106 protein-coding genes and 2 pseudogenes (1 of these 108 cut by a window edge) are annotated in these 111772 nt (G+C 63.6%); 57 read left to right on the top strand and 51 right to left on the bottom strand.

Annotation, left to right across the window (positions count from 1 at the left end; all coding sequences use genetic code 11):
* From ACVIYL_RS35395 to ACVIYL_RS35355, 9 genes are all read right to left on the bottom strand, one after another.
* On the bottom strand, positions 1–2475 hold the 5' portion of the coding sequence (locus ACVIYL_RS35395; protein WP_456780720.1) for a hypothetical protein. It extends 126 nt beyond the left edge of the window; 2475 of the gene's 2601 nt are visible here — the first part of the coding sequence; its start codon is at positions 2473–2475; the stop codon falls past the left edge of the window.
* Between the two features lie 52 nt (positions 2476–2527).
* Positions 2528–2908 carry a hypothetical protein gene (locus ACVIYL_RS35390; protein ID WP_456780719.1) on the bottom strand — a complete coding sequence of 127 codons (381 nt, stop codon included), beginning with the start codon at positions 2906–2908 and terminating at the stop codon, positions 2528–2530.
* A 12-nt stretch (positions 2909–2920) separates the two neighbouring features.
* Positions 2921–4060, bottom strand: coding sequence for a hypothetical protein (locus ACVIYL_RS35385; RefSeq protein ID WP_456780718.1), 1140 nt, complete (start codon positions 4058–4060; stop codon positions 2921–2923).
* 54 nt (positions 4061–4114) lie between these two features.
* Positions 4115–4834 (bottom strand): ATP-binding cassette domain-containing protein, encoded by a 720-nt coding sequence (locus ACVIYL_RS35380; RefSeq protein ID WP_157341740.1) that lies wholly within the window; start codon positions 4832–4834, stop codon positions 4115–4117.
* Between the two features lie 2 nt (positions 4835–4836).
* Positions 4837–5610 carry an ABC transporter ATP-binding protein gene (locus tag ACVIYL_RS35375; protein ID WP_253609063.1) on the bottom strand — a complete coding sequence of 258 codons (774 nt, stop codon included), beginning with the start codon at positions 5608–5610 and terminating at the stop codon, positions 4837–4839.
* Positions 5607–6611 carry a branched-chain amino acid ABC transporter permease gene (locus ACVIYL_RS35370; RefSeq protein WP_157341735.1) on the bottom strand — a complete coding sequence of 335 codons (1005 nt, stop codon included), beginning with the start codon at positions 6609–6611 and terminating at the stop codon, positions 5607–5609. The genes ACVIYL_RS35375 and ACVIYL_RS35370 overlap by 4 nt, the downstream gene beginning before the upstream one ends.
* 2 nt (positions 6612–6613) lie before the next feature.
* Positions 6614–7504, bottom strand: coding sequence for a branched-chain amino acid ABC transporter permease (locus ACVIYL_RS35365; protein WP_157341733.1), 891 nt, complete (start codon positions 7502–7504; stop codon positions 6614–6616).
* Positions 7501–9786, bottom strand: coding sequence for a hypothetical protein (locus tag ACVIYL_RS35360; protein WP_456780717.1), 2286 nt, complete (start codon positions 9784–9786; stop codon positions 7501–7503). Before ACVIYL_RS35360 ends, ACVIYL_RS35365 begins: the two co-directional genes overlap by 4 nt.
* A 221-nt stretch (positions 9787–10007) precedes the next feature.
* Positions 10008–11390 (bottom strand): ABC transporter substrate-binding protein, encoded by a 1383-nt coding sequence (locus tag ACVIYL_RS35355; protein WP_253609060.1) that lies wholly within the window; start codon positions 11388–11390, stop codon positions 10008–10010.
* Positions 11391–11907: 517 nt separating this feature from the next.
* Here ACVIYL_RS35355 and ACVIYL_RS35350 point away from each other — a divergent pair.
* From ACVIYL_RS35350 to ACVIYL_RS35335, 4 genes are all read left to right on the top strand, one after another.
* A complete protein-coding gene (locus ACVIYL_RS35350; RefSeq protein ID WP_310882412.1) occupies positions 11908–12072 on the top strand; it encodes a hypothetical protein in 165 nt (54 codons plus the stop codon).
* A gap of 648 nt (positions 12073–12720) precedes the next feature.
* Positions 12721–14451 carry a PQQ-dependent dehydrogenase, methanol/ethanol family gene (locus ACVIYL_RS35345; RefSeq protein ID WP_157341956.1) on the top strand — a complete coding sequence of 577 codons (1731 nt, stop codon included), beginning with the start codon at positions 12721–12723 and terminating at the stop codon, positions 14449–14451.
* Between the two features lie 108 nt (positions 14452–14559).
* Positions 14560–15015, top strand: coding sequence for a hypothetical protein (locus tag ACVIYL_RS35340; RefSeq protein WP_456780716.1), 456 nt, complete (start codon positions 14560–14562; stop codon positions 15013–15015).
* A gap of 17 nt (positions 15016–15032) precedes the next feature.
* A complete protein-coding gene (locus ACVIYL_RS35335; protein WP_157341724.1) occupies positions 15033–15614 on the top strand; it encodes a QcrA and Rieske domain-containing protein in 582 nt (193 codons plus the stop codon).
* A gap of 175 nt (positions 15615–15789) precedes the next feature.
* On the opposite strand, the gene ACVIYL_RS35330 is transcribed toward ACVIYL_RS35335, so the two are convergent.
* The 4 genes from ACVIYL_RS35330 to amrS all read right to left on the bottom strand — a co-directional run bounded on the left by ACVIYL_RS35330 (position 15790) and on the right by amrS (position 20721).
* Positions 15790–18123 carry a molybdopterin cofactor-binding domain-containing protein gene (locus ACVIYL_RS35330; RefSeq protein WP_456781919.1) on the bottom strand — a complete coding sequence of 778 codons (2334 nt, stop codon included), beginning with the start codon at positions 18121–18123 and terminating at the stop codon, positions 15790–15792.
* Positions 18124–18125: 2 nt separating this feature from the next.
* A complete protein-coding gene (locus ACVIYL_RS35325) occupies positions 18126–18578 on the bottom strand; it encodes a (2Fe-2S)-binding protein (RefSeq protein WP_157341720.1) in 453 nt (150 codons plus the stop codon).
* A gap of 593 nt (positions 18579–19171) precedes the next feature.
* Positions 19172–19528 (bottom strand): Mth938-like domain-containing protein, encoded by a 357-nt coding sequence (locus ACVIYL_RS35320; protein WP_456780715.1) that lies wholly within the window; start codon positions 19526–19528, stop codon positions 19172–19174.
* A 50-nt stretch (positions 19529–19578) separates the two neighbouring features.
* Positions 19579–20721 (bottom strand): AmmeMemoRadiSam system radical SAM enzyme, encoded by a 1143-nt coding sequence (amrS, locus tag ACVIYL_RS35315; protein WP_456780714.1) that lies wholly within the window; start codon positions 20719–20721, stop codon positions 19579–19581.
* A gap of 217 nt (positions 20722–20938) precedes the next feature.
* On the opposite strand from amrS, the gene ACVIYL_RS35310 reads away from it, so the two are divergent.
* Positions 20939–21655, top strand: a complete 717-nt coding sequence (locus ACVIYL_RS35310; protein WP_456780713.1) for an SAM hydrolase/SAM-dependent halogenase family protein — start codon at positions 20939–20941, stop codon at positions 21653–21655.
* Between the two features lie 445 nt (positions 21656–22100).
* On the opposite strand, the gene ACVIYL_RS35305 is transcribed toward ACVIYL_RS35310, so the two are convergent.
* A complete protein-coding gene (locus ACVIYL_RS35305; RefSeq protein ID WP_157341714.1) occupies positions 22101–22550 on the bottom strand; it encodes a YbhB/YbcL family Raf kinase inhibitor-like protein in 450 nt (149 codons plus the stop codon).
* A gap of 222 nt (positions 22551–22772) precedes the next feature.
* On the opposite strand from ACVIYL_RS35305, the gene ACVIYL_RS35300 reads away from it, so the two are divergent.
* The 4 genes from ACVIYL_RS35300 (at position 22773) to ACVIYL_RS35285 (ending at position 27320) form a co-directional block, all read left to right on the top strand.
* Positions 22773–23780, top strand: a complete 1008-nt coding sequence (locus ACVIYL_RS35300) for a ribonuclease Z (RefSeq protein WP_456780712.1) — start codon at positions 22773–22775, stop codon at positions 23778–23780.
* Positions 23781–23783: 3 nt separating this feature from the next.
* Positions 23784–24923, top strand: a complete 1140-nt coding sequence (locus ACVIYL_RS35295; protein WP_456780711.1) for a CapA family protein — start codon at positions 23784–23786, stop codon at positions 24921–24923.
* A 148-nt stretch (positions 24924–25071) separates the two neighbouring features.
* A complete protein-coding gene (locus ACVIYL_RS35290; protein ID WP_456780710.1) occupies positions 25072–26139 on the top strand; it encodes a tryptophan 2,3-dioxygenase family protein in 1068 nt (355 codons plus the stop codon).
* The gene (locus ACVIYL_RS35285) at positions 26136–27320 is read left to right on the top strand and encodes an aminotransferase class V-fold PLP-dependent enzyme (protein ID WP_456780709.1); all 1185 of its coding nucleotides are present in this window, start codon (positions 26136–26138) and stop codon (positions 27318–27320) included. Before ACVIYL_RS35290 ends, ACVIYL_RS35285 begins: the two co-directional genes overlap by 4 nt.
* A gap of 169 nt (positions 27321–27489) precedes the next feature.
* Here the strand turns inward: ACVIYL_RS35285 and groEL are convergent.
* Together groEL and ACVIYL_RS35275 are read right to left on the bottom strand one after the other, a co-directional pair.
* A pseudogene (gene groEL / locus ACVIYL_RS35280) lies at positions 27490–27723 on the bottom strand (chaperonin GroEL); the annotation flags it as partial.
* A gap of 135 nt (positions 27724–27858) precedes the next feature.
* Positions 27859–28809, bottom strand: a complete 951-nt coding sequence (locus ACVIYL_RS35275; protein ID WP_456780708.1) for an oxygenase MpaB family protein — start codon at positions 28807–28809, stop codon at positions 27859–27861.
* 103 nt (positions 28810–28912) lie between these two features.
* Here ACVIYL_RS35275 and ACVIYL_RS35270 point away from each other — a divergent pair, with 103 nt between their 5' ends.
* From ACVIYL_RS35270 to ACVIYL_RS35255, 4 genes and pseudogenes are all read left to right on the top strand, one after another.
* Positions 28913–30388 carry an FAD-binding oxidoreductase gene (locus ACVIYL_RS35270; protein ID WP_456780707.1) on the top strand — a complete coding sequence of 492 codons (1476 nt, stop codon included), beginning with the start codon at positions 28913–28915 and terminating at the stop codon, positions 30386–30388.
* A gap of 11 nt (positions 30389–30399) precedes the next feature.
* Positions 30400–30599: pseudogene (locus ACVIYL_RS35265) on the top strand (glucose dehydrogenase); the annotation flags it as partial.
* Positions 30600–31118: 519 nt separating this feature from the next.
* On the top strand, positions 31119–31772 hold the full coding sequence (locus ACVIYL_RS35260) for a hypothetical protein (protein ID WP_456780706.1): 654 nt from the start codon (positions 31119–31121) through the stop codon (positions 31770–31772).
* A gap of 1501 nt (positions 31773–33273) precedes the next feature.
* Complete coding sequence (locus ACVIYL_RS35255; RefSeq protein WP_456780705.1) at positions 33274–33816, top strand: hypothetical protein; 543 nt, start codon at positions 33274–33276, stop codon at positions 33814–33816.
* Positions 33817–33961: 145 nt separating this feature from the next.
* Here the strand turns inward: ACVIYL_RS35255 and ACVIYL_RS35250 are convergent, their stop codons facing one another.
* A complete protein-coding gene (locus ACVIYL_RS35250; protein WP_157341700.1) occupies positions 33962–34885 on the bottom strand; it encodes a glycosyltransferase family 2 protein in 924 nt (307 codons plus the stop codon).
* A 614-nt stretch (positions 34886–35499) separates the two neighbouring features.
* Between ACVIYL_RS35250 and ACVIYL_RS35245 the strand changes: the two genes are divergently transcribed.
* From ACVIYL_RS35245 to ACVIYL_RS35235, 3 genes are all read left to right on the top strand, one after another.
* Positions 35500–35862, top strand: coding sequence for a hypothetical protein (locus ACVIYL_RS35245; protein WP_456780704.1), 363 nt, complete (start codon positions 35500–35502; stop codon positions 35860–35862).
* 269 nt (positions 35863–36131) lie between these two features.
* A complete protein-coding gene (locus ACVIYL_RS35240) occupies positions 36132–39338 on the top strand; it encodes an alpha/beta fold hydrolase (protein WP_456780703.1) in 3207 nt (1068 codons plus the stop codon).
* A 549-nt stretch (positions 39339–39887) separates the two neighbouring features.
* The gene (locus ACVIYL_RS35235) at positions 39888–40790 is read left to right on the top strand and encodes an HNH endonuclease (RefSeq protein WP_253609005.1); all 903 of its coding nucleotides are present in this window, start codon (positions 39888–39890) and stop codon (positions 40788–40790) included.
* 137 nt (positions 40791–40927) lie between these two features.
* Here ACVIYL_RS35235 and ACVIYL_RS35230 read toward each other — a convergent pair whose 3' ends face one another.
* Complete coding sequence (locus ACVIYL_RS35230) at positions 40928–41491, bottom strand: TetR/AcrR family transcriptional regulator (protein ID WP_253609004.1); 564 nt, start codon at positions 41489–41491, stop codon at positions 40928–40930.
* A gap of 107 nt (positions 41492–41598) precedes the next feature.
* On the opposite strand from ACVIYL_RS35230, the gene ACVIYL_RS35225 reads away from it, so the two are divergent.
* Positions 41599–42252 (top strand): glutathione S-transferase, encoded by a 654-nt coding sequence (locus tag ACVIYL_RS35225; protein ID WP_253609003.1) that lies wholly within the window; start codon positions 41599–41601, stop codon positions 42250–42252.
* A gap of 191 nt (positions 42253–42443) precedes the next feature.
* Here ACVIYL_RS35225 and ACVIYL_RS35220 read toward each other — a convergent pair whose 3' ends face one another.
* Complete coding sequence (locus tag ACVIYL_RS35220) at positions 42444–43043, bottom strand: NADPH-dependent F420 reductase (RefSeq protein WP_253609002.1); 600 nt, start codon at positions 43041–43043, stop codon at positions 42444–42446.
* Between the two features lie 30 nt (positions 43044–43073).
* Positions 43074–43808, bottom strand: a complete 735-nt coding sequence (locus ACVIYL_RS35215; RefSeq protein ID WP_253609001.1) for an SDR family NAD(P)-dependent oxidoreductase — start codon at positions 43806–43808, stop codon at positions 43074–43076.
* Between the two features lie 316 nt (positions 43809–44124).
* On the opposite strand from ACVIYL_RS35215, the gene ACVIYL_RS35210 reads away from it, so the two are divergent.
* The gene (locus ACVIYL_RS35210) at positions 44125–45021 is read left to right on the top strand and encodes a LysR family transcriptional regulator (RefSeq protein ID WP_253609000.1); all 897 of its coding nucleotides are present in this window, start codon (positions 44125–44127) and stop codon (positions 45019–45021) included.
* 281 nt (positions 45022–45302) lie between these two features.
* Here the strand turns inward: ACVIYL_RS35210 and ACVIYL_RS35205 are convergent, their stop codons facing one another.
* Together ACVIYL_RS35205 and ACVIYL_RS35200 are read right to left on the bottom strand one after the other, a co-directional pair.
* Positions 45303–45539: a hypothetical protein gene (locus ACVIYL_RS35205; RefSeq protein ID WP_253608999.1), complete on the bottom strand. Its 237-nt coding sequence runs from the start codon at positions 45537–45539 to the stop codon at positions 45303–45305.
* 375 nt (positions 45540–45914) lie between these two features.
* Positions 45915–47060, bottom strand: coding sequence for an NAD(P)/FAD-dependent oxidoreductase (locus ACVIYL_RS35200; RefSeq protein ID WP_253608998.1), 1146 nt, complete (start codon positions 47058–47060; stop codon positions 45915–45917).
* 385 nt (positions 47061–47445) lie between these two features.
* Here ACVIYL_RS35200 and ACVIYL_RS35195 point away from each other — a divergent pair, with 385 nt between their 5' ends.
* Complete coding sequence (locus tag ACVIYL_RS35195; RefSeq protein ID WP_456780702.1) at positions 47446–48621, top strand: serine hydrolase domain-containing protein; 1176 nt, start codon at positions 47446–47448, stop codon at positions 48619–48621.
* 80 nt (positions 48622–48701) lie between these two features.
* Here the strand turns inward: ACVIYL_RS35195 and ACVIYL_RS35190 are convergent, their stop codons facing one another.
* On the bottom strand, positions 48702–49355 hold the full coding sequence (locus tag ACVIYL_RS35190) for a glutathione S-transferase family protein (RefSeq protein WP_253610030.1): 654 nt from the start codon (positions 49353–49355) through the stop codon (positions 48702–48704).
* A 425-nt stretch (positions 49356–49780) separates the two neighbouring features.
* On the opposite strand from ACVIYL_RS35190, the gene ACVIYL_RS35185 reads away from it, so the two are divergent.
* Both ACVIYL_RS35185 and ACVIYL_RS35180 read left to right on the top strand, forming a co-directional pair.
* The gene (locus ACVIYL_RS35185) at positions 49781–50254 is read left to right on the top strand and encodes a VOC family protein (RefSeq protein WP_253608996.1); all 474 of its coding nucleotides are present in this window, start codon (positions 49781–49783) and stop codon (positions 50252–50254) included.
* Positions 50255–50442: 188 nt separating this feature from the next.
* Positions 50443–51705 carry a serine hydrolase domain-containing protein gene (locus tag ACVIYL_RS35180; RefSeq protein WP_253608995.1) on the top strand — a complete coding sequence of 421 codons (1263 nt, stop codon included), beginning with the start codon at positions 50443–50445 and terminating at the stop codon, positions 51703–51705.
* Between the two features lie 125 nt (positions 51706–51830).
* Here the strand turns inward: ACVIYL_RS35180 and ACVIYL_RS35175 are convergent, their stop codons facing one another.
* The 6 genes from ACVIYL_RS35175 to ACVIYL_RS35150 form a co-directional block, all read right to left on the bottom strand.
* Entirely contained in the window at positions 51831–52328 is a 498-nt protein-coding gene (locus tag ACVIYL_RS35175) for a peptide deformylase (protein ID WP_253608994.1), read from the bottom strand.
* Positions 52329–52398: 70 nt separating this feature from the next.
* Positions 52399–53271 carry a bifunctional helix-turn-helix transcriptional regulator/GNAT family N-acetyltransferase gene (locus ACVIYL_RS35170; RefSeq protein WP_141342111.1) on the bottom strand — a complete coding sequence of 291 codons (873 nt, stop codon included), beginning with the start codon at positions 53269–53271 and terminating at the stop codon, positions 52399–52401.
* A gap of 165 nt (positions 53272–53436) precedes the next feature.
* Entirely contained in the window at positions 53437–53904 is a 468-nt protein-coding gene (locus tag ACVIYL_RS35165) for a carboxymuconolactone decarboxylase family protein (RefSeq protein ID WP_253608993.1), read from the bottom strand.
* 91 nt (positions 53905–53995) lie between these two features.
* Complete coding sequence (locus ACVIYL_RS35160) at positions 53996–56092, bottom strand: YncE family protein (protein ID WP_253608992.1); 2097 nt, start codon at positions 56090–56092, stop codon at positions 53996–53998.
* A 165-nt stretch (positions 56093–56257) separates the two neighbouring features.
* Positions 56258–57118 carry a DMT family transporter gene (locus tag ACVIYL_RS35155; RefSeq protein WP_456780701.1) on the bottom strand — a complete coding sequence of 287 codons (861 nt, stop codon included), beginning with the start codon at positions 57116–57118 and terminating at the stop codon, positions 56258–56260.
* A complete protein-coding gene (locus tag ACVIYL_RS35150; RefSeq protein ID WP_253608990.1) occupies positions 57115–57624 on the bottom strand; it encodes a MarR family winged helix-turn-helix transcriptional regulator in 510 nt (169 codons plus the stop codon). The genes ACVIYL_RS35155 and ACVIYL_RS35150 overlap by 4 nt, the downstream gene beginning before the upstream one ends.
* Before the next feature lie 217 nt (positions 57625–57841).
* Here ACVIYL_RS35150 and ACVIYL_RS35145 point away from each other — a divergent pair, with 217 nt between their 5' ends.
* A complete protein-coding gene (locus tag ACVIYL_RS35145; protein WP_456780700.1) occupies positions 57842–58639 on the top strand; it encodes a DUF899 domain-containing protein in 798 nt (265 codons plus the stop codon).
* A gap of 146 nt (positions 58640–58785) precedes the next feature.
* Here the strand turns inward: ACVIYL_RS35145 and ACVIYL_RS35140 are convergent.
* Together ACVIYL_RS35140 and ACVIYL_RS35135 are read right to left on the bottom strand one after the other, a co-directional pair.
* A protein-coding gene (locus ACVIYL_RS35140; protein WP_092083899.1) for an IS5 family transposase occupies positions 58786–59549 on the bottom strand; the annotation gives its coding sequence in 2 pieces (ribosomal slippage) (positions 58786–59211 and positions 59214–59549; 762 coding nt in all).
* A 68-nt stretch (positions 59550–59617) separates the two neighbouring features.
* Complete coding sequence (locus ACVIYL_RS35135) at positions 59618–60517, bottom strand: LysR family transcriptional regulator (protein ID WP_456780699.1); 900 nt, start codon at positions 60515–60517, stop codon at positions 59618–59620.
* Positions 60518–60620: 103 nt separating this feature from the next.
* Between ACVIYL_RS35135 and ACVIYL_RS35130 the strand changes: the two genes are divergently transcribed.
* On the top strand, positions 60621–61403 hold the full coding sequence (locus tag ACVIYL_RS35130; RefSeq protein ID WP_253608987.1) for a GNAT family N-acetyltransferase: 783 nt from the start codon (positions 60621–60623) through the stop codon (positions 61401–61403).
* A complete protein-coding gene (locus ACVIYL_RS35125; protein ID WP_253608986.1) occupies positions 61400–62590 on the top strand; it encodes an MFS transporter in 1191 nt (396 codons plus the stop codon). Before ACVIYL_RS35130 ends, ACVIYL_RS35125 begins: the two co-directional genes overlap by 4 nt.
* A 20-nt stretch (positions 62591–62610) precedes the next feature.
* On the opposite strand, the gene ACVIYL_RS35120 is transcribed toward ACVIYL_RS35125, so the two are convergent.
* On the bottom strand, positions 62611–64050 hold the full coding sequence (locus ACVIYL_RS35120) for an MFS transporter (protein WP_456780698.1): 1440 nt from the start codon (positions 64048–64050) through the stop codon (positions 62611–62613).
* 124 nt (positions 64051–64174) lie between these two features.
* Between ACVIYL_RS35120 and ACVIYL_RS35115 the strand changes: the two genes are divergently transcribed.
* The gene (locus ACVIYL_RS35115; protein WP_456780697.1) at positions 64175–65086 is read left to right on the top strand and encodes a LysR family transcriptional regulator; all 912 of its coding nucleotides are present in this window, start codon (positions 64175–64177) and stop codon (positions 65084–65086) included.
* A 181-nt stretch (positions 65087–65267) separates the two neighbouring features.
* Here the strand turns inward: ACVIYL_RS35115 and ACVIYL_RS35110 are convergent, their stop codons facing one another.
* Positions 65268–66176 carry a LysR family transcriptional regulator gene (locus tag ACVIYL_RS35110; protein WP_456780696.1) on the bottom strand — a complete coding sequence of 303 codons (909 nt, stop codon included), beginning with the start codon at positions 66174–66176 and terminating at the stop codon, positions 65268–65270.
* A 214-nt stretch (positions 66177–66390) separates the two neighbouring features.
* Here ACVIYL_RS35110 and ACVIYL_RS35105 point away from each other — a divergent pair, with 214 nt between their 5' ends.
* Complete coding sequence (locus tag ACVIYL_RS35105; protein WP_456780695.1) at positions 66391–67908, top strand: MFS transporter; 1518 nt, start codon at positions 66391–66393, stop codon at positions 67906–67908.
* 51 nt (positions 67909–67959) lie between these two features.
* Here ACVIYL_RS35105 and ACVIYL_RS35100 read toward each other — a convergent pair whose 3' ends face one another.
* Together ACVIYL_RS35100 and ACVIYL_RS35095 are read right to left on the bottom strand one after the other, a co-directional pair.
* Positions 67960–68364, bottom strand: a complete 405-nt coding sequence (locus ACVIYL_RS35100; RefSeq protein ID WP_253610029.1) for a cupin domain-containing protein — start codon at positions 68362–68364, stop codon at positions 67960–67962.
* Between the two features lie 96 nt (positions 68365–68460).
* Positions 68461–68862, bottom strand: coding sequence for an Ohr family peroxiredoxin (locus ACVIYL_RS35095; RefSeq protein WP_253608981.1), 402 nt, complete (start codon positions 68860–68862; stop codon positions 68461–68463).
* A gap of 146 nt (positions 68863–69008) precedes the next feature.
* On the opposite strand from ACVIYL_RS35095, the gene ACVIYL_RS35090 reads away from it, so the two are divergent.
* A complete protein-coding gene (locus tag ACVIYL_RS35090) occupies positions 69009–69476 on the top strand; it encodes a MarR family winged helix-turn-helix transcriptional regulator (RefSeq protein WP_253608980.1) in 468 nt (155 codons plus the stop codon).
* Positions 69477–69666: 190 nt separating this feature from the next.
* Here the strand turns inward: ACVIYL_RS35090 and ACVIYL_RS35085 are convergent, their stop codons facing one another.
* Together ACVIYL_RS35085 and ACVIYL_RS35080 are read right to left on the bottom strand one after the other, a co-directional pair.
* The gene (locus ACVIYL_RS35085) at positions 69667–71010 is read right to left on the bottom strand and encodes an ATP-binding protein (protein WP_253608979.1); all 1344 of its coding nucleotides are present in this window, start codon (positions 71008–71010) and stop codon (positions 69667–69669) included.
* Positions 71007–71729 (bottom strand): response regulator, encoded by a 723-nt coding sequence (locus ACVIYL_RS35080; protein WP_253608978.1) that lies wholly within the window; start codon positions 71727–71729, stop codon positions 71007–71009. The genes ACVIYL_RS35085 and ACVIYL_RS35080 overlap by 4 nt, the downstream gene beginning before the upstream one ends.
* Before the next feature lie 284 nt (positions 71730–72013).
* On the opposite strand from ACVIYL_RS35080, the gene bamA reads away from it, so the two are divergent.
* Complete coding sequence (gene bamA, locus ACVIYL_RS35075) at positions 72014–74524, top strand: outer membrane protein assembly factor BamA (RefSeq protein WP_456780694.1); 2511 nt, start codon at positions 72014–72016, stop codon at positions 74522–74524.
* Positions 74525–74660: 136 nt separating this feature from the next.
* Positions 74661–75212 carry a carboxymuconolactone decarboxylase family protein gene (locus ACVIYL_RS35070; RefSeq protein ID WP_057019813.1) on the top strand — a complete coding sequence of 184 codons (552 nt, stop codon included), beginning with the start codon at positions 74661–74663 and terminating at the stop codon, positions 75210–75212.
* Between the two features lie 8 nt (positions 75213–75220).
* Here ACVIYL_RS35070 and ACVIYL_RS35065 read toward each other — a convergent pair whose 3' ends face one another.
* On the bottom strand, positions 75221–75787 hold the full coding sequence (locus ACVIYL_RS35065) for an AAA family ATPase (protein WP_456780693.1): 567 nt from the start codon (positions 75785–75787) through the stop codon (positions 75221–75223).
* Positions 75788–76000: 213 nt separating this feature from the next.
* On the opposite strand from ACVIYL_RS35065, the gene ACVIYL_RS35060 reads away from it, so the two are divergent.
* Complete coding sequence (locus ACVIYL_RS35060; protein ID WP_253608974.1) at positions 76001–77167, top strand: ABC transporter substrate-binding protein; 1167 nt, start codon at positions 76001–76003, stop codon at positions 77165–77167.
* A 135-nt stretch (positions 77168–77302) separates the two neighbouring features.
* Positions 77303–78520, top strand: a complete 1218-nt coding sequence (locus tag ACVIYL_RS35055; RefSeq protein WP_253608973.1) for an MFS transporter — start codon at positions 77303–77305, stop codon at positions 78518–78520.
* A 28-nt stretch (positions 78521–78548) separates the two neighbouring features.
* Here ACVIYL_RS35055 and ACVIYL_RS35050 read toward each other — a convergent pair whose 3' ends face one another.
* Entirely contained in the window at positions 78549–79196 is a 648-nt protein-coding gene (locus tag ACVIYL_RS35050; protein ID WP_253608972.1) for a Vgb family protein, read from the bottom strand.
* 133 nt (positions 79197–79329) lie between these two features.
* On the bottom strand, positions 79330–80550 hold the full coding sequence (locus ACVIYL_RS35045) for a helix-turn-helix domain-containing protein (RefSeq protein WP_456780692.1): 1221 nt from the start codon (positions 80548–80550) through the stop codon (positions 79330–79332).
* 92 nt (positions 80551–80642) lie between these two features.
* Here ACVIYL_RS35045 and ACVIYL_RS35040 point away from each other — a divergent pair, with 92 nt between their 5' ends.
* Positions 80643–80891: a hypothetical protein gene (locus ACVIYL_RS35040; RefSeq protein ID WP_051002888.1), complete on the top strand. Its 249-nt coding sequence runs from the start codon at positions 80643–80645 to the stop codon at positions 80889–80891.
* Positions 80892–80896: 5 nt separating this feature from the next.
* On the opposite strand, the gene ACVIYL_RS35035 is transcribed toward ACVIYL_RS35040, so the two are convergent.
* Positions 80897–81988 carry an adenylate/guanylate cyclase domain-containing protein gene (locus tag ACVIYL_RS35035; protein ID WP_253608970.1) on the bottom strand — a complete coding sequence of 364 codons (1092 nt, stop codon included), beginning with the start codon at positions 81986–81988 and terminating at the stop codon, positions 80897–80899.
* Between the two features lie 77 nt (positions 81989–82065).
* Between ACVIYL_RS35035 and ACVIYL_RS35030 the strand changes: the two genes are divergently transcribed.
* A complete protein-coding gene (locus ACVIYL_RS35030; protein WP_057019819.1) occupies positions 82066–82524 on the top strand; it encodes an SRPBCC family protein in 459 nt (152 codons plus the stop codon).
* A gap of 7 nt (positions 82525–82531) precedes the next feature.
* Here ACVIYL_RS35030 and ACVIYL_RS35025 read toward each other — a convergent pair whose 3' ends face one another.
* The gene (locus tag ACVIYL_RS35025; protein ID WP_253608969.1) at positions 82532–83173 is read right to left on the bottom strand and encodes an HD domain-containing protein; all 642 of its coding nucleotides are present in this window, start codon (positions 83171–83173) and stop codon (positions 82532–82534) included.
* A gap of 205 nt (positions 83174–83378) precedes the next feature.
* Between ACVIYL_RS35025 and ACVIYL_RS35020 the strand changes: the two genes are divergently transcribed.
* Positions 83379–84344 carry a GlxA family transcriptional regulator gene (locus ACVIYL_RS35020; protein ID WP_253608968.1) on the top strand — a complete coding sequence of 322 codons (966 nt, stop codon included), beginning with the start codon at positions 83379–83381 and terminating at the stop codon, positions 84342–84344.
* Positions 84345–84434: 90 nt separating this feature from the next.
* Positions 84435–85001 carry a histidine phosphatase family protein gene (locus ACVIYL_RS35015; RefSeq protein WP_456780691.1) on the top strand — a complete coding sequence of 189 codons (567 nt, stop codon included), beginning with the start codon at positions 84435–84437 and terminating at the stop codon, positions 84999–85001.
* Between the two features lie 21 nt (positions 85002–85022).
* Here ACVIYL_RS35015 and ACVIYL_RS35010 read toward each other — a convergent pair whose 3' ends face one another.
* Positions 85023–85376 carry an MmcQ/YjbR family DNA-binding protein gene (locus ACVIYL_RS35010; protein ID WP_253608966.1) on the bottom strand — a complete coding sequence of 118 codons (354 nt, stop codon included), beginning with the start codon at positions 85374–85376 and terminating at the stop codon, positions 85023–85025.
* A gap of 203 nt (positions 85377–85579) precedes the next feature.
* On the opposite strand from ACVIYL_RS35010, the gene ACVIYL_RS35005 reads away from it, so the two are divergent.
* The 5 genes from ACVIYL_RS35005 to ACVIYL_RS34985 all read left to right on the top strand — a co-directional run bounded on the left by ACVIYL_RS35005 (position 85580) and on the right by ACVIYL_RS34985 (position 89513).
* A complete protein-coding gene (locus tag ACVIYL_RS35005; RefSeq protein ID WP_456780690.1) occupies positions 85580–86200 on the top strand; it encodes a PadR family transcriptional regulator in 621 nt (206 codons plus the stop codon).
* Between the two features lie 26 nt (positions 86201–86226).
* Positions 86227–86871 (top strand): O-methyltransferase, encoded by a 645-nt coding sequence (locus ACVIYL_RS35000; RefSeq protein ID WP_253608964.1) that lies wholly within the window; start codon positions 86227–86229, stop codon positions 86869–86871.
* Between the two features lie 108 nt (positions 86872–86979).
* Entirely contained in the window at positions 86980–87675 is a 696-nt protein-coding gene (locus ACVIYL_RS34995) for a GNAT family N-acetyltransferase (protein WP_253608963.1), read from the top strand.
* 554 nt (positions 87676–88229) lie between these two features.
* Positions 88230–88652 (top strand): hypothetical protein, encoded by a 423-nt coding sequence (locus ACVIYL_RS34990; protein WP_456780689.1) that lies wholly within the window; start codon positions 88230–88232, stop codon positions 88650–88652.
* Between the two features lie 156 nt (positions 88653–88808).
* The gene (locus tag ACVIYL_RS34985) at positions 88809–89513 is read left to right on the top strand and encodes a PA1136 family autoinducer-binding transcriptional regulator (protein ID WP_092089840.1); all 705 of its coding nucleotides are present in this window, start codon (positions 88809–88811) and stop codon (positions 89511–89513) included.
* 48 nt (positions 89514–89561) lie between these two features.
* Here ACVIYL_RS34985 and ACVIYL_RS34980 read toward each other — a convergent pair whose 3' ends face one another.
* On the bottom strand, positions 89562–90503 hold the full coding sequence (locus tag ACVIYL_RS34980; RefSeq protein ID WP_456780688.1) for a LysR family transcriptional regulator: 942 nt from the start codon (positions 90501–90503) through the stop codon (positions 89562–89564).
* Positions 90504–90599: 96 nt separating this feature from the next.
* Here ACVIYL_RS34980 and ACVIYL_RS34975 point away from each other — a divergent pair, with 96 nt between their 5' ends.
* On the top strand, positions 90600–91823 hold the full coding sequence (locus tag ACVIYL_RS34975; protein ID WP_253608958.1) for an MFS transporter: 1224 nt from the start codon (positions 90600–90602) through the stop codon (positions 91821–91823).
* A gap of 62 nt (positions 91824–91885) precedes the next feature.
* Positions 91886–92230: a Lin0512 family protein gene (locus ACVIYL_RS34970; protein WP_076831854.1), complete on the top strand. Its 345-nt coding sequence runs from the start codon at positions 91886–91888 to the stop codon at positions 92228–92230.
* Between the two features lie 33 nt (positions 92231–92263).
* Here ACVIYL_RS34970 and ACVIYL_RS34965 read toward each other — a convergent pair whose 3' ends face one another.
* On the bottom strand, positions 92264–93145 hold the full coding sequence (locus ACVIYL_RS34965; RefSeq protein WP_253608957.1) for an SDR family oxidoreductase: 882 nt from the start codon (positions 93143–93145) through the stop codon (positions 92264–92266).
* A gap of 79 nt (positions 93146–93224) precedes the next feature.
* Between ACVIYL_RS34965 and ACVIYL_RS34960 the strand changes: the two genes are divergently transcribed.
* Complete coding sequence (locus ACVIYL_RS34960; protein ID WP_253608956.1) at positions 93225–93929, top strand: glutathione S-transferase family protein; 705 nt, start codon at positions 93225–93227, stop codon at positions 93927–93929.
* A gap of 5 nt (positions 93930–93934) precedes the next feature.
* On the opposite strand, the gene ACVIYL_RS34955 is transcribed toward ACVIYL_RS34960, so the two are convergent.
* On the bottom strand, positions 93935–94480 hold the full coding sequence (locus ACVIYL_RS34955) for a disulfide bond formation protein B (protein WP_456780687.1): 546 nt from the start codon (positions 94478–94480) through the stop codon (positions 93935–93937).
* An 8-nt stretch (positions 94481–94488) separates the two neighbouring features.
* The gene (locus ACVIYL_RS34950) at positions 94489–94647 is read right to left on the bottom strand and encodes a DUF5993 family protein (protein ID WP_456780686.1); all 159 of its coding nucleotides are present in this window, start codon (positions 94645–94647) and stop codon (positions 94489–94491) included.
* A 140-nt stretch (positions 94648–94787) separates the two neighbouring features.
* Between ACVIYL_RS34950 and ACVIYL_RS34945 the strand changes: the two genes are divergently transcribed.
* Positions 94788–96116 (top strand): dicarboxylate/amino acid:cation symporter, encoded by a 1329-nt coding sequence (locus ACVIYL_RS34945; RefSeq protein WP_456780685.1) that lies wholly within the window; start codon positions 94788–94790, stop codon positions 96114–96116.
* A 457-nt stretch (positions 96117–96573) separates the two neighbouring features.
* Positions 96574–97218 (top strand): glutathione S-transferase family protein, encoded by a 645-nt coding sequence (locus ACVIYL_RS34940; RefSeq protein WP_253608954.1) that lies wholly within the window; start codon positions 96574–96576, stop codon positions 97216–97218.
* A 157-nt stretch (positions 97219–97375) separates the two neighbouring features.
* On the opposite strand, the gene ACVIYL_RS34935 is transcribed toward ACVIYL_RS34940, so the two are convergent.
* Positions 97376–98272 carry a LysR family transcriptional regulator gene (locus ACVIYL_RS34935; RefSeq protein ID WP_253608953.1) on the bottom strand — a complete coding sequence of 299 codons (897 nt, stop codon included), beginning with the start codon at positions 98270–98272 and terminating at the stop codon, positions 97376–97378.
* 238 nt (positions 98273–98510) lie between these two features.
* Between ACVIYL_RS34935 and ACVIYL_RS34930 the strand changes: the two genes are divergently transcribed.
* The 4 genes from ACVIYL_RS34930 to ACVIYL_RS34915 all read left to right on the top strand — a co-directional run bounded on the left by ACVIYL_RS34930 (position 98511) and on the right by ACVIYL_RS34915 (position 102115).
* A complete protein-coding gene (locus tag ACVIYL_RS34930) occupies positions 98511–99278 on the top strand; it encodes an SDR family NAD(P)-dependent oxidoreductase (RefSeq protein ID WP_253608952.1) in 768 nt (255 codons plus the stop codon).
* Positions 99279–99363: 85 nt separating this feature from the next.
* The gene (locus ACVIYL_RS34925; RefSeq protein WP_253610028.1) at positions 99364–100149 is read left to right on the top strand and encodes a carboxymuconolactone decarboxylase family protein; all 786 of its coding nucleotides are present in this window, start codon (positions 99364–99366) and stop codon (positions 100147–100149) included.
* Positions 100150–100265: 116 nt separating this feature from the next.
* On the top strand, positions 100266–100661 hold the full coding sequence (locus tag ACVIYL_RS34920) for a (R)-mandelonitrile lyase (RefSeq protein ID WP_253610027.1): 396 nt from the start codon (positions 100266–100268) through the stop codon (positions 100659–100661).
* 689 nt (positions 100662–101350) lie between these two features.
* On the top strand, positions 101351–102115 hold the full coding sequence (locus ACVIYL_RS34915; RefSeq protein ID WP_253608951.1) for an SDR family NAD(P)-dependent oxidoreductase: 765 nt from the start codon (positions 101351–101353) through the stop codon (positions 102113–102115).
* A gap of 37 nt (positions 102116–102152) precedes the next feature.
* Here ACVIYL_RS34915 and ACVIYL_RS34910 read toward each other — a convergent pair whose 3' ends face one another.
* Complete coding sequence (locus ACVIYL_RS34910) at positions 102153–103706, bottom strand: winged helix-turn-helix domain-containing tetratricopeptide repeat protein (RefSeq protein ID WP_253608950.1); 1554 nt, start codon at positions 103704–103706, stop codon at positions 102153–102155.
* 164 nt (positions 103707–103870) lie between these two features.
* Here ACVIYL_RS34910 and ACVIYL_RS34905 point away from each other — a divergent pair, with 164 nt between their 5' ends.
* The 3 genes from ACVIYL_RS34905 to ACVIYL_RS34895 all read left to right on the top strand — a co-directional run bounded on the left by ACVIYL_RS34905 (position 103871) and on the right by ACVIYL_RS34895 (position 105909).
* Positions 103871–104911, top strand: coding sequence for an alpha/beta fold hydrolase (locus ACVIYL_RS34905; protein ID WP_456780684.1), 1041 nt, complete (start codon positions 103871–103873; stop codon positions 104909–104911).
* 20 nt (positions 104912–104931) lie between these two features.
* Positions 104932–105441 (top strand): cytochrome P460 family protein, encoded by a 510-nt coding sequence (locus ACVIYL_RS34900; protein ID WP_456780683.1) that lies wholly within the window; start codon positions 104932–104934, stop codon positions 105439–105441.
* Positions 105442–105540: 99 nt separating this feature from the next.
* The gene (locus ACVIYL_RS34895) at positions 105541–105909 is read left to right on the top strand and encodes an ArsC family reductase (RefSeq protein ID WP_085967190.1); all 369 of its coding nucleotides are present in this window, start codon (positions 105541–105543) and stop codon (positions 105907–105909) included.
* A 45-nt stretch (positions 105910–105954) separates the two neighbouring features.
* Here the strand turns inward: ACVIYL_RS34895 and ACVIYL_RS34890 are convergent, their stop codons facing one another.
* Positions 105955–106572: a hypothetical protein gene (locus tag ACVIYL_RS34890; RefSeq protein WP_253608947.1), complete on the bottom strand. Its 618-nt coding sequence runs from the start codon at positions 106570–106572 to the stop codon at positions 105955–105957.
* Between the two features lie 3 nt (positions 106573–106575).
* Positions 106576–106737, bottom strand: coding sequence for a hypothetical protein (locus tag ACVIYL_RS34885; RefSeq protein WP_225159108.1), 162 nt, complete (start codon positions 106735–106737; stop codon positions 106576–106578).
* A gap of 339 nt (positions 106738–107076) precedes the next feature.
* On the opposite strand from ACVIYL_RS34885, the gene ACVIYL_RS34880 reads away from it, so the two are divergent.
* The 5 genes from ACVIYL_RS34880 to ACVIYL_RS34860 all read left to right on the top strand — a co-directional run bounded on the left by ACVIYL_RS34880 (position 107077) and on the right by ACVIYL_RS34860 (position 111736).
* Positions 107077–107832 carry an ABC transporter ATP-binding protein gene (locus tag ACVIYL_RS34880; protein ID WP_016839877.1) on the top strand — a complete coding sequence of 252 codons (756 nt, stop codon included), beginning with the start codon at positions 107077–107079 and terminating at the stop codon, positions 107830–107832.
* Complete coding sequence (locus tag ACVIYL_RS34875; protein ID WP_076831885.1) at positions 107825–108568, top strand: ABC transporter ATP-binding protein; 744 nt, start codon at positions 107825–107827, stop codon at positions 108566–108568. The genes ACVIYL_RS34880 and ACVIYL_RS34875 overlap by 8 nt, the downstream gene beginning before the upstream one ends.
* Positions 108569–108608: 40 nt before the next feature.
* The gene (locus ACVIYL_RS34870) at positions 108609–109838 is read left to right on the top strand and encodes an ABC transporter substrate-binding protein (RefSeq protein WP_253608945.1); all 1230 of its coding nucleotides are present in this window, start codon (positions 108609–108611) and stop codon (positions 109836–109838) included.
* 64 nt (positions 109839–109902) lie between these two features.
* Positions 109903–110766, top strand: coding sequence for a branched-chain amino acid ABC transporter permease (locus ACVIYL_RS34865; protein ID WP_016839880.1), 864 nt, complete (start codon positions 109903–109905; stop codon positions 110764–110766).
* Position 110767: 1 nt separating this feature from the next.
* Positions 110768–111736, top strand: a complete 969-nt coding sequence (locus ACVIYL_RS34860) for a branched-chain amino acid ABC transporter permease (protein WP_057019845.1) — start codon at positions 110768–110770, stop codon at positions 111734–111736.
* Positions 111737–111772: the final 36 nt, after the last annotated feature.

Here is a 111772-nt window from a genome sequence, read left to right as displayed (position 1 = left end):
CGAGGAGCTTTCGCCAAGAGGGGCAGCGCCGGCGAGCACCACACGCTTTTGATCGTCGACGACTACGAACCGGCATTCCGGGGGCATTCGTTTCAGCACATCCGGTGGTATGGATGAGAGCGGTACGCGCTTAAGGCGGTACCTGCGCTGAAACTTGTCGATCATTTCGACGTCACCCGACAATCGGACCCCATCGTCGGTTGAGTCCACGGCAGTGATAAATCCGCGACGCGGGATCGCGTAAGAGTCATAGGAGCCCACGCCCAGCGGGTAGCTCAAATCCCTGAACGCAGAGAGCACGGCGCTGTCTTGCGACCAACTCTTGAGCTGGTAGGGACCGTTGGTCACCAGAAAATGGCCATTGGCCTTGTAGAAGGCCGAGAGCGCCGCCCACCGCCTGCGTGCCTCGTCAACGCCGACGAGCGGGCGCAATGCTTCGGGCCGAAAACCGTCACGCTCGAAGCTCTCGGTCAAGGCCGCGAACCGCGCGTTCAGCGCTTGCGAGCGGACGAGATCTAGCCATTCGACGCCGCGGCGAGTGGCTTCCGTCTGCGAGAATGCCGCCCAGTTCCCACTGACCGCTTCTTCCATCAGAACGAGAAGATGCCAGGGCAGCGTGCTCCAGGGCGGCGCCGGGACCGCCTCTCGCTCCGGGCTCGTCGGTGCGCTGGTCGTATAGACCTCGATCGTGAACACTTCACGGAGGAAGTCGACGTCGCCGACCCTGATTGATTTGGATGCGGTTTCGCTGCCCACGACCCGCAATCCGGCAAGCTCGCGACGTATCGGCGCAGTCGCTGTATCGATTGATTGATCGTAATGCGTCTCACGACCGTCGCCGCGAGTGCCCCAGCGGTATGCAAAGATGTAGGGGTAGAGCAGATCGGCTGCCGTCATCTTCGTCCCGTCGTGGAACGCGGAGCCGAGCAGACGATAGATCAGTTTCGCCCTGGCGAATTTGCCGGGGCCGATGACCTGGAGGCGGCCGCTGTCCTGGTCAGGCAGCACCGCGTCCGCGGGGATTGCCACCATGTTCTCTGCCACGGCCGTTGGTTGCGCGGAGGGCCTGCTGCGTTCGACGATCGGCTCGGCTAGGATTGACAGACTGATGCAGGTGTAGACCACCATGAGCGCGGTTAACGGAATCTGCGAGGCCAACGCGAGCTTGCGCGCGGCAAATATCTGCATCGCCTGCACATGCGCGAGATAGACGGCCGCGATGTGCCCGAGCAGAACGGCCGCGACTGCCGTGTACCAGGCGAAGCGGGCGCCCACGATGGCAATGTCGGGGCGGTAACTCGCGGTCCCAAACAGGTTCCAGCCGTAGCCGAAGGGATCGGAAAGCAGCGGAATGATGTATTGCCCCTGGACCAGAAAGTATACGAGGTAATGCGCAAGGTGATAGCCGAGTGCGATCGGGATCAGCGTGAGGGCGAACGTCTGGGCGATCTGCCGTGATGAAAAATGCCGCTCCGTCACCGCGCTCATGACGATGCTCACCATCCAATAGGCTGATAGGAACAGGAGCCAGAACCCAACCAGGCCGATGCTTCGCAGTGCCACTGAGCCGAGCTCGACGACATCAGATAAACGCGCGATGATCGCGGATTCCGCGACCGACCATTCGGGAGTCGCAATCAGGCCGTCGTAAAGAACGCTCGAGAGGAGAAGCAGTACGAATGCCATCATCGATGGCGAAACCTGCTCGCGACCGGTCAGGCCCGTTCCAAATCGTCGCAGCAGAAATTGGGGTTTCGGCCGGGCGGTGCGGATCTCCGTCGGCGCCAAGCGGGCGAAGGTGCCGAATATGACGGTGAAGAACTCGCCGTGGCGCAGCCAGGTCTCGCCGCCGAACAGGAACATGCCGGCCCAGGTCAGCACTGAATAGCCAAGTGCGAAGGAGGCTATGTGTGACGGCACGGCAGGCGTCGGATAGACGAGTTCGGTCCAGGAGAAGGCCAGCAGCAGGAGCACGGCGGGCCAGATGCCGAGTGCATGGGGATAGGTTTTGTCGAGCGCAAGATTGCGGCCGCAAATGTGCCTGTAGACCGTTTCCGCTGCGTCGAAGACAGTCCGCCATGGATTGATGAGCGGCCAGATATCTCCGACGAGGGCCGATACATAGGCGAGGCCGACCCAGGCAATGATCCAGACGAGGGTGGGCGCGAGGTTGCGGTAAGGATTTTGATCGCCGAGAAAACCCGCCAGCAGCATCGCGGCAAACAGAACGAGAGCGCTTAGCTTGAGCGGAACGCCAAACGCCGCGAGGGCTCTTCCGGGCCGATAATCGAACAGATCGACGCGCGAATGGGCATGCGTCGGCGGTGCGCTGCGCACGAACAGTCCGACGATCACGAAGGAGAACACGACTGCGGCAGCGGCGCCGGAGAGATAAAGAGACAACGGCAGGGGGAGGTCATAACGCTGGCCGAAGCCGTGCGCGCCGGCCGGTGTGACGCTCAGGAGCACGGCCACGCCTGCGAACAGCCAGCATCGAGCCGTTATCGAGCACTGCTGACGAGTTTTCCTACGGGTAGACCTCGATGCGAACAAGTGGAGCGTCCCCGTGAGGGTGGCCGCCGGCCTCGGGCGATCCATGGACTTCTACCGGAAATCGCCCCGTGGCGTGCGCGGTGAACTCCATCACGCCGATGGCGCCGGGCTCGATCTTTCTTTCGATGTCATAACCGTGCAGATGCAGGATGATTGATCGATCCGTGCTCCATTGAAGCCTGACGATATCTCCCTGCTTGACCCGGATAACTGACATGTTCTCTGACACCCGCCCACGTTCGATGTGCAGGTCGAATGTGAACTCCTCCGCGCCGGCTCCGATGATCGTCGTGCTGGTTGTCCAGGCGAGCACCGCGCCGACAAGACATGTGCGAAAAGCTGTGTTGCAAGGCATCGTCGCAATTCCTCATCGCGGTGGAGTGGCCTGGATCTCCGAGATCCGATTGGCCATCCAGGCCTGGTCGTAGGGCGACGGCAACAGAGCCGGGTCCGCGATAGCGGACCACATCAGTCGTCCGAATGGGTCCGAAAAGCCTGTGATCGGATTCCAGGCCGACGTCGGTCGGGCATCGATTCCGACGCGGAGCCAGCCATTCCAGGGAAAGTCCTTCAGCTTGACCGTGCGGAGGAAAATCGGTGCGTTGAGGCCCATAAGAGAGTCGAACGCGATGTTTTCGATTCCGGCCGAGAATTCGGTATTGAAATATTCGCGCCTGAGGGTGTAGCCGACAATGACCTGATGGCAATCGCTGACAAGCGCCGTCACGACCGCCCGCTCCAGATTGATACGATCGACCGGGTCGTTGAAATCGCCTGACTGGATTCGTTGCACGTCGGCTTCCACGCGCTCTTTTGCTCCGGCATCGATAGCCTGGTGCAGAACGAGATAGGCCTGGTACCATCCGCTCCTCGCCTGTGGCGGGACAAGCCAGCCGTTGATCACGGTTGTTGCCGAGTTAACGAGCTCCGACAGGCTGATTTCCCTGATTTCAACGTCCCAATCGGACGCCGACGCCGCCTTCTCGGTGCCGAGCAGCCGTTTCGTGGAAGTGTCGGCTGCCCTCAGCTTCAGTTCCTGGAATGCTGGCGAAGCCTCCGTGTCGGAGAGCAGGCGTCGCTTCGCCGCTTCGGCGAGATCGACATGGTACAAATAATCTCCATGCAACGGTGTGATCGGATAGGGATGCAGGATCACATCCGGATTGTCCGAGGTAATTTTTCGAGCGACCGCACGCGCGACGGCGCAGACGGTCGCATCCGCTTTTGCATACGACGATTGTGGGTTGATGCGTACGGTCACCAGGGACCCAAGTGATTTCACGCTGCTTAAATCCGACACCGAATCTGAAAAGTGGGCGTCGTTCCCCAGATAGGCGTGGATCTTGGATTGGAGCAGCAGCGCCCTGGCGGCATCAGGGGCGACGGTCCTGATCTCGATCTCATGCGGATAAAAAGACGGATACACCGCCGATTCGTGGCCGCTTCGCGCCGGCCCGATTACGGCTAGAGCTGACAGCAGAAGTCCAAACGTTACGCGGCTCTTCATGGTGCAGTCCTAACAAGCCGACGGTCCGTAGCGCGCGAGTGCCACGATGCGCAATCATCCGCGCAAGGCCTTCATAACCCTTTCATCTGCGCGAGCGTCCTTCGGCGAACCTTGGAAAATGATCTCGCCGCGATCGATCACATAAAGCCGGTCGCCGATACGGGACGCAGCGGCAAGATACGATTCCGCCATCAGGATGGAGACACCCATCGCTTTGATCTTCATGACGGCTTCCGTGAACCGATTGACCACGACCGGTGCGAGACCCTCGAATGCCTCGTCGAGCAGGAGAAGGGACGGCGACAACATCATAGCGCGTGCGATCGCGACCATCTTGCGTTGACCGCCGCTTAGATGCATTCCTTGGCGTTGCAGCAAATCCTGAACTTCCGGAAAGACTCCGAAAGCCTGCGTCTGCGGGTCTGGACGCACAGCCCCGTCCCGCCGGCGCGACACCTCATCGCCGAGCCAGCGACTGATCATCAAATTTTCGTCGACTGACAGATCCGGGAAGACGCCGCAATCCTCCGGCGAATAGCCGATTCCGCGCTTGGCGCGCTCATGTGGGGCAAGCCTGGTCAAGTCCTCGTTGGCAAAAAGAATCTGGCCCGCCTGCAGCGGCAGGAAGCCCATGATGCTCTCGATCGTCGTGGTCTTGCCGGCTCCGTTGCGACCAACTAGGCACACGACCTCCTGCTTGTCCACGCGCAGGGAAACGCCGTTGAGGATGTGGGCGGGGCCGCGATAGGTGTGGATCGCTTTGACCTCCAGCACGACTACTCCTTTCGTGAAAATGCGTTCGGCCCGGAGGAGCCGAGCAGGATCATCGCAACGTCGTCATTGGTTCTGATGGCGTCCGGCGTACCCTGGGCGAGGATCTCTCCCTGGTGCATCACCACAATTCGATTGGAATACTTGAACACGACATCCATGTCGTGTTCAATGATCGCGGCGGTGATACCCTCGCCACGCACGACCGAGGCGATGATATCCATGATCTTGTCCTTCTCGCGAGTGCTCACCCCGCTAGTCGGCTCATCGAGAAACAGGAGCTTCGGGCGCAGCGCGTAGGCCAGCGCGACATCCAGCAATTTGCGTTCGCCTTGCGCGAGACCTCGTGCGGGCTCGTTGCGCTTGCTCACGAGCCCAAACTGATCGAGAATCGTGTCAGCTTCGATAGCTACCCCGCGGTCGCGGTCGGCGAGCGCTGCCATGTTCCGGATCTTGCGATCGCGCGAGAAGATCGCCAACGCCACGTTGTCGAACGCCGTCAGATCGTCGAACAAGTTTACCAGCTGGAAGCTGCGCGCGATGCCGGCTTGTACCCGCTCGATCACGGACGAATGGGTCACGTCGCGACCCCTGAAGAGAATTTTTCCGGAGTCGGGAGCGAGATAGGCGCTGATGACGTTGCAAAGCGAAGTCTTTCCGGCTCCGTTGGGGCCGACCACGGAAATGAACTCTCCTTCCGCGATGGTCAGGTTAACATCATCGACAGCGTGCGTGTCGCCGAAATATTTCTTCAGATTGACCGTCTCCAGGAGAGTCATTTCGTCGATCTCCCGAGCTTTGCAGTCAGCCGCGCGGTCGTTCCGACGATGCCAGCGGGTAGCGCCATGACAAGGATGACAAGCACTACGCCGAGGAGAAGCTGCCAATATTCGGTGCTGGCGATCGCGTAGGTCTTCAGGTAGTTGAACGCCACGGCGCCGACAATCGGACCGGTGAAGGAGCGGAATCCGCCCAGCACGCTCATGAACACGATCTCGCCCGAGAATGGCCAATAGAGAATGTCGGGCGTGGTGAGACCGTTGAGCGGGACCCACAGGATCCCTGCCAGTCCCGTAAAGGTCCCGGAGATCATGAAAGCGATCCAGCGATAGCGCCGTACAGAGATGCCGACGAACTGCGCGCGCGTTTCGTTGTCACGGATCGCCTGTAGGGCCTTCCCGAATGGTGAATGCGCGATCACCCAAATGATAAACGTGGAGAGGGCAAACAGCACGAGCACATAGTAATAATAAGCATAGATGAAACGCTGAAACGAACCCGCCCCCTTGAAATCGACCAGGCCGCCGAACAGCGTGAGATTGGCATAGGGAACCCGAATGCCGTCGGTGCCGCCTGTCACCCAGAAGAACTTGAAGGCAAGGCTCCAGAGAACCTGCGACAACGCCAGCGTCAGGATGCCGAAGAAAATGCGCGTGTGCCGCACGCAGACGAATCCGAAAAGTGCCGCGATGATGAGCGTGCCAAGCATCCCGCCGACGATGCATAGCTCCATGGAGTGCGCGCCGAGGTCTCGCATGATGAAGGCCACCAAATAGGCGCCGGACCCGAAATAGGCGGAATGGCCGAATGACAAAAGGCCTGTGTAGCCGAGCAGTAAATTGAAGCCGAGTGCGGCAATGGCCATGATAAGACCGTAGGTCAGCAGCACCGTCTGATAGGGCTCGACGAACTGCGGTAGGAACGCGAGGATCACGAGCAGGATTGCGGAGCCGATGGTGATCCGCCAAATCGAGGTCCCAGTGCCTTCCGTCATCGCCATCGTCATGCCCTTCCGAATAAGCCGGTGGGACGGATGAGCAGGACCGCGGCTGCAATCAGGTAAAGAACTGCGAGTTCAATCTCGGGGAAGAACTGAATACCGGCGGTGCGCACGAAGCTGACGATCAACGCGCCGACGAGCGCTCCTTGCAAGCTTCCGAGCCCGCCGATCACGACGACCACAAAAGCCAGAATTAGCACCTCGATACCTAGGCCAAGAACCGCCGCCTGCGCCGGCACCACCACTGCGCCGCCGAGGCCGGCCATGAAGCAGCCGATGGCGAAGGCCTGGACATAGACGCGACTGACGTCGATACCAAGCGCCGCAGCCATGCGTCGGTCCTGTGAGGTAGCGCGCAGGATGACCCCAAACTTGGTGCGGTAGATAAACGCCCACAGTCCGATAGCAGCAGCAAGCCCGATTGCGACAACGAACAGGTTGTAAGTGGGGTACATCAGGCGACCGACGGGTATGCTGCCCATCCGATCCATGATCGCGCCGGCCGATAGGGGGGTGCGGCCGAAGAGAAGCTTCATGAGATCTTCGAGGATCATGAGCAGGCCGAACGTTACCAGCAGGTGATATTCTTCCGATCGTCGATAGAGCGGGCGGAGCAGGGTGGGCTCGATCAGCGCGCCGACAGCCGCGACGGCAATAGCGCCAAGCGGAAGGAGGAGAAGCATCCCGGCCAGGCCGAGATTTCCTTCCAGCGCGTGGCCGACTGCGCTGCCGACAATCCAGGCAGACACATAGGCGCCGAGCGCATAGAGCGACCCATGGGCCAGGTTCACGATGCGCATGACGCCGTAGATGAGGCTCAAGCCAGCAGCGATAAGGAACAGGACTGCCGCGTAAAATAGCGAATTGAGAATCTGGATGACGAAGATCGTCATGGTTCTCCCTCCGCGTCCGTCGCATTCCCGGCTCGCCCTGCCTTGGCGCTGTTTCGCAGCTCGATGCGTCCGATTGCCGGATTGATTGCATTCCCGTCGAGAAAGATCGCCGCGAGCAACGTAAAGTCGCCGGACTGAAGAGTGGTCGGTAGCGATACAACAAAGCGACTGTCCGGTTGTCGCACCAAGCTTCCGGTGGCAGCGACCCGGCCGTCCCGGCCAACGGCAACGTAGTGCGATTCCGGCCGAATAGGCTGCAGCGTGCCGCGCAACGTGTCGGGCCGCAGCGGCGCGCGGACGATGCGATGGTCGCGTTGCTGCTTGACAGCGAATTCGGCGTCGGCGCTGACCAGCACGAGATCGCCTGCGCGCTCCACTCCGCTGATGAGCGCGCGTGCCGGATAGGCAAGGCCGTTGAACGTGCCGAGACCGACGGGATAGGTGAAGTCCCGTACAACTTCGAAAACGAACGCGTCGGGCGACCAGGCCTTCAGCCGATAGGGCCCATTGGTCACCAGCAAATGACCGTTGGCTTCAACGAACCGGTCGAGAAGCTGCCAACGCGCCTTCGCCGTCTCCGGGCCGACCAGCAATTCAAGTGCTGCCGGCCGGTAGCCGGTTTGCGCAAACTCCTTGATCAGCGCGCGCAATGTCTTCAATTGGGCCGGATCGCGGACGAGGTCGAGCCAGGGCAGGTGACGTCGCTCAGCTTCGCCGCGCGAGAAGGCTGCGAGGCCTCGTTCGACCGTCGCCTCCATCAGCGCAAGCACGTGCCAGGGCACCGAACTCCAGGGCGGAGCGATGAGGGCATTCTGCTGTTCGTCGAAAGTGAGGTTATCGAGATAGACCTCGATAACCGGGGTGCGATAGGTGAAGGTCTGATCGGCGACCGGCCGCGCGGTTTCTTCCACGCGGACGAGCTTCACGCCGCGCAGCCGTTCGCGTATCAGTCGCGTGGCTGCGGCGATCTCGGGATCGTGGGCCGCCACATCCTGCCCGCCGGCGCCCCAGCGGAATGCGAGCGCATACGGATAGAGTAAATCGGCCGTCTCCATCACCGAACCGTCGCTGAAATTCGAGGCCGAGAGGCGATACAGCACCTTGGCTGTTGCACCATGGCCAGCCCCGACCGGCGCAAGCCTCCCGGTTATAGTTTGCGGCATCAGCGCATCGTCGGGAACGCGAACCGACCGCTTGATACTCGACTCGTCCGTGATGCGGATTTCGGCGCGGTTCTGGACCCATCGGCTATTAACGGGAATCGGCAGGAAGGCGTTGTCGCCGACGGTTGACCACACCAAACGACCGGCTGCATCAGTGAAGCCAGCGATTGGATTCCAGGCTGCGCTCGGGCGTGGATGGATGCCAACGCGCAGCCGGCCATTCCAGAGAAAATCCTTGAGCTTGACCGTCCTGAGAAAGACGGCCGAGTTCAGCCCGGACTGCGAATCGACGGCCAAGTTTTCAATGCCGTCGGAATAGTCATCCGTGTAGAATTCCTGCCGCAGCCGATAGCCGATCACGGCGCGCTCGCAACTGCCGATCAATGCTGCCACTAGCGCGCGCTCGAGGTTGAACTGTTCAGTTCGATCCCGGAACTCGTTATGAGTGAGGCGCCCATAGAGTTCATCCGCCTGTTCTCGGTCGCTCGCCTGGCTGAGGGCCGGGCGAAGCAACGTGTAGGCCTGGACCCATCCTTCCTTGGTCCAGGGTGGCGCTGGCCAGCCATTGAAGGCGGCGCCGGCGTCGATCTGCAATGCACTCACCGAAGTCTCATCGAGACTCACATCCCAGTCGGTGGCCTGGACACGGGCCTGCGGCGAGAGCAGGGACGCATCGGCGCCGGCGCGAAACGTCGGCGCGGGCGCATCGGTCGGCGTGCGCGTGGCGGTGCCCGGAGCCAGCCGATCTGCGTGGCCGAGATAATCGGCGTGATAGGGCGTGATCGGATAGGGATGAATAATGACGTCAGGTGGTGCTGCCAGCGCCGCCGCGGCCTGTCCGATGGCTTGGCAACGCGCCTCGCGGCTCTCAAGCCGCGATGACCTCGGATTGACGCTGATGGTGATCAGCGACTTCAGCGACTCGACCGACTTGAGATGCTCGGGAATCTGGCCGGAAAAGCGGGGTGCGGTGCCGACATAGACGTGAAGCGGATCGGTCTTGTTGACGAACTCGCGAGCCGCTCCCTCCGGATCAAGCGGCTCGATGCGGATTTCATGCGGGTAAAAGGAGGGAAAATAAGCTAGCGCGTGGTCGCCCAGCGCCGATTGCGGCGCCATGACAACCGCCCATGTCAGCCCCAACACCAAGCCACCCGTTTGCGCCCGACGCGAAGCTGCTCGCAGAGACATGTTCCGCTCCACCGAGACCGCCGCAGGGCATGCACAGGACCCCTGCGGTCGAACAGCGCGGATGTGGCGTTGCCGGCCGCCCGATCAAAATCCGTCCCAGAACACGGACACGCCTTCGAGAAAAGGCGTGTCCGACTCGATAGCTGCGCTCAAGCGACCTGCGGCCAGGTCTCCTTGATCCAATTGAAAGTGGCCGTCGGATCATTGTGACCATTGCCCGGTTTCGGCCAGTGCGGGGGCGCCGTGATATTGCGGATCGGAATGGTGACCATCCGATTCGGATCCAGAATTGGGAACGGGTACTCGGGCACGATCTTGCTGAAGCCCGTCACCGCGTCCTTGTAGCCCTGGTGATTGTCCGGACGGATGTAGAGATCACCGGCCGCCGTCTCGAAATACATGCCTTCAAGCTGGCTGATGATCGCCTCTTCCTCCGGCCAGCCGCCCGTAAGTCTGTTCGCTTTCTCGACTGCCGTCTTGTACATATAGAGCGTGTGATAGGCGCCATCCGATTGGAAGTTCGGATATTCGTTCCAGCGCTTATAGTACTTCTCGACGAACCTCTGGTTGGCGGGCCACCGATTTCCCGGCGGGAAGGTGAAGTAATAGTTCGCGTGCACGCCCGCGATCACGCCTTCCGGGTGGTCCTTGCCGATTGCATGCGGCGCAACACCAAAAGCGATCGTGCTTGCAAACTTCGCGCTGTTGAACATGCCGTAACGCAGGGCTTGCTTGTACATTGCCACGTAATCGCCGCCCCAGACCGACGAAACGATCAGGTCTGGATTCGACGACATCGCCTTGGTGATGTGAGCGGTGAAGTCGGTGGTGCCGAGCTTCGGCCAACCCTCCGAGACGACCTGGGTGCCCGGCACAAGCTTGCCGAACGCGATGTTGAAATGGTCAAAGGCATTGCGGCCATAGCTGTAATCCGGGTGAATATGCGCGATCCGCTTTGCCTCAGGCCAGGTCTGCGCCGCCGCCAGTGCGCAAGTGACACCGTCTGCTGACTGGATGTTGGTAATGCGGAACGCGAATTTCGGATTCGGCACCGCCTTGTCCCACAGAAAATCGGTGCAGCCGTCGACGAAAATCGTCAGCGCGCCAAGCTCCTCGGCGACCGGGCCGAGCGCCGGCGTGTTGCCACTCGATATGACTCCGGTGAACAGGTCGATTTTTTCGGAGAGCTTCATGCGGCGAAGCTCTTTCACGTTGGCGTCTGTACCGGCTGCCTCGTCGGCGGTGATTGTCTCGATCTTGCGTTTGCCGAGAATGCCGCCCTGCGCGTTGATCTCCTCGGCAGCCAGGATGTGGCCCTTGAGTGAAGGTTCGCCGAGCACCGCTCCGGGGCCGGTCAAGAAGGTCATGTGACCAAATCTGAGTGGCCTATCGGGAATGTTCCCTTTCGGCGCCGCCGGAGTTTGCGCCGATGCAGGGTTCGCGGCGGGTATTGCGGTTGCCGCCGCGGCGCTGCCGACCACAACACCGAGTTGATTGAGAAAGCTTCTGCGGTCTACGTTTCTCTGCTCCATGGTTTATCCTCCCTTGTCGAGGACATTGATGATCTCGTCACGTCAAGCTCCTAATGGGGGGCTCATTGCTACATTTTAGGCCATTCTATCGCGCCAAACCACAGGTCTTAGACGTCTCTTTGACGCACACCGCGTTCGGCGTCAGCGATTTCATGACTCCAACACACCGACCGATCCATTGCCGCCGCATGCCAGGCGGGTGCTGGGGGCATCGAACCTTGTTGGGGGCTGCGCCGGGACGCGATGCCCTGATTGCGGCGCTGTCCGCTGAACTGAAGTGGTGCGCAGGCTGGCGATGTCTTGCGCATTCCGGTCCGCCGCAGTGCAGCATTCGGTTCTCGCAAACCGACCGTCCCCGGCCTCGCGCCCCTTGACGATCAGGGCTATCCTTTCCGTCCAATAGTGCTTTCGGCGAACCGCATGAAGCTTGGCCCGCGGTGCCAGCTCGGGCGCAAGAAATGAGCCAGACAGCTTTCGTCGGGATCAAATGACTCATGGCGGTCAAAAGGGTTTCGGCATGACCAAGCACGGCCGATCGGGGCACGCGCCCCAATCGCCGCGCTTCCGTTTCCTGCAGAAGCTCGAAGCACGGAAGAACGATCGCAAGGATCGCTCTCGCATCAAGGACCCGAAGCAGTCGGTCGAAGAGCTGTTCCATCCCCGGAAGCCAGCACCAAACTGACGAATTGTCCTTGGGGACACGATCCAAGCTCTCGGGGATCATCGCATGCCGTAATGAATTTGGCAGGCGACGGAACGAGCAGCGGATGTTTGTGTTGGTTTGCAGCTTCCCACGACTCTGCTCTTCAAACCCAGGGCACGACTGTGCAAGGCCTGTGGCGACGCTGGCTTAACCGCGAGAAGTAGCGAGCGAAAGAGGAAGCAATTTGTTCGCTGGCCTCCTTTTGGAGAGGCGGGCGGTGAAGCTGCATGTGGCTGAATTCCAAGTTCATGGTGGAGCTTGAGAAGACAAATGCAGTGTCCGAAGCAAACGCGACGCTGGATACCTCTGACGGCGCTTGCCACCGGAGCGTTCTTGGCGGCGGATAGGTCCGCTGCGGCGCAGGAACATCAGCCCGGCAGTGATGAGCGACCCGCAAAAGGTGACTTGCTTGTTCTCTCCGAAGGGAACCATCAGGTTGAAGCATCAAGCCTAGTGATCTGACGCTCGGCGGGCCGCCAGACGGCTCGCTTATCGTCGCTGCAACATTTGTTGGAAAGGTAGGTGTCCACAACCGGGATGAGGGGGCGCGGTCGTAATGGATTCCCGCGCCCAATCGATCGCACCACCCACCATGGGGTGGGTGAAGAACGTAGGGAGATGGCGTCCATGACCAGAAAGCAATGGCTTCTATCGTCCGTTGTCACATTTGCAACCCTCGCTTCAACCCCGCTCGTCGCCGGTCCGATGGAGGATTACAGTCCGGTGACCGCAGCCCGGCTGGAAAATCCGGAGCCGGGCAACTGGTTGATGACGCGCGGCACCTACAAGGGGTGGAGTTACAGCTCGCTCGATCAGATCAACACCAGCAACGTGAAGTCGCTGACGCCGGTGTGGACTTTCTCCACTGGTGTGGATTCGGGTCACGAAGCGCCGCCGATCGTGAACAACGGAGTAATGTTCGTCTCGACGCCGTACAGCCAGGTGATAGCCCTGGATGCGGCCACGGGCGATCTGCTCTGGCGCTTCAAGCCCAAGCTTCCCGAAGGGTTCAGCGCCCTGCACAACACCAACCGTGGCGTGGCGCTGTACGGCGACAAGGTTTATCACGCCGGGCTCGATGCCATGCTGGTCGCGCTCGACGCCAAGACCGGCAAGGTCGTCTGGGAGGCGAAGGTCGAGGATTGGAAGACCGGCTACTACATGACCATGGCGCCCCTGGTGGTGAAGGGCAAGATTCTGGTCGGCGTGGCGGGTGGCGAGTTCGGCGTGCGCGGCTTCGTGCAGGCATTCGACGCCGAGTCCGGCAAGCCGGTGTGGAAGACCTATACGGTTCCGGCACCCGGCGAGCCGGGAAGCGACACCTGGCAGAAGCCCGACACCTGGAAGACCGGCGGTGCCTCCACCTGGATGACCGGTACCTATGACGCGGAGTCCAACACGGTCTATTGGGGGACCGGCAATGCCTCGCCATGGTTCGGCGATCAGCGGCCGGGCGACAACCTATACACCTCCTCAACGCTCGCGCTCGATGGCGATACCGGCAAAATCAAGAGCTACTTCCAGTACCATCAGAACGAGTCGTGGGACTGGGATGAGATGAATCCCCCGATGCTGGTGGATTTCCAAAAGGACGGCGCCACCACCAAGGGCCTGCTGAAGACGGCGCGCAACGGCTACCTGTACTGGTTCAAGCGCAATCCGGACGGCGGGATCTCCTACATCAACGCCCAGGCCTACGTGCCGCAGAACGTCTTCAAGAGCATCGATCCGAAGACCGGGCGCCCTGAGGTCGACATGGCCCACAAGCCGGCCACCGGCAAGGCGGCCCAGTTCTGCCCCGGCCTGTGGGGCGGCAAGGACTGGCCGTACGAGGCCTATAACCCGAAGACCGGAATGGTCTACATTCCGTCCAACGAGAACCACTGCAACAACCTGGAAGGCAAAGTTGAGGAGCGCGTTCCCGGACAGTGGTGGACGGGCGTTGCCATCCCGGATCTGCACTTCTCGGTCGACACGAAGGCGAGCTTCTACGGCGAGATTCAGGCGTACGACGTCGACAGCGGCAAGCGGGTTTGGCGCAACCTGTATCCGGCCTCAATGATGTGGGGCTCGATACTTACCACCGGCGGCGGCCTGCTCTTCACCGGCGGCACCAACGACCGGGAGTTCCGCGCTTACCATGCCAAGACCGGCGAGCAGCTTTGGCACTTCAGGACCAACTCCGGGATCATGGCGCCGCCTTCGACCTACGAGGTCAATGGCGTGCAGTATGTAGCGGTGCAGTCCGGCTACGGGGTCGACGCGGCCTTCCAGCAGGGGCTGATGAGCGAGCTGGTAGGTTGGCAGAAGGACGTGCCGCAGGGCGGCGTCGTCTGGGTCTTCGCCGTCTCCAAGTGAGTCCATGGTTGACCGGCCGCCAGCAATGGCGGTCGGCTTCTCGTCCGGCTGGGTTTCGTTGTCTTGCCAAGCAACCTGGTCGGGCCTCACCTCTTAGGAATTCTGACGATGCACCATGTTCGAGCTGGATCGCTGCTGATCCGCTCCTCTGCCTTAGCACTGATCGCCGCGTTGGTGACCTTTCCGGCATTGCTGGGGGGCGAACGGGCGCGGGCCGATGAATCGCCCGCCTACGCGGTCGAGGTGGCCGAGCTGTCCGCCAAGGTTGGTGAACCGGCCGTGCTGCACGCCACGTTGCGCATTCGCGACGGCTACCGCGTTCTCCAGGGTTACAACAATCGCGTGATCGAGCTCTCGTCGTTTGACGATGGGGTGACGTTTGAGCGTCGTGTGGTGCGAGGCACCGTCCAGGAGGGCGGGCTCGACTTCGCAATCGGCGTGCGGGCCACAAAGCCCGGCAGACACCCGATCAATGGCTACTTTAGGGTCGGCTACATCCATGGCCCCGACGAGCTGGCAATGGTGTCGCTGCGCCTGATCGCGAACGTCAATGGAACCGAATAATCGAAGGAGTGGGCCGCATGCCTTGTGATGATTGGCTGCACCGTCGCTGCTACAAGCGTCGAACGATCCTCGGGCTGGCGCTTGCGCCGCTGCTGATGTTGGCCGGTCCCGCGTGCACGGCCGAGGAGGGCGAGGCTGCCAAGCCCCCGGCGCCGGACGATCGCTTCGCGTTTCTGACCGGTCCGAAGAAGGGAGAAGTGGTGCGGGCGGAGGACCTTGCGCTCGGCGGTCCGCAGGTGCAAGCCTATCCGATGGCTCCGGACGGCACGGTGCGCAGCGACAACCGCCTCAATCTGGTGATCCTGGCGAGGTTCGACCCCGCCGCACTGAGCGATGAGACGCGGGCGCGGGCCGCAGACGGCGTCGTTGCCTATTCGGCGATCTGCACGCACCAAGGCTGCCCAGTGAACGCGTGGTCGAAGGAGCGCAACGCGCTTGTCTGTTCCTGCCACGCCTCCATCTTCGATCCCAGAAACGCCGCCGAGGTGATCGGTGGGCCGGCTCCGCGTCCACTTGCGGCGCTCGGGCTGAAGCTCAAGGACGGCGTCGTGACGGTCGCTTCGACCTTTTCGGGGCGCGTCGGTGCCACGCAAGGCTGATCCGCGCCTCACATTGAGACTGTCGAAGCGCCGAGAGCAGGATGAACAGGCTCATCTCGGCGATGTCGCGCTCGATGTGTTGGCCCTTCGGCGAGAATTCTCGATTAAAGCCGACGGAATCCGCTCCTTGCGGCGGACCTTTCGGTCCGCCGCATTCTTTTGGGTTAACCCACCTTCACGCCTCGAGTTGCTTGCCGATCGGCAGCGCCCGGATGCGCTTGCCGGTCGCTGCGAAGATGGCATTGATCAACGCCGGCGCGAACGGGGGCACGCCCGGCTCGCCGACGCCGCTCGGCGGGGTATCGGGGCCGGGAGGCACGATGTGGACGTTGGTTACAAGCGGGGCCTCGTCGATCCGGACCACAGGGAAATTGTCAAAATTGCCCTGTTGCACCTTGCCGTCCTTGAAGGTGATCTCGCCATGCTTGGCGAGGCTCAGGCCCATGATGGCAGCGCCCTCGATCTGAGCCTGGATGCGCTCCGGGTTGATGTATGTTCCGCAATCGATGGCGGTGTCGACCCGGGGCACCGTGAGCTTGCCCTTGTCGTCAACAGACACCTCGACCATGGTCGCGATGTAGCTGACGAAGCTCCGGTGCACGGCAATGCCGAGCCCGTGTCCTTTGGGTACGGACCGTCCCCAGCCGCCCTTTTCCGCGACGAGTTCGACCACCTTGCGAAGTCGGGCGGTATCGATGGGATAGCTGTCGTAGGGCTCGCCGTTGTTCCAGTAGTCCTTCACGGAAGAGAGATTGACGATCCGTGGAGAGCCGATGAGCTCCAGCAGCATGTCCTTCTGGTCGCGATTGGTGGCGTGCGCAAGCTCGCCGACCATGGACTGCACGGCAAAGGCGTGCGGGATATTCGACACCGAACGGAACCAGCCGATGCGGGTATGCGCCGTTGCTTCCGGGTTCTCGCACTGGATGTTGGCGATCTCGAACGGCATGTCGACAAGGCCCATGCCGAGCTCGAAGGGCGCCTCATGCACCATATCGGCCTTAAAGGTCGAGGCGATGCTCGGCGCAACGCTGCGGTGCCGCCATGCGATCACCTTGCCGTTCTTGTCAAGGCCTGCCTCGATGCGTTCCGCGGACACTGTGTGGAGGAAGCCGTTACGGACGTCGTCTTCCCGCGTCCACTGCACCTTCACCGGCGCGCCGAGCTCTTTTGAAAGCAGGGCCGCTTCGAGCGCGTAATCGCACTTCGACTTGCGCCCGAATCCGCCGCCGAGCAGCGTGACGTTGACGGTCACGTTCTCTTCGGGAATGCCGAGTGTTTTCGCGACGTCTTCGCGCGTTCCTCCCGGGCTTTGCAAGGGTCCCCAGATCTCCGCCTTGTCACCCTTAACGTCTGCGACCGCGGTGGGCGGCTCCATGGTGACATGGGCAAGATGCGGCAGGTAGTATTCACCCACGATCACCTTGTCGGCGCCCTTTAGGGCTGCGTCGACATCCCCTTCCTTGCGCACGATTAGCCCCGGCTTGCGTGCGGCCTCCTCGAGCTGGGCCCGATAGGCGACCGACTCGTATTTGCCGTTGGGTCCGTCGTCCCAGACAATCTTCAGCGCGTCGCGCCCCCTCATAGCGGAACCGGTGTTGCGCGCGATCACCGCCACCCCGCCGAGCGGCTGGAACTTGGAGGGCCACGGCCATCCTTTGACCTCCATGACCTTTTCGACGCCTGAAACCTTCATGGCCTCGGCCCCGTCGAAGGAAACGAGTTTGCCACCGGTTACCGGCGGCCGGGCTATCACGGCATACTTCATGCCCGGCAGGCGGACATCGGCGCCGTACTGCGCCTTGCCGACCGTAATATCGCGGAGGTCTACGATGCGGATCTCGCCTTTGCCGAGGTAGCGGAAATCCTTCGGGTCCTTGAGTTTCAGACCTTCGATGCTCGGCACCGGCTGCTTCGCTGCATCGGCGGCCAAGTCGCCAAATCCGATGTGGCGTCCGGTCGCATCATGGACCACCTCGTGATTGATGGCCTTCACCTCGGCGGCCGGCACGCCCCAGCGTTTCGCCGCCGCGGCTTCCAGCATCGTGCGCGCCGAAGCGCCGATCTGGCGCATCGGTATCAGATAATGCCGCGTGCTGCGTGATCCGTCAGTGTCCTGGTTGCCATATTTGACTTCGTTGCCATGCGCCTGCTGGACGCGGACGCGCGACCAGTCGGCTCCCATTTCTTCGGCTACGATCAACGGCAGGCTGGTTCGGACGCCCGTTCCCATCTCGGAGCGATGCGCGACGATCGTGACGATTCCATCTGGTGCGATCGACACGAAAACCTGCGGGTCGACCACGGTACCGTGCGGCATCTCGCCCGCGCCGGTCTTGTACGCCGCGAAAGCAGGGCGTGACATCACGGGAGCGGCGAGCACGAAGCCGCCGGCGATGCCGAGACCCTTAAGGATGCTGCGACGCGAAACGTTCTCGACTTTGACTTTCTCGACCTTGATATGTCGTTCAAAGCCACGGAGTTTGTTGGGATTGGTCAGGATATTCATGGTCACACCTCCGTCGATGCGAGATGGACGGCGTTTTCGATACGCTGGTACGTGCCGCAGCGGCAGATGTTGCCTGCCATCGCTTCGCGTATCTGGTCGCGAGATGGTTTTGGATTTTGGATCAGCAGCGCAGCCGCCTGCATGATTTGACCGGCCTGGCAATAGCCGCATTGCGGGACGTTGAGGTCGCGCCATGCTTTCTGAACCGGATGATCGCCCGTCGGATGGAGCCCTTCGATCGTCGTGACCTCCCGGCCGACCACGTCGGAAACCGAGGTGATACACGCGCGTGCGGCCTCCTTGTCGACGAGGACGGTGCAAGCGCCGCAGAGGGCTTGGCCGCAGCCAAACTTGGTCCCGGTCAATCCCACCTCATCGCGTAGAAACCAAAGTAGCGGTAGATCTGGGGCGCCATCCCAGCTCTGTTCCTGGCCATTAATCTTCAACTTTATCATGATCGTCCCTCCGCTCTTCCTAAGCTGCTGAGGCCCAGTTCGGCGCAAGCGGGAACGTGCTTCCATTTGCCTGCGTCAACCGCTCGACTTCCCGCACGGTTCAACCGTGTCAGGAAGGCTGACAAACCTCATTGCAGGACCTGTTCGGTTGTCTGTTCTTGCGCATGCCTCCTGCTCCTATTGAATTCTTGGTTGTTGTGCAGGCGGACCTTCGTCGCGGGTTGGGATGTTATCAGAAATTGACGTAGAGCTGGCTATTTTTTTCCTGTTTGAAGGGGAGCAACTATTGCCGAAGCTTTTTAACTTTCGAGCGAACGAGGTCTGAGACTCCGCGGCAGCGGCGAGAAAACGCCTCGGTCGGCAACTGCGGACAGCAGATCAGATCCGCATGGTGGGACCGCCAGCACGATGCACTCCAACAGAATCGGATTTCCAATCCGAATCCGCGCTCGTGGTCACGAACCCCGCCGGTTTTCGATCCGCAGCGCTCGTCGCGCAACGGGTCGTTCGGATGAACTACTTTCAGCCGAACATCCTTGTCCCGGTCATCAGCACGGCATTCGGATCATATTTCCTGTTGGCCTTCGCGAGGGTCAACAGGTCACGTGAAAGAGCCCGATCCTCCTTGCGCGCGAGCGGTTGAACATCTGGATCGCCTCGGGTGTCGGCTTCAACAAAACCAGGCAGCCTTTTCTTTCGAAATAGGCTTCAGCTTCCGGTGACAAGTGCACGTTGCCCATCTGACCCGAGCCAATGACGACCTGGTCGCACCCTTTCTCGAAGAGAAATCTTGCCTCGTCTTCTGAAAGCACGTGCGAAGTGCCGTAGAGCCTCTTTGATAGCTTCTTTTTCCGCTTCACAACCTCGCCGGAAAGACGAACGACAACGTCGTGCTCATAGGTTCTTCCGTCAATCGTAATCGCGCCGAATATGGTGCTGTCAATCGTCATAGTGACCTCCTCAATCAGTCTCCCGCTCCGACACGCAGCAGTGAGGCGCCTCAGCGCTGGCATGATCCTCGCTCAAGCGAGTTGCCGTCGGCCGATCCGGATCGGGGCGCGCCGCCGCCCCCAGCTGCCCGGGCGTGCCTCGAACAAGCCAGGGATTGCGGTGGAGCAAATACTGCAACAGCCATCCGCGGTGAGCCGCCAGCTGGTGATGTCATACCAATCTCGGCCGATGACCCGCTCACTGCAGCCAGGGCAATACGTGCTTTGACCGCTCTCGTCATAGACATTCCCGGTGTAGACGAAATGCAGCCGACCTTGCGCGCGATATCGCGAGCCGTCGTCAGCGTGAAGGCCGGCGTACGCGGCAGATCCGACATCTTGTAGTCAGGATGGAAGGCGGTGAAATGCAAGGGCACGTCAGGTCCTAGCCTCGTCATCACCCATTCGCTTAGCTTCGTCACCTCTTCCGAGCTGTCGTTGTGGCCTGGGATTAGCAGCGTTGTGATCTCAAACCAAACCTTGGCCCTTTGCCTGAGATATTCGAGCGTCTCGAGGACGGCGCCGAGACGACCGGTGCATAGCCGCTTGTAGAACTCTTCGGTGAAGGCCTTGAGGTCGACATTGGCGGCGTCCATGAAGCCGTAGAGCTCCTCGCGCGCCGCTGCGTCAATGTAGCCTGCCGTGACCACCACGTTCTTGATCCCGCGCCGGCGCGCCGCCTTTGCAACGTCCACGGCGTATTCGAGGAGGATGACGGGGTCGTTGTAGGTGTAGGCGATGGAGCGCGAGCCCGTCGCAATCGCAGCCTCCACGATATCTTCAGGTGAGGCTGCGTCCTGTAGGCGATCGAGCTCTCGCCCTTTGGAGATATCCCAGTTCTGGCAGAATTTGAACGTCAGGTTGCACCCAGCGGTCCCGAAGGACAACACGGGAGTTCCGGGCAAATAGTGGTTCAGTGGTTTCTTCTCGATTGGATCGACACAGAATCCTGAGGAGCGGCCGTACGTCGTGAGCACGATCCGGTCATCCTGCCGACCGCGCGCGAAGCACAGGCCGCGCTGACCTTCGTTAAGCCTGCAATAGCGCGGGCAGATGTCACACTGGATACGGCCGTCTTCGAGCCGGTGCCAGTAGCGGCCAGGAAAGCCTTCCAAACGCTCGGGTTCGGTCATAGATTTCGTCGTGTCGATCACTGGGCTAACCCCAGTTTTTGGCCAACGGCGTGACAGAGTTGCGCGACGATGTTCAGCCGGGGCCCGCCTGCGGGTATGAGCGCCCGTGTGCGTCAGCTTATTCTACTCCCTGTCGGGCGAAGATCGTAGGCCGAACCGTCGGCGATATCGGCCGCTGATGTCCAGGAGTGCTCGCACCGTGAAGTTGCGGCGTGGGGAACCACGGGAGCAAGACAACATGATTGTGCTGTTCACCGATTTCGGGTTGCACGGCCCCTATACGGGTCAGGTGAGGGCGGTGCTGCACCAGATGGCGCCGGGCGTTCCCGTTATCGACCTCTTCGCCGATGCGCCCGTGGGCAATCCCAAGGCTTCGGCTTACCTCCTGGCGGTCTATGCCGCCTGGTTTCCGGTGGGAACCGTCTTTCTCTGCATCGTCGATCCCGGCGTCGGCGGGACATGCCCGGCTATTGTGCTCCAGGCCGACGGCCGGTGGTACGTCGGCCCCGGCAACGGCTTGTTCGAGTTAGTCCTGCGCCGTGCCACAAAGACGCGCAGCTGGGACATCGACTGGAGGCTGGAGTCCCTCTCGGCCAGCTTTCACGGGCGCGACCTCTTCGCACCGGTCGCAGCCATGCTGGCGCCACCCGGCCAGCCGCGCGATGATTGCGCTGATCGCCGCGCAGATTGGCCGGACGACCTCTTCGAGATCGTTTACGTCGACCATTTCGGCAATGCCATGACCGGGGTGAGGGCGACCAAGCTGACGCCCGACGCAAGGCTTGCCGCGGCGGGGCGAGTATTCGAGCGCAAGAGGACCTTCAGCGATCGGCTGCCAGGCGGAGCCTTTTGGTACGAGAATTCGAACGGGCTCGCCGAAATCGCCGTCAACCAGGGACGCGCGGACTGCGATCTTGGTCTCGTGATCGGCATCCCGGTCGAGATCGTCTCTTGAAGGCGGTCCCCTCACAACCTTGATCTGGATATGCGCATGCCAAGAAAGCAGAGCTCGAGAACGGATTGGCCGAAGCCACGTAAGCGCCACGCTAAGCCACCGGCGACTGGCAACAAGCGACTGGCCGATCAGACCCGCAAGATTCTCGGCAGACACTATGCGAGCAAATATCGGGTGCAGTAATCGCGATCATTATGAACCCCAGTCCTCTGATCGACTCAGGTACGGATATCTCGCCCAAAATTCTCCGTTATTTCAATGGGATAAATCTGTGGCTGCGGTGCTCGCCGCAGTCCCGATAGGAGTCGGCCTAAGAGGCCCAGCATTCTATTGCCTGGCACGGTGCTGCGATGGCGGTATCTGGAAGCGCGGCAAAGGTTGTGCTGATGACAACTGAGCTGATGACAACTGAATCGTCGGACGGCCCCAACGCCGGCTGCTGTCGCTATCTCTCATACCAACCGACGAGGATCGCTTCCGCGATCAAGGACTTTCGCGCCTCTCGTTCGATGTCGCGGCAGGACGCGTTGGCCTTTGCCTGAAGCTGGTCGGTCGAGAGGGCAAGCAGCCGGAAGTGATAGTGATGAGGCCCATGGCCGGAGGGCGGACACGGGCCACCATAGCCTACTTTCCGAAAATCATTGACCGCCTGCTTCACATTCTTGTTCCGCGCGGCACCCTCCGCGAGCTCCGTTAGGACTGCTGGAAGATCGTAAGCCGCCCAATGGTGCCACGTGCCAGCGGGTGCATCTGGGTCGTCGCAGAGCAAGGCAAAACTTTTCGTTCCACCTGGTGCATCAGACCATTGCAGGGCTGGCGAAAGGTCTTCTCCGTCGCAGGTGAACCGTCTCGGAATTTGCGCTCCATCGGTGAAGGCGCTTGAAACGAGTTTCATGGCTCCCTCCATCAGGTTGCAGGAGACATAGGCTCGGATTTAGGCTCGCTAGGCTCGGAATTGACGAGTTCCTCCGCAGACGGGCGACCTCGCCCGACCGATCGGCGGAACCTCGCTGGCGAGCGCCTCGCGGCGGTATAGCTCGATTTTGGCGAGTGCGAAATCCATAAAGTCTGCTTAAATCGGAAGACCCATCGGGCTGCTGCGGTAGGATGGCTTGCCATGCGACCGCTTTTTCATCCAAACTTGGTCAATGGTCGCTACGGCGACCCGACAGTGTATGTGGAGACGCTGTTCGAGAGGCGCAGCCTGCTGTTCGATATCGGTGAGATTTTTTCGTTGCCGCCGCGGAAGTTGCGACGCATCGAGCAAGTCTTCGTTTCGCACGAGCATGTCGATCATTTCGTTGGATTCGACCACCTGCTTCGGTTGCTTGTCGGGCACGAGAAGTCCGTGCAGCTCTTTGGTCCGTCCGGCTTTACCGAGCGCGTCTTTCACAAGCTTCAGGCCTATCGCTGGAATCTGGTCGAAACCTATTCTAGCGATCTTGTCTTCGTCGTGAACGAACTCGAAGCGGCGAATTCCATCTTGAGCACGCGGTTCGGGCTAAGGAAGGCTTTCGTCGCAGAGGCCTCAGTCTCTCGCAAAACCGTTGCCGGGGTGATCTGCGACGAACCGACCCATCGCGTGTCAGCCGTGATCCTTGAACACGGTACGCCCTGCCTTGCCTTTGCGCTGCAGGAGGCGGCGCATGTCAATGTCTGGAAGAACCGGTTGTTGGAGCGCGGGCTGCCCGTTGGTCCGTGGTTGCGCTCACTCAAGCAGGCCGTGGTCGAACGGCGCGCGGACGATCATTTGATCAAGATCGATGGATCGGCAGTTTCGGACAATCGGCTCGTTCCACTTGGGGCCTTGCGTGATCTCCTGACCGTCACGGTCGGACAGAAAGTTGGCTATGTTACCGACGTCGCCGATACGCCGGCCAATCGTGGCGCCATCGTAGCGCTCGTGCAGAACGCGGATATCCTCTTCATCGAAGCGGCGTTTGCAGGAGCGGACGATGCGCTGGCGAGGCACCGGGCCCATCTCACGACCACAGCTGCTGGAGAAATTGCTCGAGAAGCCAATGTGCGTCGCGTCGAGCCGTTTCACTTCTCTCCACGTTATGTGGGGGAGCAGCAACGGATGCTTGCTGAAGTGATGGCGGCGTTCAGGGGGGCTCACTGCTAGACCATGCCTGAGGAAATATATTTGCCCGCTGGATATCGAAAATCGCTCCGTCTCTTTCTATGCGGAGACGTCATGTGCGGTCGTGGCATCGACCAGGTGTTGGCGCATCCGTGCAGCCCCGAAATTCACGAGCAATCCGTGCGATCGGCGGAGAGATATGTGCTGCTCGCCGAGCAGGAAAACGGGCTCATTCCACGGCGTAATGGGCCGTCCTACGTTTGGGGCGCAGCACTGGACCTGCTGGCGCGCATGCGGCCGGACGCGCGGATCATCAACCTCGAAACGGCTGTGACCCGCAGCAAGGACCGCGCGCGCAAGGCCGTCAACTACTGCATGAGCCCCGAGAATGCAGATTGTCTGGCGGCCGCCAAGATCGACTGCTGTGTGCTGGCCAACAACCATGTGCTTGATTATGGGCGCCCAGGCCTAGAGGAAACGCTGGCAACCTTACAAAAGCTCGACATCAGGGCGACTGGCGCGGGGCGCAACGATCGCGAAGCCAGCGCTCCGGCCGTGCTCAATCTTGCCTATGCCCGGCTTCTGATCTTTTCGTTCGGCTCGACATCGAGCGGCATTCCCATGGAATGGGCCGCAACCGAGAGCGCTCCAGGCGTCAACCTGCTTCCTGACCTGTCCGAAGCGAGCGCCTCAGAGATTGCCGATCGAATCGTGGCGCTCAAGAGGCCGGATGATCTGATCGTCGTTTCGATCCATTGGGGGTCCAATTGGGGATATTGCATTCCGGACGAACAGATGATCTTTGCCCGAACACTCATCGACCAGGCGAATGTGTCGATCGTCCACGGGCATTCGTCGCACCATCCGAGAGCGATCGAAATCTATCGGGATCGTCTCATACTGTATGGCTGCGGTGATTTTCTGAACGACTATGAGGGGATTCGAGGTTACGAGCGCTACCGGGACGACCTGGTGTTGATGTATTTGGCCGACCTCGATGCGACCGATGGCTGTCTTCACGCGCTCAACTTGATTCCGCTCCAGATCAGGAACTTCCGTCTCTCCATTCCGGCGCGGCGGGATATCGAATGGATCCAGCGGACACTGGATCGGGAGTGTCGAAAGTTCGAAACTAGACTCATCCTTGGTTCAGAAGGACAGCTTGCAGTTGCCGGGCCTGGCTGAATGTAAAGCGATATGGGTCTGGGCCAATGATCGGGATGGCCATGCAGTACCGAGCGGTTTTCAAGCGCAGATCGGCGACGTTCGGGTGTGCACTTGCTGCGGACCCGCATTGAGAGGATGATGTCCGTCATTTCGATGGAGATCAGCGATGCGCGTACCGGTCTACTATGGCGATTACCTGCGGCTCGACCGCCTCTTGACATCGCAAGAGCCGGAAAGTGCCAGAATCGGCATCAACGCTCATGACGAGATGCTATTCATCATCGTCCACCAGGCCTACGAGCTGTGGTTCAAGCAGATTCTGCATGAGCTCGATCGGGTTGAGGCAGACTTTGGCGCGATCCCAGTCACTGATGATGCCATGGCCCGTATCGTACATGGGCTCAATCGTGTCCATGAAATCCTCAAGCTTGTCGTGGCCCAGCTTGACGTGCTGGAAACCATGACGCCATTTGACTTCCTGGATTTTCGCGACCTGTTGATGCCGGCTTCTGGTTTTCAGTCGCTGCAGTTCCGGCTAATCGAGACGCGGCTTGGCTTGCCGCGTGAAACGCGCATTCCATTTGATGAAAAGGCGATCGACGAGCGTCTTTCCCAATCGGATCGGGACGCTCTTCGAGCCGTCGGCGTTCGGCCATCGTTATTTGAGTTGCTCAATCGTTGGCTTGCGCGAACGCCATTTCTCGACTGGGGAGGGGAGACATTCCGCGAGGCCTATCGCGCTGCGGTGGAAAAACATCTAGCTCGCGATGCTGAGCTGGTGCGCGCGGATGCTGCGATCCCGCCGGAAAAGCGCGATCGCGAACTGAAGAATATAGAGCGAGCGATTGCGTCGTTCTCGGAAATTTTCTCGGAAACAGATGAGGGAGGTAGTTGGCGGCTGTTGCCGCAATCAGTTCAGGCTGCTCTTTTCATCACTCTCTATCGTGATAAGCCTGCCGTGCAACCGGCATTCCGTCTTTTGAGTGTGCTCATGGACATCGACGAAACCCTGACTCTATGGCGATATCGGCATGCACTCATGGTGGAGCGCATGATCGGTTTGAAGATAGGTACCGGTGGCTCCTCGGGTCACGCCTATCTTCGGATGACGGCCGAGCGACATCGCATTTTCTCTGACCTGTTCCGACTGTCCACTTTCCTCATTCCGCGTTCAGCCGTGCCTGAACTCCCGGCCCCGATCCAGGAGCAGATGAGGTTCGTGTACGCGTCATGACCATGCTCGATCTTACCGCTCATTTTGCGAAGTTTCGCGCCGCGGCGCCTGAGCGGATCAACCTCGCGGCGCACAGCCACCACGACTGGCCCGACGTGACACTCGCCGCGCAAGAGCAGTGCTGGCACGATGCGGCGCGGCTCGCCGGCGAAAAATGGGGCTTGGTGTTCGGTGAGCTGATCCCGCGGGTCCAGGCCGGGATCGCCAAGCACCTCCAACTACCCGACCCATCGAGCATCGCCGTTGCGCCCAACACGCACGAACTCCTGCGCAGGTTGTTGTCCTGCTTTTCGTCGGATCGGCCCATTCGTATCCTGACGAGCGACGCCGAGTTCCATACCGCACGGCGTCAGCTCGACCGCCTGGAGGAGGATGGATTGGTTGCCGTCACGCGCATATCCGCCGAGCCATTCGAGACCTTCGCTGAACGCTTTCATGCGGCATGCGGGACCGGCGAACATGACCTTGTCTTTGTAAGCCAAGTGTTTTTCACCTCGTCAGCAACGTCGGGAAATCTCAAGACCCTGGTCGAGGCGGTACCTTCGCGCGATACTTTCATCGTAATCGACGGCTATCACGGCTTTATGGCCCGTCCAACCGATCTGTCTGAGATCGCGGGCCGCGCCTTTTATCTCGCAGGTGGTTACAAATATGCGATGGCAGGGGAGGGATGCTGCTTCCTGCATTGCCCGCCTGGCTACGGCCCAAGACCCCGGGACACAGGCTGGTTCGCCGATTTTGGCTCGCTTGCAGCGCCTCCGGGGAAATCAGTCGGGTATCCTCGGGATGCCGGCCGTTTCCTGGGTGCGACCTTCGATCCCTCGGGTCTCTACCGGCTTGTCGCCGTATTCGATTGGCTTGCCCGTGAGAGCTTGACCGCTGAGCAAATCCACCGTCACGCGCAGGCATTGATGACGTTATTCATCGAGGGGCTCGCGCTTCAGCACATTGAGGGACTGCGGTTTGCAGATTTGATTACGCCATGGGGCGCTAAGGCCCAGCACGGCAATTTTCTGACCTTCCGGACGCGGCGTGCAGGCGAGATTGAGGCAAAACTTGCCGAAGTCCACGTGCACTGCGATCACCGCGGCGACCGCCTTCGCTTCGGTTTCGGGATTTGCACGAATGCAGCGGACCTCGATCAGGCGCTGGCGAGAATCCGACGTGTGATTGGCAGCTAAGGCCCGTCCGGCGCTCAATGGTGCGCAGTCTGCGGTTCTGCGCGTTCTTGCAGCCAGAAGCACCCGCGTCCGCGAGGGTTTGAACGGCTTCGTCGGGAGCAGGCCTACTCGTCGATATGCCGACCATCAATGATGGAACGCCCGGTGCCGGGGCGACCGGGCGCGCTCATCAGAAATCCATCGGCGGCGTGGCTGGCGCTTGTGCTTCTGACCTCTTTGGCTTTTCGGCGACGAGGGCTTCGGTCGTGACCAGAAGCGAAGCAATCCAGGCGCCATCCTGCAGCGCGGTGCGGACGACCTTTGCGGGATCGATCACGCCGGCCTTGACCAGATCCTGATATTCGCCAGTCGCGGCATTGAAGCCCCAATTGTAGTTCTCGTTCTCGAGCAATCTTGCGACCACGGCTACGAGCGTCGGGGCGATCGCCAGCTCTATTGGGGCTCGCCGACGAGGAGTCTGTTCTCGATCTGATGAGATTGGGATCGCGGCAGGCGGCAGTCGGCCGCATCCGAACGGCCGCGGCTGTCCGGGATAGCTTCACCTGTTCCAGCGGTCATCCAACTGGGGTCGTCCTATCCAGGCCCTGTTCAGGCATCGGGTTGTCCAGCCCAGCTGCGGCGCTCCCTGCAGTCGCGCTTGAGCTTCTTGGTAGGGGCCGACGTAGCGAAGCTGGGTCGGTATTTTGGGATAGATGCGTCGTATCCGCGCAACGGCATGCTCTGCGACCTTCCTGTCGCGTTCGTCAAATGCAAATCCGAAGCCGGTGCGCAGCCGGTCCGGCAGCAGCTCGGCACTCAGGGTTTGATACCAGCGCGGCGGCCGCAACCATGGTCGTCCACCGGCGAAGATCTGTCGGGCCACCGCGCGCGCGGCGGTGCTGACAGACAATGTATCCGATTGCATCATCGCCGCGGTGTAGGCCGCGAATGAATCCCAATCCGCCGGCAAGTCGCTCGACGTTAGCCCGAACAGTGCCCCAAACAACCGGCTTTCGGCCCAATAGCGCTCGCGCTCTTCGACCGAGAGCGGAGGCAGGATCAGGTCGTGGACGGCCAGGGCGGTGTCGACGAGGGTCGCGTGAACCCAGCGCAACGCTGCGACCTCGTTGGCGCGGTAGGGCGAGCCGCTCTCGAACGGACCGATTGCTTCGGGCAGGCGGCCGACGATCATGGTATGGCGGTGGTGTAGGTGCCGGGCAGCGGTAAGCGCCGCATCGAGCGAGCCGAACACCATCGTAAACACAACGTCAAAGGTTCGATGGAAGCGACCGATCGGATCGGCGAAGGTCCGCGAGTGCTCGACCACGGCGGCGGCGACCCAGGGATGCGCCAGCTGAAGCAGCAAGGCGCGACCGGCACCCAAAAAAGTGATGGCTTCCCGGTCGATCCGCCAGGTTATCGAGCCTGGCCCAAAAATGCCCTCGACCGGTCCGGCGGCCCGAGCCCGGACGAAATCAAGAGCAAGCTCGAGGTCACTTTCGGAGACCAAATGCGCACCTTCCGAAGCAGACTCCACCGGTCTTTCAGCAAGCAAAAGCTCTCTCGAAATTGTCGCATGATCTCCACCCGCGCGGAATATGGCGGCCTGGCATTTGGTCGTACCCCATGCGGGTAAGACTGAGCGGGTGCAGCCGCGCGTGGTGCCGCCAGCTTCGCTTGCGCCGTTCTGCACGACCGAACGCTACGACCGCGCCGCGCACACTTACGGCAAGTCCTATCCGGATTACGTCAGGGCCATGCTCGGCGATTACGATTGCGCGCCTGATGTCGTGGCCTATCCACGCAACGAGTCGGAGATATCGGCTGTCATGGACTGGGCGGGGTCCGTCGGCGCTTCGCTGACGCCGTTCGGAGGCGGATCGAGCGTGTGCGGTGGCGTCGAGCCGCAGGCCGATGGTATCAGGCACAAGGCGGCCGTCACGCTCGACCTGCGCAATCTCTCCAGGGTCGTCGAAGTCGACCCGGTCTCGCGCGCCGCATTGATCGACGCCGGCACCTATGGTCCATCGCTGGAAAACCAGCTCAAGCCGCACGGCGTCACGTCGCGGCATTTTCCGCAGAGTTTTGAATATTCGACCCTGGGCGGCTGGATCGCGACGCGATCGGGCGGCCACTTCGCCAGTCTCTACACCCATATCGACGATTTCGTCGAAAGCCTGCGTGTCGTGACGCCGGTTGGCGTCGTGGAGACGCGCCGGCTTCCCGGTTCGGGTGCGGGGCCGAGCCCCGACCGCATGTTCATCGGCTCGGAAGGAATTTTGGGCGTGATCTCGCGCGCATGGATGCGATTGCAGCCGCGTCCAAAATTCCGCACCGGCGCATCGGTTCGCTTTCCCACTTTCTTCGATGCCGCGCGCGCGGTGCGTGCGGTCGCGCAAGCCGGCCTCTATCCCTCCAATTGCCGCATCCTCGACCCGCAGGAGGCGTTCAACACCGGTGCGGCCGACGGCAGCTCCGCCATCATGGTGCTGGCATTCGAATCGGGCGATCATCCCCTGGACGCCTGGTTCAAGCGTGCGCTCGAATGCTGCGCCGACCACTGCGGGACACCGGAGCCCGCAGAGGCCGGCGACACGCATCTCGAAGGCGCGGCGGGCATCTGGCGCAACGCGTTCATTCGCATGCCCTATGCGCGCGAATTCTTGACGCCCGCTGCTATCATCAACGATACGTTCGAGACCGCCATCACCTGGGATCGGTTCGAAGGCTTTCACGATCAGGTCAAGGCGGAGACCGAACGCGCGATTCTGCAAGCGACCGGGATCAAGGGTGAAGTCACCTGTCGCTTCACCCACGTCTACCCGGACGGGCCCGCGCCCTACTTCTCTTTCCACGCGCGCGGTCGGCACGGTGCGCTGCTCGCGCAGTGGCAGGCCATCAAGGACGCGGCGAGCGACGCGCTGATCGCGGCAGGCGGCACCATCACGCATCACCATGCAGTTGGCCGCGATCACCGACCCTGGTACGACCGGCAGCGGCCACCGCTTTTTGCTGCCGCGTTGCGGGCCGCCAAGCGCGAACTGGATCCCCGCGGCGTGCTCAACCCGGGCGTCCTGATCGATCCTTAGGCGTGTGCCGTCGATGCACGTCGATCTCGCCCGGACCCGCCATCAGCGCGCTGCTCGCGGACTGGCAGCCCGAGAAGCTGAAGGAGGCCAAGGATTCCGGAAGTGTCCCCGGGGCCAGCGAGATGGCTGATGTGGTGATGTTCATGCTGACGCGGCCACGCGGCATGACCATCGCGACGTCGTCACGCTGCCCACGAGTTTCGACCTCTAGTTTTCGCGGAAATCATGCTCAAGCAAAAGGCTAAAGCGCGATGATGATTGATCCCAATCTCATCACGCTTTAGGGGCATCCGCATTCGAAAGGCGCGGGGAGGAGGCGCACCCTCGCAGTTGCGGGCCACGATCGCCGCAAGCATAAGAATCCCCCGCGGTCGCTCAATTGTACGAGCGTAAGCCCAGGCCATGAAAATGGATGAAAGGAGCTATACGAAGGTTTGACGATGTCTGCGCCGGAGATACGGCGCGCTGCGCACCGGAAGCGCTGATCGTCACGACTGCGAGACCACAGGGACATCCGATCGGCCCGCATGGACTTCCGAGGGACCCCAAGGGGCTGATAACGAGGGTTGCCGAAAGACCACAAGCGGACCGAAGTGCGCTTGTTTCCGCCGATGACTCCCCATTTCCGTCAATTTTGACCGCCATGTCAGGCATGGATATTTTTGCCGAAGCGTGGCCAGGGAAGTCACGGGATCCATTCCTTTCAGTCAAAGCGATTTGCGGAACGCCAATGAAAAACGCTGCGCTGTTTGCCCTTGGCTTGTTGGCCGCTGGTGTTTTGTTCCACGACAGCGCGAGATGTCAGACGTCGCTGGCCCAGCCGCTTTCGCTTGCCCCGCCGCCGTTGAGTGAACAGGGGGCGGCACCTCCGGCCGCCGCCCCCACCAACAGCGTTTGGCCGCCGATGGCGGCACCGAGCGTGTCGCCACCGCGGGCGGCTGGCAAACGTCCCACGTCATCAGCAAAGAGCAATGTTGGGTCGTCACCGGCGATGGATGACGTTCCGCCGCCGGCGGAGACCGCCAAGGGTTCGGTTCCACCCCGAGCCGCCAAAGATGTGCCGCCACCGGCATCCGGCGCGGGCGCCCCACCATCTGCCACTGTCAAGGACACGCCGTCGGCGTCCGACGATGTTTCGCCAGCACCGGTAATCGACAGGCTGCCGCCGTTGGCCAAGCCGGCCACCGATTACGATGGCTTTAGCGTCGGCATCGTCGACGACAATGACGCGTCAAGCCGGACGACGCGACCCGTCAGGTCGCGCCCGGCAAAGCAATCCAAGCGCGGTCAAGAAGCGGATCGTGTCTCTGGGCAGCAATCGGTCGATCCCACGGAAGATGACAAACTAAAGGGCAAGCTCACGATTTGCCGCGGCTGCAAGTAGCAGGTCGCCGCTCCGGTTGCGTTCGTAAATTGGCCCACGGGCCAGGCGGCGCGTTCGGGTGCTCACACCGCGATTGAGGCCGACCTGACGCAGGTCATCCGCCGCCTCGGCCCCGCCAGCAACTATTCGTGGGGGCTTCGACGATTGTCGATGATGCCTGCGTGCGTGGCCCAAGCGTAGATGTGTCTGGTTTGCGCCAAGAGCTGCCCTTTACGCGAGGTCGAATTTTGGCGCAAAGCGAACGTTGGCAGGAACGTGAAGGTCTGCCTGCCAACCGTCGACAGGAGATCGGCGACCGTCCAAGTTGACGGATCACCGATCTCAACTAGTGGCGCTCCAGCCTGGACCAAGGCCTCGATCCCAGATGCCACCTTCATGCAGGCGTCGGCCATCATGTCTCGCAGACGCGCGCACTGACGGGAAAGCGAAGGCGCCGAGAGCACGCCGTGCTCGCCGATCGTCTTGCAGAGCGTTTTGGTCTGGCTAGAGACTGGGTTAGAATTCGAGCTTTATCTCGTGTGGGAGGCGATGGTGCGGTCAGAGCGCGAAGCTCCGACGCGTACAACGGGCGGAGCGGCCTCCCTGGGCGGCGTCGGGTCCCCATGGTCATGGACCGTGCTGGCGTGGGCCGCGCTGCTGGTGGTGATCGTCGCGTCGTTCAGGCCCGCAGTCCCGGTCATCTGGGGCGACACGCCATCCTTCGTGGAATCTGCATTTCGTACGCTCGAGGCCGGACAGCCGACCGTGGCGGGTGGGCGTGATCCAGGCTACCCGGCGTTGCTGGCCGTGACGTTCGCGTTCGGAGGCGACCTCGGGACGGTGGTGCGCCTGCAGCAGGCGGCGTGGACCATACTGATCCTGGCGCTTGCAGCAACCGCGCAGGCGACGACGCGCAACGCCGGTGGGCTTGTGCCGATCATCCTCGTGGCGACGTATCCGGGCCTGCTGCTGTTCAGGAATGTCGTCACCTCGGAGCTTCTCTTCGCGGTCTTCCTCAATCTCGCAATGGCCGGATTGCTCGTTGCCACCTGCGTCAACAAAACGGCGCGGTGCTACGCGGTCGCTGCCGCTATCCTGTGCGCGGCGCTCGCGGCGTGCTTGAGATCGCAAGGAGTCCTGGTCCCGATCGTCGCCGTCCTGGTGGGCGCAAGCCTCGCCCGCCCAGACACGTCTGCGCGCCTCGCCGTGATCGCCGTGTCCGTCGCGGCAGCGCTGGGGCTCCTCGCCACCGGTTCCCGGTTCGGGGCTTCCAACTCCGACCAAGCCTCCGTCGTGTTCGTCCCCAAGACATTGTTCTGCAATCACCTGAACATCGTGCTCGCAAGCGATGCAGCGCGACGCGAGATCGCGTCGGCGGCCGGAGACCGCGCCGACGCCACGATGGCGCGGCTTGCCGCCGACTTCGCGGCGGAGCCGGGTCGGTGGCCGGCACTCGGGTTCTTCGGCGATGCGTGCCTCTTCGACACCGCACTGGATCGAGACGTAGCCAGCGATTCCGGGAATGCCGTCGGCGCGGCGAGAGCCTATCGGCGCATCTTCCTGGCCGCCGTGCGCGACCGGGCCGCTGGCCTACGCGGGCAAGGTCGTCCGTCAGATGGCCTATGGGGCCACGGTCGCATGGCCGGCTTACGGACTCGACCCCGCCGTACCGGTGTCGACCGACGATGTGCCGCACGTGTCCGACATCATGACGCGGCACGGCCGGGCGGCTCAGCCGATCGATCTGCAAGGCGGACCAGTTCGGATCGGCCTGCTGTCCGATCTCCCAGTCATCTCCGCCTATCTGTGCAGGGCCTTGTCCATCGCGTTCGTCATCGCCGTAATATATTGGACGGTGACCGCCGTGTGGCGTTGGCGCCCCGAGTTCTCAGCGCGCGGAGGTATCGTCATCGTGATGTGGGCGGCCTCGATCGGGACCGCCGCCGGCGCCCACACCCTCGACGTCTGGCGATACCTAATTCCCGCAGTGCCGATGGTCGGCCTCATGCTGTCCCTTTTTGCCGTCGAACTAGCCGAAATTTTCGCATGCCTGCGGAGGGGCTAATCGCATCATTCGCGAGCTCTCGTGCGCAGAAAATGCGAGCGCATCGCTCTAGCGCCGCAATGTTGGCAGCCTCCTGAACCTGGGAGCTGTCTTTAGAAGAAAGCCGTCCTTACGGAGCAAGCTCAAGACGAATGAGTGACATCTTTTATTCCGGAGGCCGCAGGGCCAAATAAGCAAGCCGCCGCAACTCGCGGCGGCCACGCACGACAGTGTCGAGGATTATTCCACTGAAGAAGCTAAGGAAGGCGAGTATCATAAGTCCTGTCGAAAGAACCGCGGTGGGCAAACGCGGCACTAAGCCGGTCTCAGCATACGTGACGGCAAGAGGTACCGCGATCACGATCGAAACGAACCCGAGTAACGTGCCAATTATGCCGAAAAAAAGCATCGGTCTTTCAATTCGAAACAGCGTTAGGACGGTCAACAGGATGCGCCAGCCGTCGCGGAATGGGGAGAGCTTGGACGTCGAACCTTCCGGCCGGACTTTGTAAGCAGTCCCGATCTCGGCCACTGGCATGTGCAACGCCAGAGCATGGACGCTGATCTCCGTCTCTACCTCAAAACCTTCCGAGAGAGCGGGGAAGCTTTTTACGAACCGGCGCGAGAATACGCGATAACCTGACAGGACATCGCTGAACGAGCGACCGAAGATATACGACAACATTCCAGTGAGGATCGCATTGCCGAGGCGATGACCTGGCCTAAAGGCGGCGTCAGCGGCCGCACTTCGCACACCTACCACCATGTCCAGCTGGCATTCGATCAACTCCTGTATCATCGTCGGTGCAGCCGCTGCGTCATAGGTCGCGTCGCCGTCGGCCATCACATAGACATCGGCATCAATGTCCGCAAAACTCCGGCGGACGACGTTGCCCTTTCCTGGCGTCAGTTCGGTTCGAACTATCGCGCCAGCAGCACGAGCCACATTCACGGTATTGTCAGTCGAATTGTTATCGAAGACATAAATGGCAGCGTCGGGCAAAGCCGCACGAAATGCTGTTACCGTGGCGCCGACGGCCGCCTCTTCATTGCGACAAGGGAGGATTACCGCCACACTTTGTTGCTTCATAGCCGGACCATAGAGCCTGCAGTATGTGCTCAAACCGACAGTAAACCGAAGCTTCCGCGGGCCAGTGCAGGCACTCTCCTATACAGCTCGGGTTGAACGCTGCTTCGTCGCGTGCGTGCCATTCAGCTCAATTTTCTTCAGCCTGACCTTGCCGCCCGCAAGTCTGATCCAGTCCTGAGTGCACCTTGGCCGCTGGATATGCTCGGGCGGGCGGTGTTAGCGACGGGAACTGGCGCGAAGCCCTAGAGGCATTCAGCAAATGCAACTCCAGCCCCCACGTGCGGATCCCCACCAGCATCCGGTTCGCTGTGGTCTCGGCAACGGCGGGATTGCTCGGATCGACCAACAGCGCCATGGGTCCTCGGGACGCAGCCGCCCGTTACACCCTACCACGTCGCTGAATTGAGCGCAGCGTTTTGCATCACGGCAGGATTGGCCGCCGCTGCCCGCCGTGGTCAAAACGCGACTTCGCGGGTAGGGCAGCTTCTCGCAAAGGCAGGCATTCAGCGCGCGTCGCATGCCCGCGAAGGGCCATCAACGGGAGCTGGTTCGCTCGTGATACGGTTCTGATTCTGAGGTTGGACGAGCGGCTTGGACAGGCCGGACACCATGGCATGCCCATGCCGCTCCGTCATCCTGCAGAAAAAAGGCTGCGCAAGGAGGACTCCATCCTGTACCTACATGTTCTGTTTCTATGCTCGGGTGCAATCGCCATACTGAGCACCGCGATGGTTGCTCGAGCTACCGACTCCGAACGATGTCAGGAGCTTGGCAATCGGTTTCGCGTTGAAAAAGCACAGATGAGCGCCATCGAGGTGTCGCTCGCTCTTTTTTCGGCGGCAGACGACAATTGCACCAGCCTGGCTACTGAACGCGGAGCTGATCCTTCGCTGAAGGACAATGCCGGCAAACGCGCGGTGGATCTCACGACCGTGTCGTTGCTGCGCGAGCAGTTCAAGGCGCCGTGCAGGCGCTAACCCTCAGTTCAAGGAAGGCAGCTCTTGGCGCAAAGCGGTCATTCTGCCGGACCCGCACGTCTCTGAAAGGGCAAAAGGCTGACATTGCGCGCGGCTCTCCGGTGGGGTCACAATAGGTTGGGCAGGACGATGACTGGGATTGCGCTGGCACTCCGGGCGGCGCCACGGCGGTTCCTTGCCGGCAAGTGGGGAACCACGATTGTGTACGGTCGTAGGCGGCGCTAGACTCCTCCGACTAAGGATCGACGCTCTTGCTCTGGGAGGTCGATATGGACATAGCGGATTGGCTGCGACGCCTCGGGTTAGACCAGTACGAAAGCGCATTTCGTGACAACGACGTGGACACGGAGACGCTGCTCAGCTTGACGGCAGAGGATTTGCGTGAGCTCGGCGTCACGTCATTGGGACATCGCAAGAGGCTCCTCTCGGCGATCGCCGCCTTATCCCAGCCGCGTGACGGAGAGGTGGAGGACGATCGCGGGCTGCCGGTGCCCGAAGTCAGTTCCTCGAGGAAAATGGAGCGCGCCGAGCGCCGTCATCTGACAGTGATGTTCGCCGACCTTGTCGGGTCGACTGCCCTCTCGGTGCGTCTGGACCCCGAGGACATGAGAGAGATCCTTGCGGCCTACCACCAAGCGGTTGCAGCGGCGGTGGCGCGCTTCGAGGGATACATCGCCAAGCTTATGGGCGACGGCGTGCTCGTCTATTTCGGCTGGCCGCAGGCACATGAGGACGAGGCCGAACGCGCCGTGCGCGCCGGGCTTGCAATCGTGGAAGCCGTAGAGAGGCTAGACAAACGAGCGGGTGTCGCTCTTTCCACGCGTGTCGGGATCGCAACCGGGCCGGTCGTCGTTGGCGACCTCATCGGGGAAGGGGCGGCCCAGGAAGAGGGAGTTGTCGGGGCCACGCCCAACCTCGCAGCGCGTTTGGAGCAGCTCGCAGAACCCGGTGCTGTGGTGATCTCCGAAAGCACACGGCGTCTCCTTGGCAGCTGGTTCACACTCACCGATCTGGGCCCCCAACCGATCCGAGGGATCGAAGCCCCGCTACCGGCGTTCCGCGTTCTGGGCGAAGCGGCAGCCGAGGGTCGGTTCGAGGCCTTGCGACGCGCCGATGTTGGCCCGCTGATCGGACGCGAACACGAACTCGCTCTCCTCCTCGATCGCTGGGAGATGGCCAAAAGCGGCGAGGGTCAGGTCGTGCTGCTATCCGGCGAGGCCGGCATCGGCAAGTCTCGGATTGTCCTTGCACTCCGTGAGCGTGTCCGAAACGAACCTCGGTTCCGGATCGGGTATTACTGTTCGCCCCATCATGCGAACAGCGCGCTCTGGCCTGTAGTCACCCAGCTCCAGCGGGCGGCCGGGTATCTCCGTGAGGATGCACCCTCATTGAAGCTCGAAAAGCTGGAGCGGCTTCTCGGCACGGCCGGAGAGTTCGGGGAGGACGCGGCGCTGTTGCTCGCCGAGCTGATGGGGCTGCCGCTCAATGGACCCTACGCGGCGCCAGGAGGGACGCCGCAAGAGAAGAAGGCGCGGCTCTTTGGCATACTCTTGGCACAGATGGAGGGGCTTTCGCGGCAGCGGCCGATGCTTGTCGTCCTCGAGGACGCGCATTGGCTAGATCCCACGTCGGCGGAGCTGTTCGAGCGAATGGTGGACAGGATCCGGGTTCTGCCAATCCTTCTCGTCACAACCTTGCGGCCTGACGTGCCGACGCCTTGGACGAATTTTCCGCACGTCACATTACTCAGTCTCAACCGCCTCGGGCGGCCAGCATCCCGAACGCTCATCCAGATGGCGGCGGGTGAACGGTCGCTTCCGCCAATCGTGATCGAAGCCATTCTCTCCCGTACGGAGGGTGTGCCTCTGTTCGTCGAGGAATTGACGAAAGCGGTCATCGAATCGGCGATCTGGAAGACAACGGCTGGCGGCAGCGATCTCGAGCTCGCCGGACCACTTCCGCCGCCGGCCATTCCGGCGACGCTGCAGGATTCGCTCATGGCGCGTCTCGACCGCCTGGCTCCGGCACGCGAGGTAGCACAGATCGCCGCCTGCATCGGTCGGGAGTTCGATGAGGACGTCGTCAGGGCGGTCGCCGGATATCCCGAGGCGCAGCTGGCGGCGGCGCTTGGTCAGCTCTGCCAGGCGGGACTCATCCAACGACGTGGGACGCCGCCCCATCATGCGTACAGCTTCAAGCACGCGCTTGTCTGCGACGCGGCCTACGCCACCTTGCTCAAATCGTCCCGTCAGCAGCTGCATGCGCGCGTCGCACAAGCGATCGAGCGGTTGCGGCCAGAGATCGCGGTGGGCCAGCCCGAGATCGTCGCCCATCATTTTATTGAAGGCGCACTGCCCGACCAGGGGGCAATTTATCTGATGGCCGCCGGTCGGCTGGCAAAGGCGCGGCATGCTGTCAAAGAAGCTGTATCCCAACTTGAAACGTGCCTGCAGCTTACGACCCGTCCTCGAGGGGATGCAGCGCCGCCCGCCCGGCGCATCGAGCACGAGTGCCTCCTGATGCTCGGTGACTTGGCCGGCGTCGACGACGACCTTGATGGAGCGAACGCCTACTACGAGCGCGCCATGGCGCTTGGCGAGACCGACGCTGACCGCGACCGCGCGCGCAAGTGCATTCATCGTGCCAAGTACGCAGTACGGGAGGGTGCACGCCTCGTCTTCTACGAGCACGGCAGCGGCGAGCCGACCGTCGTTTTCATAAATCCGATCGTATACGGGCTTGCGACCTTTGAGCCGATTCTCGAGCAGCTTTGCCAGGAATTCCGTGTCATCACGGTCGACTGCCGGGGTGCCGGACGATCCGGCCCTCTCGTGCGTCCTTACTCAACCCTCCAACACATGGAGGACCTCCGCGCGATCATCCACGCGGTCGCCGCCGCCCCAATCATCGGCGTTGACATCTCGCGCGGCTCAAACCTGCTCATCCAGCTTACTCATAGGCACCCGGAACTCGTCGGAAAGATCGTGACGGTGGGCACGCCGATGATTGGAACGCTGCCGAACGGGCGTCCGGTTTTTAACCCGGATTACACAGCGCTTCGTCAGGACGCCTATGCGCGGGGCGCCGTTGAGGAACTAGTTCGCTTGCAAACACGGTATGTCTACAGCGAGCCAGATACCGACGAGCTACGGCGGATGGCCTCCGAGCGCATGTGCAGGTTGCCGATTGAGACGATCCTTAGCTTCTACGATCCGGACCCAGGCATGGACATCGCGCCGCTGCTCGAATCGATCGCCGTCCCAACCCTCGTTACCCACGGCCGGGAAGACCGGCTCGTCACATGCGATGCCAGCGTATTCATCGCGTCTCGCATTGTCGGCGCGCAGCTCTATCTCTTCGACGGCAGGGGACACAACCCGATGTTCTCGGCTACGGACGAGTTTTGCGATGTGCTTCGCAATTTCATTCGGACAGGACGCGCGGAAAGAACGTTTCGAGGATCGGCGGCGGCGTGAACCAAGGTCTCAAACAACTGCCTGGCCGCGCAGAGCATGAGCGGCGCCCGAATACAAACGTCACCGACGCGCAGCAAATGTCTCAATTCGGTCAAACTGCGACTTGGCGGGGAGGGCAGCTTCTGGCGCAAAGCGGACATGTATATCGGCGTCGGAGTCGAGTGAGCGGTGCGAGCGATGATCGTACAAACTGAACCCGCGCTTTCCTGATCGTTGACGGTACTGAAAGCTATGCAGCGCGACTACGAGCGGTAGCCGTCCCGGCTAGCCACGTGCGGCCACTTAGCCGATTGACTCCGATACTTGCCGAAGTCGCCATTCTTCCGACCAGAACGAATTTTCCTGTGAATTCAGCATCAAGAAGTTAGGGCGGGCATACCGTCGGGATTTGTCCGCCAGCTTTGAGAGTTTGTGCTTGCAAATCAACGCCGTAGTGTCGTTCTAAATGATTGAGTGGGAGTAGTGACGGACGTCATGCGGCCGTCCAAGTTACCATCTCTCGGAGAATAGCTTCGAAGACCAAGACGGAAAGGCTTTGCCGATCAAGCTATGGGACTGGGAGTATTCATTCATCGGCTGGACTCGATCTATGAGGACAGTCCAGCCGAACAATATCAATTTCCCAGCCAGTATTTGCGTCGCGTAGAAGCCTGCGTTGGTGATTGGATAATTTACTACGAACCGCGCAAGGTCGCGGAAACACGGGGCTACTTTGCGATTGCAAAGGTTCAACAAGTTATTCCGGACCCCGGGGCGCCTGGGATGTACCTCGCGCTGATTGAGCCGGGAAGCTATCTCGACTTTGCGAATCCGGTTCCTTTCAGCGAACCAACTGGGCGACCGATAGAGCGAGGCGTTCTCAACGATGAGGGGCGGATTTCGGGACGCGCTCAATCGGCGGTGCGGCCAATCTCTCCTGAAGATTTCAGTAGAATCGTTGGACTCGGCCTTGAGGAAAAGGCTCCTTTACTGCCTCGGCTCGACGATGAAATACCGCTGCGGTCTCTTGCAGAGGAGCAGGTGCCTTTCACATATGACCAGCAGCGCGATCGCGTTAGTATTACCATGTCGAGGATTTTGCGCGATCGCGTCTTCCGACGTGTCGTCCTGCGCGCCTATGATGAACGGTGCGCCATCACGGGACTGAAACTCATCAACGGAAGAGGCCGGGCGGAGGTTGCTGCCGCACACATTCGGCCGGTGGAAGCGAGCGGGCCTGATGTTATCAGCAATGGGATCGCGCTTTCAGGCACGGCGCATTGGATGTTTGATCGGGGCTTGATCAGCTTGGCCGATGATTTGGAGATATTAATCTCGCGACAGACAAATGATCCGGAAGGGATACGATCGATAATCAACAAGTCCGGTCAGGCGCTTGCGCCTCAGCGCATGTCTGACCGTCCGCATCCGCATTTTCTAAGGTGGCACCGCGAGCATTGCTTTAAGCAATGAGTCCGTAGCAATGCATCGGCAAGCGTAGCCCGGATGAGCGAAGCGATATCCGGGCCACGTCCTATCCGCGTGTCGTGGTGTCCCGCATATCGCTGCGCTCGTGCGGGCTACTCACCTCGACCTGACGTTCGTACCGTCTATGCCGGCAAAAGACCCGCGGCGCGATAATTGTCGATCATCGCGTCGTAGAGCGAAATATCGGAGCGGCTTCTGGCGACGAGCTGCGCGCCGGCGACGGCGGCGAAGATGGCGCGGGCCCGCTGTTCGCTCTTTCTCGAACTGACCAGGCCCGCGGCCACCAACAACTTGCTCAGCCACGCCACGTTGACGTCGGCAAAGGTCTGGACCTCCTTCTTCACCACGTCCGGCAGGTCGTCGACTTCTGCCGACATGAAGCTGCAGAGGCACATGCGGTTGTTGCTCTCGAGCGCTTTGCGAAACACATCGGGATATCGACGCAGGCAGCGGACAGGATCGGCCGTTTCTGCCAGCATCGACTCGAGTTGGGCGGCGGTGTCCTCCCAGTAGCGCCGCGCGACGGCCACGCCGAGATCGGCCTTGCTCGGAAAATGGTGATAGATGCTGGCGGCCTTGATCCCGACTTCCTCCGCGAGATCGCGGAAAATCAAGCCGCCATAGCCGCGTGCCTGCGCGGTCCGCTTTGCTGCCGCCAGGATGGCCTCCCGAGAGCTCGAACTCACTTCGTTGCCTCACTGCTTCGTTATCTACCAAGTGACAGATAGGCGTTGACCGGCCTGATTTGAAGGCTAATTTTACCCTACCAAGTGACAGGTAGACAGGAGTCATAATGAAGATTTACGATTGGCCAACTGGCCCATATCCGGCCCGCGTTCGCATCGCTTTGGCCGAGAAGAACCTGAGGTCGCAAGTGGAGTTCGTATTGGTCGATCTCTACAAGGGCGAGCACAAGAAGCCCGAATTCCTCGCCAAGAACTACTCCGGCACGCTGCCGGTGCTCGAACTCGACGACGGGGCGTTCATTGGCGAGTGCACGGCCATTACCGAGTACCTTGACGCGCTCAATGGCGCGCCGACGCTGACCGGCAGGACGCCGCGCGAAAAGGGTGTGATCCACATGATGAGCAAGCGCGCCGAACTGGAACTGCTCGATGCCATCAGCGTCTATTTCCACCACGCCACGCCGGGTCTCGGGCCTCATGTCGAGATCTATCAGAATCCCGAATGGGGATTCCGTCAGTGCGACAAGGCCCTCAGGGGGATGCACTACTTTGACGGCATTCTGAAACGACAGCCGTTCGTCGCCGGCGAGGCATTCACGATGGCCGATATCACCCTCATAGGCGGCTTGATCTTCGCGGGGCTGGTGAAGGTGCCGGTGCCGATGGAGTGCGAGGCTCTTTTGGCATGGTATGCAGTGATGCAGGAGCGTCCCAGCGTGAAGAACCGGATAACGATGTCCGAGCCGATCGAGGCATCTTGATTAAGATCGTCGTTTGCGAACACCGCCCTCGCGAGTCTTACGCGAGGGCGGATCGTCAGGATGGCAAGCGTAGCCCGGATGAGCGCAGCGACATCCGGGGCATTTTCTATCCGCGCGTCGCGGGTGCCCCGCATATCGCTGCGCTCATGCGGGCTACTCACTTCTCGGTCAAATCACACGGCCGGGATCAATCACTGCTCCTTCTTGAACAAATCCTGGAAGATGAGCGGGCCCCAAGTGCGGCCGCGTGCGTGCACCAGCGCGCCACCCTCGTTGAGCCTTCCCAGCTTGACGGGTGCGAACCCGAGTTGCTTCGCCAAGGCCGCCACAGGCGCGACCGCGTCCTCGTCGTCACCAGACAGCAAGACCACCCGGTGCCCACCCTCGACGATCGGATCGGCAGCCAAGATGGCCGCAATCAGGTGATTGAACCCTTTGACGAGCTTGGCGCCGGTGAACGCCTTCGCGACGAAGGCGGAGGACGGCAGGCCGTCCAGCTCTTCAGGGACTGGAAACGCGTTCATCGCGTCGATCACCGTCTTGCCTTTCCAGCTCGGCAGGGCCTTCGCGACCTCGCGATGCTCCCCGAACGGGACCGCCAGGATGATTGTGTCGGCCTCGAGCGCTTCCCGCAACGACTTGGCGACGACCGTGGGTCCAATCGCCCGAGCCTGCGGCGCCAACGCCTCGGGCGGCCGGCGGCTCGCGACGGTCACGTCGATGTTCTTACGGGCGAAGGCGTGGGCGAGGGCCTGGCCTATCTTACCGAATCCTACAATCGCGTAGCTCATAGTGCTTCTCCGATCCGTGTTGATTCGATTTCAGATGGCCGAAAAACCGCCGTCGACAGACAAATCCACCCCATTCACGAAGCTCGAATCGTCTGAGGCAAGAAACAGCGCGGCCGCCGCAATTTCCTCGGGACGACCCATCTTTCCGCGCGGGATCAGGGATTCGAACATCCGCTTCGCCGCCTCGTCGAGAACCTGGTCCTGCATCGGTGTGGCGATCGGCCCCGGGCTCAGCACGTTCACCCGGATATTCCTGCCCTTCAGTTCGTTGAGCCAGGTGCGCGCGAATGAGCGCAACGCCGCCTTGCTTGCCGCATACACGCCGTAACCGGGAAAGCCCTTTACCGACGCGACCGACCCGGTCATGAAGATCGATCCGCCATCGTTGAACAGCGGCAACGCCTTCTGAACCGCAAACAGCGTTCCGCGCGTATTCAGGTTGAAGGTCGCATCGAAATGCCGCTCGGTAATCTCGCCCAGAGGGACGGCTTCGCCCATGCCGGCGCTCGCGTACAGGACGTCGATCCTGCCCTTTTCCCGCTTGACCGTGTCGAACAGACGATCGAGGTCGTCGAGATTGGCCGCGTCGCCGCGCACGCCGGTTACGTTCCGGCCGATCAGCCTGACGGCCTCGTCGAGCACCTCCTGCCTTCGGCCCGTGATGAAAACATATGCGCCTTCTTCAACGAACCGCCTGGCGCTCGCCAGCGCCATGCCGCTCGATCCACCCGTGATGACTGCAACCTTACCTTCAAGCTTTCCCATGACTTCTCCTTTCGTCGTGCCGGACAGCGTCTCTGGTCCCATTTGCCAGATGGCCCTCGAGAACCTCGACGTAGCTCCGCCGGCGTCAGGCGTTGAGTGCGGAAGCGCGCACATCGGTGGTGCGAAATCGATCCGGCCGGATGACTGACGCCAGCCGCGACGATTGGTGTCCGCCGTTCGGAATTGGGGCGCGTTTGTCGGCGTGGCTATTCGGCTTGGGCTATGATGATCGCCCGTGCTACCCACATACGAGATGCTGTTCGACGTACTGGAGACGGGCTTTGGAAGGCGCACCCCAGCGGTGCTGGATTGCACCATGATCGACTGGGATGACGTTCGCTACTTTCTTGCCGTCGCGCGCGGAGGCTCGGTGCGGGCTGCCGCCGAGCGCCTCGGGGTGAACCACTCGACCGTGCTGCGACGCGTCGCCCAACTGGAGGAGCGGCTCGGAGCGCAGATGTTCGAGAAGCTGCCTTCGGGCTACCGCCTGACGGCTGCGGGTGAGGAGGTCCTCGAACTCGCGGACCAGATGGAGGCCTCGTCGCACCAGCTGGAGACGCGCGTCTTCGGCCGCGACCAGGGCGTGCGCGGGCTTCTGCGGGTGACGCTGGCGCCGCCCCTCGCGACACACCTGCTCATGCCGGACTTCTCCGATTTCGCGCGACTGCATCCGGATATCGAGATGGAAATCTTGTCGTCCGGCGAGCTGGCAAATCTGACCAACCGGGAGGCCGATGTAGCGATCCGCGTCGTCTACGACCGCAAAACCCTGCCGCTCAATCTTCACGGCTTGAAGGGACCGGAGCTGTTCGGAGGCATCTACATATCCCGCGATCGACTGGCCGCGTGGCGCGCGGGCGCGCCTGACCCCGTCAGGTGGATCGTCATAAGTATTCACGGAATCCCGGACTGGGCCCACGAGGGTGAGGTTCGCGCCGCCGAGGTTCCGTTCAGGGCCACAGATGCCGCGGCGCAGATCGTCGCGGTGCAGCAGGGGATCGGCATGACGACGCTGCCGTGCTTCGTCGGAGATGCCGACCCGCTGCTGGTGAGGGTGCCGGGCACCGACTTGCACATGTACGGAACGCTCTGGCTTCTCACACAGGGGGAGACACGCAAGACGAAGCGCGTGCGGCTCTTCACGGAGTTCGTATCCCGCAGGCTCACCGCATACGCGCCGCTTCTCGCCGGACTGTCCGTATCACGCGACTGACGCGCGGGCAGGTCGCCGATGGCGCTTGCCGCAATCCGGTCGGAGGCGAGCTGCGATTGCACCAAGCGAAAATCGCGGTCAATTCCCTTGCGCTGCTGACGGTAGCAAAGCGTAGCCCGGATGAGCGAAGCGATATCCGGGGCATTTCTATCCGTGTGTCGCGTGGTGCCCCGCATATCGCTGCGCTCATGCGGGCTACTCGCTGTTTCATCGTCGCGATGGCACACCACGGCGGTCAAGCAGCTAGGAGGCCGCCCGACCGATCGATGCGCGCTGAGCGATCAATATGGGCCCGGCTCGCAGGGGACATTGTTGCCGGTCCAGGGCGCGGTGGCGAATGAACCGACGCGCGGCGCCGGAATGCAGGCGCGACCGTCGACATAGACGGGCTCGGTCGGCGCGGCGGCGCTCGCCTCCGCGACGTGGCGGGACATCGCGTGGGTTTCACGCGCCATTGCCGGCGACGCGATCATGGCAACCGCGATCAAGGAAGCCGACAGGAGTTTGACGTTGGTCATGGAGTTTCTCCGTTTTGTTTATGGGGCCGAGGAGTCTGGCCTCGTCAGATATTTGTGCACGGCGACGGCGGACTTGAATGCAATCATCACTCACGCCGGCTCAACGCTGCGTGAGCAATGCGATCCTCGCCGTTGTGTCGCGCGATGCAGACCATCACCGACAGGCCGGATGAACGAAGCGTAATCCATCACGTCTTCGCGTGATGATCGTGAGGGTGCGTTACGTGCGCGTTGACGCTCCTACGGGTTCAGCAAGCGTAGCCCGGATGAGCGAAGCGATATCCGGGGCGTGTCGTGGCGTCCCGCATATCGCTGCGCTCGTGCGGGCTACCCGTGCCTAGGAACTTTCGGACGCAAACGCCGCACAAAACTCCGTCACGGCGCGAGCTCCGCTCGGACCTCGCCGAGCAGCGCCATGCCGCCGAGCCGGCCCAGTTCGTCCGAACATTTTGCGCTCTTGCCGTAGCAGCAGAAGGCGACTGTGACGCGCTCTGAAAGTGGTCCGATGCAGGGCAGGCCGCTGTCGCCGAATGTGGTCATGCAAGGCACGACGCGGCGCTCCTCGAAAGCGAGGTCGCGAATGCGGTCAAGGATCTGTTGTTGAAGCCGATCGGCAACCTCAATCGATCCGCCCGAGCGGAACCAGTTCTTGATATCGGCCTCGCTGCCGAGCGGAAGATCGACCGGATCGCCGCCGAGCTTCAGCCAGGTCTGGCCGTCCGGATAGCGGATCGGAGGCAGGATGTAGGGATTGTCGCCCTTGGGCCCGAGACAACGCATCGACGGCATTCCGGCCAGGCGTTGAACCTCCGCCGCACCAAGCCGGAACAGCGCCGCGGTCCGCCCATAGACCGTAAAGCCCAGGGAGCGGCCGAGCAGCGATTGGGTGTGCCCGCCCGCCGCAACCAGAACGCGCTCGGCCTCGACGCTCCCCGATCGCGTCCGGATCGTGACGCCGGAGCCGCTTTCCGAAATCCCCAGCGCGGGTTCGTCGATGATCCGGGCGCCGGCGCGTTCCGCCGCGATCGTCTGCGCGCGGACCAGGCGGCGCGGGCTGATGTATCCGGCATTGTGCGGCTCGAAATAACCCTGCATTCCCGCCGTCGATTTCAGAAACGGAAAGCGCTCCGCGAGCCCCGCATCATGATAGGCTTCACACCGGATCCCGTCTTCGGCACAGATCCTGCCGATCGAAGCAACATCGCTGGTTTCGCTGCGGCCGATGTGAAGTGCTCCAGCTTCCCGATAGAACTCCACGCCGCTCTCCGCTGCAATCTCGCCGTAGCGCGAAATCGCGGCGCGGTTCGCTTGCCGCCAGAACGGCCCCGGATCGTAACTCCGCGTGATGCGGCCCTCGTCATAGTGGCTGCCGAAGACGCCGCCATGGCGCGAAAAATCCGCCGGCTCATCGGGCCCGATCAGCGCAACATCGTGGCCCATCTTGCTCAGATGCCGCGCAGCTGCCGATCCGATCAGGCCGCGTCCGATCACCGCAAGTTTGATCGCTTGATTGGGGCTCACGAAGAAGTCCTGCGCTCTGCCTGCATCGGCAGTGTGAGATCGACCATGTCATTTCCGATGCCCTGGCAGCAAGCATAATCCAGCTGAGCGCGCAGGTGGACCGGCGAAGCGTAATCCGCCACATCTTGAAGCCGGCCGCGAGGCAGCAGGTTACGCGTTCGGCTAACCCGGCCCCGATTTCCCGCGAGACTCTTCGCGACTGCCGGGAAGTCGGCGCAAGCCGGCGTCTGACGACGCTGTTTTTCCGCGCGAACGCTCCACTGAGCGAACTTGAAACAAATAGTCACGGTGATTTCACTCGCGCTGAACGGCGTTATATGAGATGATGCAACCAAGGGTTAACATGGTGCATCTTCACCGGCAGGAGGGCGAAATGAGCGACCAGATGATCGAGGCGACGACAAGTCCGGCACAGATCGTTCAACAGGCGGCAAAAAAATATCTCGACATCAGCAACGCCCCTGGCTGCTGCATCGCGGTCTATGACGAAAAGTCGTTCGGCACCAAGGGCTACGTCTACCCCAAGGGACTGTCAGGCGTGGCCGGCTCTTCGCCCGCGCCATTCAGTGTCACGACCGACACGGTGTTCGAGATCGGATCGGTGACCAAGGTGTTCACCAGCACATTGCTGGCGGTGGCGGTCAAGGCTGGTGGGCCCACTCTTGACGATACCATCGGCCCTTATCTGAACCTCTTCAGCGCGAACGCGGTGGGAACGCCGGTGCTGGACGCCATCCAGCTCGTGCAATTCGCCACCCATACCTCCGGCATGCCGGAGCAGCCGGGGGACGGCTTGACTGGCTACAGCGAGCAGCTGTTTGCGGACGAGCCGCCCTCCAGTGAACTCATCAACTGGTGGAATCAATATGATACGCCGCCGCAAGGCTGCTGGCAGTATTCCAACATCGGCTTCGTGACCTTGGGCTTTGCGGTCACGCAGATGTTTGCGAAAGACAAGGGCCATAACTACAACGAAATTTTGGCCGAATACGTCACCGGTCCACTCGGCATGAAGCAGACCGGAGCCGTGCTCAATTCGTCGTGGAAGATCGCGCAGGGATGTATCGGGCATTGGAGCAAGAGCTCCGAGCCGCCATACCAGATCGTCTTCGACCGCAACACGCCGACCGGCGGCACGGCCTTTGATCTGAAGACCACCGGCGACGATATGATCAGGTTTCTCGCGGCGCAGATCGCGGCCCCGAACGGGCCGCTCGGGTCGCAAATCGCGCTGACGCAGCAGAACCAGGGGACATTCCCCATCTGCGGGGAGAAGACCAGCGTCACCATGGGCCTCGCCTGGCAGATCACCACGGACGCGCAGGGCCATACCGTTTTCACAAAGAACGGCGCGACGAGCAGAGGCGGATTCGAAGCGATCGTGATCGTCGTGCCGGAACTGCAATGCGGTGTCGCGGTGCTGAGCAACCAGTATTTCGATGCGTCCCGCGTGCACCCCGCGGGGATCGCACCCGGCCGCACCGCACTGGAGATTATTTCGCAGCTTCATCCAGGCTTCGAACTGACCGAACCGCTGCCAGAACACGATCCATTCGACTAGCAAACCTGGCCCGGACGAGTGCACCGATGTCCGGCGGCTTTGTCGTCTGCGCGAGAGCGCTGTCCCTGTTGTCGCCAACCTCAGCCGGTCGGTGGTTTACCCGTGTTAACCGCCAACTGAGCCTCGAAAGCGCGCTGGTAAGCCGGCCGGGCTTCGCCGCGGGCGACATAGGCGGACAGGCCCGGATATTCTTCGAGAATGCCCGATGCTCTCAGCCTGAGCAGCACCGACACCATCATCAGGTCGCCCGCGCTGAACGCGCCGTCGAGCCAGTCGGCCTTGCCGAGGCGGGGGGAGAGTTGCGTCAGCCGGTCGCGGATGCGATCCATGACCAGCGGCAGGCGGTCTTTGGTCCAGGGCTTGTCGCTCTCCAGAATCCTGGCGGTCATGAGTTCGAGGATCGGCGGTTCCACCGTGTTGACCGCGGCAAACATCCAGGTGATCGCGCGGGCGCGGGCATTGGCATCGCCGGGCAGCAGGCCGGCATGACGCTCGGCGATATGGAGCACGATCGAGCCTGTCTCGAACAGCGCCAGATCACCTTCCTCATAGGTCGGAATCTGGCCGAAGGGATGCAGCGCCAGATGCGCGGGTTCCTTCATCGCCTGGAACGAAACAAGGCGAACCTCGTAAGGCTGGCCCGTTTCTTCCAGCGCCCAGCGAACGCGCGTATCGCGCGCCAGTCCCTTGCCGCCATCGGGCGACCGTTCGAAGGCGGTAATGATGGGCGTCATCGTTTCTCTCCATGTCCTTGCGTCCTGAGGACGAGCGGGCGGCGCGCGCCCCGGCAGCTGATTCCGGAATATTTTGGCCAAGCCTAGCCCGGATGAAGCGCAGCGAAATCCGGGACCGGTCCTGCCAAAGGCGAGAACCCGCAGGGACGACGATTGGGGATGGAGGCCATGCCACACACTCACTGTCGTCCTGGCGAAAGCCAGGACCCATTACCCCAAATCTCAATTGTTATGCGACGCTGGGGCCGTGATCCCGTTCCCAATCAGTTGCGGTGGTTATGGGTCCTTTCGCCAGGACGACGATCGGGTGTAGAGGCGGGTGTTGTGACGAACGAGGTTCCGCAAATATTTTTCATCAGCCTGTTGCCGCGATGTCGGCTGCCGTCTTCGCCAATCGTCCTTTGCGCGCAAACAAGGAGACTGCCATGACCGATCTCGTTACATGCCTCTGGTTCGATCAGGGCCGGGCGCGCGAAGCGGCGGAGTTTTATGCTGCGACGTTTCCCGACAGTCATGTCGGCGCAGGCCATCAATCGCCGATACCGGGCATCGGGCAGGGCGAGGAGCTGACGGTCGAGTTCACCGTGCTCGGCCGCCGCTTCGTGGGGCTGAACGGCGGCTCGAACTACGTGCCGAACGAGGCGGTCAGTTTCATGGTGCTCACCGACAGCCAGGAGGAGACCGACCGCTACTGGAATGCGGTCACTTCCAACGGCGGCAAGGAGTTGCCATGCGGCTGGTGCCGGGATCGCTGGGGCTTTGCCTGGCAGATCACGCCGCGGCGGCTGCTTGAGCTCGTCAACAGCGCCGACCGCGCCGCCGGCAAGCGCGCGATGGAGGCGATGATGACGATGAAGAACATCGACATCGCCGCGATCGAGCGCGCGGCGGCGGGGTAATCCGCGTGGTGGAATGATTTGGCCCGGGCTCGATAGTCAGGTGTCCGATCGAGCCGGTATGTGCGGCGCGCGGCCATTTGCGTTGCGGCGTGCGCTCGCCGCGACGATCACCCCGGCGCAAACGCGGGATGTGCCTGGTGCTGTCGCGTGATACGAAATTCGCATTCGCAGCTCTGGAGCCAGTCCTGATGTCCGTCGCAGCCGCCGCCAATCAACAGCAAAATCTCACCGCCGCCGAATCCGATCCGCAGACGCTTGGCTGGATGCAGGGCTTTCCGCCGCCGCAGGACAGGACCATCACCTTCCAGAACGGCTCGTTCCGCAGCTTCCCCGAATTGCGCTGGGCTTGGAGCAACATCCGCCAGCTGGTGCCGACCGTGAATGTCTGGCGCGGGGCAGGGCCGGCGTCGGTGCTGCCGCGCGAAGACCATGATATCGGCGCGTCGGCATCGGTGACGATGGACGGCCGCCCGATGACCTTCGCGCGCATGCTCGAGGAGACCTATGCCGACGGCATCGCCGTGCTGCACCGGGGCAAGCTGATCTACGAGCGCTATTTCGGCGCCCTGAGGTCGCACAAGCCGCACATCGCGATGTCGGTGACCAAATCGTTCACCGGCACGCTCGCCGGCATCCTGATTGCGGAGGGCAAGATCGATCCGCAGGCGCCGATCACCGATTACGTGCCGGAGCTGAAGGCAAGCGCGTTCGGCGATGCCCGCGTGCACGAGGCGATGGATATGACCACCGGCCTCAAATACACCGAGGTCTATACCGACAAGAATTCCGACGTGTGGGGGCTGCGGCGCGCCAACGGCATGGCGCCGATCGAGCCGGGCTATGAGGGCGCGACCAATATCTTCGATTTCCTCTGCGCGCAGCAGAAGCTGGGTGAGCACGGCAAGGCGTTCGCCTACAAGACCGTCAACACCGACGTGCTGGCCTGGATCTGCCGCCGTGCCAGCGGCATGACCTTATCGGACCTGCTCTCCGAGCGGATCTGGGCCCCGATGGGCGCCGAGGAGGATGCGCATTATCACGTCGATCGCATCGGCACCGAAAGCGGTGGCGGCGGATTGTCGACGACGCTGCGCGATCTTGCCCGGTTCGGCGAGACGATCCGCAACCACGGCCGCTTCAACGGCCGCCAGATCGTACCGTCTCAGGTGGTCGAGGACATCGCGCGCGGCGGCGATCCCGGGAAATTCAAGCCTGCCGGCTACACCACGCTGCCAGGGGCATCCTACCGCAATCAATGGTGGGTGACGCACAATGCGCACGGCGCCTTCATGGCGCGCGGCGTTTATGGCCAGGGCCTCTATATCGATCCGAAGGCCGAGATGGTGATCGCGCGCTACGCTTCGCACCCGGCCGCCGGCAACGCGGCCAACGACCCTGTGACGCTGCCGGCCTACATGGCGCTGGCCAAGGATCTGATGGCGGGAGGGTAGGACGAAGGCAGGTTGGTTCGCTCGCGCAAGACGCGTAGCCCGGATGAGCGCAGCGATATCCGGGGCCTTTCCGTCTGCTGATCGCGGCTTGTCCCGCATGTCGCTTCGCTCATGCGGGGCTACGATCACGTCCGCGAGATTTTGTCGAAGCGCTTGATCAGGCGCTCCCGCTTGATGCGGGACAGCCGCCTGATCCAGAACACGCCGTCGAGCTGATCGATCTCGTGCTGATGGCACACGGCGCGCAGGCCGTCGGATTCCTCGGTCTGCATGTTGCCGTCGAGATCCTGATAGCGGATGCGGACGCGGGCGTGACGCTCGACCTCGTCGTTGACCCCGGGCATCGAGACGCTGCCTTCCTTGTGCAGGATTATCTCGGGCGAGGTCCGGATGATCTCCGGATTGACATAGGTCCGCGCGCCCTCGCTGGCATCGAGCTCGAGCACCACGACGCGCAGGGATACGCCGATATGCGGCGCGGTGATGCCGATGCCGGGCGCCGCGCGCATGGTCTCGAGCAGGTCCTGCGCCAGTTCGCGCAGCGCCTCGTCGAACATGGTCACCGGCTCGGCCGGCAGTGCAAGGCGCGGATCGGGATAGCGCACGATGGGGCGAATGGTCATGCCCGTGTCTTAGGCCAGTGCATCGCGCCGGACAACATGCTGATCCCGGGCACCGCGTGCGGCGCGCCGTTCAGAGATGCTTTTCGAAGAACAGATCGGGGTAGGGGTCGTCGTTGAAGCGCGGGATCTCGGTCCAGCCCGTCCTGCGATAGAGCTGGCCGGCTTCCGGCAGCGCGCTGTTGGTGTCGAGCCGCAACACCGCGATGCCGAGCTCGCGTGCGGCCTGCTCGGCTGCGTCCATCAGGCGGCGGCCAAGGCCGAGGCTGCGCGCGCCAGGTGCGACCCAGAGCCGCTTGATCTCGGCGAACTCGCCGCCGCTGCCCTTCAGCCCGACACAGCCGATCGGCAGGCCGTCCGACATCGCCACGATGAAGCTGCCGCGTGGGCGCACCATGTCCTTGGCCTCAGGGTCGCGCGACAGCTTGACGTCAAAGCCTTTCTCGAATCGCCGCGCCAGTTCGGCGTAATATTCGCCGAGGCAGTAGCGCGCCTCGTCGCTGCGCGGATCCATCTCATCGAGGGCGGTGCCGTCGCGGCCGAGCGCCGATGCGATCAGGTCCATCGCCGCCAGCAGCGCCTCGCGTTGGCTGTGGTGGGTGAGAAAGTCCTTGGCCTGCCGGTTGGAGATCGCCTCATAGGCGTTGAACTCGCGCCTACCCGCCGCCGTCAGCCGTGCGATGCGGCGGCGCGCATCGTCGCCATGCGCCGTGGTCTCGATCAGGCCTTCGTCCTCGAGGCTGCGCAGCAGGCGGCTCATCAGGCCGGAATCGAGCCCGAGATAATCCCTGATCTCGCCGACATCGGCGCGGCCGTGTCCGATCGCGTTCAGCACGCGCGCCGCGCCGAGCGGCCGGCCGCGCCCGAGGAACGAGGTGTCGAGCGCGCCGACGGCGGAGGTCACGGCACGGTTGAAGCGACGGACGCGGGACACGGGGTCGAGCATATATCTGACTTTAGTCAGATATCGTCGCCGCGTCAATCGGCCGGCGATCCAGACCGAACGGAGCCCTGCCGCCTAGTGCAGAGGCCATGCGATAGGCGACGCGCATCAGCCTGGGACGCAGCGGCGCGAAGTCAGCCGCTGCGTCGTCTCGTGCCGTTTCCGCGGTCACGCCGCGGCCGTCCTGGCCTTGATCACGTGCGGATCGACGAAGCCGCCAAAGCCGACCGCGATCCGGTTCCAGCCGTTGATGATGTTGATCAGCAAGGTCACCTTGACCTGCTCCTCCGGCGTGAAATGCGCCTTCAGCGTCTCGTAGGCTGCGACGTGGGTATGCTGCTCGCAGATCCGCGTCAGGGCCTCGGTCCAGCCGAGCGCGGCGCGCTCGCGATCGGTGTAGCAGGGCGCTTCGCGCCAGGCCGACAGCAGGTAGATGCGCTGCTCGGTCTCACCCTCATCGCGGGCAAATGTCGTGTGCAAATTGATGCAATTGGCGCAGCCGTTGATCTCCGAGGCGCGGATCTTCACGAGCTCGGCGAGCTTCGGCTCGAGGCTGGAGGAGATCGCAACCGACGCGTCGAACCAGATCTTCATGATCTTGGGGGCGGCGGCGAGCGGATCAAGTCTGACAGTCATGGTCGGTTTCCCTGGGTTGGTTGACGACATCATGACGAACGAGGAACGGCGAATGTGACATGCCGGCGCGATATTCTCATCTGCCGCGGCGCTATTGGGGCGCGAGATCGCTCGCCGCTTGCCGAAGTTCTTGCAGCAGCTCTGTTTCCCATTGCGAAGGATCCGTCAGGAACCGCGCGAGATTGTCGAAACAATAATACCCGAACTCCGACTTCGATCGCGCGGCGGAGGTCGCGGCTGCGCGCGCCAGCAATCGCGCCGCATATTGCTTCGCCGTCATCAGGCTCGCCGCATGCTCGGCCATCTTCGCCATTCGCCAGAGCGCCGAGTGATCGATGGCATTGCCGAGATCACCGAAATAGAACCCTTCCGCGAGCTCCAGGCGAGCACTCGCGTCGCCTGCGTTCTCCAGCATCAACGGAGCGATCTTCTCGAAAAAGAAGTTCTCGTGGTCGGTATCGACCAGCCCGTAGTAGCGCAGCAGGACATCGTTGCTCGTTTTGTCCAGGCGCGCGAGGCACCATGCGGCGTAGCCGAACAGCGCGGTCGGAATCTCGTCTCCGTAAGGATCGTACCAGGCGTTGGCATGCGGTCCGATGTGCGTGCATACCGCGTCGATCAGCCTTCGGATCGCAGGCGCGGCGCCGGGGCAGTGCTTCGCGACATGCGTGAAGAACTTCTTCTCGTTGAGCCGCTTGCCATCGCAACGGAACACCGCCTGCAGGTGGTTGTCGTAGGGACGCTCGTTGATATCGGGACCGATCTGCGCCGTGAGCGCATCGATGGCCGCGATACAATCGGGCTCGCTCATCGAGGCGAGATCGACGGCGTAGGTGCTGAACCGCTTGGCGAGCGTCTCGGCCTTCTTGGCGAGCGCGGCATCCTTGTCCTCGTCTTGCGGCTCGGGAGGCGCGGGCCTGAAATGATCCTCGGTTACGGGCACCGCCCGGACGCGGTGTACCGGATCGCCTGGCGCGCCGGAGACCGTCACCATCCCCTCCGTGAACCGCATATCGAGGCGACGGTCCGGCAGGGGCGTCGCCTCCGACCAACCGCGAGCGTTGACCAGCCAGGGGCGGCTGTCCATCCCGAACCGTTCCAGCATGATCTTGGGCGAGACCGTACCGTCCACGCCGACACAGGCGACGAAGTCTTGCCGCTTCAACCAGAAGGCCTGGCCATCGCCTTGCCAGCCGATCACGTCGCGCTCGGAGAGTTCGAAGTCGCGCAGATTGCTGCTGACATTGGCGTAGTGGCCGTTCGGATCCGGCCACAGACCGGGATGCGATGTCGCGCTGATCCGGTTGGTCGTGAGCGAGCCCTCCTGATCCAGCAACTGCGACACCGTGCGGTAGATCCCGCCGCGCTGCGGCGGCAATCCTTGCTTGCGCCGGTCGTAGTCGATGTGGCCGTTGTCGGGCAGCCCTTCCGCCTGCATCCACATCGGCGCGACGGAATGCAACCGCCGCAGCGGAAACGCCTGCCAGATCTCGACGGCAAAGCTGAAATACTCCCGCTGCGCTGTGGTGTCTCTGCCCAGCATTCGCGAGACGAGTGAGGCCTCCTCGGTGAGCATTGGAAGGCGGGAGTTGTCGGCGCGCAACCAATAGCGGCCGCATGGGCTCGAGCGGATCAGGAACGACCTCGCCCGCGATCCCTCGCAGCTCGACACCTCGTGATGGCCCGTCTGAGGATCGATGCGCAGCAGCAGCGCGATAATTCCATTGTCGTGCCGGAACGCCGAAACCAGAATCCGGCCAGCCTGGTCCAGAACCGGCGGGCACAGCGAGTTGCCGCTCGGCATGTCCAGAACCGAGCGGACGATCGCCCTGCGCTCGAGGTCGATGACATGCAGGTCAGTCGCGTTCGCGGCGTGATAAAGCAGGAGATAGACGAACCGGCCATCCTTGCTCTGGAGAAATCCGTAACTCAGATAATCGTCGCGCGCGTCCTTTCCGTCGTGGCCGCGGGCCCAGGGCGTTTGCAGCCGATCGACGAGTTGGCGATGCGCGAGATCATAGAAGATGAATCCAGCGTCGGTGTTGAAGAACCAGGCGATGCCATCCGGCAGCAGCCCGGCATTCCGCGCGGGCCGCTGGCCGAGGGCAGGACGCATGATCCAGTCATCCTGGCCGTCGACCTGGATTGCGAAGTACTCGGTGTTGCCGATTCTGCGGATGGAATTCACGATCGGGTAACCCTGCGAAGCCGCCTCGTCGTCCCGGGTTGCTTCTTTATATGCGAGCCGGACAACGTCCGATTAATGCGATCGGGAAATAAGAGGTTGACTGGCCGGCGATCGCCGGCGCGGGACAACTTGCCGCATGCCTCTGGCTGTGCGCCGACGAGCCGGTCAAGCGCGCGCCAGCACCAGCACGTTGCCGGCAAGGATCGCGGCGGCGCCGGCGAGCACCGGCCAGCCCAGCGCAAGGTGCTCGAACAGCGCGGACAGCACGAGCGCGACGAGCGGCACCAGCACGAGCGTATAGGCCGCGCGGCCGGGACCGAGCCGGCGCACCAGCTCGAAATAGAGCATGAAGGTGATGCAGGACGCGGCGATCGCGAGATAGAGGAAGCTCGCCACGTAGGAGGGCGAAATGTCGGCTACAAACGGCGTGCCCGTCGCGACGGCCCACAGCGCGCTCGCCGCCGCGCCGACGAACGCGCCCCAGCCGAGCACGGAGGCGACAGGCAGTCCGGCGCGCTGGTTGCGCGCACCGACCGTTGTCCCGGCGCCGGTTGCGATGGCCGCGGTGAGCGCCCAGGCGAATCCCGCAAGCGGTGCGACTCCCTGCGCGGCGGCACCGGGCAGGAAGATGATCGCCAGTCCGAGGATGCCGCACAGCGCGCCCCACACGAATCCGGAAGAGATCGGCACGCCGAGTGCGGCACGCGCGATCACGGCCGCGAACAGCGACGATGTCGACAGCACGAGTGCCGCAAGCCCGCTCGGCATGCGTGCGGTCGCCTCATAGAAGGCGATGAAGGCAATGGCGAAGAACAGCAGGCCCTGCAACGCGACCGCCGGCCGGTCCTTGCGCGGGATCGCAAGCGGCACGCCGCGCATCCGGCTGTAGCCGAGCAGGATGACGCCCGCGAGCACCATGCGCAGCGCGACCGACCACGGCGCGGGCGTCACGCCGGCCTGCATTGCCGTTGCCAGCGCGCCGCCGCCCCAGAGCAGCGCGGTCACTGCGAACAGCAGGGCCGTCATGGCGCGCCGGCGTCATCGCGCAGTGCGCGCCAGCCGTCGGCGTCGATCCGCGCGCTTTCTCCCTCAAGCCGGGTGAGGGCGGAGTCGAGTATTGTTCGCTCGCTCTCCGAGAGCCGCGCCAGCAGCCGCGCCTCGATCGCGCTGCCGAGTGCGGCGATCCGGTTGAACGCGGCCCGGCCGCTGCGGGTGATGCTGACGGCGGCGAAGCGTCGGTCGGACTTGCCGGAGCGTCGCACCGCGAAGCCGAGCTCTGTGAGCTGGCCGATGCCGCGGCTGACCGCGAACGGATCGAGCGCGCAGGCGCGGCCGATCTCGGAGGCGTTGGCCGCGTCGCGCTCGGCGATGACGGCGAGGATGCGCCAGCCCGCCTGGCTCAATCCGAACGTCTCGCCGTAGAAGCGCTCGAGCGGGCGGGCGACCTGCGCCGCGACCAGGAACAGGCGGTAGGGCAGCCATGCGCTTAGCTTGAGGCCATCATCGAACGCGGGGGCAGCGGTTTGCTTCATGCCGGCGAGGCTCGCATAGTTAATTGCAAAGTGCAAGCATATCACAAACATGGTGATGCGGTCTGACCACCTGCGCGAAAAATCCCGACACACTTGTCACTCCCGCTCGCCAGCACTGCCGAGCCAGATTGCGGCATGGCCAATGACGAACGGCCGCCGGCGCTGGAACCGCGCTCGGGGAGCGGAGTTCGTCCAAATCGGAGATGGAGAGACCATCATGAATAAATCATCTGAAAACGATCGCGGCGGACTGGCAGCGATGCAGACGCCGCCGGTGGTGTCACGGGAGGCGTGGGAGGCGGCGCGCCTGGAGATGCTGGTGAAGGAAAAGGCCCAGGTGCGGGCACGCGACGCGCTTGCGGCGGAGCGGCGGCGGATGCCCTGGATGGCGGTCGAGAAGCCGTATGTCTTCGAAGGACCGAACGGAAAGGCGAGCCTGCTCGACCTGTTCGAGGGCCGCCGGCAGCTGATCATCTACCGCGCCTTCTTCGAGCCCGGCGTGTTCGGCTGGCCGGACCATGGCTGCCGCGGCTGTTCGCTCGGCGCCGATCAGGTCAGTCACCTCTCCCATCTGAACCAGCGCGACACCACGCTGGCTTACGCCTCGCGCGCGCCGCAGGCCGACATCGCGCGGCTGAAGGCGCGGATGGAGTGGGACATGCCGTGGTACACGATCACCGACAGTTTTGACACCGACTTCGGCGTTGCCGAGTGGCACGGCCACAACGTCTTCATCCGCGACGGCGAGCGGATCTTCCGCACCTATTTCGTCAACAGCCGCGGCGACGAGGCGATGGGTACGGTGTGGAGCTATCTCGACATCACGCCGCTCGGCCGCCAGGAACTCTGGGAGGACTCGCCGAAGGGTTATCCGCAGAGCCCGACCTACAAATGGTGGAACTGGCACGACAATTACGACGCCGAGGCCACGCCGAACGCAAAATGGGCGGCGGTGACCGATGCCGGCGAGGCCGCGTTCCGCAAGATCGCGGAGCAGGAGCGCAAAGCGACGTAAGGGGTAGAACGGGGAGAACGCGCGGCGTGCTTCCGAGGGCTTCGGTTTTGATTGGATCAGAACCGAAGCTCCCGCTCCTTGTCATGCCTGCTTTCTTGACGCGGACCGGCGTCCGCCTCGCTCGACGCTCTAGGCGGTGTGGACAGTTATCGCAGCCATAGGACGATGGCTGCGAGAGTGATGACGGCAAGGTAATTTCGGGCGGTCTTTTCGAAGCGGGTTGCGACGCGGCGGAATTGCTTGAGCTTTGAGAAGCAGCATTCGACGAGATGGCGCTGGGCATAGAGATGCTTGTCGAGCGGATACTTGAGCGCGCGTGACGGGTTGTTGGGGATGACGGCGAGCGCGCCCTTGGCTGCAATGTCCTGGCGCAGGTGATCGGCGTCATAAGCCGTATCGGCCATGAAAACCTCGGCAGGCAATCCCTCGATCAATGTGGCGGCTTGCGGTGCATCGCCCTTCTGGCCTGCGGTGATCGTGAACCGTACCGGACATCCCAAGCCGCGAACGGCCATATGTATCTTGGTGCTCAGGCCGCCGCGCGAACGGCCAAGCGCCTGATCTTCAGACCCCCTTTTTTGGCCCCGGCAGCATGCTGATGGGCTCGAACAATGGTGGAATCGACAATCAGATATTCGAAGTCCGGATCGTCGGACATTGCCTCGAAGATCCGCCACCAGACGCCTTTGGCACTCCATCGGCTGAAGCGCCGGAACGCGCTGTTCCAATCCCCGAACGCTTCCGGAAGATCACGCCAGGGAGAGCCCGTGCGAACGATCCACAGCACACCTTCCACGAACATCCGATTGTCGCGCCCGGTCGAGCCCTTCTGGTCAGGCCGGCCTATGATCAGCGGCGCCATCCGCTCCCAAGCCGCATCGCTCAACACCAGACGATCCATCACACCCAAGACTGCCTCCCAAAAGCAGCCTTGAATCTGATTTGCTCCTAAAAGGGAATCCTTAGAGTCCACACCGCCTAGCGGCCATTGTCCTTGGCCGAGAGTGCCTTCAGCGCCGACAAGGTCTGCCGCAGCCCGCGATCGAGGCGCTTGTCGCGGCGGATCACCACCGCGAGCCGGCGGTAGAGCTTTGGTGACAGCGACCGGACGACCAGGTCGCGCTGCTTGGTCCTGGCGGGGACGGCCATGCCGGGCAGCACCGCACAGCCCAGCCCGGCGCGCACCATCTCCTTGATCGCCTCGACGCTGCCGAGCGACATCAACGGCTTCAACGACACGCCGCCGCGGGCCAGCCACTCGTCCGCGGTGCGCCTGGTGTTGCCGCCCGGCTCGAACAGCAGCACCGGCCTGGTCGCCAGCACCTCCGGCGTGATCCGCGCCGGCAGTTGCATGTCGCGGGGCGCGATCAGCACGAACTCGTCGTTCATGACCGGCGTGATCTCGAAGCTGCGTCCCGACACCGGCAGCGTGACGAGCGCGATGTCGATGGTGTTTTCCTCGACCGCCCTTGCGATCTCCGCGGTGTTGCCGGTCGTGACCGTGATCTCCAGCGAGGGCAGCGCGGCCCGTAACTCTTTTAAGATCGGCGGCAGCAGGAAGATGCACGCGGTCGCACCAGTGCCGAGCCGCACGCGGCCTGCCGTTCCCGTCGTCTGCTGTGCAACGGCGTCGACCGCCGATGCCACCGCCGCATTGATCTGACGCGCATGGGAGAGCAGCGCGACGCCGGCGGCGGTCGGTCTGGCCTTGCGTCCGACCCGCTCGATCAAGGTCGCATTCAGGCTGCGCTCGAGCTGGCGCACCTGCAGGCTCACCGCGGGCTGCGTGAGTTGCAACCGCTCGGCCGCCGCCGAGAAGCTGCCGCAGTCGATCACGACAGCGAAGCTTTCGAGATAATCGAGGTTGAGGTTCTTCATCAAAGTATCTCTTATACCGCGCATAAGCTGTCAAAGCTTCACTTATATAACGGCGGGGCGCATAGTCCGGCAAGCGACGGCTTCGGCAGACCGGGAGCAGGCATTGTCCGGCCTCAAGTCCATTGGCGGTGTCATCGTCGAGCTAGGGCGCTATCTTGCGGTCTCGCCGCATTCGCGCATCCGCCGCCGGCAGGCGCTGCGCGAGCTCGATGATCGCCTGCTTGCGGATGTCGGACTGTCGCGCAGCGATGTCGAGATGAGCCCGTGGTGCCCGCAACGTGCACCGACGCGCCGTCGAAGCACGGGCATGATGCCGCTAGACGAGGCAAGGATGAGAGACAACGAAGACACCGTGATCCGCGACGCCACAGAGGTCGACATGGCGGAGGTGCAGCGCATCTACGCGCACCACGTGCTCAACGGGCTGGCAACCTTTGAGGAAGTGCCGCCGACACTCGACGAGATGCTCGGGCGCCGTGCCGCCGTGCTGGCCGCTGGGCTGCCATATATCGTGGCCGATATCGACGGACGGGTGGCCGGCTACTCCTACGCGACAGCGTACCGGCCGCGGCCGGCCTATCGCAACACCATTGAAGACTCGGTCTACGTGTCGGAAGCCCTGCGTGGCCGCCGCGTCGGCGCGGCGCTGCTGCGGGCGCTGATCGAACGGTCGGAGGCGGGACCGTGGCGGCAAATGATCGCCGTGATCGGTAACAGCGGCAACGCCGGATCGATCGCGCTGCACCGTCGCATGGGCTTCGAGATGGTCGGAACGTTGAGGTCGGTGGGCTTCAAGCTCGGGCAATGGGTCGACACCGTGCTGATGCAGCGGCCGCTGGGGCCGGGCGCTTCCACGCTTCCGTCAGACAGGGAAACGGCCCGGTGATCGCACGCCGGGTCGTGATTGCCCTCGGGCTGGCTCAACTGATCTCGTGGGGCGCGACCTACTATCTGGTCGGCGGGTTCGGCGAGCAGATCGCCGCGGATCTCGGCTGGAGCCGCGACATCGTCTACGGCGGATTTGCCGCGGCGCTCTTGGTGATGGGCGTGACGTCGCCCCTTGCGGGCAGGTGGGTGGACAGAAGCGGCGGCCGGCAGGTCATGGTCGCGGGCGCCGCGATCAATGCGCTCGGCTGCGCCGGCCTCGCGGTCTCGCACCAGATCGGCAGCTATTTCGCATCCTGGATCGTTCTTGGCCTCGGCATGCGGCTGACGCTGTACGATGCCGCCTTCGCGGCGCTGGCCCGGATCGGCGGGCCGGAGGCGCGCCGTGCGATGTCCGGGATCACCTTGCTTGGTGGCTTGGCCGCCACCGTGTTCTGGCCGCTCGGCCATGCGCTCTCGGACCATTTCGGCTGGCGCATCGCGGTGCTGGTCTATGCCGGCATTGCGCTATTGACGATCCCGCTGCATCTGCTGATTCCGAACCAGCGATTTGCCGGCGTGCCGGGCTCTGCGGTGGCATCAAGGCAACCGCGCGCGGTGGGGCGGCGGCAGCTTGCAGCGGCGAGCGGGCTCTATGCCGTGACCATGACCGGCGCGAACTTTTTGAACGCCGGCATGTCCGCGCACATGATTGCGGTGCTCACCGGCCTCGGGCTTACCGTCACCGTTGCGGTCTGGATCGCAACGCTGCGGGGGATCGGGCAATCCGCCGCGCGCCTCTGCGAAGTCCTGTTCGGCGTCCGGATCGATCCGCTTGCGCTCAACCTGATGGCCTGCCTGATCATGCCGCTCTCCTTCATCGCCGGCCTGTTCAGCGGATCGGCGCGGGAGATGGGGATTGCGTTTGCGCTGCTCTACGGCGCCTGCAACGGCATTCTGACCATCACCAGGGGAACGCTGCCGCTCATCCTGTTCGATCATCGCAGCTATGGCACGCTGGTCGGCCGGCTCATTGTCCCGAGCTTCATCCTGCCGGCGGCGGCGCCGCTGATCTATGCAATCGTGATCGACCGGTTCGGCGATGCGAGCGCGCTCTATCTCTCCACCGGTCTCGCCCTGGTGACGCTGCTTGCCGCCATCCTGCTCAAGCTGCTGTTTCCGCCGCCGCTCGCGGCCGCGAAGCAATAGCCGCGTCGGCGGTGTCGATCTCAACCCGCCGCCGGCTGGCGCGGCAGCCACAGCGACAGCCAGCCGCCGAGCGCCAGCAGCGCGACATTGCAGCCGAGCGCGATCGTGAAGGCGTGCGCGTAGTCGTCGGCCTGCGGATGCGGCCCGAGCAGGCTGTAGAAGACGCCGCCGATAATCGCGACGCCGAGTGCGGCGCCGATCTGGAAGGTCGAGATCATCATCCCCGATGCCAGCCCGGCATGGCGTGGATCGATGCTGCCGATCACAGCCTTGATCACCGAGGGCATCACGGTGCCGAAGCCGAGCCCGCCGCAGATCAGGCCGAATTCGAGGCTTTGCGGAAGCGCGCCACCGACCGACAGCATCACGACACCGAAGCCTGTGACCTGGAGCGCAAAGCCCAGCGTCAGCGTGCGGGCACCGAGCCATTGCATCACCAGCGATGATACCAGCGAGCTGACGAAGAAGCCGGCGGCAAAGGGCAGGGTGGCAAGGCCGGCCTCCAACGGAGATTGGTGCAGGCCACTTTGCAGGTAGACCGCGAAGGTCAAATAGAACGACGACAGCATGTAGAAGGCGAGCGCCATCACCAGCCCGATCACGAAATCGCTGTTGCGCAGCAGATGCGGCGCGACCAGCGGATCGCCGCCACGGGCTTCGAGGCGCGCCTCGAAGCGGACGAAAGCGTCGAGCATCAGCGGAGAGGCCAACAGCATCGCGACGATCCAGATAGGCCAGCCGGATTCCCGGCCCTCGATCAGCGGATAGATCAGAAGGCCGAGCGTGAGCGACAGCAGGATGACGCCGCCGACGTCGAGCCGCTGCGCGTGCGCGGCGCGCGAGTCGGTCAAGAACAGCAGGCCGCAGACGAAGGCGGCGAGGCCGATCGGCACGTTGATCAGGAAGATCGCCTGCCAGGCCAGTCCGAACGGATGCGCCGAGACGAGCACGCCGCCCAGCAGCTTGCCGCAGATATTAGCAAGGCCGAAGGTCGCGCCATAGAAGCCGAGCGCGCGGCCCTGTTCGGCCGCCGGAAACAGCACGCGGATCGAGGCGAGCACCTGCGGCGCCATCACGGTCGCGGTCAGGCCCTGCAGGATTCGTCCGGCGACCAGCATGGCCGGTGACCACGCGATGCCGCACAGCACGGATGCGATCGTGAAGCCGGCGACGCCGGTCAGGAACATCCGCCGCCGCCCCAGGAGATCGCCGAGCCTGCCGCCGGTGATCAGGAAGACCGCATAGGTCGCGGCATAGGCCGAGATCACGAACTGCACCTCGCTCGGGCTGGCGCCGAGATTGTCGCGAATGACCGGCAGTGCGAGGTTGACGACGTTGAAGTCGAGGATCGGCAGGAAGGCGCCGGTGAGCAGCACCGGCAGCGCCAGCCATCGCCGCGGATCGATCGCCGAGGGCCGCGTGTCGTGCAATTGCAACGTCTCGGTAGTCTCGCTTGTCACCTGCCAGCTCCTCTGCGTTGCCAGCGCGGCACACGAGGTGCGCCCGTCGGCCGAACTTTTCGGGAAGATGGCCTGTTTGTCCGTGATAAGGTATTCGCCAACTCTGCCAATTGAGTTTGCAAAAATGAACAGCCCGCTTGACTGGAATGACCTTCGCCTTGTCCTTGCGGTTGCGCGGGAAGGCAGCCTCTCGGGGGCGGCGCGCCGGCTCGGCGTCACGCATTCCACCGTGTTTCGCCGGCTCGCCACGATCGAGGATGCGATCGGAACGCGGCTGTTCGAGCGCTTCCGCGACGGCTACGCGCCGACGCCGGCGGGCGAGATCGCGGCGGCGTCGGCAGCCCGGCTGGAGGACGAAGTGCTTGCGCTCGAGCGCAAGCTGGCGGGGCAGGACCTCAGGCCGTCGGGGCCGGTGCGGATCACGACGACGGACACGCTCGGCGCGGTGCTGATGCGGCATCTGCCGGCGATGCGCGCCGCGCATCCGGAGATCCAGCCGGAGATCATCATCTCGAATGCGATGGCGAACCTGACGCGCCGCGAGGCCGAGATCGCGATCCGGCCGACGCCGGCGCCATCCGAATTGCTGGTCGGACGGCGCATTGCCGATATTGCCCATGCGGTCTACGGATCGCGCGCCTATCTCGCCCGCCGCGTCGACGGGGATCTGTCGGTGCACGACTGGATCGGGCTCGACGATGCGCTGGCGGGGACCGTCATCGCCGGCTGGATGCGCGAGAACGTGCGTTCGGTGCGGATCACCTGCCGGGTCGATGCGCTTCCGGCGCTGCGCGATGCTGCTGCGGCGGGATTGGGGCTTGCCTTGCTGCCCTGCTATGTCGGCGATCTCGCGCCCACGCTGCGCCGCCTGACGCCGAAAGCACTGGCGGAGCCGCGCTCGGCGCTGTGGTTATTGACGCATGACGATCTCAAGCGCACCGCGCGCATCCGCGCGACGCTCGATTTTCTCGCCAGGGCGCTCGCCTCGGAGCGTGCGCTGTTCGAGGGAAAGCGCGCCGGAAGGGCGCGCCGCTAGTGTCCCGAATCCGAAGTTCGCATCATTTGCCGCACCTTCGGAGCGAACTTCGGATTCGATAAGGACACTAGCAAACTTATGATTCTAGTGTGCTTTGTGAATGCGAAGTTCGTGAAAGTGGCTGCCGCGAAATCGCACGAACTTCGCATTCAGCACACTAGCCGGCCGGCGCGCAGACCGTTCAGGAGCCGACAACTTCCGTGACGGTATGGATGTCCTCTGCCGCGCGATTCGCAGGCATCCGATGATGCTCGCGAAAGGCACCAACGATCGTCTTCAGGACCGCGCGTGATTTTGCATCTGACAGCGCCGACAGCAGCATGATCTCGGACGGCGGCAGGGCAGGCAGGCCGAGCCGCCGGCTGACCTCGATCGTCCCGGCCGGGGCGAGCCGGCGGGAGAACACCGACGTAGCGAGGCCTGCGGCGACCGCATCGGCGACAGCAAAGGACCCACAGCCCAGGAAGCTTTCCGTCCACGGGATGTTCGCCGCCGCCAGCGCGCGCGTCGCGATGTTGAGCACGCCGCAGGACGGCGAGGAGGCGGCGAGCCGCAGCGGCTCGCCCGCGCGATGGACGAAGTCCGGCGTGGCGAACCAGCCATAGTGGTCCGTCGCCAGCATCTCGCCGTCGCGGCGGTCGTCCTCGCGGCGGATGATGGTGGCATCGATCTCGCCGCGGTCGAAGGCGTCGAGCAGGTCGCGGGAATCCTCGAGCCTTACTTCGATGGTGAGCGCCGGGTCGTGCGCATGCAGCCGCGTCAGCAAGGTCGGAACCTCCGCGCCTCCGACATGGGTGGCAATGCCGAGCGAGAAGCGACGCGGGCGCACGGGCGACAACGCCGCGACGGCGCGATCATGCGCGGCGAGCAATTCCTGCGCCGGGGCGAGGAAAGCTGCGCCCTGCGCCGACAGGCGCACCAGGCGCGGTGTCCGTTCGATCAGCCTGTGGCCGAGCTGGCTTTCCAGCCGCTTCAACTTGACGCTGATCGCGCCCTGCGTGGTGCCGAGCGTTTCAGCGGCGCGCGTAAAGCTCTTGAGATCGGCGATGGTCACGAATGTCCTCACGGCGTCGACGTCGAGCGTGGTCATGTCAGTCATCCGGATTTGTTGTCTCTGAAATATCTAGTCATCCAATTCACCACTGCTCAAGCCATGACTAGCTTTGCGTTGTGAAGCGCCGTGGCCACCCGATTCCTGCCGCTGCTGCCTCAATACATCGTGAGTCGATCGACCGACGCTGCTGCCAGCACCCTGGCAACAGCGTGCGGTACTCCGTTGGCTTGCCACAACAAAAGGCCTGATCATGTCTACTGAACTGAGCCGCCGCGGCGCTGTCGTGCTGTCTGCCGTATGCCTTGCCTGCCTGATGTTCGGATTGGAGATTTCCAGCATCCCCGCGATCCTGCCGACGCTGGAGCGGGTGCTGCATGCCGACTTCAAGGCGCTGCAATGGATCATGAACGCCTACACGATCGCGGTCACCACGGTGCTGATGGCGATCGGGACGGTGGCGGACCGCTACGGCCGCAAGCGCATCTTCCTGGTCGCGATCGCGGCATTCGGCATCACCTCGCTGATCTGCGGCGTCGCCTCGAGCGTCGAAACGCTGATTGTCGCCCGGTTCCTGCAGGGCCTCAGCGGCGGCGCGCTCTTGATCTGCCAGATCGCCGTGCTCTCGCACGAATTCCAGGGCGGCCGGGTGCGCGCCGTCGCCTGGGGCTGGTGGGGCGTCATCTTCGGCATCGGCCTCGGCTTCGGCCCGATCATCAGCGGCGCCGTCGTCGCGGTGCTGAGCTGGGAGTGGGTGTTCCTCGTCCACGTGCTGTTCGCGGCCGCGGCGTTCGTGCTCACGATCGGCGGTGTGCATGAATCGAGGGACCCAAAGGCCAGCAGCCTCGACGTCGCCGGTATCGTGACGATGTCGGTCGCGGTGTTCTGCCTCGCCTTCTACATCACGCAGGGGCCGGATCTCGGCTTCGTCAGCTTGAAGGGGCTTGTGATCCTCGGCGTCTCCGCGGCGAGCTTCGCCGCGTTCCTGGTTGCCGAGAGAATCAGCCGGCGGCCGATGTTCGACTTCTCTGTCTTTCGGATCCCGGCTTTCTCCGGTTCGATCGTCGGCTCGGCGGCGATGAACCTCAGCTACTGGCCTTTCATGATCTATCTGCCGATCTGGTTTCATGCAGGCCTCGGCTATGACAGCGTGTCCGCGGGACTTGCCTTGCTTGCCTACACGCTGCCGACGCTGGTGATGCCGCCGTTCGCCGAACGACTGTCGCTGCGCTATCAGCCCGGACTGATCATTCCGGTGGGGCTGTTCACGATCGGCGCCGGATTCATGCTGATGAAATTCGCCAGCGCCGCCGCGCAGCCGGACTGGCTGACGATGCTGCCCGGCTGCCTGCTCGCCGGAATTGGCCTCGGCATCACCAACACGCCGGTCACCAACACGACGACCGGCTCGGTCTCGAACGACCGCGCCGGCATGGCCTCGGGCATCGACATGAGCGCGCGGATGGTTTCGCTTTCGGTCAACATCGCGCTGATGGGCTTCATCCTGGCAAGCGGCGTGCTGGCGCATCTGAAGGCGGTGCTACCGGCGCTGGACGGCGCGCAACTTCGCGCGATCGGCGAGCGGATCGCGGCCGGCGACGTCGCAGCCGCGCCGGAGCTGACCGGCCCGGTCGTGCATCAGGCACTCGCGAGCGGCTTCGGCTGGGTGATGCTCTATGGCGGCATCGGGGTGTGGGTCATGGCCGCGCTCAGCTTCCTGATCTTCAATGCGCGGCCGGTGCGGCAGGCCGAGGCTCACGGCACGAAGTGAACACGATGTCGCCGTGCCTGCCCAGGCGCCGGGGCGGGTAGGCGGTACCGGTCACTTCACGAGGGTCAGCAGCGGCTTGTCCTTCTCGACGATGTAAGTCGCAAGCTCGCTGGCGGTGACGTCGCCGACATTCCTCGCCGCATGGACCGTGCCGGCGGGAATGAACAGCACGTCGCCGGCCTTCAGCCTCGCCGGCGGCCTGCCGTCGACGTCGTATTCGAGGGTGCCGGCGAGCACGTAGATGATTTCTTCGCCCGGATGCGTGTGGCGGCCGAAGGCCTTGCCCGGCGCGATGTCGACCCGCACCTGCACGGCTTCATGCCCGCCGACGCTGAGGTCGTGGCGCTGCAGGTCGGTTCGCGTGAAACCAGTCGGTTGCTGCGCCTGTGCGCTCGGTATGGTCAGGAGGCTTGCGGTGAACAAGGCCGTCCTTGCGAGCAGGCGCGTTGCCTTCATCAGCTTGCTGGTCATCTTGAACTCCAGTCTTCTGGACTTGCCCGACCGCGAGCCGGCAAGCGGCCGGCCCGCGTCGGAGATCGTCATGTGCTCGTTTCAGACGAGGGTGGTCGTGACATCGATGTTGCCGTGGACCGCCTTGGAGTAGGGGCAGATGCCGTGCGCGGCTTCGATCAGCTCCTGCGCGACCTCGCGCTCGACGCCGGGGACGTGGACGTTGAGGCGGGCGCTCAGGAAGAAGGCGCTGCCGGCCTGGTTCAGATCGATCTCGGCGTCGACTTCGGGCTCGCTCGCGAGCTTGACCTTGCGCTGACCGGCGGCGAGCTGGATCGCGCCGATGTAGCAGGCCGACCAGGCGGCCGCGAACAGGTTTTCCGCGGCGGGGTGCGGCTGCGGCAGCTTGACGTCGAGGAAGCCGTCGCGCGAGCGGGCGGCGCCGTTCGGGCCGGCGGTGACGTGGGTCTTTCCGGTGACGAGAACCTTTGCATTGGTGGTCATGGCGAGCTCCTTTGGTGAATATAGATCGTATCCGATCTAATCGTGTGCGCGTCGAAATAGGCTTCAGGCTTGATCGTGTCAAGCACTTCCGATTTAATCGGATGCGATTTATATGGACTGCGACATCACAAACTCCGGAGACGTCCGTGACCCGCACCTCCAAGGCCGAGACCAAGGGCCGAAAACTCTCGAATTTTCTGTGCTTTGCGGTCTATTCGGCCAATCTGGCCTTCGGCCGCGCCTACAAGCCGATCCTGGATGCGGTCGGCCTGACCTACACCCAATACATCGCCATGGTGGCGCTGTCGGAAGAGGACGAGCAGACCGTCAGCGCGCTCGGCGAGAAGCTGTTTCTGGAATCCAACACGCTGACGCCGATCCTCAAGAAGCTCGAGCAGAGCGGCTATATCAGCCGCGTCAGAGATCCCGCCGATGAGCGGCAGGTTCGGGTGAGCCTGACGGCGGCGGGCCGGCGCCTGCTCGACAAGGACATCAATGTGTCCCTGGTCGAAGCCACCGGGCTCGGAGACGAATTTCCCGTCGTGCAGAAGACCGTCGCGAGGCTGCGCGACAATCTGCTGCGCAACACGCGCACCGATCCGAAGAAGGGCTGATCCTGCGGGCCAGATTGTAACGCGCTGTATCCGCGCCGCGCCCTTCCGCATTTTCGCCACGGCGCGACCGACAACTCCGCGCCGCTTCAGGGATGACGCGGAGGAGAACGGCGATTGCCGCGTCACGCCGGCAGTCCGGGTCTGATCAAAAGCGGCCGGGTGGCAGGGGCAAGCGATTCTGAATCTTGCTTTAACCGGACACGAGCTCAGGAAGTACGGGTCGCGACGCGCTCGTCCCGCTTCGATCCGATCCGAGGTGCACGGGCCCCGGCAATTTGATGCGGACAAGAAGGCCGTGCTGCGTGTTGTCGTGCAGCGACAGCTCGCCGCCATGCCCGCACACCATGGCCTGAGCGATCGAAAGACCAAGTCCGAAGCCGCTTTTCTCGTCCATGGTGCGGGCCTCGTCGCCGCGGACGAACGGCTTCAGCATTTCGGCCCGGCGGTGCTCTGGAATCCCCGGACCGTCGTCCGAGACATCGATAGTGACCCTATCGGTTGACGCGGTCAGCCGGATATCGACTTCGCTGCCGAACCTCAGGGCGTTCTCCACCAGGTTGGTCACGGTGCGGCTGATCTCGCTCGGGCGGATCAGGAGCGAAGCCCTGGTCGGGCCCTCGTAGCGCACGACATGACCGCAATCGGAGAATTGCTCGCAGATCGTCTGCAGCAGCGCAGCGACGTTCACAAGCGTCGGCTTCGCCGCGCTGCCGCCGCTCAGGAATGACAGCACGGATTCCAGCATGGCCTGCATCTGGTCGAGGTCGTGCAGGGTCTCCGCACGCTGGGCATCGTTTTCGATATATTCGGACCTGAGCCGCAGCCGGGTGATCGGTGTGCGCAGGTCGTGACTGATGGCGGCGAGCATGCGCGTGCGGTCATTCATCAAGGTGGTGATGCGTTCGCGCATACGATTGAGCGCGACCGCTGCGGCGCGGATTTCCTCCGGGCCGGTCTCCGGCAGCGGCGCGTCCGCCTGGCTGATGCTGAAATTCTCGGCGGCGCGGGCGAACGCGGACAGCGGCGCGCTGAGCGCGCGGCCGGCCCACACGCCGAGCAGCGTGACGCTGACGAACAGGAACAGGAACGTGCTGACCCAGAATCCGCCGAAGAACGGCGGCATTTTCGTCGGGCCGATCGTCGCTTCGAACAGGACTCCGTCCGGCAACCGAGCCGCCGCCGGCGCGGTCTTCGAGGAAAACTCGTCGATATCGTCGACGCCGGGCGGCTCTGACGAAGCACCGTCAGACGAGCCCGGACCTGCGTCGCGCAATGTGAGGTGCAGGCGAGGAAAGGCTCGATCGGCCGCGCGCAACAGCGTTGCGCGATCGGCCGCAGGGGCCTCGGCCAGAAGCTTGGCAACCAGCTGGAACTGATGGATCGGCCTGTCCGCGAACGATCTCGGCTTCTGGCTGACGAAATAAAGCCCGATCAGCGCATGGATGAGCACCAGAGAAAGCAGGATCAGCGCGGCGATCTGGCCACTGATCCGGTGGAAGCTGAAAAGCGCGGCAATCCTGCGGGTCCCGCTCATGCGTCCTCCACATGCGGCGTGAAGATGTAGCCGCCGGTGCGCACCGTCCGGATCACCGACGATCCTTCGCTCGTATCGAGCTTGCGGCGAAGCCGGCTGACCAAGACGTCGATGCTGCGCCCGAACGGACTGGCCGGCCGGCTGCGCGTCATGGTCAAGAGGCCATCCCGCGTCAGGATCCGGCCGGGCCGCTCGCAGAACACCTGCAGCAGGTCGAACTCCGCGCTGGTCAACGGGACCTGGGCGCCGTCGGGATCGCGCAATTCGCGCAGGCGAAGATCGATGGTCCAGTCCTGGAAGCGCAGGCGGGCGGCGCTCTGGCCCGAGCGCCCGGCAAGGCCGGCCTGGGCCTGGCGGCGCAGCACCGCGTTGATCCGCGCCAGCAGCTCGCGCGGATTGAACGGTTTGGCGAGATAATCATCCGCGCCCATCTCGAGCCCGAGGATCCGGTCGAGGTCTTCGCCCTTTGCCGTGAGCATGATGATCGGGATCGTCGAGTCGCCGCGCAGGCGGCGACACAGGGTCAGTCCATCCTCTCCGGGCAGCATCAGATCGAGGACGACGAGATCGAGCGAATGCCCGGCAAGGTAACGATCCATTTCCCTGCCGTTCGAGGCCGTGGCCACCAGGCAGGATTGGTCGCGCAGGTAGCGGGCGATCAAGTCTCTGGTCGGCAGATCGTCCTCGACGATCAGGATCTTCGGAGTGTGTGCAAGCATGATCCGCGACTGGGTCCTCATCATAACGTCATTGGCGCGCGTTCCAGCGCGCTCAGCCACCAATTGACCAGCATACGCGTCGCTTGTGGGCGGCATTGCGCCTTTTCGTAAGCATAATGTTTCTGAACTGTAAGCGTCGCTCGCAGCCCAAAGCAATCCGCGATGCTGGCCGCGTCGCATCGCGCTCACAGTCCCAAACCACTGGAAATAATCCCGCAATCCGGCAGCCACACCGCAGCCATCACCATCCCGTCACAACGAGCTTGTTGTTCGCGAGGTGTGGAATGAAGACGTGGCGGGGCTTTGTCGCGGCGATCGTGCTGTCGGGGTTTTCGATCCCGGGGACGCCCGTGATATGGCCATTGTTGACTCCGGCGGCGGCCCAATCGGTTGACGCGATCACGGTGGAAGGCAACCGGAGAGTAGAGGCGGAGACCATCCGCTCCTATTTCAGGTCCGGACCTGGCGGCCATCTCGATCAGGCTGCCATCGACGACGGGCTCAAGGAGCTGGTCGGGACGGGGTTGTTCCTGGACGTCAAGATCAATCAGGCGGGCGGCAGGATCGTCGTTTCCGTGATCGAGAATCCGGTGATCGACCGCGTCGTGTTCGAGGGCAACAAAAAGATCAAGGACGAGCAGCTCTCGGCCGAAATGCAGTCCAAGCCGCGGGGCACCCTGTCGCGGTCGATGGTGCAGTCGGATGCACTGCGGATCGCCGAGATTTATCGGCGCTCAGGCCGCTACGACGTGCACGTCACGCCGGAGATCATCGAACGCTCGAACAACCGCGTCGATCTCGTCTTCACCGTCGATGAGGGAGCGAAGACCGGCATTAAGACCATCGAGTTCATGGGCAACAACAGTTTTTCGGCGGTGCGCCTGAAGGACGTGATCAAGACCCATGAGACGAACTTCCTGAGCTTTCTCGGCAACGCCGACATCTATGACCCGGATCGGGTCGAGGCCGATCGTGACCTGATCCGCCGCTTCTATCTGAAGCACGGCTACGCGGACGTCCAGGTCGTGGCAGCGCTCGCCGAGTATGATCCGGCGCGCAAGGGCTTTCAGGTGACGTTCAAGATCGATGAGGGGCAGCAGTACCGCGTTGCGACGGTCGGTTTCCGTTCGAACATTGCGGGCTTCGATCCGACGACGCTGCGTTCATTGTCGCGCGTCGGCGAAGGCTCGCTCTACAATGTCGAGGCGGTCGAGAAATCGGTCGAGGACATGCAGATCGAGGCGTCGCGCCGCGGTTACGCCTTCGCGGTGGTTCGTCCGGACGGCGCCCGGAATTTCGAGGCCCACACGGTGGGGATCATGTTTCGCGTGGAGGAGGGGCCGCGCACCTATATCGAGCGGATCGACATTCGCGGCAACGGCCGCACCCGAGACTACGTGATCCGGCGCGAGTTCGATCTCTCCGCGGACGATGCATATAACCGTGCGCTGGTCGATCGCGCCGAGCGGCGGCTGAAGAATCTCGACTATTTCAAGACGGTCAAGATCACCACCGAGCCCGGCTCGACGAGCGATCGCGTCGTTCTGATCGTCAACCTGGAGGAAAAGTCGACCGGCGACTTCTCCGTGTCTGGCGGTTATTCCACGACGGACGGCGCGCTCGCCGAGGTCAGCATCTCGGAGCGAAATCTGCTCGGCCGTGGCCTGTTTGCCAAGGCAACGGTCAGCTACGGCCAGTACTCGCGCGGCCTGTCGTTGTCCTTTGTCGAACCGTATTTGCTCGACTATCGCGTCGCGCTCGGGCTCGATGCGTATTACAAGGAGCAATTGCCGACGGACTACACGACCTATGGCGTGAAGACGATCGGGTTCTCGCCGCGGCTCGGCCTGGCCTTGCGCGAAGACCTGACCCTCCAGTTGCGATACTCGCTCTATCAGCAGGAAATCTCGCTCGATAGCGCCTACGCGAACTGCAACAACAATCCGTCCAACCCGTCGCTCGCGTTCAATCCGACGCCTGCCTACATCCAGAGTGTGCTTGGCGGCGTCGATCCCACGAACTCGGTCTCGTCAGGGCTCTATGGGTATGGCTGCTATGGCGACGGAGAATCCACCTTGCCGGTGCGCAAGGAGCTGGCCGCAGGGGCGACCTGGACCTCGCAGATCGGCTACACCCTGAGCTACAACACCCTCGACAACAACAAGAACCCGACCGACGGCCTGCTGATCGACTTCAAGCAGGACTTTGCCGGCGTCGGCGGCGACGTGACATATCTGAAGAGCGCGGTCGACGCGAAATACTACACGCCGCTGGTGTCCGACCTGATCGGACTGATCCACCTGCAGGGCGGCCTGCTCACCAAGGTCGGCGACAATGATCTGCGCATGCTGGACCATTTCCAGATGGGGCCGAACCTGGTGCGCGGCTTTGCCACCAACGGCATCGGCCCGCGCGACATCACCTATGCGAGCCTTGGCGCAGTCGGAGACGCGCTCGGCGGCACCAAATATTGGGGCGCGTCGATGGAGCTGCAGATGCCGTTCTGGTTCCTGCCCTCCGAGGTTGGGCTGAAGGGGGCCGTCTATGCGGACGCCGGCTCGCTCTGGGGTTATCAAGGCCCGACGTCGTGGGCCGCAACCGGCGAGGTGAATACGGCTGCTTGCAAATGCGGCCTTCAATACGACGATGGGAACGTGGTGCGAACCTCGGTCGGTGTCGGCCTGATCTGGGCCTCGCCGTTCGGCCCGCTGCGGTTCGATTACGCCGTGCCGATCACGAAGGGCAAGTACGACATCGTGCAGGAGTTCCGGTTCGGAGGCGGGACGTCGTTCTGAACCGACAGTCGCTCCGCTTGCCGGACCGCGCCGCGGATTGCGGCCAGCGTGACGCCTGCCATGCCGCCCTGCGGCTTGCGGTATCAGGCGAAGCGGGGCAGGCTGCATTGGTTCAATTTCCGATCCGAGGCAATCCATGTCACGCGTGTCAATCAAGACCAGGAACGACCTGCCGAGCGAGCTCAAGCCGCTGTGGGACAAGATGACCACCTATGGCGCGTTCGAGAACCAGGCCGGCGTCATGGCGCAGCGCCCGCCGATCTTCAAGCACATGTGGTCGCTGCTGGTCGATCTCGCCGACGAGGCGGTGGTCTCGAAGCGGCATCTCGAGCTCGCGCTGGTGACGGTGTCGCTGCTCAACAAGTGCGATTATTGCGTGTCGCACCATGCGCCGAAGCTCGCGATCCAGGGAGTTTCGGAAGCGGGCGCCGAACGGCTGCTCGACTATCAGGATCATCCCGAGCTCGATGCGCTCGACAAGCTCGTGGTCGAATATGCGATCGCCGTAACCAACAACTGGAACAAGACCCGCGACGAGATATTCGCACGGCTGCGCGAACATTTCTCGGAAGCGCAGATCGTCGAGCTGACATGGCGGATCGCGCTGTGCGGCGCGTTCAATCGCTTCAACGACATCTTGCAGCTCGATGTCGAGCAGGGCGTTCCGCAGCGTGAGGCCGCGGAATGACGGCCTGATCAGGCCTTAGGTAGGACGCCGCCGCCGAGCGTCGCCAGCACGAAATCGGCCCGCGCGGATGGCGATAGCTTCGGCAGGCTGATGACGTCGTAGCCGAGCGTCGGAAGCGTCTCCATCAGCCGCCGATGCTCCGCCGTGGCTGCTTCGAAGCCGTGCCGCCGCTCCGAATCGGTAACGTAAATCTCAGGCCATGGCGGCGTCATGAACACACGACCGTGGTAGCGATGGATGGAGCAATTCGGGTGCAGCACCGGCTCGCCTGTCAACGCCTGGAGCGCCGACGCCGCGTCGACGAGGCCGCGATCGAAGAACACCCATCCGGAATGGGCTTTGGCCATCTCCATATCTTTCAGTGCGACGTCAATGGCGCGATGCAGGAATGCTGCCGCATCGACCCACGGCAGCGCCTTGCCGCCGGACGCGAGCTCATGGGCGATGATACGGCGGCCGGGCTCCTCGACGACCGGATAGCCGCGCGCACGCAGATCGGCCAGCAGCGTCGATTTTCCGGCGCCGGAGCAGCCGGAGATCAGGACGAAGCGGTTTTGCAAAGGGTGTCCTTTCATCGATCATGACAAGGCGTGGGCCGGCACTCCGCGGATGCGGGTTGCCGGATAGGCCAGAAATTTTGGGGAAGAAGGCGCGCGGAAATGTCTCGACGCGCGGAGTGAGCATAGCCTCGAATGTGACGCAAATGGGGGGCGCTTGACGAATTCTTCAGTGCCACGCCGATAACCTCGATCAAGCATGGTTGTATCAAGCTTGAAGGGACGACGCATATGGCATCACGCTCGATCATCTGCACGACGCTCGCGCTTCTGCTCTGCGGTGCGCTGCTTCAGCCTTCGCGCGCCGCGGAATCCGGCGAACCGATCCGCGTCGGCGCGGTGCTGCCATTTTCCGGCGGTGTCGAGCTCTACGGCCAGCAGGCGCGGCTGGGGCTCGATCTCGCCGCCAAGGACATCAACGCGGCCGGCGGCATTCTCGGCCGGCCGGTCGAAATCATCTATGCCGACGACAAGACGCGGCCGGAGGCGGCCACTGACGCCATGCGTTCGCTGGTCGACAAGGACGGCGTGCTGGCGGTGGTCGGTCCGATCACCTCGCGCAACCTGAATGCGCTGGTGCCGCTTGCCGAGAGCTCGAAGACGCCGCTGCTCTATGCCACCAATTACGAGGGCGGCAAATGCAGCCGCTATCTGTTTTCGTTCGGCGCGGTGCCGAACCAGGAGCTCGGCCAGCTGCTGCCCTACATGACGCAAGCCTTCGGCAACACGTACTTCCTGCTCGGCGCCGACCGGGTCTGGCCGCACCAGATGTTCGACATCGCGCAGCCCTTGATCGAGAAGCTCGGCGGCAAGGTGGTCGCGACCAAATACACGCTGGGGACGGAGACCGACTTTTCACCGCTGATCAAGGAGGTCGCGGCGAGCAAGGCCAAGGTGCTGTTGTTCGCGCTGAAGGGCGACGGGATGGATTTCATCCGGCAGGCCGACGAGGCCGGATTGCTAAAGGACATCACCGTGGCATTCCTCGGACTGTCCGAGGTCGACCTCGGCATCTTCCGCGGCAAGGGCCAGAACATGGTCACAGTGGTGCCGGCGGTCGCGGCGAGCGAGGATCCGGCCGTCAAGGCGTTCGTGGCGAAGGCGCGCGCCGCCGCAGAGCCGGGTGTCGCGATGTCGAACTATGTGATGACGCATTACAACACGCTGATCGCACTCAAGGCGGCGGCCGAGAGGGCCGGCAAGCTCGACAAGGAGGCGATCATCGACGCGATGGCGGGCCTCGCCATTCCGTCGCCGACCGGCCCTGTCGCGCTCGGTCAGGATCATCACGCGGCGATGAACATGTTCATTGCCAGGACGCAGGGTTCGGAACTCGTGCAGGTGCGAGCACTCGGCGAGATCGCGCCGGAGCCGGGGTGCAGTCCCGCTGGCCGCTGACCAGGAGGAATATTTCGGTAGCGGCGCTCGAGCCCGCGATGCTCGCAAAAAAGTGAGCTGGCGCGCTCGTCAGCTGTCGGTTTCGCGTCCTCCCGCTCGTCTTCCAGCCAGAATGAGCTGAACGGGAGTTCCGGAATGAGCAATTCGACCTATCGCTGGGTGATCGTCGCGGCCGGCGGCCTGCTCGGCTGTGTCGCGATCGGCGGCATGTTCTCGCTGCCGGTGTTCCTCCAGCCCATGGCGCGCGAGACCGGCTGGTCGGTGACCGGCATTTCCAGCGCGATGACGATCGGCTTTCTCGCGATGGCCTTCACCAGCATGATCTGGGGCACGCTGTCCGACCGCTTCGGGCCGCTTCCGGTGGTGCTGACCGGATCGGTCGTGCTGGCGGCAAGCCTCGCGCTGGCCAGCCAGACAACATCGCTGCTGGCCTTTCAGTTCGTGTTCGGCGCGGTGGTCGGCGCGGCAACGGCGGCGATCTTCGCGCCGATGATGGCCTGCGTCACCGGCTGGTTCGACACCCATCGAAGCCTCGCCGTTTCGCTGGTGTCGGCCGGCATGGGCATGGCGCCGATGACGATGTCGCCGCTTGCGGCCTGGCTGATCTCCCACCACGACTGGCGCACCGCGATGCTGATCGTCTCGGGCGTGGTCGGCGCGATCATGATCCCGGTCTCGTTCCTGGTGCGCCGCCCGCCGGCGCTGCAGGGCGACCACGCTGAAGCGATCTCCGAAAACGGCGAACCGCCGATGTCGCTGGCGCAGGCGCTGCGCTCGCCGCAATTCATCATCCTGATCGCGACCAATTTCTTCTGCTGCGCCACCCATTCGGGCCCGATCATCCATACCGTGAGTTACGCGGTCACCTGCGGCATTCCGATGGTTGCTGCGGTGACGATCTACAGCGTCGAAGGGCTCGCCGGGATGGGCGGCCGCATCGCCTTCGGCCTGCTCGGCGACCGCTTCGGCGCCAAGCGCGTGCTGGTGCTCGGATTGCTGGCGCAGGCGTTCGGCGCGCTCGGCTACGTCTTCGTGCGCGAGCTCGCCGCATTCTACGCGGTCGCGGCGATCTTCGGCTTCATCTATGCCGGCACCATGCCGCTGTATTCCGTGCTGATCCGCGAGAATTTTCCGCTGCGGATGATGGGTACGGTGATCGGCGGCACCGCGATGGCCGGCAGCCTCGGCATGGCGACCGGACCGCTCGCCGGTGGGCTGATCTACGACACCTTCGCGAGCTACACGTGGCTCTATGTCGGCTCCTGGGCGGTCGGCATCGGCGCGTTCCTGATCATGATGACGTTCCGCCCGATGCCGGCGGCGCGGCCCACCGCGGTGCCGGCGCCGGCATGAGGCCGGTGCGCGCGTGAAGCGATCCACTTCACGCGCGGCTGCGCTTCGGTCGCCGGATGGCACGCACCTTGTTGTTGGCGGAACCGCTGCCGCAGAAGAAGCGGTCGGCGCCGTCGGACTCGAGGCCAGAGACGAACACGCCCTGCGGCATCTCCAGCTTTTCCATGATTTCGCCGGTCTGCGGGTCGATCCGCCGCACGTCGCTTTCATCGCCTTCCCAGGTGCCGTGCCAGAGTTCGCCATCGACCCAGGAGACGCCGGTGACGAACCGGTTGCTTTCGATGGTGCGCAGAACCTTGCCGGTTTCCGGATCGATCTGAACGATGGTGCGGTCGCGATACTGGCCGACCCACAGCGAGCCCTCCGCCCAGGCGAGGCCCGAGTCGCGGCCGCCGCCGGGTGAGGGGATGGTGGATATCACGCGCCCGCTGTTCGGCTCGATCTTCAGAATGCGGTCCTCGGCGATCTGATAGAGGTGCTTGCCGTCGAAGGCGGTGCCGGCATGAGCCGCGATATCGAGGGTGCGGGTGGTGTTGCCGCTGTCGGGATCGAAGGCGACCAGGCGATCGCCGGCCGCGAACCAGACCTGCTCGCCGTCGAAGCTGACGCCGCCGACGTTCTCGACGCCGTCGAAGGGGCCGTATTCCCGGATGATCTCGGCCGTGGCCTTTTTCATGTGCGCTCCCGTCGCCTGGAGCTTCAATTCTGATTGAATCAGAATCGAGGCTCCAGAATCCTGTTTTGACGCGTTTTCTTCACGCGAACCGGTATCCGCTTCGCTCGAAAACGCTTCCAATTGTGTCCTGATGCTAGCCGTTCGGCAGCGGGGCAGGGAGTAACAACGTCGTCGTGAATCCAGGCACCGGCGGCGTCATCCAGCGCCGGGCGCGGGCACGGCCGACCGACTGCACCTTACCGGTGGCGGCCAGCGCGTCGAGCGCGCGCTGCACGGTGCGCTGGCTCGCCCCCAGTGCGACCGACAGCGCCGAGCTCGACCAGGCCTCGCCGTCGGCGAGAAAAGCCAGCACCGCGGCATGCTCCTCCTCGACCGGCAGCGCCAGCACGGTCACCTCGCGCCGGCCATGCGGCTGGAGCACAAAGCCGTCCGGTGTCGCGCTGAGATCGGCCAGCGGCCGCAGCGCCCGGCGCAGCCGTCCGATCTCGACCCGCAGCCGCGCCCGGTGTGATTCATCGGCGTGCTTGCCGCGAAACGCCCGCGCGATCAGCGTGCCGCGGGACACGTCCTGCGGCCACGCTTCGCCCAGCGCGCGGGCGAGCGCGAACAGCACCGGCCGTCGGGTCAGCGAGACCGTCGTGCCGATATCGCGCACGACATAGCGGCAGGCATCGACGACGAGCGCCTTCGACGCCATCAGCGCTTCGACCTCCTCGAGCAGCAGCGGCTGCTCGCTGCCGCGCGCAATCAGGCGCGCCGCGGGTGTGGCGAGCATGCGCGCGGTGCTCTCGACCTCGGCCGCGAGCTCGGCGATGCCGGCGCGGCGCGCGGCTTCCCTCGCGCGGGCCAGCGCTTCGCGTGCCGGCTTGGTCCGCAACCGCCGCATCGCGATTCCGGCGACGACCAGTTCATGGCCGACCCGCAGCGCCGGCGGAAACGGTGCTGGGTCGAGGCCATCAAGCATGCGCTCGGCCGCATCGAGGCTCCCGATCAGCAGCAGGCGGCGGATTTCGAGATAGCCGGCATGGGCGGCATTGAGTGCATCGCCTCGTGCTGCGAGCGTTGCGCGCGCCGCGGCGAGGCTCTTGCCGGGAAAGGAAAGGTCGCGCGACACCAGCGCGATCTCGGCCTCCGCCACCACGCAGCGCGCCCGCGCGACCGCTTCGCGCGGGCCGAAGGCGCGTCCTGCGCGCCGCAACAGCTCCTTGGCGCGGACGAAATCGCCGAGCCGGGCCATCGCGATGCCGCGCAGCGCCAGCGCCGGCGCATCGTCGCGCAGGGCCACCCGTTTCAGTGCGCCGAGGGGATCACCCGCCGCGAGCGCGCGCGCCGCAGCCGTTATCAGCGAGTCCATTCGAATCCCGACACACTTGTCACTCTCACCCTCCGAGGCTCGGTCCTAACCTAGCACATGACGACATGGATCATCTCCAGAGAGATCGAACGATGGCCGGTATTGAAACACGAGAAGATTGGGTGAGGGGGCGGCTCAGTGGACGCGGGCCCATCGTGGCGCGCTTTCTGTCGCTGGCGGCGGCGCCGACCTTCGCCGTGATGGCGCTGATTGCCGCGATGGCGCCGGCCGACATGATCTGCGGCGCGATGCAGGGACCGCTGTCATTGCAGGGTATGGTCCCGATGTACGCGCTGATGAGCGCATTTCATCTGGCGCCGTGGCTGCGCCTGTTCAGATGATCGGCTCACCCCTCCGGCAAAGTGAAGACCGCGCATGGCCGCGCAATGCCGCGCAATTCATGACTGCCGAGCGCGACCAGCGGCGTCTCGGTCTCGGCGGCGAGGGCGCCCGAAACCAGCACGGTCTGCTCCAGCGGCTTGCACAGCCCTTCGAGCCGGCTCACCAGATTGACCGCGGCACCGATCGCGGTGAAGTCGAGGCGGTCGGCGGCGCCGATATTGCCCCAGTGCACCTCGCCGAGATGCAGCGCCGCGCCGAATGGCAACGGCGGCAAGCCCTGCTTGCGTCGCTCTGCATCGAGATGGGCCATGCCGACGCGCGCCGCCGACACCGCGCGCAATGCCGCCTCGGATGCGCTGCGCGCGCTGGTCGTGACCGGAAAGATCGCAAGCAGGCCGTCGCCGATGAATTTCAGCACCTCGCCGCCGAAGGCGTGGATGGCGCCGGCGATGCGGTCGAACCAGGCATCGAGCGCCGCGATCACCTCGGCAGGCGGATGGCTTTCCGACAGCGAGGTGAAGCCGCGAAGGTCGGCAAACAGCAGTGCCGCCCGGATGGTTTCGCCGGTATTGCGCCGCAATGGCGATGCCAGCACGCGCGCCGCGCTGCGCCGGCCGAGATAGGCCTCCAGCGCCGCCGTCAGTGTCGCGCGCGCCGCGAGCGCGGCGAGCGGCGCGGCCGTGAACCGCGCCGCCTCGCGCAATTGATCCGCCTCGGCAGGTGTGAACGCGCGTGTCCCGATCCAGCCGAGGGTCGGGCCATCCGGCCGCGTTCCAATCGTGCCCTCGTGGATCGGGCCGGGCGCGAGAGTTCCGAGCCAGCGCCGGCCGGCGTCGCCGGATCCCACCATATCGGGCATCGCAAAAGGTTGTTCCGGTGCGAATCCGAGCGCTTCGATGACCTCGCCATTGTCGGCACGCCACAGCCAGGTTCGTCTTGCAATCAGGGGGTGCGGAACCTCAAGCGTCAGAGCGCCGCCGGCAAGCGGCAGGCCATCCGTGATAAGGTGGCTACCGAGGTCCGCCAACAACCGGTTGGCGCCCGCGGTCTCGGCGGCGGCGTCGACCAGCCAGCTCAACGTCGAGGACAATTGCATTACGCCATCATGGGGTTGACGCACCACTCTTGTCACGAATTATCCCTGAGCACCGACTGTCAATGGAGCATGGATCGATGACTGAAGCCTTCATCGTTCAACGCGAGATCCAGATCGCAGCCCCGGCTGCAACCGTGTTCGCCTTTCTGACCGATCCGCAGAAGATCGTGAGCTGGATGGGGCTCGAAGCCGCGACCGAGACGCATCCCGGGGGCCTCTACTTCCTCAAGGGGCTCGGCAGCGATCGCAGCCGCGCCGCGCGCGGTGCGTTCCGCGAGGTCGTGCCGGTGCATCGTCTGGCCTACAGCTTCGGCTGGGAGGGCAGCGAGGAAGTGCCGCCGGGATCGAGCCTGATCGAGATCGACCTGATGGAGCAGGACAACGGCACGCTGCTCCGCATGACCCATAGCGGCCTGCCGAACGCCGCGCAGTGCGAGAGCCACGACAAGGGTTGGGCGCATTACATGGGCCGGCTCTCCCACGCGGCCGCCGGTCGGGATCCCGGCCCCGACCACGGTCCCGCCAACCGCCATTGACGTCGCGTCATGTCGGCCATTTCGAGCCGAGGATGATCGAGCAGAAGTTCATCCTGGTATAGTTCATGTCCTTCAGCGCCAGCACGTCGGCCTTGACGTTGCCGAAGGTGGTCAGCGGCTTCCTGATGGTGCCGGCGGCGAAATGATCGATGATGTTCTCCTTGAAGTTCGCCTCGCGCGGATGGTGCGCGCAGACATGGTCGCGGTGCTCGTGCGAGAATTCGTCGTAGGCGATGCCGAGCACGTCCATCTCGACGCCGGCGGTGACCAGCGCAATGGTCGGACGCATATGCTCGGGGACGCCAGGCGTGGTGTGCAGGGCGATTGAGGTCCAGACATCCTCGATGTCACGCTCCGGAATGCCATAGCCCTTGAGAAAGTCGCGCGCGGCGTTGGCGCCGTCGACTTCGAAGCGCAGATCGGGGCTCGCGTGAGCAGCGGTGAGGCCCATGTCGTGAAACATGGCGCCGATATAGAGCAGTTCGGGATCGAATTTCAGCTTGCGGCGGTTGCCGGTCAGCGCGCCCCAGAAGAACACGCGGCGGCTGTGATTGTAGAGCAGGTCGTCCTCGGTATCGCGCACCAGCTGGGTGGCGGCGCGGGCCATCGCGCTGTCGGGTACGCGGATGCCGGCGATGATCTCGGTCATTTCAAGACGCTCCTCGATATGGCAAGACGATGCCGTGGCGTGCGAACACGCGAGCCCGGCGCTCGTCTCTGCGGTGTGTGCGGATCGCCGGATGGCGCGATCCGTGGCGTGCTTGTCGCCCGTTTGGGCCCGATCCCGCAACGATCGCGCGCCGCCGGATCGGGCCAACCAGACGTCGTTTCGCGCCAGCGGGCAGGGAGAAGGTATGGCGATTCAGAGAGTCGCGATCGCGATTCACGAAGGGGTTCAGGCGCTCGATGTCGCGGGTCCCGTCGACGTGTTCGCAGAAACGAACGGCTTTGTGCCCGCGGGGAATGGCTATGAGACGGTGCTGGTCGGCGCCGGCTGCGAACCGCTGCGCGCGTCGAACGGCATGAAGATATCGGCCGATCTCAGCTTCGCCGAGGCACAGGAGAAGTTCGATATCCTGCTGGTGGCGGGCGGGCCGGCATTGCCCGACGCCGCGCCGGATCCCGAACTGACACAGTGGCTGCGCGGGGCGCCCGCGCGCGCCGAGCTCTATGGTTCGATCTGCACCGGCGCCTTCGCGCTCGGCCATGCCGGGCTGCTCGACGGCCACAAGGTGACGACGCATTGGCAGAACGCGCAGCGGCTGGCGGCGCGCTTTCCGGCAGCCGAGGTAATCTTCGATCGCATCTACATTCGCGATGGGCATCTGATGACCTCGGCCGGCGTGACCGCGGGGATCGATCTCGGGCTCGCGCTGGTCGCCGAGCGGCACGGGCCGCAGGTTGCGGTCGCGGTGGCCAAGCGGCTGGTCGTGGTGGCGCAGCGCCAGGGCGGGCAGTCGCAGTTCAGTCCCTATCTCACCGCGCCGGTCGATGAGGATTCGCCGATTGCGCGCGCGCAGGCGCATGTCATGCAGCATGTCGGCGATCGCCACACGCTGCAGTCGCTGGCGGAAGCCGTCGGCATGAGCGTGCGCAATTTCGGCCGCGCCTTTTTGCAGGAGACCGGAATCACGCCGCATGAATTCGTCGAGCGGGCGCGGGTCGACGCCGCGCGCCGGCTGCTCGAGGGCTCAGACCGGCCGCTGAAGGCGGTTGCGTTCGACTGCGGCTTCGGTTCGGCCGACCGGATGCGGATCGTGTTCAGCGAGCGGCTCGGCGTGTCGCCGGCGCAGTACCGCGCTAGTTTTCGCAAACTGTGATGCGGTTCGTCAACCGGAGGCTGTAACGGGGATAGGATCGACGTCACCGACGCCGGATCCTGCCACACATCTTCTCCCGAAAGGCCGCCCATGGACGCGCTCACGCTCTTCATCATCCGTCATGCCGAGAAGCCGGGCGATTCCTGGCCGGGACCCGGTTTCACCGCGGATGGCGTCTCCGACACTGACTCGCTTGTGCTCCGTGGGTGGGAGCGTGCGGGCGCGTGGACCGCGTTGTTCGGCACCGATCTCACCGGCGGTGACTATGCCAAGCCCGATGCAATCTATGCCGCGACACCGGGCACCACGGCCAATCAGCCGCCGTCGAGCCGTCCGGCCGAGACGATCTCGGCGCTTGCCGCACGGCGCGGCCTGACCCCGAACGAAAGCTTTGGCAAGGGCGATGAGCCGAGGCTGGTGCCTGCGGTGCTGGCGCTGAAGGGCGTCGTGCTGCTGTGCTGGGAGCACAAGGCGATCATCTCCGATATCCTTCCGCTGATCCCGGTCAGCAAGGGCACCCCGCCGACCAAATGGGAGGGCAGCCGGTTCGACGTCGTGCTGCGCTTCGACCGCGCCAAGGGCGACGACAAGTTCGCCTTCAAGGAGCTGTTTCCGAAATTGCTGTCGGGCGATTCCGACAAGCCGCTGGGTGGCTGAATAGCGTCGCAGCTTGGCCGATCAGTCGAGCCCGAGCGCCTTGCGCGACTTCCGCGTCAACTTTTCGACGATCAGCGCATGCGCCTGGCCGAGATAGGCCTTGAGCTCAGCGTCGGGCAGGGAGTCGTTCCTCACCAGTTGCACCCATGTGGCGCGCGCCAGATATGGCGCGGGCCGCGCCAAGCCCTGCTCGATCAGCAGCTGGTAGGCCATGTTCGAGGTCTTGAACATGAAGCCGCCGGTGCTCTCGATGTAGCCGCCGGCCAGCGCGAACATCTTGCCGCCGACCTTGAACACCGACGTGCCTTCCCATTGCACCACCTTGGTGGCGGCGGGCAGGCGCAGACAATGGGCTTCGAAGGTCTTGGGGCGCATGAGTCGCAGGGCTGGAAGGCGTTCAAAGCCATAGGCCAGCCGCGCGAGGGTCGACAAGCCCCCGGGGCCGAGCCGGCCATCCTTGGCCAGCTCTGGTCGCCGCCCATTTCGGAAATCTCACGAAAATGTGGGTTGTCGCCTTTCCATCTGTAGATATATCGTAAGATATGTTTTTAGTAAGAAATGAGCAAATGAGACGATCGATGTTTCGCGACCGGGACGATGACGGCTTCCGGTTTGGGTTCTTCGCCATTGGCCGGCACGGCCGGGGCGGCCATCGCTTCGGCCGCGGCGGCCATGGCTTCTTCGGGCGGGGTGGCGGCGGTGATTTTCCGGGATCGCGGCGGCTTTCGTCGCAGGATCTGCAACTGGTCATCCTGGCGCTGCTCGGCGAGCAGCCGGCGCACGGCTACGAGTTGATCAAGAGGATCGAGGAGCGGTCGGACGGCTTCTACAGCCCGAGCCCGGGCGTGATCTATCCGGCGCTGACATTCCTCGAGGAGATCGGCAATGCCAGCGTCACCCAGGACGCGGCACGCAAACTCTACAGCATCACCGAGCAGGGCAGGGCGTATCTCGGCGAGAACCGCACGACCGCGGATACCATCCTCGAGGCGCTGTCGCGGATCGGCCGCCGCATGGAGGAGGTGCGCGAAGCCTTCGCCGGCGTGAGCGATCTCGACGGCGAGGCGTCCGACGAGGTGCACCGCGCCCGTCACGCGCTGAAGAGCGCGCTGCGCCAGAAGCGCGGCTGCGATGCCGCGGAGGCGCGGCGGATCGCAAAGATCCTCGACCGCGCGGCCGCTGAGATCCTGCAGCAATGACGCCGTCGCAGCAAAGGAGACCTTTCATGTACAACGCCGAACCGCACAGCGCGATCCGTGATGCCCGCGTCACCGCCGTCATCGAGCGCCTGCAGGCCACCCGCCGGGCGCCCGTGAGGGGCAATCCGACGCAGAGCGGCAGCCGCGACCCGCACGACTATGCCGAGCAGGGATTCTCGATCCACCCGGAGCAGGGCGAGCTGATCTATCTGTTGTGCCGCGGCCTGCGCGCCCAGCGCGTCGCCGAGTTCGCGACCTCGGTCGGAATGTCGACGCTCTATTTCGCCGCCGCGATGCGCGACAATGGCGGCGGCACCGTGATCGGGTCGGAGATCGTTCCGGCCAAGGTCGCAGCGGCGAAGCGCAATCTTGCGGAGGCCGGCCTTGCCGACTACGCCGACATCCGCGAGGGCGATGCGCGCAAGACGCTGCGCGATCTCGGTGGTCCCGTTGACTTCATCCTGATCGACGGCTGGCCGGGCGACAAGGGGCCGACGCTGGCGCGCCAGGTGGTCGAGATCGTCGCGCCGCAACTGCGCGTCGGCGGCTACGTCATGAACGACAATGCCGAGGCGGATTTCCTGGAGTTCGTGCGCGGTCCCGACAACGGCTTCGTGTCGATCACGCTGCCGCTCAAAGGTGGCACCGAGCTCTGCCTGAAGGTGGCGTAGCGGGGTTTCACCTGCTGGCGTGATTGTGAGCCACAACCACAACACGCCATGCTGGATTTTGCCTGCGCTTCTTGCTCTGCTCCAAAAAAATCAGGAGCGAAGCGCCGCATGTCCGAAGTCCCGCCCAATCATCCGCTCGATCGCCCGATCTGGAGCGCGCTGACCACGAGACAACGCGAGCTGGCGGAAGGCGGCGCCGATGCAAGGCGCTTTCCGCTCGCGATCGCACCCTTCGCCGACATGGTCGACATGTCGCCAAGGAGCTTTGCCGCGCTCGGTGCGCTACTGTCGGGACCTGACATCGCGGTGCTGTTCACGCCTGATCCTGTCCCGGTGCCGCCGCAGTTCAAGGTGCTGCTGGCCGAGACCGGCGAGCAGATGATCGGCGTGCCCGCGGACCATTCTGCGCCCGGCGTCGAGATCGTCACGCTCGGCGCTACCGATGTTCCTGCGATGATGGCGTTGACGGAGCTGACAAAGCCCGGCCCGTTTAGTGTGCGGACGCATGAGCTCGGCAGCTTTCTCGGCATCCGCATCAATGGCGAACTGGTCGCGATGACCGGCGAACGGATGAAGCCGGGGAACTACACCGAGATGACCGCCGTCTGCGTGCATCCGGAGCATCGCGGCCGTGGCTACGCGCAGGCGTTGCTGTCGGCGGTCGCCCGCCAGATCGTGGCGCGTGGCGAAATTCCATTCCTGCACGTCTTCACCAGCAACGTCTCGGCGATCGCGCTCTATCGCCGCCAGGGCATGGAGATCCGCCGCCGCCTGCACATCACGGTGTTGCAGAAACAGGGATAGGGATGCCCGGGAAAGTGGGTTGAGGGAAATCCCTCATTCCTCATCGCGGATCTCGTGCTTACCTTTGCCGGATCGCAACACGATGAGAGAGGATATCTCGATGTCCGAGCAATCCCAGGACAAGCGTCCCGTACCCGATCCGGCGGAGAACAATGCTTTCTTTCCGTCGCCTTACTCGCTTGGGCAATTCACCTCGGCCAAGTCGGATCTCTCCGGCGCTGACTATCCCAACGCCTACAGAGGCGGCCGCTGGAAAATTCTGATGATCGCCGCGGACGAGCGCTATCTGCTGTTGCAGAACGGCACGATGTTCTCGACCGGCAACCATCCCGTCGAGACCTTGTTGCCGATGTATCACCTCGACAAGGCGGGCTTCGAATTCGATATCGCGACCGTGTCGGGCAATCCGGTCAAATTCGAGCTCTGGGCGTTTCCGAAGGAGGACGACGCGGTCAAGAGCATCTACCAGAAATATCTCGCCAGGCTGAAGCAGCCGCTGAAGCTCTCCGACGTGATCGAAAAAAAAACTCGGCAAGGATTCCGATTACATCGCGGTGTTCATTCCCGGCGGCCATGGTGCGCTGATCGGCTTGCCCGAAAGCACCGACGTGAAGGCCGCCCTGAAATGGGCTCTCGACAACGACAAGCACATCATCTCGCTTTGCCATGGCCCGGCGGCGCTGCTGGCGTCCGCGGTCGGCGAAGCCAAGGGCGACTATCCCTTCAAGGGCTACAAGATCTGCGCATTTCCCGACGCCATCGATCGGACCACGCCCGATATCGGCTACATGCCGGGCGCGCTGACCTGGGCGTTCGGCGAACAGTTGCAGGCGCTCGGGGTTGAGATCCTGAACAAGGACATCACCGGCAAGACCCATCAGGATCGCAAGCTGATCACCGGTGACAGCCCCTTCGCCGCCAATAATGTCGGCAAGGCAGCCGCACAGGCTCTGCTCGATACGCTCGGCGGGCGCTGAGCGGGCGGCGGCTTAACCCCCGGGCGGCGCGAATCTCGCCGCGCCGCCGGCGGCGCGCCAATGTCGCGCGCCTTGCAGGCCGACCTCGCTTGAGGGAAAATCCTCAACGCGCTCGGCCGCGCGCGACCGGCCTTCCGCACGACACGATGGCACCGCATGGACCGCTACATCGAAGCCGTGGTTGCGATCGAGGGCAGCGAGAGCTTGCCCGCGATCCAGGCGGCGGTGCGGTCCGCGAGCGTGCCGCTCGGCTACGACCGGTTCGTGATGTTCTCGGCGTCGCCGGCACGTGAGGACCTGGTTGACCGGATCTATTGGGTCGAAGGCGACTGGTTCGGCAAAGGCGTGACCGTCGATGCCGAGACCTATGTCCGGCATTGTCCGGTGACGCGCAATTTCCTCAATGTGGACCAGGCGTTTTTTTGGACCAAGGTGATGTCGGCGCGCGGCGAGAAGTATCGCGTGGTGCGCACGCCGCGCGGGCCCGGTTTCCATGGGCTGCAGGTTCCGGTGTTCGGGCGCACCGGCCTCGAAGGCGCGATGAGCTTCGCCGGAACGCGGATCGATGCGTCGCCGCGGACGCGTGCGGCGCTGACGATGATCGGCGCGGCGGCCTTCCGCGCCGCCCGCGGGCTGATGGAAGCGCACGAGCCGAACGGTGCGTCGAGCCTGTCGCCGCGGGAGCGCGAGGTGTTGCGCTGGATTTCGGCGGGACGACGCCAGGCCGACATCGCGGCATCGCTCGGCCTGTCCGAACGCACGGTCGAGAACCATTTGCGGCGTGCGCGGCTTCGGCTCGGCGTCGCCACGACAGCGCAGGCCATCCGGCTTGCGATCCGCAGCGGTGAGATCGAGGACTGAGGCGCTTGCGGTCGGCCGCCACAGGGCCGGGCGAGCGATCGCTGCGGCTCAGTGTTTCTTCGCCGTCTTCGCCCTGATCTTCGGCGCATGCGTGCCCGCAGCGATCCGCGTCAATGCATCGGCAAATGCACGTGCCGCAGGTCCCAGCGGTTCGTCGAGCCGGTGGGCGAGATAGGCCTCCATCGCAAGCGCGGCGTTGCGGCCGAGCGCGCCGGTTTCGACCCGCACCAGGCGGCGCTCCTTCAGGTCGCGCGCCACCTGCCAGAGCGGCAGCCGGCCCCAGCCGAGCCCGGCCAGGATCATGGCGTGCTTAGTGTCCTGATTGCTCACCCGGCAGATCTGCGGCGAGAGCACGCCGAAGCTGCGGCCCTCCGACAGCGGGGTCGGATCCGACAGCACGATCTGCAGATGATCGGCGAGATCCGCCACGCTCTTGCGGCCGCGGCGCGCGAGCGGATGGCCGGCGGAGGCAACGGCGACGATCTGCACCGCGCAGATCGCATCGAGCGCGAGGCGGGGATCGCGAAAATCCTCGCTGACCGTAACCGCGAGCGCGCTGCGCCGTTCGGTCAAGCCAGCGATCGGACCGCCCATCGGTTCGACCGCGAGCCGCACGCTGACGGACGGATAGGCCGCCCGCATTTCCGTCAGCGCCGCGCCGACGGCGGCGATCGGAAACAGCGTATCGACGACGAGCGAGAGTTCCGATTCCACCCCGTCGCCCAGGCCGCGTGCCCGCGCCCGCATCGCGTCGACACGGAGCAGCAGGTCGCGCGCGTTGCTCAGCAGTGCCTTGCCCTCGGCCGTCAGCGCCGGGCGATGGCTGGAGCGGTCGAACAGCGTCAGCCCGAGTTCGGCTTCGAGGTTGGCGATGGCATGGCTGACCGCGGATTGCACCCGCGCCAGTTTGGCCGCGGCGGCGCGAAAGCTGCCGCGCTCGGCGATGGCGACAAAGGTGCGGATCTGATCGAGCGTCAGGTTGTCGAGCATGATCTATGAAATCGATCAATCGGATGCAAAACATATCACTCCTGTCGATGGTCGGGAAACGCTATCTCTGTGCTCTGACCAGGGCGGAGTGGACGCATGACGATCGAGACGGCCGTGATGCAGCAGACCGAGGCGAAGCGATGGGCCACGGTCGCCATCGTGATCGGTTGCGGGATCGGCGCGGCGCTGCAGGTCGGCAAGGTTCCGATTGCCGCCTCGATGCTGCAACAGAGCCTCGGCATCGACCTTGCCGCGGTCGGAACGATCGCCGGCATCTTTGCGGTCCTCGGCCTTGTCGGCAGCGTGCCGGCGGGCGTGGTGATTGCCGCGGTTGGTGCTCGCAAGGTGCTGCTGTGCGGGCTCGCGGCCATCACGCTGGGGGCAGCCTCGGGCGCGCTCGCGCCACAGTTAGCGGTGCTATTGGCGTCGCGCCTGCTGGAAGGGCTCGGCTTCCTGCTGGTGATGGTCGCGGCTCCTGCATTGCTGGATCGTGTCGTCGATGTCAGCGCGCGCGACGTCACCATGGCGGTGTGGAGCTGCGTGATGCCGTTCGGGATCGCGCTGGCGCTGGTCGCCGGTCCGATCTTCGATGGCTGGCGCACGATCTGGTGGGCCAGTGCTGCCTTTGTCGCCCTGCTGTTCGTGCTCGCCGGCGTCATTGTGCCTGAAGTGGCATCGCGGACCGGCCCGGCGCGGAGCGGCCTGATGCAGGAAGCCACCGCGCTGGCACAGCGCCGCACGCCGGCGCTTCTGATGGTGCTGTTTGCGCTCTACAGCCTGATGTTCTTTGCGCTGTTCAGCTTCCTGCCGATCCTGCTGACCGAGCGGCTCGGCGTGTCCAGCCAAGGCGCCGGCGGGCTCAGTGCGTTGGCCGCGGCCGGCAACATCGTCGGCAATCTCGCCGCCGGTCATCTGCTTGCGCGCGGCGTCAGCCGCAACCTGCTGATCGCCGTGGCGGCATTCGTGATGGGCGCGTCCGCGCTTGGAATCTTCCTGCCGGTGCTCGGCGGCTGGGGCGCATTCTGGCTGTGCCTTTTGTTCTCCGCGATCGGCGGCCTGATCCCGGCGACGTTGCTGGCAACCGCACCCGCGGCGGCGCGATCGGCGGCGATGGTGCCTGTCATGATGGGCCTGTTGATGACGGGCAGCAATTTCGGCCAGGTCACCGGTCCGATCGCGGTCGGCGCTGTGGTCTCGGCATGGGGCTGGCGCGCGGCCTGCGTCATGGTGGTGGCTGCGGCGATCCTTGCCGGTCTCGCGGCGTGGATGCTGGCGCGCGGCGATCACAACAGCGTAAGCGAGGCGAGGGACCCGGCTTGACGCCGCGCGCGCAGGGGCCGAAGGAATGAAGGTCTCTCACGCCAACGACAACAGGAACCTTCATGACACGCGTGCGCTGTATCACCGAAATGGGCATGGGCGTCGACGTCCATGGCCGCGACGCCACCAAGGCCGCCAAGCGGGCCGTCTCGGACGCCATCCGCCATTCCAGCCTCGGCTTCTTCCGCATGCTCGGCAAGACCGCCAACGACATGTTCGTCGACGTCACGATCGCCGTGCCGAATCCCGAAGATGTCGATATCGAAGCGGTCGCGAAGGAATTGCCCTATGGCACCAAGACCGTGAAGGCGATCGCGGGCGGGCTCGAGATTCCGTCCGATCTCGGCAACGACCCGATCCTGATCGCGAATGCCGCCGTCATCGTCAGCTTCGACGACGGCAAGTGACGCAAGTGCGTCAGGGCGACCGCCATGCGTGCGTTATTCGCCGCCTCTGAAATAGTCGGGCTTGCCGGTCGTCCAGGTCTCGCCCCAATGCTGGCCGCCGCCGTCGACGGTCAGCGTCTCGCCGGTGATGAACTTGCCGGAGGGCGCGGCGAGGTAGGCGGCTGCCTCCGCAATGTCCCAGGGCGTGCCCGGGCGCATCATCGGATTGGAGCGCGGGTAGGCGGCGCGCGCCGCTTCGCTGTAAACGTTCCAACCCTCGGTCTCGATCGCGCCGGGCGCGATGCAGTTGATGCGGATGTTCAGCGGCGCCCATTCGACCGCGAGTGCGCGCGACAGGCCGATCACACCGGAGCGTGCCGCGATCGAGTGCGCAATGCCGTAGAGGCCGTGCGTCGTGACCACGACGATGTTGACGATGCTGCCGGGATGCTTGCGGTCGCGCCAGCGCTGCGCCGCGGCCTGCATCATGTACCAGGTGCCGTTGAGGTTGGTGTTGATGACCGCATTCCAGCCCTTGATCGAGACGTCGATCGCGGGGTGCGGGAACTGGCCGCCGGCGCTGTTGACGAGATGATCGACACGGCCGTGCTCGGTCCACAGCGCCTCGAACATTGCATCGACCGCGTCGGGATCCTTGATGTCGGCGACATGCGCGGACGCCTTGAGCCCGCGATGGACGAGACGATCGACCAGTGCGTCGAGCCTGCCGGCATTGCGGCCTGCGACGACGACATGCGCGCCGAGCCGGGCGAACAGCCATGCGATGGCGCTGCCGATGCCGCCGGCGCCGCCGGACACCACGACCACCCGACCGGCGAGCGCATCGGGGGCGAACACGGTCGGGTGCGTTGCGAGTTCGTCGTCGGAGAGGCCGAGCATTGCGCCTGTCGTTGCGCCCGTCTGTTGATCGTTCATGGCCGGTTGCAGACCTTGCGGCTTTCACTGAGCTCCGTACATTAGCCGTCCAACAACAACCCTGCAAAAGAATGTCGACATGACCGACTTGTCTGCCTTTCCCATCACAAAACGCTGGCCCGCCCAGCATCCGGACCGCCTGCAGCTCTATTCGCTGCCGACGCCGAACGGCGTGAAGGTCTCGATCATGCTCGAGGAGATCGGGCTGCCCTACGAGGTCCACCTCGTCGACTTCAACAAGGATGACCAGAAGACGACGGAGTTCCTGTCGCTGAACCCGAACGGCAAGATTCCGGCGATCCTCGATCCCAACGGCCCCGGCGGCAAGCCGCTGCCATTGTTCGAATCCGGCGCTATCCTGCAATATCTCGCCGACAAGACCGGCAAGCTGTTGCCGGTGGACGTCGCGCGCCGCTATCAGGCCATCCAGTGGGTGCATTTCCAGATGGGCGGCATCGGACCGATGTTCGGCCAGGTCGGCTTCTTCCACAAATTCGCCGGCAAGGATTACGAGGACAAGCGGCCGCTGCAGCGCTACATCGCCGAGTCGAAGCGCCTGCTCGGCGTGATGGAGACGCATCTCGCCGGACGGCAGTGGTTCATGGACGATGAATACAGCATCGCCGACATCTCGATGCTCGGCTGGGTGCGCAATCTGATCGGCTTCTACGGTGCGCGCGAGCTCGTCGAATTCGACCAGTTCACGCAGGTCGCGGCCTGGCTGGAGCGCGGTCTCAAGCGGCCGGCGGTGGAGCGCGGATTGAATATTCCGAAGCGTCCCTAAGCAACCTACTTCAGCAGCTCATAGACGACGGGATTGTCGGCGCAGGCGGCAAAGCCGCACTCGAGCAGGGTGGAGAGCACATTCAGTGCCGTCAGCCCGACCACCAGCCATACCGCAACTTGCGCGAACCTGCCGGGCGAGCTGCCCGGCGCCCCGCGGTGCTCGAACTGGCGGTCGAACAGCAGCATCGCCGCGAGTAGCACGATCGCGGCGATGAATCCGATCAGCGCCCACGTATAATAATGATAGCCGAGCAGCGCCGAACCGTAACCCGCGTCGCCGGGGAGGATGTGCAGCAGCACCTGCCGGATCGAGACCGTGGCGCCGACCGTGGCCGTCAGCAGCGACAACGCATAATGACTCGGCCGTGGCCCGAAGCGGATATTGAGGATCGGCCCGATCGCCAGCAGGGCGAACAGGATGCGCTGCAACAGACAGAGCGGACAGGGCAGCTCGTGGAGCAGCAGCTGCGCGGCAAAGGCGGCGGCCAGTACCAGCGCCAGCCCATAGAGCGCGACGGCATTGAGGGTGACGGCCTGCGTGTCGTTCATGGCCGGCCTCAGAACGAGAAGGTGAGACGGTCGGTGGCGTGGTGCAGCAAGGTCGCGACGCAGGCGATCAGGATCACCGCGAACAGGCCGATCGCGACGGGCCGCGGGCCACGCCAGGCCACCAGCATGGCGATGGTGATGGCGAGAAACAATGCCGTGAATTCCATTCCCAGCCTCCCGGTGCGAGCCGGCCGCAGTCTATGACAGATTCGTGTGCGCTCGCGACGCCACGAATGGGCATTGTCGCTTGCGCGCGGCTCCGCCAAGATGGCATCACCAGTTGAGTTCATCCCAGCCGGGGCACCTCATGACCACAGCCGCGATCAAGCCCGTTGCCCATCCCCGTCATCAGCCCTGGTACAAGATCCTCTACGTCCAGGTGCTGATCGCGATCGTGGCAGGTGTCCTGATCGGATATTTCTATCCGAATCTCGGCAAGGAATTGAAGCCGCTGGGCGACGGCTTCATCGCGCTGATCAAGATGATGATCGCGCCGGTCATCTTCTGCACCGTGGTGCACGGCATCTCCTCGATGGGCGACCTCAAGCGCGTCGGCCGGGTCGGGTTGAAGACCCTGATCTATTTCGAGGCGGTGTCGACGGTGGCGCTTGCGGTCGGTCTTCTGGTCGGCGAGCTGCTGCAACCCGGCCACGGCTTCAACATCGATCCTTCCACGATCGATCCGAAATCGGTCTCCAATTACGTCACGCAGGCCAAAGAGCAGGGCATCGTTGCCCATCTGATGGCGATCATTCCGGACAGCTATCTCGGCGCGGTCGCGCGTGGCGACCTGTTGCAGGTGCTGCTGATCTCGATTCTCTCGGGCTTCGCCATCGCTCTCATGGGCAACGTCGGCGAGCCGATTGCGTCCGCGATCGACACGGCCGCCAAGATGTTCTTCGGCATCATCCGGATCATCGTCCGCGTCGCGCCGCTCGGCGCATTCGGCGCGATGGCCTTTACGGTCGGCGCCTACGGCCTCGGCTCGCTGTTGAATCTGGCGGCGCTGATCGCGACCTTCTATCTCACCAGCATCCTGTTCGTGCTGATCGTGCTGGGCGCCATCGCACGGCTCGCCGGCTTCTCGATCATCCGCTTCATCGCCTATATCAAGGACGAGCTCCTGATCGTGCTCGGCACATCGTCGTCGGAGACGGTGCTGCCGCAGATGATCCAGAAGATGGAGCATCTCGGCGCCTCGCGCTCGGTGGTCGGCCTCGTGGTGCCGACCGGCTACAGCTTCAATCTCGACGGCACCAACATCTACATGACGCTGGCGACGCTGTTCCTGGCGCAGGCCACCAACACGCATCTGACGATCTGGCAGGAGCTCGGCATTTTGGGCATCGCCATGATCACCTCGAAGGGCGCGTCCGGCGTCACCGGCGCCGGCTTCATCACGCTCGCTGCAACGCTGTCGATCGTGCCCGATATTCCGATCCAGTCGATCGCGATCCTGGTCGGCATCGACAAGTTCATGAGCGAGTGCCGCGCGCTCACCAACCTGATCGGCAACGGCGTCGCCTGCGTCGTGATCAGCCTGTCGGAAGGCGAGCTCGACAAGCAAGCGCTGCACGAGACGATGGCGCATCCGCTCGAGCTCGGCGAGGCGCTCGAGCCGGGCGGCTCAGGCTAGAGCACTATGAAGTGATGGGGCCGTCGCAGGGGCGCTGCCAAAAGATCGAAAACAACCCCATGCAACGCTGCCGGTGGCAGCCGGCGTTCGACCAAGCAACTTGACACGTCGGGCAACTCAGGGATATTCTTCTAATATTCCGAAATTGCGCAGGCGTCCGCTCGTCCCACGGCTTTCGCATATGGCATTTGCGGGCTTCTGCAACCGACGCTTCCACCTTCGGCATGGCATTTGCGGGCTTCTGCAACCGACGCTTCCACGTCGCAGGCGGGAGAGGGAACGCGCCTTGTTCGCGGCCGCAGCCCAGGTCGTGAACTCGTAAGGTGGAAGCGCCCGCACGGTAGGATGACAACTATGCGCCAAGCCTTGAGTGTATGATGCGTCGTCGATCGTCCGTTGCGCCGCTGGCTTGCCTCTGCGAGTTCGTTCATCCAGCCCAATCCAGGAATGCTTAACTATGCTCACCGTCTATGGCGAAGGTCGTGGCTTCCGTGTTGTCTGGCTGCTCGAGGAATTGGGATTGGCTTATCGGCTGCGCCCGGTCGATCTGCTCGCAGCCGGCGGGGTTGATCGCGATTTCCTCGCCATCAATCCCGCCGGCTTCATTCCCGTACTGCAGGACGGCGAGACGATCATGGTCGAATCGATCGCGATTCTTGAGTACCTGCTCGCCCGCCACGGCTCAGGTTCGCTTGCCGTCGCCCCTGACGATCCCGCCTTCGCGTCCTATCTGCAATTTCTCCATCTGGGCGAGGCCGGGCTCGCCGGGCCGATGAACGCCGTCATTGTCGGTCGCCAACTGGCGCCCGAAGCCGAGCGAGATGCCCGGGTTACTTGTTGGGCATTCGAGACCTTCGAGAGCCGGCTGGGGTTGGTTATCCGCCGCCTCGCGGATTGCCCCTATCTCGCCGGCGACCGATTCACCGCTGCCGATATCTCGGTGAGCTACGCCCTCCTGCTCGGCATGCGAACCGGCAATTACGTCCCCGGTCCTACCGAGCGGGACTATCTCGCCCGCACGACGGCACGCCCTGCCTACGTCCGAGCGATGGAGAGCTGCCAGGCCACCAAGGCTTGGGCGGCGAGATCACCGGGATTGTAATGCTCGCTTCAATCCGGCTGTGGCTTCGCGCTTACAAGTCTACTGCCTGGGCCGTGTACTGATAAGCGGCTGGCGCCTGATCCCCGCTTAACCCCCACAGCGGCGGAAAAGCGGTCATCTCGCGAGATCGCCGAAGGCCCACAAGCAGAAGTGCCGCCTACTTCCCTCGATATCGAAGAGCGTCAACCAGCAGCGAGAATGCCGGTGAAGATTGACGACGGCTAGGGTAGTACAGGTGGTATCCGGAAAATGGAGGACACCAATCCGACAGCACCCGAACGAGCCGTCCGTCGGAGACGTAGGGCTGCACGTTACGCTCCATCAGGTATGCGAGGCCAAAGCCGTTCAACGCCGCTTGCAAGAGCGGTCCTGCGCCATTGAAAACGAGCTGGCCGTCGACCCGCACGTTGAGCGCGCGGCCGTCCTTCTCGAATTCCCAAGCGTAGAGCCCGCCATGGGTCGGCAAGCGCAGGTTCAGGCAGTTGTGGCTGGTCAGATCCTGGGGCGTGCGCGGCCTCTTTCGGTTGGCAAAATATGACGGAGCGCCCACGACCGCGGACCGCAAATCCGGTCCGACTCGAACGGCAATCATGTCTTTCGCGACCAGTTCGCCGGGCCGGATGCCAGCGTCGTATCGCTGCGCAACGATGTTCGCGAGGCCGTAGTCGACAATGACTTCGACGCTGATGTCCGGGTAATTCGGCAGGATCTTCGCCAGGGCGGGCAGCAGGATCGCTTCGGCGGCGTGTTCGGTCGCCGTGATCCGGATGTTGCCGGCCGGTTTCTCCCGCAGCTCGCCGAGGGCCGACAGCTCGGCGTCCATTTCCTCAAATTTCGGCCCGATGCTCCGGAGCAGGCGCTCTCCCGCCGGGGTCGGTGCAACGCTTCGCGTGGTGCGGTTGAGGAGCCTCACCCCGAGCCGTTCCTCCAGACCGCGGACGGTCTGGCTGAGAGCGGATTGCGAAATGCCGAGCTTGGCTCCCGCGCCTGTGAAGCTGCGTTCCCTCGCGACCGCCAGAAATGCGAGGAGGTCGCCTGCGTTCTCGCGGTCCATTCATAAGCTCCACTAATGATTCCAATCAGGTTCTATCACCTAATCTTTAACGTCCGAAAGACCTAGGTTCAGCCTGGTCGGCGCGACGCGCGGCGGCAGGGAGCGCCATTCGATGGCACTCGTCACGAGAGCGGGCGTGCCCGGTGTCCTGGCCGAGGGGCATTCGAAGCGGAGGCGCTGAAACCGGCATGACAACCGAACGGATCGAATGATCCTGCAAGATGAAATGAGGAGCTGAATGAACCCCGTCTATGATTTCAAAGGACAGGTGGCCCTGGTCACCGGTGCCGCCAAGGGCATGGGACTGGCAACGGCGCGGATGTTCGCCGAGAGCGGCGCCTCCGTCGTGCTGGCCGACCTGGACGGCGATCTCGCCGCGAAGGAGGCGGAGCGGATCATCCGAGACGGCGGCACCGCAATCGGCTTGGCCTGCGACGTCGCCGACGAGGCGCAGGTGGCGGCGATGGTCGATCGCGCGGTCGCAGAATACGGACGGCTCGACATGGCGTTCAACAACGCGGGCATCCAAGTGCCGCCGTCGGACGCCGCCGAGGAGCCGATCGAGCATTTCGAGCGCGTCACCGCGGTAAACCAGCGCGGGGTCTGGACCTGCATGAAGCATCAGCTGCGCGTGATGCGCGATCAAGGGAGCGGCGCGATCGTCAATTGCTCTTCTTTGGGCGGTCTCGTCGGCCTCCCGCAACGCGCAGCCTATCACGGCACCAAACACGCCGTGCTCGGAATGACCAAGAGCGCGGGTGTCGAATATGCCCCGCGCGGTATCCGCATCAACGCGGTCTGCCCCGGCACAATCGATACGCCGATGGTCGCCGACATGCTCAAAGGCCAGGCCGACGCGATGGCCGAAATCATGAAGCAGCAGCCAATCGGCCGCCTCGGCCGGGCCGAGGAGGTCGCAGCCGCCGTGTTGTGGCTATGCAGTCCGGCCGCGAGTTTTGTCATCGGCGTGGGCCTGCCGGTCGACGGCGGCTTCACCGCGCACTGAGGACCATACCGTGGGGTATGCCGATCTTAGGCATTTTGCGCGGATTCAGCCGGGCGGGGTCACGTTCAACAAGAAGGAGTTCCTAATGAGAGCCCTCGCGACGGTCGCCATTACGCTTTGCCTGGTGGCACAGACCTCTGCCCGGACGGCGGCGACCAGGATGGAAGGAACCAAGGTCATGCCTACGTCAGAAGACATTCGCGCCGTCGCGCCCGTCCTCGAAAAATATGCCAAAGGCGTCGTGCTCGGCGATCTGTGGAAGCGCCCGGGACTGTCGGCGCGCGACAGGAGCATCGTTACCGTCGCCGCTCTGATCGCGCGCGATCAGACGGTCGAACTGCCGTACTATCTCAATGTCGCGCTCGACAGCGGCGTGAAGCCCGCCGAGATCTCGGAGATCATCACGCATCTTGCATTCTATACCGGCTGGGCCAACGCCATCGACGCCGTTCCGGCAACAAAGGACGTGTTCAAGAGTCGCAATATCGGAGCCGATCAACTGCCGCCGGCTTCCGGACCACAACTTCCCCTGGATGAGGCGGCGGAGTCGCAGCGTGCCACGCGCGTCGGGCAGCAATTCGGACAGATCACGCCCAGCCTCGTGCAGTACACGACCGATGTGCTGTTCCGAGACCTCTGGCTGAGGCCGGGACTCGCGCCGCGGGACAGGAGCCTGGTCACCGTCAGCGCCTTGGTCGCGACCGGCCAGGTCGCCCAGGTCACCTATCATTTGAACCGGGCGATGGACAACGGGTTGACAAAGGAGGCGGCCGGAGAGGTCGTCGGCCATCTTGCTTTCTATGCGGGTTGGCCCAACGCGTTCTCGGCCGCAGCGGTGGTCAAGGAAGTCATCGAGAAAAGGCCCCGCTAGCAATGACGTATTCACGTCGACAAGTCGTCGTCGCCACCGCGGCGTTTGCTGCATTCGCCGCGACGAGCGCCACCGCGGAAACCTCGAACGTGCAGCGAAGGAGTTCGGATATGGATATCGACATCAAACGAAACGGCTCTCGTCCCGCTGCCCAGGGGTCTGCGGACTGGTTCACCGGATCGGTCCGCATCGATCCTCTGTTCCAAGCTCCGGATCCCGCACGCGTCGGCGCCGGCCAAGTCACGTTCGAGCCCGGCGCCCGGACCGCCTGGCACACGCATCCGCTCGGGCAAACGCTGATCATCACGGCGGGGCTCGGCTGGGTGCAGCGCGAGGGCGGGCCCGTCAAGGAGGTCCGTCCAGGCGACGTCGTGTGGTTTCCGCCCGGGCTGAAGCACTGGCACGGCGCTTCGCCTACCACCGCAATGACGCATATCGCCATCCAGGAATCAGTGAATGGCAAGAACGTGGATTGGATGGAGAAGGTCTCCGATGAGCAGTATCGAAGGTGAGTTGAGGGCTCAGCGCAAAGACGAAATGATCGACGCCTCCGCCGATGTGGCGCGGACGCCCTGGCGTCGCTCCCGAAGGCACACTGTGGACGGACTCTGAGAGGATGCGAAGCTTTGTCCTCACCCACCGTTGTCGTCGCCCGGCCGGGCGATGACGCCGCGGGGTGTGGCATCTTGAATTGCGACTCATCCTCACCGTCGTCCCTGCGAAAGCAGGGACCCATAACCACCGATGGTCATCGTCGAGCGATGCCAGAACGACGAGGCCCGTCCACAACATCCGCCGCGGAATATGGGTCCCTGCTCCGTGCGCAATAGCGCACTCGGCAGGGACGACAAGTGGAGAGAGCCTTGTCCCCTCCACCTGTCATCGCCCGGCACTCGACCGGGCGACCCAGTACGCCGCGGCCTCTCGGCTCAACAATCGGCGCCTCTGGAATACTGGATCACCCGCATGCGCGCGTGACGACACGTGTCCCCTGGCGCATCCACCTCTCCACCTGTCATCGCCCGGCACTCGACCGGGCGACCCAGTACGCCGCGGCCTCTCGGCTCAACAATCGGCGCCTCTGGAATACTGGATCACCCGCATGCGCGCGTGACGACACTGAGCAAGCTGAGTAAGCCAATTCCGTCACTCTGAGCAGCGTCGCCTGCTCGACGAGATCCAGCATTTTGAAAGGTCAGCAATGGTAGACAGCTTCGAAGGAAAGGTTGCGCTTGTTACCGGCGCCGCTGGTGGCATTGGTCTGGCGACAGCCAGGGCATTTGGTGTTGCAGGCGCGTCCGTGGTCGTTGCAGACAGCAACACAGCGTTGCTCGAAACTGCCGCTGCGGAACTGCGATCCGCGGGTCATGACGTCCTTGCCATCGGCTGCGATGTAACGGATCGGGGCCAGGTGAACGCAATGATCGAGCAGGCGATCGAGACTTACGGGAAGCTCGATGCAGCTTTCAACAATGCGGGCATAAACTGCGATGCTGCGCCATTGGTTGAAACGGAAGATGCCGAGTTTGACAACATCATCGATGTCAATCTGCGCGGCGTGTGGAACTGCATGAAGGCGGAGCTTCGCCACATGACCGCACAAAGAAGCGGCGCAATCGTCAACTGCTCGTCGATCGGCGGGATGAGGGGCTCCAAAGGGCGCGCCGCCTATTCCGCCAGCAAATTCGGGGTGATAGGTCTCACCCGCGCCTCCGCACTCGATTATGCCGGGAAGGGCATCCGTATCAACGCAGTCTGCCCGGGCATTATCGGCAATACTCCGATGGCGAAGCGGGTTACAAAGAACAACGATCCAGAGATCGTCAAGGCGTTCGTAGCAGCCGAACCGATCGGACGCCTTGGCGAACCTGAAGAAATCGCTGCGGCTGTTCTATGGTTATGCGGCTCGGCGGCAAGCTTTGTGGTCGGCCATGCCTTGGTGGTCGATGGAGGTATTTTGGCCTAACCAGCGGGTGAATGATCGTCGCGTCCTCCGAGCGGCGTCAGTCCGGGACGCCGGCCGCCGTGAGGGTTTCACGATAAGTCGCGGACATCGCTTCCACCGGGAACGGGATCCGCGACAGGAAGCCGGAGATCGTGAACTCCGGGTCGACCTTGAGCAGCTCGCGCGCGATCTGGGCCGCGCGTGCGGTGTCGCCGGTCTTCACCAGCGCCACGATCAGGACGCGCAGCGCCACCGCGAAGCGGCGGTTCTGCGCCAGCGCCTTGTCGGCCCACATCACCGCTTCGGCGAAATTCCGGTCGAGCACCGCGCAGATCGCCAGCGCCGCGGCAGCGAACCAGCCGCGCGGGTCGCGCGGGTTCAGCCGTTGCGCGCGCTCGATCATGGCGCGGCCAGCTTTCTGATTGCCGCGCATCGCCTCGATCCAGCCGCCGAGCACGAGCGCCATCGCCGAGTTCGGATTGATCGCAAGCGACCGCTCGAACAGGTCGCGCGCGGGCTCGATCTCGTCGGCCATGTTCCAGATCGCGAACGCCGCCATCCACAACACCTGCGGGTCACCGGGCGCGAGCTCGACCGCGCGCCAGGCCTGCGCCACCGCGCGCTCCCGGTAGGCGTCGTTCGGCTTCAGCCAGCCCTGGACATGGCGCATCGCATGACAATAGGCGGAGGCCGCCAGCGCGGGCGCATAGGCGGGGTCGAGCGCCAGCGCCTGGTCGAGGCAATCGAGCGCGGCTTCCATGCTCTCGGGCGTGAACTCGTAACGCAGGCTGTAGGCGCGCAGCAGCAGGTCGTAGGCGTCGAGCCTGTCCGGCGGCGCCGCCCGCAGCCGCTCGGCTTCCGCGACGAGCAGGGTCGGCTCGATCGCGCCGACCACGTTCTCGGTGATGCGGTCCTGCAGGTCGAACACGTCGGCGGCCGCGCCGTCGAAGCGGTCGGCCCACAGATGCGCGCCGGAGCTGGCGTCGATCAACTGCCCGGTGATGCGCAACCGATCGCCGCCGCGGCGGACGCTGCCTTCGAGCACATAGCCGACGCCGAGATCGCGGCCGACCTGGCGGATGTCGACCGCCTTGCCTTTGTAGGTGAAGGCGGAGTTGCGCGCGATCACCGTGAGGCGGCTGCAACGCGCGAGCGCGGTGGTGATGTCCTCGGCGATGCCGTCGGCGAAATAATCCTGCTCGGGATCGCCGCTCATATTGGTGAAGGGCAGCACCGCGATCGACGGGCCCTCGCTCGGCCGCGGCGGGCTGGCATTGCCTGCAGCCGGACGATCGTGCGCGGTGTCCTCCCTGACATCGCCGACAAAGCGGAGACCCTTGCGGGGCAGGGTGCGGATCAGCCGCTGCTCCTCGCCATTGTCGCCGATCGCCGTCCGCGCCGCATTGACCCGGCTGCTCAGCGTCGCTTCCGAGACGATCCGGCCGTGCCAGACGGCGGCCAGCACCTCGTCGCGGCTGACCACCCGATCGCGGGCGCGGATCAGGAATTCGAGGAGGTCGAAGACCTGCGGCTCGACGGCCACCAGAGCATCGCCACGGCGCAGTTCCCGGCGTTCGGAATCGAGGGTGAAGTCATTGAAGTAGTAGGTCAAATTGGAAGGTCCGGTGGCCGGCAGCTGAATGCGTGGCGGAACCTAGCACAGGCGGCGTGGAGCCAAAATCACGACGGTCTGAAGGACAAATCCACGTCCTCTGAAAGCGGACGGGGTCGGTCTCTGCAATATTCAATTCCGACACCAGACTTAAGGAGATCGCCATGTCGCAGTCCATCAATCAGCAGCGCCGCCGCTTCCTTGGCATCGCCGGCGGGATCCTTGCCGCCTCCAGGCTCGGCTTCATCGGTTCGGCTCAGGCCCAGTCCAAACCGGCGCTGCCTGCGATAAAGGCTGGCGCCCACACCTCGATCGGTCCCGTCAAGCAGATCAATGCCGGCGTGCTTGATACAGGTTATGTCGAGATGGGTCCTGCGTCCGGTCCCGCGGTGATCCTGCTGCACGGCTGGCCCTACGACATCCACAGCTATGCCGACGTCGCGCCGGCGCTGGCCGAGGCCGGCTACCGCGTGATCGTGCCGCATCTGCGCGGCTATGGCACCACGCGCTTCCTCTCGGGCGATACCAAGCGCAGCGGCCAGCCGGTCGCGGTCGCCGCCGACATCATCGCGCTGATGGACGTCCTGAAGATCGAAATGGCCGTGCTCGGCGGCTACGACTGGGGTGCGCGCACCGCCAACATCATGGCGGTGCTCTGGCCCGAGCGCTGCAAGGCGATGGTCTCGGTCAGCGGCTATCTGATCGGCAGCCAGGCGGCCGGCAAGATGCCGCTGCCGCCGAAGGCCGAGCTGCAATGGTGGTACCAGTTCTACTTCGCGACCGAGCGCGGCCGCGAGGGCTATGCCAAGAACCGGCACGACTTCAACAAGCTGATCTGGCAGCTTGCCTCGCCGCAGTGGAAGTTCGACGACGCCACCTACGACCGCAGCGCAGCCGCGTTCGAGAACCCCGATCACGTCGAGATCGTGATCCACAATTACCGCTGGCGGTTAGGTCTCGCGGAGGGCGAGGCGAAGTACGATGCCTTCGAGAAGACGCTGGCGCAGGCGCCTGCCATCGCGATCCCGACCATCACGATGGAGGGCGATGCCAACGGCGCGCCGCATCCGGAGCCCGCGGCCTATGCCAAGAAGTTCTCCGGCCATTACGAGCATCGGCTCCTGACCGGCGGCATCGGCCACAATCTGCCGCAGGAAGCGCCGCAGGCCTTCGTCCAGGCCATCATCGACGTCAGCAAGGTCTGAGACGGAGCGGATCGAGGATCATGAGACAGGTTTTGAAATGGGCAGCTGCCGCGATCGCGGCAGCCTGCATCAGCGCGTCATTGCCGTTTGCCGTCGGACATGCCGATGACGCCGCACTGGCATCGCCGATCTTCGGCGTGAAAATCCCCGACGGCTATCGCGACTGGAAGCTGATCGCGGTCGGCGAGGAGACCGGGCTCGACGAACTGCGCAGCGTGCTCGGCAACGCCACCGCCGTGAAGGCCTATCAGGACGGCGCCGCGCGTTTCCCCGACGGCACCGTGCTGGTCAAGCTGGCCTGGAAGCGCAAGCCGGTTGCAGGCCTCAACGGCGCCTTCATCACGGGGCCGGCGACCACGGTCCAGGTCATGGTCAAGGACGCGGCCAAATATGCATCGACCGGCGGCTGGGGCTTTGGCCGCTTCATCGACGGCAAGCCGGTCGATGCCGCCCAGCACGAGACGTGTTTTGCCTGCCACGAGGCGCACGCCAGCGATCACGATTTCGTCTTCACGTGCTACGCGCACTGAACGCCGGCAATATCGGTGTGGAGACCTGATGGCTCCGATCTGGCGCCGGGATTGCCGCGAGGCTAATTTCCCCGCCGCAATCGCATGCGGGGAACGGCTTTGACCATCACCATCTACGGCATCAAGAACTGCGACACCATGAAGAAGGCGCGGGCCTGGCTCGACGATCACGGCGTCGCCTACGACTTCCACGACTACAAGACCGCCGGGATCGCCAAGGACAAGCTCAAGCAGTGGAGCGACGAGGTCGGCTGGGAGACGCTGCTCAATCGCGCCGGCACGACCTTCAAGAAGCTGCCCGATGCCGACAAGGAAGGGTTGAACGAGCGCAAGGCGCTGGCGCTGATGGCCGAGCAACCCTCGATGATCAAGCGTCCGGTGCTCGATCTCGGGGGCAAGCGCGTGGTCGGCTTCAAGCCGGACATCTACGCCAAGGAAGTGCCGGCGAAGGCGCGCAAGAAGGGCTAAGGCGCTTCCAGCGATGTCGTGACCGCTTCGCGTGACGCGACGCGTCTAGATCAGCTCGACCGAATCCTGGCTTGCCGGACGATCTGCCGGCACGAACCTGCGGTCGATCACCGCCCGCTCCGTGACCACCGGGGCCGACTTCGCCTTCACGCCCATCAGGTTGTGCAGCCGGAAGCGGCCGTCGATGCTGATCGCCTTGTAGGAGCCGATGATGTGCTCGACGCTGTCGCCGCGTCCGAACGGCAGCAGCAGCCGCTCATAGGACACGTCCTTGCCGTCGGCGTCCGTGACCTCCGCAACCGTATAGGTCGGACGCTTGCGCGCGAGGCAAGCACGATAGGACAGGATCACGCCGGCATAGCGCTCGGGTCCGATCGCATCGTCAAGAAAGCGGTTGGTGCGCAGCGGCGGCTCGATGTGCTCGTTGCCATAGGCCGTCGTCAGCCTCGCGCCTTCCTGCGTAATCAGGAAACGTGCCGCCTCGCCACTGCCGACCACGTCAAAGCCCATCATGTCGGCGCGCTCGTCGGCGGTGCCCTCGGTGTGGAAGTCGCACAGCAGGGGAAGCGCGTCCGGCATGCGCAGCGCGCGCAGCCAGGCGTTCAGCAGCACACGCTGCGTGATCGATTTGACCACCGATGGATCGGCACTTCTGAATTGCATCGGCTAGCCGAATTCAGGCACATCCCCGGACGGGATGCGGCCAGGGACAAGTTCATCGATCTGCGGGATGGTTTGGCTGCGGGCATAAAGTCGCAGCCACGTGCCGAGGAAATCACGTTGCGGGATCGATTTGACGACTGAAGGATTGGCGCGCTCGAAATGCAAGGCTCTAGCCGTTCATCATGCAATGGCCGGAGCTTCGGCGAGAGGCGCAAATATTCTATGAAAGCGGGAGTCCGGAGCAAAACACCGTTAACGACCGCTTTCCCGAGGCGCAAAGCGCGCCGAAATGCCATTCGACTAAGGATCAACCGGAACCGGTCACGCGGATGCCGCAGTGCACAGCTTTCCACCTTGCGTAACCGCCGCAGATGACGGCATATTCCGGCCCGGAGGCGACGGGCCCCGGACGGTTTCCAAGACGGATCGGACGCCTGTCGGACACGAAAAAAGCTGGCCACGCGGGCGAGGGGCTTCGCAGCGATGGCGTATGGGGGAATCTATTTGGCCGATGAGTTCATCCTCGAAACCAGCGGATTGACCAAGGAATTCGCGGGTTTCTTCGCCGTTCGCGACGTCGCGTTGAAAGTGCGTCGGGGCAGTATCCATGCGTTGATCGGGCCGAACGGCGCCGGCAAGACGACCTGTTTCAATCTGCTGACCAAATTCCTGAAGCCGTCGGCAGGCCAGATTCGCTACAAGGGCCACGACATCACCGCGATGCCGCCGGCCGACGTGGCGCGCCTCGGGCTGGTCCGCTCGTTTCAGATTTCGGCGGTATTTCCGCATTTGACGGCGCTCGAGAACGTTCGCGTGGCGCTGCAGCGGCAGCACGGTTCGTCGTTCGATTTCTGGCGTTCGAAAAGCGTGCTCGACCGCTTCAATCCGCGCGCCCACGAGCTGCTGAACGACGTCGGCTTGAGCGAATTCGCCAATACGCCGGCGGTCGAGATGCCGTACGGCCGCAAGCGCGCACTTGAAATTGCAACGACGCTCGCGCTCGACCCCGAGATGATGCTGCTCGACGAGCCGATGGCCGGCATGGGCCACGAGGACATCGACAAGATCGCGGCGCTGATCAAGCGGATCTCCGCGAAATACACCATCCTGATGGTCGAACATAACCTCTCGGTGGTGGCCAACCTCTCCGACATCATCACCGTGCTGACGCGCGGGCAGGTGCTGGCGGAGGGCAACTACGCCGACCTCTCCAAGGACGAGCGCGTGAAGGAAGCCTATCTGGGAGCGGGTCATGGCTGAGGCAAAACTGGCGGAGAAGCCCGTCGCTGCGGCCGGCGCCGACGTGCTGACGGTCAAGGATCTGCAGGCCTGGTACGGCGAATCCCACATCCTTCACGGCATCAATTTCAACGTGAAGGCCGGCGAGGTGGTGACGCTGCTCGGCCGCAACGGCGCCGGCAAGACCACCACGTTGAAGTCGGTGATGGGCGTCATCAACAAGCGCTCCGGCTCGATCCGCTTCGACAATCAGGAAATCATCCGCGCTACCTCGGACAAGATCGCGCGGCTCGGCATCGCATTCTGTCCCGAGGAGCGCGGCATTTTCGCCAGCCTCGACGTGCGCGAGAACCTGCTGCTGCCGCCGGTGGTGCGGCCGGGCGGCCTGCCGCTCGACCAGATCTTCACGCTGTTTCCCAACCTGAAGGAGCGCCTCACCAGCCAGGGCACCAAGCTCTCGGGCGGCGAGCAGCAGATGCTGGCGATTGCGCGCATCCTGCGCACCGGCGCGCGCTTCCTGATGCTGGACGAGCCGACCGAAGGGTTGGCGCCGGTCATCATCCAGCAGATCGGGCACACCATTGCGCGCCTGAAGTCGCAGGGCTTCACGATCCTGTTGGTCGAACAGAATTTCCGTTTCGCCTCGACCGTTGCGGACCGCTACTACATTGTCGAGCACGGCAAGGTGATCGACGGCTTCGCGAATTCCGAGCTGTCGGCCAACATGGACAAGCTCCATACCTATCTCGGCGTCTGATATCGCCAGAACCAGAAAATTTAGGACGAGGGAATACGACATGAAGAACAAGATTTCGGCGCTCCTGCTCGGCACCGCGATGGTGCTGTCCGCCGCAAGCGTCGCCTCCGCCCAGGAAAAGCTCGACAAGACGGTCAAGATCGGCGCGCTGTCGGATCAGTCCGGCCTCTACGCCGATCTCGCCGGCCCCGGCTCGACGCTGGCGGCGCAGATGGCGATCGAGGACTCCGGCCTCAAGGCCAAGGGCTGGACCATCGACCTGATCTCCGGCGATCACCAGAACAAGCCCGATATCGGCACCACCATCGCCCGCCAGTGGTTCGACGTCGACAAGGTCGACACCATCGTCGACGTGCCGAATTCCGGCGTCGCGCTCGCGGTCAACAACGTCGTGAAGGAAAAGAACGGCGTCTACATCAATTCGGGTGCCGCGACTTCGGATCTCACCAACGCGCAGTGCTCGCCGAATACCGTGCACTGGACCTACGACACCTACATGCTCGCCCACGCCACCGGCCAGGCGCTGGTGAAGGCGGGCGGGGACACCTGGTTCTTCCTCACCGCGGATTACGCGTTCGGCGCCGCGCTCGAGCGCGACACCACGTCCGTCGTCACCGCCAATGGCGGCAAGGTGGTCGGCGGCGTCAAGCATCCGCTCAACACCGCCGACTTCTCCTCCTTCCTGCTGCAGGCGCAGGCCTCCAAGGCCAAGATCATCGGTCTCGCCAATGCCGGCGGCGACACCACCAACTCGATCAAGCAGGCGGCCGAGTTCGGCATCGTCAAGGGCGGCCAGAAGCTCGCGGCGCTGCTGCTGTTCCTCACCGACGTCAAGGCGATCGGGCTCGAGACCGCGCAGGGCCTCAACTTCACCGAGACGTTCTACTGGGACCTCAACGACAAGACCCGCGCCTTCTCCAAGCGCTTCTCGGAGCGGATGAAGAACAGCGCGCCGCCGACCATGGTGCAGGCCGGCGTCTATGCGGGCCTCATGCATTACTTCAAGGCGCTGGAAGCGCTCGGCGGCAATCCGCATGACGGCGCCAAGGTGGTCGCGAAGATGAAGACGATCCCGACCGACGATCCGTTGTTCGGCAAGGGCGAGGTCGAGGCCAACGGCCGCGTCACCCACGACGCCTACCTGTTCGAAGTGAAGAAGCCCTCGGAGTCCAAGGGACCGTGGGACTTCTACAAGCTGGTCGGCACCGTGCCGGGCAACCAGGCCTTCACGCCGCTCGACAAGAGCACCTGCGCGCTTCTGAAGAAGTGACGATCATGCCCGCCGGCCATGCGCGTGGCCGGCGGGCTTCATCTATCTAGCGAAAGCTCATTCGATGCAGGCTCTCTACGCACAGCTTCTGGTGGGACTGATCAACGGCTCGTTCTACGCGCTGCTCAGTCTGGGGCTCGCCGTCATCTTCGGCATGCTCAACATCATCAATTTCGCGCATGGCGCGCTCTACATGATGGGCGCCTTCGTGGCGTATTTCCTGCTCAACCTGGGCGGCATCAATTACTGGTGGGCGCTGATCATCGCACCCGTCGTGGTCGGCATCTTCGGCATGATCCTCGAGCGGACCATGCTGCAATGGCTGACCGGCCTCGATCATCTCTACGGATTGCTGCTGACCTTCGGCATCGCGCTGATCGTGCAGGGCGTGTTCCAGAACTATTTCGGCTCCTCGGGCCTGCCTTACTCGATCCCCGATCAGCTCAAGGGCGGCGTCAATCTCGGCTTCATGTTCCTGCCGATCTATCGTGGCTGGGTCGTCATCTTCTCGCTCGTGGTGTGCCTTGCGACCTGGTTCCTGATCGAGAAGACGCAGCTCGGCGCCTACCTGCGCGCCGCGACCGAGAACCCGACGCTGGTGCGCGCGTTCGGCATCAACGTGCCGCGCATGATCACGCTGACCTACGGGCTCGGCGTCGGTCTTGCCGCGCTTGCCGGCGTGCTGTCGGCGCCGATCAACCAGGTCCGTCCGCTGATGGGCGCCGATCTCATCATTGTGGTGTTCGCGGTGGTCGTGATCGGCGGCATGGGCTCGATCATGGGCTCGATCATCACCGGATTCGCGCTCGGCGTGATCGAGGGACTGACCAAGTATTTTTATCCCGAGGCCTCCAACACCGTGGTGTTTGTCCTGATGGTGGTGGTGTTGCTGGTGAAGCCAACGGGACTGACGGGACGGGCGGCTTGATATGTCAGCATTGACCGACGATACACTTCCGATCACGCCGCGCGCGATGCGCGACGAGATGATCGTATTCGCCGCGATGGCGCTGCTGCTGGCGATCGTGCCGTGGACGGGGATCTATCCGTTCTTCGTCATGCAGGCGCTGTGCTTCGCGCTGCTCGCCTGCGCCTTCAACCTCCTGATCGGCTATGGCGGCCTGCTGTCGTTCGGCCACGCGATGTTCCTCGGCACCGCCGGCTACGTCTCGGCCCACGCGCTGAAGGTGTGGGGGCTGACGCCGGAGCTCGGCATCCTGGTCGGCACCGCGGCCGCGGCCTTGCTCGGCCTGGTCACCGGCTACATCTCGATCAAGCGGCAGGGCATCTATTTCTCGATGATCACGCTGGCGCTGTCGCAGCTGCTTTACTTCCTCTATTTGCAGGCGCCGTTCACCCATGGTGAAGACGGCATCCAGGGCATTCCGCAAGGCCACCTGCTCGGCATCTTCGATCTCTCGAAGCCGCTGGTGCTTTACTATGTGGTGCTGGTCGGCTTCCTCGCCGGGTTCCTGCTGATCTACCGCACCATCAACTCGCCGTTCGGCGAGGTGCTGAAGTCGATCCGCGAAAACGAGCCGCGGGCGATTTCGCTTGGCTACAAGACCGACCAGTACAAGCTGCTCGCCTTCATCCTGTCGGGCACGCTGGCGGGCTTTGCCGGCTCGCTGAAGGTGTTCGTGGCGCAGAATGCCTCGCTCACCGACGTGCACTGGTCGATGTCCGGTGAAATCGTGCTGATGACGCTGGTCGGCGGTCTCGGCACCATCTTCGGCCCGGTGGTCGGCGCCTTCGTGATCATCGCCATGCAGCAATATCTCGCCGGTTTCGGCCAGTGGGTGACGGTGATCCAGGGCGTGATCTTCGTGGCCTGCGTGCTGCTGTTCCGGCGTGGCCTGGTCGGTGAGCTGGCCCATTTGTTGCGGCGGTCGCTGTAGGGCAGGTCCCGGCGACTTTCGGCCGACATAGCGGTG

Source organism: Bradyrhizobium sp. USDA 3315 (assembly GCF_054056795.1).
This window is presented reverse-complemented; position numbering and strand designations above follow the sequence as displayed.

What these genes read in the sequence shown, in the direction of transcription:
- ACVIYL_RS35390 (WP_456780719.1), bottom strand. Translation starts at nt 2,908, where the DNA reads ATGCCTTGCAACACAGCTTTTCGCACATGTCTTGTCGGCGCGGTGCTC.
- ACVIYL_RS35385 (WP_456780718.1), bottom strand. Translation starts at nt 4,060, where the DNA reads ATGAAGAGCCGCGTAACGTTTGGACTTCTGCTGTCAGCTCTAGCCGTA.
- ACVIYL_RS35375 (WP_253609063.1), bottom strand. Translation starts at nt 5,610, where the DNA reads ATGACTCTCCTGGAGACGGTCAATCTGAAGAAATATTTCGGCGACACG.
- ACVIYL_RS35370 (WP_157341735.1), bottom strand. Translation starts at nt 6,611, where the DNA reads ATGGCGATGACGGAAGGCACTGGGACCTCGATTTGGCGGATCACCATC.
- ACVIYL_RS35365 (WP_157341733.1), bottom strand. Translation starts at nt 7,504, where the DNA reads ATGACGATCTTCGTCATCCAGATTCTCAATTCGCTATTTTACGCGGCA.
- ACVIYL_RS35360 (WP_456780717.1), bottom strand. Translation starts at nt 9,786, where the DNA reads ATGGCGCCGCAATCGGCGCTGGGCGACCACGCGCTAGCTTATTTTCCC.
- ACVIYL_RS35355 (WP_253609060.1), bottom strand. Translation starts at nt 11,390, where the DNA reads ATGGAGCAGAGAAACGTAGACCGCAGAAGCTTTCTCAATCAACTCGGT.
- ACVIYL_RS35350 (WP_310882412.1), top strand. Translation starts at nt 11,908, where the DNA reads ATGACCAAGCACGGCCGATCGGGGCACGCGCCCCAATCGCCGCGCTTC.
- ACVIYL_RS35345 (WP_157341956.1), top strand. Translation starts at nt 12,721, where the DNA reads ATGACCAGAAAGCAATGGCTTCTATCGTCCGTTGTCACATTTGCAACC.
- ACVIYL_RS35340 (WP_456780716.1), top strand. Translation starts at nt 14,560, where the DNA reads ATGCACCATGTTCGAGCTGGATCGCTGCTGATCCGCTCCTCTGCCTTA.
- ACVIYL_RS35335 (WP_157341724.1), top strand. Translation starts at nt 15,033, where the DNA reads ATGCCTTGTGATGATTGGCTGCACCGTCGCTGCTACAAGCGTCGAACG.
- ACVIYL_RS35330 (WP_456781919.1), bottom strand. Translation starts at nt 18,123, where the DNA reads ATGAATATCCTGACCAATCCCAACAAACTCCGTGGCTTTGAACGACAT.
- ACVIYL_RS35325 (WP_157341720.1), bottom strand. Translation starts at nt 18,578, where the DNA reads ATGATAAAGTTGAAGATTAATGGCCAGGAACAGAGCTGGGATGGCGCC.
- ACVIYL_RS35320 (WP_456780715.1), bottom strand. Translation starts at nt 19,528, where the DNA reads ATGACGATTGACAGCACCATATTCGGCGCGATTACGATTGACGGAAGA.
- ACVIYL_RS35310 (WP_456780713.1), top strand. Translation starts at nt 20,939, where the DNA reads ATGATTGTGCTGTTCACCGATTTCGGGTTGCACGGCCCCTATACGGGT.
- ACVIYL_RS35305 (WP_157341714.1), bottom strand. Translation starts at nt 22,550, where the DNA reads ATGAAACTCGTTTCAAGCGCCTTCACCGATGGAGCGCAAATTCCGAGA.
- ACVIYL_RS35300 (WP_456780712.1), top strand. Translation starts at nt 22,773, where the DNA reads ATGCGACCGCTTTTTCATCCAAACTTGGTCAATGGTCGCTACGGCGAC.
- ACVIYL_RS35295 (WP_456780711.1), top strand. Translation starts at nt 23,784, where the DNA reads ATGCCTGAGGAAATATATTTGCCCGCTGGATATCGAAAATCGCTCCGT.
- ACVIYL_RS35290 (WP_456780710.1), top strand. Translation starts at nt 25,072, where the DNA reads ATGCGCGTACCGGTCTACTATGGCGATTACCTGCGGCTCGACCGCCTC.
- ACVIYL_RS35285 (WP_456780709.1), top strand. Translation starts at nt 26,136, where the DNA reads ATGACCATGCTCGATCTTACCGCTCATTTTGCGAAGTTTCGCGCCGCG.
- ACVIYL_RS35260 (WP_456780706.1), top strand. Translation starts at nt 31,119, where the DNA reads ATGAAAAACGCTGCGCTGTTTGCCCTTGGCTTGTTGGCCGCTGGTGTT.
- ACVIYL_RS35255 (WP_456780705.1), top strand. Translation starts at nt 33,274, where the DNA reads ATGCCGTCGGCGCGGCGAGAGCCTATCGGCGCATCTTCCTGGCCGCCG.
- ACVIYL_RS35250 (WP_157341700.1), bottom strand. Translation starts at nt 34,885, where the DNA reads ATGAAGCAACAAAGTGTGGCGGTAATCCTCCCTTGTCGCAATGAAGAG.
- ACVIYL_RS35245 (WP_456780704.1), top strand. Translation starts at nt 35,500, where the DNA reads ATGCCCATGCCGCTCCGTCATCCTGCAGAAAAAAGGCTGCGCAAGGAG.
- ACVIYL_RS35240 (WP_456780703.1), top strand. Translation starts at nt 36,132, where the DNA reads ATGGACATAGCGGATTGGCTGCGACGCCTCGGGTTAGACCAGTACGAA.
- ACVIYL_RS35235 (WP_253609005.1), top strand. Translation starts at nt 39,888, where the DNA reads ATGGGACTGGGAGTATTCATTCATCGGCTGGACTCGATCTATGAGGAC.
- ACVIYL_RS35225 (WP_253609003.1), top strand. Translation starts at nt 41,599, where the DNA reads ATGAAGATTTACGATTGGCCAACTGGCCCATATCCGGCCCGCGTTCGC.
- ACVIYL_RS35220 (WP_253609002.1), bottom strand. Translation starts at nt 43,043, where the DNA reads ATGAGCTACGCGATTGTAGGATTCGGTAAGATAGGCCAGGCCCTCGCC.
- ACVIYL_RS35215 (WP_253609001.1), bottom strand. Translation starts at nt 43,808, where the DNA reads ATGGGAAAGCTTGAAGGTAAGGTTGCAGTCATCACGGGTGGATCGAGC.
- ACVIYL_RS35210 (WP_253609000.1), top strand. Translation starts at nt 44,125, where the DNA reads ATGATCGACTGGGATGACGTTCGCTACTTTCTTGCCGTCGCGCGCGGA.
- ACVIYL_RS35205 (WP_253608999.1), bottom strand. Translation starts at nt 45,539, where the DNA reads ATGACCAACGTCAAACTCCTGTCGGCTTCCTTGATCGCGGTTGCCATG.
- ACVIYL_RS35195 (WP_456780702.1), top strand. Translation starts at nt 47,446, where the DNA reads ATGATCGAGGCGACGACAAGTCCGGCACAGATCGTTCAACAGGCGGCA.
- ACVIYL_RS35190 (WP_253610030.1), bottom strand. Translation starts at nt 49,355, where the DNA reads ATGACGCCCATCATTACCGCCTTCGAACGGTCGCCCGATGGCGGCAAG.
- ACVIYL_RS35185 (WP_253608996.1), top strand. Translation starts at nt 49,781, where the DNA reads ATGACCGATCTCGTTACATGCCTCTGGTTCGATCAGGGCCGGGCGCGC.
- ACVIYL_RS35180 (WP_253608995.1), top strand. Translation starts at nt 50,443, where the DNA reads ATGTCCGTCGCAGCCGCCGCCAATCAACAGCAAAATCTCACCGCCGCC.
- ACVIYL_RS35175 (WP_253608994.1), bottom strand. Translation starts at nt 52,328, where the DNA reads ATGACCATTCGCCCCATCGTGCGCTATCCCGATCCGCGCCTTGCACTG.
- ACVIYL_RS35170 (WP_141342111.1), bottom strand. Translation starts at nt 53,271, where the DNA reads ATGCTCGACCCCGTGTCCCGCGTCCGTCGCTTCAACCGTGCCGTGACC.
- ACVIYL_RS35165 (WP_253608993.1), bottom strand. Translation starts at nt 53,904, where the DNA reads ATGACTGTCAGACTTGATCCGCTCGCCGCCGCCCCCAAGATCATGAAG.
- ACVIYL_RS35155 (WP_456780701.1), bottom strand. Translation starts at nt 57,118, where the DNA reads ATGACGGCCCTGCTGTTCGCAGTGACCGCGCTGCTCTGGGGCGGCGGC.
- ACVIYL_RS35150 (WP_253608990.1), bottom strand. Translation starts at nt 57,624, where the DNA reads ATGAAGCAAACCGCTGCCCCCGCGTTCGATGATGGCCTCAAGCTAAGC.
- ACVIYL_RS35145 (WP_456780700.1), top strand. Translation starts at nt 57,842, where the DNA reads ATGAATAAATCATCTGAAAACGATCGCGGCGGACTGGCAGCGATGCAG.
- ACVIYL_RS35135 (WP_456780699.1), bottom strand. Translation starts at nt 60,517, where the DNA reads ATGAAGAACCTCAACCTCGATTATCTCGAAAGCTTCGCTGTCGTGATC.
- ACVIYL_RS35115 (WP_456780697.1), top strand. Translation starts at nt 64,175, where the DNA reads ATGAACAGCCCGCTTGACTGGAATGACCTTCGCCTTGTCCTTGCGGTT.
- ACVIYL_RS35110 (WP_456780696.1), bottom strand. Translation starts at nt 66,176, where the DNA reads ATGACCACGCTCGACGTCGACGCCGTGAGGACATTCGTGACCATCGCC.
- ACVIYL_RS35105 (WP_456780695.1), top strand. Translation starts at nt 66,391, where the DNA reads ATGTCTACTGAACTGAGCCGCCGCGGCGCTGTCGTGCTGTCTGCCGTA.
- ACVIYL_RS35100 (WP_253610029.1), bottom strand. Translation starts at nt 68,364, where the DNA reads ATGAAGGCAACGCGCCTGCTCGCAAGGACGGCCTTGTTCACCGCAAGC.
- ACVIYL_RS35095 (WP_253608981.1), bottom strand. Translation starts at nt 68,862, where the DNA reads ATGACCACCAATGCAAAGGTTCTCGTCACCGGAAAGACCCACGTCACC.
- ACVIYL_RS35085 (WP_253608979.1), bottom strand. Translation starts at nt 71,010, where the DNA reads ATGAGCGGGACCCGCAGGATTGCCGCGCTTTTCAGCTTCCACCGGATC.
- ACVIYL_RS35080 (WP_253608978.1), bottom strand. Translation starts at nt 71,729, where the DNA reads ATGCTTGCACACACTCCGAAGATCCTGATCGTCGAGGACGATCTGCCG.
- bamA (WP_456780694.1), top strand. Translation starts at nt 72,014, where the DNA reads ATGAAGACGTGGCGGGGCTTTGTCGCGGCGATCGTGCTGTCGGGGTTT.
- ACVIYL_RS35070 (WP_057019813.1), top strand. Translation starts at nt 74,661, where the DNA reads ATGTCACGCGTGTCAATCAAGACCAGGAACGACCTGCCGAGCGAGCTC.
- ACVIYL_RS35065 (WP_456780693.1), bottom strand. Translation starts at nt 75,787, where the DNA reads ATGAAAGGACACCCTTTGCAAAACCGCTTCGTCCTGATCTCCGGCTGC.
- ACVIYL_RS35060 (WP_253608974.1), top strand. Translation starts at nt 76,001, where the DNA reads ATGGCATCACGCTCGATCATCTGCACGACGCTCGCGCTTCTGCTCTGC.
- ACVIYL_RS35055 (WP_253608973.1), top strand. Translation starts at nt 77,303, where the DNA reads ATGAGCAATTCGACCTATCGCTGGGTGATCGTCGCGGCCGGCGGCCTG.
- ACVIYL_RS35050 (WP_253608972.1), bottom strand. Translation starts at nt 79,196, where the DNA reads ATGAAAAAGGCCACGGCCGAGATCATCCGGGAATACGGCCCCTTCGAC.
- ACVIYL_RS35045 (WP_456780692.1), bottom strand. Translation starts at nt 80,550, where the DNA reads ATGGACTCGCTGATAACGGCTGCGGCGCGCGCGCTCGCGGCGGGTGAT.
- ACVIYL_RS35040 (WP_051002888.1), top strand. Translation starts at nt 80,643, where the DNA reads ATGGCCGGTATTGAAACACGAGAAGATTGGGTGAGGGGGCGGCTCAGT.
- ACVIYL_RS35035 (WP_253608970.1), bottom strand. Translation starts at nt 81,988, where the DNA reads ATGCAATTGTCCTCGACGTTGAGCTGGCTGGTCGACGCCGCCGCCGAG.
- ACVIYL_RS35030 (WP_057019819.1), top strand. Translation starts at nt 82,066, where the DNA reads ATGACTGAAGCCTTCATCGTTCAACGCGAGATCCAGATCGCAGCCCCG.
- ACVIYL_RS35025 (WP_253608969.1), bottom strand. Translation starts at nt 83,173, where the DNA reads ATGACCGAGATCATCGCCGGCATCCGCGTACCCGACAGCGCGATGGCC.
- ACVIYL_RS35020 (WP_253608968.1), top strand. Translation starts at nt 83,379, where the DNA reads ATGGCGATTCAGAGAGTCGCGATCGCGATTCACGAAGGGGTTCAGGCG.
- ACVIYL_RS35015 (WP_456780691.1), top strand. Translation starts at nt 84,435, where the DNA reads ATGGACGCGCTCACGCTCTTCATCATCCGTCATGCCGAGAAGCCGGGC.
- ACVIYL_RS35010 (WP_253608966.1), bottom strand. Translation starts at nt 85,376, where the DNA reads ATGCGCCCCAAGACCTTCGAAGCCCATTGTCTGCGCCTGCCCGCCGCC.
- ACVIYL_RS35005 (WP_456780690.1), top strand. Translation starts at nt 85,580, where the DNA reads ATGTTTCGCGACCGGGACGATGACGGCTTCCGGTTTGGGTTCTTCGCC.
- ACVIYL_RS35000 (WP_253608964.1), top strand. Translation starts at nt 86,227, where the DNA reads ATGTACAACGCCGAACCGCACAGCGCGATCCGTGATGCCCGCGTCACC.
- ACVIYL_RS34995 (WP_253608963.1), top strand. Translation starts at nt 86,980, where the DNA reads ATGTCCGAAGTCCCGCCCAATCATCCGCTCGATCGCCCGATCTGGAGC.
- ACVIYL_RS34985 (WP_092089840.1), top strand. Translation starts at nt 88,809, where the DNA reads ATGGACCGCTACATCGAAGCCGTGGTTGCGATCGAGGGCAGCGAGAGC.
- ACVIYL_RS34980 (WP_456780688.1), bottom strand. Translation starts at nt 90,503, where the DNA reads ATGCTCGACAACCTGACGCTCGATCAGATCCGCACCTTTGTCGCCATC.
- ACVIYL_RS34975 (WP_253608958.1), top strand. Translation starts at nt 90,600, where the DNA reads ATGACGATCGAGACGGCCGTGATGCAGCAGACCGAGGCGAAGCGATGG.
- ACVIYL_RS34970 (WP_076831854.1), top strand. Translation starts at nt 91,886, where the DNA reads ATGACACGCGTGCGCTGTATCACCGAAATGGGCATGGGCGTCGACGTC.
- ACVIYL_RS34965 (WP_253608957.1), bottom strand. Translation starts at nt 93,145, where the DNA reads ATGAACGATCAACAGACGGGCGCAACGACAGGCGCAATGCTCGGCCTC.
- ACVIYL_RS34960 (WP_253608956.1), top strand. Translation starts at nt 93,225, where the DNA reads ATGACCGACTTGTCTGCCTTTCCCATCACAAAACGCTGGCCCGCCCAG.
- ACVIYL_RS34955 (WP_456780687.1), bottom strand. Translation starts at nt 94,480, where the DNA reads ATGAACGACACGCAGGCCGTCACCCTCAATGCCGTCGCGCTCTATGGG.
- ACVIYL_RS34950 (WP_456780686.1), bottom strand. Translation starts at nt 94,647, where the DNA reads ATGGAATTCACGGCATTGTTTCTCGCCATCACCATCGCCATGCTGGTG.
- ACVIYL_RS34945 (WP_456780685.1), top strand. Translation starts at nt 94,788, where the DNA reads ATGACCACAGCCGCGATCAAGCCCGTTGCCCATCCCCGTCATCAGCCC.
- ACVIYL_RS34940 (WP_253608954.1), top strand. Translation starts at nt 96,574, where the DNA reads ATGCTCACCGTCTATGGCGAAGGTCGTGGCTTCCGTGTTGTCTGGCTG.
- ACVIYL_RS34935 (WP_253608953.1), bottom strand. Translation starts at nt 98,272, where the DNA reads ATGGACCGCGAGAACGCAGGCGACCTCCTCGCATTTCTGGCGGTCGCG.
- ACVIYL_RS34930 (WP_253608952.1), top strand. Translation starts at nt 98,511, where the DNA reads ATGAACCCCGTCTATGATTTCAAAGGACAGGTGGCCCTGGTCACCGGT.
- ACVIYL_RS34925 (WP_253610028.1), top strand. Translation starts at nt 99,364, where the DNA reads ATGAGAGCCCTCGCGACGGTCGCCATTACGCTTTGCCTGGTGGCACAG.
- ACVIYL_RS34915 (WP_253608951.1), top strand. Translation starts at nt 101,351, where the DNA reads ATGGTAGACAGCTTCGAAGGAAAGGTTGCGCTTGTTACCGGCGCCGCT.
- ACVIYL_RS34905 (WP_456780684.1), top strand. Translation starts at nt 103,871, where the DNA reads ATGTCGCAGTCCATCAATCAGCAGCGCCGCCGCTTCCTTGGCATCGCC.
- ACVIYL_RS34900 (WP_456780683.1), top strand. Translation starts at nt 104,932, where the DNA reads ATGAGACAGGTTTTGAAATGGGCAGCTGCCGCGATCGCGGCAGCCTGC.
- ACVIYL_RS34890 (WP_253608947.1), bottom strand. Translation starts at nt 106,572, where the DNA reads ATGCAATTCAGAAGTGCCGATCCATCGGTGGTCAAATCGATCACGCAG.
- ACVIYL_RS34875 (WP_076831885.1), top strand. Translation starts at nt 107,825, where the DNA reads ATGGCTGAGGCAAAACTGGCGGAGAAGCCCGTCGCTGCGGCCGGCGCC.
- ACVIYL_RS34870 (WP_253608945.1), top strand. Translation starts at nt 108,609, where the DNA reads ATGAAGAACAAGATTTCGGCGCTCCTGCTCGGCACCGCGATGGTGCTG.
- ACVIYL_RS34865 (WP_016839880.1), top strand. Translation starts at nt 109,903, where the DNA reads ATGCAGGCTCTCTACGCACAGCTTCTGGTGGGACTGATCAACGGCTCG.
- ACVIYL_RS34860 (WP_057019845.1), top strand. Translation starts at nt 110,768, where the DNA reads ATGTCAGCATTGACCGACGATACACTTCCGATCACGCCGCGCGCGATG.